This is a genomic window from Lederbergia sp. NSJ-179, from assembly GCF_022867885.1.
In the GTDB taxonomy this organism is placed as follows: domain Bacteria; phylum Bacillota; class Bacilli; order Bacillales; family Bacillaceae_C; genus Lederbergia.
The window spans coordinates 115,343-230,685 of the sequence record NZ_JALIFP010000002.1 but is presented as its reverse complement, the minus strand read 5'-3'; the positions used below and the strand labels follow the sequence as shown (position 1 = coordinate 230,685).

104 protein-coding genes, 1 tRNA gene, 1 riboswitch and 2 other annotated features (2 of these 108 running past the window's edge) are annotated in these 115,343 nt (G+C 39.3%); of the genes, 9 read left to right on the top strand and 96 right to left on the bottom strand.

Translation table 11 applies throughout. The features are described 5' to 3' along the window. Window positions 1-684: the 5' portion of a phosphotransferase gene (locus MUB24_RS03090; protein ID WP_244701071.1), read on the bottom strand. The gene continues 294 nt to the left of window position 1, outside the view; the window shows 684 of its 978 coding nt (coding positions 1-684); it begins with the start codon at window positions 682-684; the stop codon falls past the left edge of the window. Next, window positions 677-1,807 (bottom strand): SafA/ExsA family spore coat assembly protein, encoded by a 1,131-nt coding sequence (gene safA / locus MUB24_RS23160; RefSeq protein WP_313898419.1) that lies wholly within the window; start codon window positions 1,805-1,807, stop codon window positions 677-679. Before safA ends, MUB24_RS03090 begins: the two co-directional genes overlap by 8 nt. 197 nt (window positions 1,808-2,004) lie before the next feature. Here safA and MUB24_RS03080 point away from each other — a divergent pair, with 197 nt between their 5' ends. Beyond that, entirely contained in the window at window positions 2,005-2,550 is a 546-nt protein-coding gene (locus MUB24_RS03080) for a transcription repressor NadR (RefSeq protein ID WP_244701068.1), read from the top strand. Between the two features lie 88 nt (window positions 2,551-2,638). Here the strand turns inward: MUB24_RS03080 and MUB24_RS03075 are convergent, their stop codons facing one another. The 19 genes from MUB24_RS03075 to MUB24_RS02985 form a co-directional block, all read right to left on the bottom strand. Beyond that, the gene (locus MUB24_RS03075; RefSeq protein WP_280516847.1) at window positions 2,639-3,094 is read right to left on the bottom strand and encodes an ACT domain-containing protein; all 456 of its coding nucleotides are present in this window, start codon (window positions 3,092-3,094) and stop codon (window positions 2,639-2,641) included. Window positions 3,095-3,121: 27 nt separating this feature from the next. Further along, a complete protein-coding gene (obgE, locus tag MUB24_RS03070) occupies window positions 3,122-4,414 on the bottom strand; it encodes a GTPase ObgE (protein ID WP_244701161.1) in 1,293 nt (430 codons plus the stop codon). Window positions 4,415-4,419: 5 nt separating this feature from the next. Then, the gene (locus tag MUB24_RS03065; protein WP_244701065.1) at window positions 4,420-4,971 is read right to left on the bottom strand and encodes a Spo0B C-terminal domain-containing protein; all 552 of its coding nucleotides are present in this window, start codon (window positions 4,969-4,971) and stop codon (window positions 4,420-4,422) included. Window positions 4,972-5,088: 117 nt separating this feature from the next. Beyond that, window positions 5,089-5,370 carry a 50S ribosomal protein L27 gene (gene rpmA, locus MUB24_RS03060; protein ID WP_244701062.1) on the bottom strand — a complete coding sequence of 94 codons (282 nt, stop codon included), beginning with the start codon at window positions 5,368-5,370 and terminating at the stop codon, window positions 5,089-5,091. A 15-nt stretch (window positions 5,371-5,385) separates the two neighbouring features. Then, the gene (locus tag MUB24_RS03055; RefSeq protein WP_244701059.1) at window positions 5,386-5,715 is read right to left on the bottom strand and encodes a ribosomal-processing cysteine protease Prp; all 330 of its coding nucleotides are present in this window, start codon (window positions 5,713-5,715) and stop codon (window positions 5,386-5,388) included. A gap of 14 nt (window positions 5,716-5,729) precedes the next feature. Next, a complete protein-coding gene (gene rplU, locus MUB24_RS03050) occupies window positions 5,730-6,038 on the bottom strand; it encodes a 50S ribosomal protein L21 (protein WP_244701056.1) in 309 nt (102 codons plus the stop codon). A gap of 15 nt (window positions 6,039-6,053) precedes the next feature. Continuing rightward, window positions 6,054-6,158: a sequence feature (ribosomal protein L21 leader region), on the bottom strand. Window positions 6,159-6,266: 108 nt separating this feature from the next. Beyond that, entirely contained in the window at window positions 6,267-7,130 is an 864-nt protein-coding gene (locus MUB24_RS03045) for a site-2 protease family protein (RefSeq protein ID WP_244701053.1), read from the bottom strand. Continuing rightward, window positions 7,123-7,878, bottom strand: coding sequence for a M23 family metallopeptidase (locus MUB24_RS03040; protein WP_244701050.1), 756 nt, complete (start codon window positions 7,876-7,878; stop codon window positions 7,123-7,125). Before MUB24_RS03040 ends, MUB24_RS03045 begins: the two co-directional genes overlap by 8 nt. An 881-nt stretch (window positions 7,879-8,759) precedes the next feature. Beyond that, window positions 8,760-9,569 (bottom strand): septum site-determining protein MinD, encoded by an 810-nt coding sequence (gene minD, locus MUB24_RS03035; RefSeq protein WP_244701048.1) that lies wholly within the window; start codon window positions 9,567-9,569, stop codon window positions 8,760-8,762. Between the two features lies 1 nt (window position 9,570). After that, a complete protein-coding gene (gene minC, locus MUB24_RS03030; protein WP_244701045.1) occupies window positions 9,571-10,251 on the bottom strand; it encodes a septum site-determining protein MinC in 681 nt (226 codons plus the stop codon). 212 nt (window positions 10,252-10,463) lie between these two features. Then, window positions 10,464-10,982, bottom strand: a complete 519-nt coding sequence (gene mreD / locus MUB24_RS03025) for a rod shape-determining protein MreD (RefSeq protein WP_244701042.1) — start codon at window positions 10,980-10,982, stop codon at window positions 10,464-10,466. Further along, window positions 10,982-11,848, bottom strand: a complete 867-nt coding sequence (mreC, locus tag MUB24_RS03020; protein ID WP_244701039.1) for a rod shape-determining protein MreC — start codon at window positions 11,846-11,848, stop codon at window positions 10,982-10,984. The genes mreD and mreC overlap by 1 nt, the downstream gene beginning before the upstream one ends. A gap of 98 nt (window positions 11,849-11,946) precedes the next feature. After that, window positions 11,947-12,966, bottom strand: coding sequence for a rod shape-determining protein (locus MUB24_RS03015; protein ID WP_244701037.1), 1,020 nt, complete (start codon window positions 12,964-12,966; stop codon window positions 11,947-11,949). Window positions 12,967-13,135: 169 nt separating this feature from the next. Next, window positions 13,136-13,825, bottom strand: a complete 690-nt coding sequence (gene radC, locus MUB24_RS03010; protein WP_244701035.1) for a RadC family protein — start codon at window positions 13,823-13,825, stop codon at window positions 13,136-13,138. Window positions 13,826-13,843: 18 nt separating this feature from the next. Further along, window positions 13,844-14,428, bottom strand: a complete 585-nt coding sequence (locus MUB24_RS03005; protein WP_244701033.1) for a Maf family protein — start codon at window positions 14,426-14,428, stop codon at window positions 13,844-13,846. An 89-nt stretch (window positions 14,429-14,517) separates the two neighbouring features. Beyond that, on the bottom strand, window positions 14,518-15,540 hold the full coding sequence (locus tag MUB24_RS03000) for an SPOR domain-containing protein (protein ID WP_244701031.1): 1,023 nt from the start codon (window positions 15,538-15,540) through the stop codon (window positions 14,518-14,520). A 103-nt stretch (window positions 15,541-15,643) separates the two neighbouring features. Further along, the gene (locus MUB24_RS02995; protein ID WP_244701029.1) at window positions 15,644-16,387 is read right to left on the bottom strand and encodes a prepilin peptidase; all 744 of its coding nucleotides are present in this window, start codon (window positions 16,385-16,387) and stop codon (window positions 15,644-15,646) included. A 36-nt stretch (window positions 16,388-16,423) separates the two neighbouring features. Further along, on the bottom strand, window positions 16,424-17,755 hold the full coding sequence (locus MUB24_RS02990; RefSeq protein WP_244701028.1) for a bifunctional folylpolyglutamate synthase/dihydrofolate synthase: 1,332 nt from the start codon (window positions 17,753-17,755) through the stop codon (window positions 16,424-16,426). 169 nt (window positions 17,756-17,924) lie between these two features. Continuing rightward, window positions 17,925-20,567, bottom strand: a complete 2,643-nt coding sequence (locus MUB24_RS02985) for a valine--tRNA ligase (RefSeq protein ID WP_244701026.1) — start codon at window positions 20,565-20,567, stop codon at window positions 17,925-17,927. 337 nt (window positions 20,568-20,904) lie between these two features. Further along, window positions 20,905-21,136, bottom strand: a binding site (T-box leader). A gap of 154 nt (window positions 21,137-21,290) precedes the next feature. On the opposite strand from MUB24_RS02985, the gene MUB24_RS02980 reads away from it, so the two are divergent. Further along, a complete protein-coding gene (locus tag MUB24_RS02980) occupies window positions 21,291-21,482 on the top strand; it encodes a hypothetical protein (protein WP_244701024.1) in 192 nt (63 codons plus the stop codon). Window positions 21,483-21,498: 16 nt separating this feature from the next. Here MUB24_RS02980 and ysxE read toward each other — a convergent pair whose 3' ends face one another. From ysxE to MUB24_RS02910, 14 genes are all read right to left on the bottom strand, one after another. After that, a complete protein-coding gene (gene ysxE / locus MUB24_RS02975) occupies window positions 21,499-22,533 on the bottom strand; it encodes a spore coat protein YsxE (protein WP_244701022.1) in 1,035 nt (344 codons plus the stop codon). 56 nt (window positions 22,534-22,589) lie between these two features. Continuing rightward, complete coding sequence (locus MUB24_RS02970) at window positions 22,590-24,251, bottom strand: LysM peptidoglycan-binding domain-containing protein (protein WP_244701019.1); 1,662 nt, start codon at window positions 24,249-24,251, stop codon at window positions 22,590-22,592. Window positions 24,252-24,520: 269 nt separating this feature from the next. Further along, window positions 24,521-25,810: a glutamate-1-semialdehyde 2,1-aminomutase gene (gene hemL, locus MUB24_RS02965; RefSeq protein WP_244701159.1), complete on the bottom strand. Its 1,290-nt coding sequence runs from the start codon at window positions 25,808-25,810 to the stop codon at window positions 24,521-24,523. A 23-nt stretch (window positions 25,811-25,833) separates the two neighbouring features. Beyond that, complete coding sequence (gene hemB / locus MUB24_RS02960; RefSeq protein WP_280516845.1) at window positions 25,834-26,802, bottom strand: porphobilinogen synthase; 969 nt, start codon at window positions 26,800-26,802, stop codon at window positions 25,834-25,836. Beyond that, entirely contained in the window at window positions 26,792-27,607 is an 816-nt protein-coding gene (locus MUB24_RS02955) for a uroporphyrinogen-III synthase (RefSeq protein WP_244701016.1), read from the bottom strand. The genes hemB and MUB24_RS02955 overlap by 11 nt, the downstream gene beginning before the upstream one ends. Beyond that, window positions 27,597-28,535, bottom strand: coding sequence for a hydroxymethylbilane synthase (gene hemC, locus MUB24_RS02950; protein WP_244701013.1), 939 nt, complete (start codon window positions 28,533-28,535; stop codon window positions 27,597-27,599). The genes MUB24_RS02955 and hemC overlap by 11 nt, the downstream gene beginning before the upstream one ends. Window positions 28,536-28,878: 343 nt before the next feature. Continuing rightward, on the bottom strand, window positions 28,879-29,706 hold the full coding sequence (locus MUB24_RS02945; RefSeq protein ID WP_244701010.1) for a cytochrome c biogenesis protein: 828 nt from the start codon (window positions 29,704-29,706) through the stop codon (window positions 28,879-28,881). Between the two features lie 12 nt (window positions 29,707-29,718). Beyond that, window positions 29,719-31,056 (bottom strand): glutamyl-tRNA reductase, encoded by a 1,338-nt coding sequence (hemA, locus tag MUB24_RS02940; RefSeq protein ID WP_244701007.1) that lies wholly within the window; start codon window positions 31,054-31,056, stop codon window positions 29,719-29,721. A gap of 379 nt (window positions 31,057-31,435) precedes the next feature. Continuing rightward, window positions 31,436-32,020, bottom strand: a complete 585-nt coding sequence (yihA, locus tag MUB24_RS02935; RefSeq protein ID WP_244701004.1) for a ribosome biogenesis GTP-binding protein YihA/YsxC — start codon at window positions 32,018-32,020, stop codon at window positions 31,436-31,438. After that, window positions 32,017-34,341 (bottom strand): endopeptidase La, encoded by a 2,325-nt coding sequence (lon, locus tag MUB24_RS02930; protein ID WP_244701001.1) that lies wholly within the window; start codon window positions 34,339-34,341, stop codon window positions 32,017-32,019. Before lon ends, yihA begins: the two co-directional genes overlap by 4 nt. Before the next feature lie 364 nt (window positions 34,342-34,705). After that, complete coding sequence (gene lonB, locus MUB24_RS02925; protein WP_244700998.1) at window positions 34,706-36,370, bottom strand: ATP-dependent protease LonB; 1,665 nt, start codon at window positions 36,368-36,370, stop codon at window positions 34,706-34,708. A gap of 200 nt (window positions 36,371-36,570) precedes the next feature. Further along, entirely contained in the window at window positions 36,571-37,833 is a 1,263-nt protein-coding gene (gene clpX / locus MUB24_RS02920; protein ID WP_244700995.1) for an ATP-dependent protease ATP-binding subunit ClpX, read from the bottom strand. Between the two features lie 222 nt (window positions 37,834-38,055). Beyond that, window positions 38,056-39,342, bottom strand: a complete 1,287-nt coding sequence (gene tig / locus MUB24_RS02915; RefSeq protein WP_244700993.1) for a trigger factor — start codon at window positions 39,340-39,342, stop codon at window positions 38,056-38,058. Window positions 39,343-39,487: 145 nt separating this feature from the next. After that, window positions 39,488-40,498: a tetratricopeptide repeat protein gene (locus tag MUB24_RS02910; RefSeq protein ID WP_244700990.1), complete on the bottom strand. Its 1,011-nt coding sequence runs from the start codon at window positions 40,496-40,498 to the stop codon at window positions 39,488-39,490. Window positions 40,499-40,689: 191 nt separating this feature from the next. Between MUB24_RS02910 and MUB24_RS02905 the strand changes: the two genes are divergently transcribed. Then, window positions 40,690-40,763 (top strand) — tRNA-Arg (locus tag MUB24_RS02905). A gap of 136 nt (window positions 40,764-40,899) precedes the next feature. On the opposite strand, the gene MUB24_RS02900 is transcribed toward MUB24_RS02905, so the two are convergent. From MUB24_RS02900 to MUB24_RS02850, 11 genes are all read right to left on the bottom strand, one after another. Beyond that, window positions 40,900-41,406, bottom strand: coding sequence for a metallophosphoesterase (locus MUB24_RS02900; protein ID WP_396426692.1), 507 nt, complete (start codon window positions 41,404-41,406; stop codon window positions 40,900-40,902). 176 nt (window positions 41,407-41,582) lie between these two features. Beyond that, window positions 41,583-42,899 (bottom strand): ABC transporter substrate-binding protein, encoded by a 1,317-nt coding sequence (locus MUB24_RS02895; protein WP_244700986.1) that lies wholly within the window; start codon window positions 42,897-42,899, stop codon window positions 41,583-41,585. 331 nt (window positions 42,900-43,230) lie between these two features. Beyond that, on the bottom strand, window positions 43,231-43,833 hold the full coding sequence (locus MUB24_RS02890) for an XTP/dITP diphosphatase (RefSeq protein ID WP_244701155.1): 603 nt from the start codon (window positions 43,831-43,833) through the stop codon (window positions 43,231-43,233). Window positions 43,834-43,835: 2 nt separating this feature from the next. Next, window positions 43,836-44,591, bottom strand: a complete 756-nt coding sequence (rph, locus tag MUB24_RS02885) for a ribonuclease PH (RefSeq protein WP_244700984.1) — start codon at window positions 44,589-44,591, stop codon at window positions 43,836-43,838. A 103-nt stretch (window positions 44,592-44,694) separates the two neighbouring features. Further along, on the bottom strand, window positions 44,695-45,762 hold the full coding sequence (locus tag MUB24_RS02880; protein ID WP_244700982.1) for a GerMN domain-containing protein: 1,068 nt from the start codon (window positions 45,760-45,762) through the stop codon (window positions 44,695-44,697). Between the two features lie 153 nt (window positions 45,763-45,915). Beyond that, entirely contained in the window at window positions 45,916-46,737 is an 822-nt protein-coding gene (gene racE, locus MUB24_RS02875) for a glutamate racemase (RefSeq protein ID WP_244700980.1), read from the bottom strand. A gap of 117 nt (window positions 46,738-46,854) precedes the next feature. After that, window positions 46,855-47,307: a MarR family winged helix-turn-helix transcriptional regulator gene (locus MUB24_RS02870; protein WP_244701153.1), complete on the bottom strand. Its 453-nt coding sequence runs from the start codon at window positions 47,305-47,307 to the stop codon at window positions 46,855-46,857. Between the two features lie 447 nt (window positions 47,308-47,754). Then, window positions 47,755-48,738 carry a hydroxyacid dehydrogenase gene (locus MUB24_RS02865; protein ID WP_244700978.1) on the bottom strand — a complete coding sequence of 328 codons (984 nt, stop codon included), beginning with the start codon at window positions 48,736-48,738 and terminating at the stop codon, window positions 47,755-47,757. A 66-nt stretch (window positions 48,739-48,804) separates the two neighbouring features. Continuing rightward, window positions 48,805-49,626, bottom strand: coding sequence for a sugar phosphate isomerase/epimerase family protein (locus tag MUB24_RS02860; protein ID WP_244700976.1), 822 nt, complete (start codon window positions 49,624-49,626; stop codon window positions 48,805-48,807). Between the two features lie 10 nt (window positions 49,627-49,636). Continuing rightward, window positions 49,637-50,797, bottom strand: a complete 1,161-nt coding sequence (locus MUB24_RS02855) for a dihydrodipicolinate synthase family protein (protein WP_244700974.1) — start codon at window positions 50,795-50,797, stop codon at window positions 49,637-49,639. Window positions 50,798-50,811: 14 nt separating this feature from the next. After that, on the bottom strand, window positions 50,812-51,963 hold the full coding sequence (locus MUB24_RS02850) for a Gfo/Idh/MocA family protein (RefSeq protein WP_244700972.1): 1,152 nt from the start codon (window positions 51,961-51,963) through the stop codon (window positions 50,812-50,814). A 164-nt stretch (window positions 51,964-52,127) separates the two neighbouring features. On the opposite strand from MUB24_RS02850, the gene MUB24_RS02845 reads away from it, so the two are divergent. Continuing rightward, window positions 52,128-52,982: a helix-turn-helix transcriptional regulator gene (locus MUB24_RS02845; RefSeq protein WP_244700970.1), complete on the top strand. Its 855-nt coding sequence runs from the start codon at window positions 52,128-52,130 to the stop codon at window positions 52,980-52,982. Between the two features lie 182 nt (window positions 52,983-53,164). Here MUB24_RS02845 and MUB24_RS02840 read toward each other — a convergent pair whose 3' ends face one another. The 17 genes from MUB24_RS02840 to MUB24_RS02760 all read right to left on the bottom strand — a co-directional run bounded on the left by MUB24_RS02840 (window position 53,165) and on the right by MUB24_RS02760 (window position 73,539). Next, on the bottom strand, window positions 53,165-55,630 hold the full coding sequence (locus MUB24_RS02840) for a beta-mannosidase (RefSeq protein WP_244700968.1): 2,466 nt from the start codon (window positions 55,628-55,630) through the stop codon (window positions 53,165-53,167). Window positions 55,631-55,709: 79 nt separating this feature from the next. Beyond that, the gene (locus MUB24_RS02835) at window positions 55,710-56,366 is read right to left on the bottom strand and encodes a glycoside hydrolase domain-containing protein (RefSeq protein WP_244701151.1); all 657 of its coding nucleotides are present in this window, start codon (window positions 56,364-56,366) and stop codon (window positions 55,710-55,712) included. Beyond that, the gene (locus MUB24_RS02830) at window positions 56,314-56,865 is read right to left on the bottom strand and encodes a hypothetical protein (protein WP_244700967.1); all 552 of its coding nucleotides are present in this window, start codon (window positions 56,863-56,865) and stop codon (window positions 56,314-56,316) included. Before MUB24_RS02830 ends, MUB24_RS02835 begins: the two co-directional genes overlap by 53 nt. An 85-nt stretch (window positions 56,866-56,950) precedes the next feature. Continuing rightward, entirely contained in the window at window positions 56,951-57,970 is a 1,020-nt protein-coding gene (locus tag MUB24_RS02825; protein WP_244700965.1) for an SGNH/GDSL hydrolase family protein, read from the bottom strand. Window positions 57,971-58,041: 71 nt separating this feature from the next. Then, window positions 58,042-59,007, bottom strand: a complete 966-nt coding sequence (locus tag MUB24_RS02820; RefSeq protein WP_244700963.1) for a DUF1861 family protein — start codon at window positions 59,005-59,007, stop codon at window positions 58,042-58,044. A 15-nt stretch (window positions 59,008-59,022) separates the two neighbouring features. Then, window positions 59,023-59,685, bottom strand: a complete 663-nt coding sequence (locus MUB24_RS02815; RefSeq protein ID WP_244700960.1) for an SGNH/GDSL hydrolase family protein — start codon at window positions 59,683-59,685, stop codon at window positions 59,023-59,025. 83 nt (window positions 59,686-59,768) lie between these two features. Further along, entirely contained in the window at window positions 59,769-62,270 is a 2,502-nt protein-coding gene (locus tag MUB24_RS02810) for a glycoside hydrolase family 38 C-terminal domain-containing protein (protein ID WP_244700957.1), read from the bottom strand. A gap of 197 nt (window positions 62,271-62,467) precedes the next feature. Beyond that, window positions 62,468-63,346, bottom strand: a complete 879-nt coding sequence (locus MUB24_RS02805) for a carbohydrate ABC transporter permease (protein ID WP_244700954.1) — start codon at window positions 63,344-63,346, stop codon at window positions 62,468-62,470. Between the two features lie 12 nt (window positions 63,347-63,358). Continuing rightward, the gene (locus MUB24_RS02800; RefSeq protein WP_244700951.1) at window positions 63,359-64,309 is read right to left on the bottom strand and encodes an ABC transporter permease; all 951 of its coding nucleotides are present in this window, start codon (window positions 64,307-64,309) and stop codon (window positions 63,359-63,361) included. A 79-nt stretch (window positions 64,310-64,388) separates the two neighbouring features. After that, window positions 64,389-65,972: a type 2 periplasmic-binding domain-containing protein gene (locus MUB24_RS02795; RefSeq protein WP_244700948.1), complete on the bottom strand. Its 1,584-nt coding sequence runs from the start codon at window positions 65,970-65,972 to the stop codon at window positions 64,389-64,391. A gap of 365 nt (window positions 65,973-66,337) precedes the next feature. Further along, window positions 66,338-67,450 carry a GntR family transcriptional regulator gene (locus tag MUB24_RS02790; protein WP_244700945.1) on the bottom strand — a complete coding sequence of 371 codons (1,113 nt, stop codon included), beginning with the start codon at window positions 67,448-67,450 and terminating at the stop codon, window positions 66,338-66,340. A 537-nt stretch (window positions 67,451-67,987) separates the two neighbouring features. After that, window positions 67,988-68,230 (bottom strand): hypothetical protein, encoded by a 243-nt coding sequence (locus MUB24_RS02785; RefSeq protein WP_244700942.1) that lies wholly within the window; start codon window positions 68,228-68,230, stop codon window positions 67,988-67,990. Beyond that, complete coding sequence (locus MUB24_RS02780; protein WP_244700939.1) at window positions 68,227-68,454, bottom strand: hypothetical protein; 228 nt, start codon at window positions 68,452-68,454, stop codon at window positions 68,227-68,229. Before MUB24_RS02780 ends, MUB24_RS02785 begins: the two co-directional genes overlap by 4 nt. Window positions 68,455-68,488: 34 nt before the next feature. Next, window positions 68,489-70,387, bottom strand: a complete 1,899-nt coding sequence (locus MUB24_RS02775; protein ID WP_244700936.1) for a DUF4185 domain-containing protein — start codon at window positions 70,385-70,387, stop codon at window positions 68,489-68,491. 75 nt (window positions 70,388-70,462) lie between these two features. Beyond that, complete coding sequence (locus MUB24_RS02770) at window positions 70,463-71,764, bottom strand: ABC transporter substrate-binding protein (protein ID WP_244700933.1); 1,302 nt, start codon at window positions 71,762-71,764, stop codon at window positions 70,463-70,465. 84 nt (window positions 71,765-71,848) lie between these two features. Next, the gene (locus MUB24_RS02765) at window positions 71,849-73,192 is read right to left on the bottom strand and encodes an ABC transporter substrate-binding protein (protein WP_244700930.1); all 1,344 of its coding nucleotides are present in this window, start codon (window positions 73,190-73,192) and stop codon (window positions 71,849-71,851) included. Window positions 73,193-73,353: 161 nt separating this feature from the next. After that, window positions 73,354-73,539 (bottom strand): hypothetical protein, encoded by a 186-nt coding sequence (locus tag MUB24_RS02760; RefSeq protein ID WP_244700928.1) that lies wholly within the window; start codon window positions 73,537-73,539, stop codon window positions 73,354-73,356. 211 nt (window positions 73,540-73,750) lie between these two features. Between MUB24_RS02760 and MUB24_RS02755 the strand changes: the two genes are divergently transcribed. Next, on the top strand, window positions 73,751-74,827 hold the full coding sequence (locus tag MUB24_RS02755) for a LacI family DNA-binding transcriptional regulator (RefSeq protein ID WP_244700925.1): 1,077 nt from the start codon (window positions 73,751-73,753) through the stop codon (window positions 74,825-74,827). Window positions 74,828-75,108: 281 nt separating this feature from the next. Here the strand turns inward: MUB24_RS02755 and MUB24_RS02750 are convergent, their stop codons facing one another. From MUB24_RS02750 to MUB24_RS02690, 13 genes are all read right to left on the bottom strand, one after another. Further along, window positions 75,109-76,125 carry an oligopeptide/dipeptide ABC transporter ATP-binding protein gene (locus tag MUB24_RS02750; protein ID WP_244700922.1) on the bottom strand — a complete coding sequence of 339 codons (1,017 nt, stop codon included), beginning with the start codon at window positions 76,123-76,125 and terminating at the stop codon, window positions 75,109-75,111. Beyond that, window positions 76,122-77,114 carry an ABC transporter ATP-binding protein gene (locus tag MUB24_RS02745; RefSeq protein WP_244700919.1) on the bottom strand — a complete coding sequence of 331 codons (993 nt, stop codon included), beginning with the start codon at window positions 77,112-77,114 and terminating at the stop codon, window positions 76,122-76,124. The genes MUB24_RS02750 and MUB24_RS02745 overlap by 4 nt, the downstream gene beginning before the upstream one ends. Beyond that, complete coding sequence (locus MUB24_RS02740; protein ID WP_244700916.1) at window positions 77,114-77,977, bottom strand: ABC transporter permease; 864 nt, start codon at window positions 77,975-77,977, stop codon at window positions 77,114-77,116. The genes MUB24_RS02745 and MUB24_RS02740 overlap by 1 nt, the downstream gene beginning before the upstream one ends. A 10-nt stretch (window positions 77,978-77,987) precedes the next feature. Continuing rightward, entirely contained in the window at window positions 77,988-78,986 is a 999-nt protein-coding gene (locus MUB24_RS02735; RefSeq protein ID WP_244700913.1) for an ABC transporter permease, read from the bottom strand. Window positions 78,987-78,998: 12 nt separating this feature from the next. Continuing rightward, entirely contained in the window at window positions 78,999-80,897 is a 1,899-nt protein-coding gene (locus MUB24_RS02730; RefSeq protein ID WP_244700910.1) for an ABC transporter substrate-binding protein, read from the bottom strand. 481 nt (window positions 80,898-81,378) lie between these two features. After that, window positions 81,379-82,206, bottom strand: coding sequence for a sugar phosphate isomerase/epimerase family protein (locus tag MUB24_RS02725; protein WP_244700906.1), 828 nt, complete (start codon window positions 82,204-82,206; stop codon window positions 81,379-81,381). A 103-nt stretch (window positions 82,207-82,309) separates the two neighbouring features. Continuing rightward, complete coding sequence (locus MUB24_RS02720; RefSeq protein ID WP_244700903.1) at window positions 82,310-83,194, bottom strand: carbohydrate ABC transporter permease; 885 nt, start codon at window positions 83,192-83,194, stop codon at window positions 82,310-82,312. A 12-nt stretch (window positions 83,195-83,206) separates the two neighbouring features. After that, on the bottom strand, window positions 83,207-84,130 hold the full coding sequence (locus MUB24_RS02715; RefSeq protein WP_244701149.1) for an ABC transporter permease: 924 nt from the start codon (window positions 84,128-84,130) through the stop codon (window positions 83,207-83,209). 341 nt (window positions 84,131-84,471) lie between these two features. Continuing rightward, window positions 84,472-86,064 carry an extracellular solute-binding protein gene (locus MUB24_RS02710; RefSeq protein WP_244700900.1) on the bottom strand — a complete coding sequence of 531 codons (1,593 nt, stop codon included), beginning with the start codon at window positions 86,062-86,064 and terminating at the stop codon, window positions 84,472-84,474. A 269-nt stretch (window positions 86,065-86,333) separates the two neighbouring features. After that, complete coding sequence (locus tag MUB24_RS02705) at window positions 86,334-88,673, bottom strand: helix-turn-helix domain-containing protein (protein WP_244700897.1); 2,340 nt, start codon at window positions 88,671-88,673, stop codon at window positions 86,334-86,336. Between the two features lie 373 nt (window positions 88,674-89,046). Next, window positions 89,047-89,895, bottom strand: coding sequence for a sugar phosphate isomerase/epimerase family protein (locus MUB24_RS02700; RefSeq protein ID WP_244700894.1), 849 nt, complete (start codon window positions 89,893-89,895; stop codon window positions 89,047-89,049). 126 nt (window positions 89,896-90,021) lie between these two features. Beyond that, window positions 90,022-90,789 carry a sugar phosphate isomerase/epimerase family protein gene (locus MUB24_RS02695; RefSeq protein WP_244700891.1) on the bottom strand — a complete coding sequence of 256 codons (768 nt, stop codon included), beginning with the start codon at window positions 90,787-90,789 and terminating at the stop codon, window positions 90,022-90,024. Window positions 90,790-90,920: 131 nt separating this feature from the next. Then, window positions 90,921-91,883 (bottom strand): ROK family protein, encoded by a 963-nt coding sequence (locus MUB24_RS02690; RefSeq protein WP_244700888.1) that lies wholly within the window; start codon window positions 91,881-91,883, stop codon window positions 90,921-90,923. Between the two features lie 648 nt (window positions 91,884-92,531). On the opposite strand from MUB24_RS02690, the gene MUB24_RS02685 reads away from it, so the two are divergent. After that, window positions 92,532-92,897, top strand: coding sequence for a hypothetical protein (locus tag MUB24_RS02685; RefSeq protein ID WP_244700886.1), 366 nt, complete (start codon window positions 92,532-92,534; stop codon window positions 92,895-92,897). Then, window positions 92,897-93,208 (top strand): type II toxin-antitoxin system RelE family toxin, encoded by a 312-nt coding sequence (locus MUB24_RS02680; protein ID WP_244700884.1) that lies wholly within the window; start codon window positions 92,897-92,899, stop codon window positions 93,206-93,208. Before MUB24_RS02685 ends, MUB24_RS02680 begins: the two co-directional genes overlap by 1 nt. Window positions 93,209-93,448: 240 nt before the next feature. On the opposite strand, the gene MUB24_RS23595 is transcribed toward MUB24_RS02680, so the two are convergent. The 3 genes from MUB24_RS23595 to MUB24_RS02665 form a co-directional block, all read right to left on the bottom strand. After that, a complete protein-coding gene (locus MUB24_RS23595) occupies window positions 93,449-93,757 on the bottom strand; it encodes a hypothetical protein (protein ID WP_396426690.1) in 309 nt (102 codons plus the stop codon). 470 nt (window positions 93,758-94,227) lie between these two features. Continuing rightward, window positions 94,228-94,836, bottom strand: coding sequence for a nucleotidyltransferase domain-containing protein (locus tag MUB24_RS02670; RefSeq protein ID WP_313898418.1), 609 nt, complete (start codon window positions 94,834-94,836; stop codon window positions 94,228-94,230). A 562-nt stretch (window positions 94,837-95,398) separates the two neighbouring features. Beyond that, on the bottom strand, window positions 95,399-95,554 hold the full coding sequence (locus tag MUB24_RS02665) for a hypothetical protein (RefSeq protein ID WP_244700880.1): 156 nt from the start codon (window positions 95,552-95,554) through the stop codon (window positions 95,399-95,401). 664 nt (window positions 95,555-96,218) lie between these two features. Here MUB24_RS02665 and MUB24_RS02660 point away from each other — a divergent pair. Next, window positions 96,219-96,491 carry a YqhV family protein gene (locus tag MUB24_RS02660; protein ID WP_244700878.1) on the top strand — a complete coding sequence of 91 codons (273 nt, stop codon included), beginning with the start codon at window positions 96,219-96,221 and terminating at the stop codon, window positions 96,489-96,491. A 140-nt stretch (window positions 96,492-96,631) separates the two neighbouring features. Here the strand turns inward: MUB24_RS02660 and MUB24_RS23590 are convergent, their stop codons facing one another. The 6 genes from MUB24_RS23590 to MUB24_RS02635 form a co-directional block, all read right to left on the bottom strand. Further along, window positions 96,632-96,805: a hypothetical protein gene (locus tag MUB24_RS23590; protein ID WP_396426691.1), complete on the bottom strand. Its 174-nt coding sequence runs from the start codon at window positions 96,803-96,805 to the stop codon at window positions 96,632-96,634. Next, window positions 96,805-97,146, bottom strand: coding sequence for a hypothetical protein (locus tag MUB24_RS02655; RefSeq protein ID WP_244700876.1), 342 nt, complete (start codon window positions 97,144-97,146; stop codon window positions 96,805-96,807). The genes MUB24_RS23590 and MUB24_RS02655 overlap by 1 nt, the downstream gene beginning before the upstream one ends. 164 nt (window positions 97,147-97,310) lie before the next feature. Beyond that, a complete protein-coding gene (locus tag MUB24_RS02650) occupies window positions 97,311-97,535 on the bottom strand; it encodes a helix-turn-helix domain-containing protein (protein WP_062104479.1) in 225 nt (74 codons plus the stop codon). A 407-nt stretch (window positions 97,536-97,942) separates the two neighbouring features. After that, entirely contained in the window at window positions 97,943-98,710 is a 768-nt protein-coding gene (gene sdhB, locus MUB24_RS02645) for a succinate dehydrogenase iron-sulfur subunit (RefSeq protein ID WP_244700873.1), read from the bottom strand. Between the two features lie 3 nt (window positions 98,711-98,713). Next, window positions 98,714-100,474 carry a succinate dehydrogenase flavoprotein subunit gene (gene sdhA, locus MUB24_RS02640; protein ID WP_244700870.1) on the bottom strand — a complete coding sequence of 587 codons (1,761 nt, stop codon included), beginning with the start codon at window positions 100,472-100,474 and terminating at the stop codon, window positions 98,714-98,716. Window positions 100,475-100,518: 44 nt separating this feature from the next. Then, window positions 100,519-101,151, bottom strand: coding sequence for a succinate dehydrogenase cytochrome b558 subunit (locus tag MUB24_RS02635; RefSeq protein WP_244700867.1), 633 nt, complete (start codon window positions 101,149-101,151; stop codon window positions 100,519-100,521). 236 nt (window positions 101,152-101,387) lie between these two features. On the opposite strand from MUB24_RS02635, the gene MUB24_RS02630 reads away from it, so the two are divergent. Next, the gene (locus MUB24_RS02630; RefSeq protein WP_244700863.1) at window positions 101,388-101,846 is read left to right on the top strand and encodes a YslB family protein; all 459 of its coding nucleotides are present in this window, start codon (window positions 101,388-101,390) and stop codon (window positions 101,844-101,846) included. Between the two features lie 59 nt (window positions 101,847-101,905). Here the strand turns inward: MUB24_RS02630 and MUB24_RS02625 are convergent, their stop codons facing one another. The 11 genes from MUB24_RS02625 to MUB24_RS02575 all read right to left on the bottom strand — a co-directional run. Then, complete coding sequence (locus MUB24_RS02625; protein ID WP_244700862.1) at window positions 101,906-103,141, bottom strand: aspartate kinase; 1,236 nt, start codon at window positions 103,139-103,141, stop codon at window positions 101,906-101,908. Between the two features lie 134 nt (window positions 103,142-103,275). Then, window positions 103,276-103,462, bottom strand: a riboswitch (Lysine riboswitch). 27 nt (window positions 103,463-103,489) lie between these two features. Continuing rightward, complete coding sequence (uvrC, locus tag MUB24_RS02620; protein ID WP_280516844.1) at window positions 103,490-105,283, bottom strand: excinuclease ABC subunit UvrC; 1,794 nt, start codon at window positions 105,281-105,283, stop codon at window positions 103,490-103,492. A gap of 47 nt (window positions 105,284-105,330) precedes the next feature. Next, window positions 105,331-105,645, bottom strand: a complete 315-nt coding sequence (gene trxA, locus MUB24_RS02615; protein ID WP_244700856.1) for a thioredoxin — start codon at window positions 105,643-105,645, stop codon at window positions 105,331-105,333. Between the two features lie 77 nt (window positions 105,646-105,722). After that, a complete protein-coding gene (locus MUB24_RS02610; protein WP_244700853.1) occupies window positions 105,723-106,703 on the bottom strand; it encodes an electron transfer flavoprotein subunit alpha/FixB family protein in 981 nt (326 codons plus the stop codon). Window positions 106,704-106,733: 30 nt separating this feature from the next. Next, a complete protein-coding gene (locus tag MUB24_RS02605) occupies window positions 106,734-107,498 on the bottom strand; it encodes an electron transfer flavoprotein subunit beta/FixA family protein (protein WP_244700849.1) in 765 nt (254 codons plus the stop codon). A gap of 136 nt (window positions 107,499-107,634) precedes the next feature. Continuing rightward, on the bottom strand, window positions 107,635-108,219 hold the full coding sequence (locus MUB24_RS02600; RefSeq protein ID WP_244700846.1) for a fatty acid metabolism transcriptional regulator FadR: 585 nt from the start codon (window positions 108,217-108,219) through the stop codon (window positions 107,635-107,637). Between the two features lie 297 nt (window positions 108,220-108,516). Continuing rightward, a complete protein-coding gene (locus MUB24_RS02595; protein WP_244700844.1) occupies window positions 108,517-110,217 on the bottom strand; it encodes a long-chain-fatty-acid--CoA ligase in 1,701 nt (566 codons plus the stop codon). A gap of 247 nt (window positions 110,218-110,464) precedes the next feature. Beyond that, window positions 110,465-110,875, bottom strand: coding sequence for a DUF350 domain-containing protein (locus tag MUB24_RS02590; protein WP_244700841.1), 411 nt, complete (start codon window positions 110,873-110,875; stop codon window positions 110,465-110,467). Window positions 110,876-111,040: 165 nt separating this feature from the next. Next, a complete protein-coding gene (locus tag MUB24_RS02585) occupies window positions 111,041-113,398 on the bottom strand; it encodes an endonuclease MutS2 (protein ID WP_244700838.1) in 2,358 nt (785 codons plus the stop codon). 28 nt (window positions 113,399-113,426) lie between these two features. After that, on the bottom strand, window positions 113,427-115,145 hold the full coding sequence (polX, locus tag MUB24_RS02580; protein ID WP_244701146.1) for a DNA polymerase/3'-5' exonuclease PolX: 1,719 nt from the start codon (window positions 115,143-115,145) through the stop codon (window positions 113,427-113,429). Between the two features lie 116 nt (window positions 115,146-115,261). Beyond that, a protein-coding gene (locus tag MUB24_RS02575) for a CvpA family protein (RefSeq protein ID WP_244700837.1) crosses the window boundary here: on the bottom strand, window positions 115,262-115,343 show its 3' end. Its footprint extends 461 nt past the window's final position; the window shows 82 of its 543 coding nt (coding positions 462-543); its start codon lies beyond the right edge, outside the window — the gene reads right to left on this strand; its stop codon occupies window positions 115,262-115,264.

The following is a 115,343-nucleotide window of genomic DNA, read 5'->3' as shown; positions in this document are numbered from 1 at the left end:
AACCGCAATTAAATCAAAGTCAATGATCCATAACTGGTTCTTTTTGTCTCTGATAAAATTATGACTTGCCACATCACCATGAATGATACAATGTGGGTCTTTAGTAAAAAAAGCAGCATGTTTCTGCATTTTCTCTAACGCCCACTCTCCAAATTCCGCATAGTGATTTAAATAAGAATGTACAGGATACCATGTATGTAAAGGCAAAGAATGGCGAAAATCGATTAATCTCTTATTCCATTTCTTTATTTGTTCAAAAATAGGAATTTGTTCCTTTACGGATTTTGAAATATTTGCAGTGGAATGGTGGTATTTTTCTAATAGGACTAAGACCTCCTTAATTTGTGAACTTTGCTGATAATCCACTTTAGAGTCCGCCCTGGATTCGATATAGTCAATAAGACCAAAAACTCTTTTTTCTAAAATAAATGGTTTGGGATGAATAGAATATGTTTGTTGAAATCCTTCCTTTCTTAATTCTTCTGTAAAAGCTGCTTGCTTTTTAAAATTGGCTTGTGTAGAAAATTCCTTTAAAATCCAGTGTTGATTTTTCGTACTAAGTAGCCAGACCATTTTTTTTATAGGCTGCATCCGGATAAAAGGAAGATCAAAGTATTTCTTTAATAAGAGAAGGAGACGGTGATTCGTTCCGTCTCTCTCATCTTTTAAAAAAACTCTATTCATTTCTTTCCTCATCATCATGACGACCAGGCATGGTATAAGGTGAAGGCATGGCTGTTCCCATAGGCGGATACCCCGGATAAATAGGTCCTTGTTGCATAGGATGTGGTTGACCATACATACCATAAGGGTGTTGGGAAGGATAATTAGAATGACCTCCACATCCGCAATCCCCTGTACCACTAGGACCCATATTCGTTTGTGGCATCACTGACTGCTGGGGTCCGGCCATCGGCATACCTGCATAAGGATAAGGTTGCGTCATAGATGGCATCATTCCCATTTGCCCATAGTCCGAAGCCCCTCCGCTTTGACTAGGCCCACTTCCATGAGAATGGTGATGCATATCAGGATGAGGGTAATCAGATGATGATTCATCCGATTCCCAATAAGGTTGCTGACCGTAGCCGGTCATCGGAACACCCTGTTGTGTAAATGGAGCAGACGGATAAGGCATCATAGATCCTGGTGCCGTCATCGCTCCTTGAACTTGCGGCATCATTTGGCCTTGTGGCATCATTTGACCATGGTAAACTTGCGGTTGGTAAGCCTGCGGATATGGGTAACATGGATCAAAGCATGGTGTTGGCATTGGATAATGGAACATCGGTTGCTGAGCCCCTCCTTGAATTGGCATTTCCGGAATAGATGAAGATTCCTCATGATAATGAACTGGTTTTTCTTTAGGCGGTGTTGGCTGCGGCATGTGCTGGGTCTGCATTTGCTGCATATTCATCATATAGTAATTGTTAATATCGATTTCTGGAAGTGGTTGCGGTTGCGGCATCACAGGCTGATAGATATGTTGTGGCTTTTCCTTTGGTTTTTCCTTCGGCTTTTCCTTTGGCGGTTTTACAACTGGCATAGGCGCTTCTTTTTTTTGTAAAAATGGATGTTCCACCTTTGGCATCTCCTTGACACCAGATGGATGGTGTTGGTGATGATGGCTTGAATGCTCTTTCTTACTCCCCCCCACTGTACCAGGTATTTTAATTTTCATTCCTGGCATAATCATCTCTGGGTTCGATAATTGCGCATTTAACTTTTTAAGCTCATCAAAATTCACACCATATTTTTGGGCAATATTCCATAATGTTTCTCCTTTTTGCACAATATGGATCCTCACAAATTTCCCCTCCTCAAAGCTAAGTCCATACAGTGTATGAATGATTGGGCAAAATGCTAATAATCTTCATCAAAACTTATGAGATTGGGCTTTCATTTATGACAATTCTTCCTTTAGCCCCCTTGCATGATATAAGTAACAGTTGGGGATATATGTTAAAATGAAAAGCAAATGAACGGTTGGAGGACGATTCTATTATGAAGCAAGAACAGAAAAAACTTCTTGGCGAGGAAAGAAGAGAAAGGCTCCTCTCTTTATTAAAGGAAAGTAATACACCGATTACTGGTGGTGAGCTTGCGGAAATGACAAGAGTGAGCCGACAAGTGATTGTCGGGGATATTAACTTATTAAAAGCTCGAAATATCCCTATTATTGCGACAAGCCAAGGTTATTTGTATATGAAAGCCACACAAGAGACCCCTGTATTTGAGAAAACCATTGTGTGTTCCCACTCACGCAGCCAAACCGCAGAAGAATTATATATTTTAGTCGATCATGGAATCACAGTGAAAAATGTGATTGTAGAACATCCGATTTATGGGGATCTGACTGCTTCCCTTATGGTCTCCAATCGGAAGGAAGTTGAACATTTCCTCCATAAAGTAAAAATAACAAACTCATCCCTTTTAGCCGATCTCACATCAGGCATCCATCTACATGCGTTAGCGGCTCCAAACAAAAAGGCAATCGAAAAAGCAGAAAAAGAACTAAAGGCCGCTGGGATATTAGTTGATGAAAATTAAAAGCCTTATCCAGATCACCATTCTGGATAAAGGCTTTTCGTTTAAACTGACAGCAAGATGAATCGGAATTAGAATTTTTATACAAGAATTACCCACCCGAACTCAATACATCGACCTTATCGACAAATTCTAATCGATTTAGCTCTGCCAAAAGATCATCAATTTCGACGTTCATACTAGCAATGTCCAGCGAAAGGGTTACGTTCGCTCTCCCTTGCAATGGAATGGTTTGGTGAATAGTTAGTACATTACAAGCATTCTTGGCCACAATGGCTAATAATGTGGAGAGTGCACCAGGCTTGTCTTCAAGATAAAAGAACAGCGAAATAATTTTTTCTTTTACAACTCTATGAAAGGGTAAAACAGTGTCCCGATATTTATAAAACGCACTACGACTTAAATCCACTTGCTGGACAGCATCCCAAATGGAAACAGACTTTTTCCTTTCAATTAATTCCTTTGCCTCCAATGTTTTTTTCATGGCTTCAGGCAACACATCTTCACGCACCAAATAAAATTTCTTTTGATATTCTTTCTTAGCCAATACCCTCTTCCCCCATTCGGAAAAACGCTATTCTACAAACTCGAATTCAAATTCTAGAATTCGAATAATGTCTCCATCCTTTGCTCCTCGCTCTCGTAATGCATCATCCACCCCCATCCCCCTCATTTGCCTAGCAAATCTTCGGACGGATTCATCTCTAGAGAAATCGGTCATCTTAAACAGACGCTCTATCGCTTCCCCGGTTACCACAAAGCCACCATCCGGATCTCTTGCAATTGAAAATTGATCTGGATCTTGTTCATGTCGATAAATCACTCGATGCACTTCCGAATCTTCCCCTTTCGGTTCATAAAGCGGGAATTCCGGAGTTTTTTCTAATTGATTGGCGATTTCAAATAATAAATCCCGGACACCTTGTCTTGTAAGCGCTGAAATTGGAAATATGGGGTGGTCCTCTTTAAGTTGAGCTCGAAACATAGCTAAATGCTCCTCCGCATCTGGCATATCCATTTTATTGGCGACAATGATTTGTGGACGTTCAAGAAGACGAAGATTATAGTTTTCCAGCTCCTGATTGATGGTTTGATAATCTTCGTAAGGGTCTCTTCCCTCCATACCAGACATATCAATCACATGGACAATTACTCTAGTCCTTTCAATATGGCGAAGGAATTGATGACCAAGCCCCACTCCTTCATGAGCCCCTTCAATTAAGCCTGGCAAATCCGCCATCACAAAACTTCTACCATCTTCTGTCTCCACGACTCCAAGATTCGGAACAATCGTTGTGAAGTGGTATTCTGCTATTTTCGGCTTTGCCGCTGAAACAACCGATAGTAATGTGGATTTACCGACACTTGGAAAGCCCACAAGACAGACATCGGCCAAAATTTTTAATTCGAGGACAACATCTCTTTCTTGTCCAGGTTCGCCATTTTCAGCAATTTCTGGTGCGGAGTTCGCAGGAGTAGCAAAACGAATATTGCCGCGGCCGCCTCTTCCCCCTCTTGCAATCACAGCCCTTTGGTCATGCTCCACGAGATCGGCAATCACTTCATTCGTTTCTAGATCTTTGACGACGGTCCCAGGAGGAACTTTTACGACCAAATCTTCAGCACCTTTACCATGCTTACCTTTAGACATGCCATGTTCGCCTCGAGCGGCTTTAAAATGGCGCTGATAACGAAAATCCATCAAGGTACGTAATCCCTCATCTACTTGGAAGACCACGTCGGCCCCTTTACCACCATCTCCACCGGCAGGTCCTCCCATGGAAACGTATTTCTCTCTACGGAAGGCGACCATTCCATCGCCACCATCTCCGCCTTTCACATACACCTTTACCTGATCGACAAACACGATCATCACTCCGATCCTTCAAAAATAACTTTACAACTAAATTCTGTTTCACTCGCTTTTTCCATGTTGATGTGAACCTGATCATTTTCATTGGTCAATAACCATTGTTGCAACCGATCAAGATTCTTTAGCTTTCCTTCATAATCAAAAATACAGGAAAGTCGGTTTTCCATTGACTCGATCGTTATATATAATTGATGACCGTACAATGGATGGAGGACCTCATTGATAGAATGAAAAAAATTAGTCATCCAACTCGTTAGTTCAAGATCATCTATGTAATGGGCAGGAAGATCATGGATGACTTCATATTCAATTTGAAAGGTATGCCCCCCCCATCCCCAATTGTGGAATAATAAGAGTGTCGCAAATTCTGGTAAGCCTAATTTTGTCAATCTCGCTTCTTGTTGGGATTCCAGAATCACTTCTTCAATCACTCGTTCAGCTTGATCGATTTTCCCTAATGTCAAATAACTTTTAATTAATTGAATCCGATTCAGCCAATCATGGCGCACATGTTGTAATAATGTAAGTGCTTCTTCCTTATCTTTCATCATTATATCCTTTCCAACATTCTTCAATCGTTCCTAATAGTATATCAAAAAGAAGAAGTATATTTAAAATAAAAAAAGCTCTAGCCATAATTTGGTTAGAGCTTTTCTGTCTTTCATTCGTTATGCTACAGGGTAGACGCTGACTTTTTTCTTGTTGCGGCCAGCCCGTTCGAAGCGAACGACACCATCTGTTTTTGCAAATAGCGTATCATCACTTCCACGACCAACATTTTCCCCTGGATGAATTTTTGTTCCGCGTTGACGGTACAAAATCGATCCTCCTGTTACAAATTGACCATCTGCTCGTTTAGCACCTAGTCGCTTTGCTTCAGAGTCCCGACCGTTTTTCGTAGAACCTACTCCTTTTTTCGAAGCGAAAAATTGAAGATCCAATCTTAGCATTTGATTCACCACCATTTATCGAAATTTTATTTTTACAAAATCAGGATATTCTCTTTCAATGGTTTGCAAAGATACAATCATTCCCTCTAATAGGAGCTGAACCTTCTCGCTCACTTCATCACTTAATGAATGAGGAAGGATACACTTTAGAAAGCCATTTTCTTCTGTCGTAATTTCTGGTTCAATTCCGGTAAGAGATATGACTGCGTTTAAACTGCCAAATGCGACAGCCGAAACTCCTGCACAAACAATATCCTCGCCTTTGTCCGCAAAATTGGCATGACCTTCCATCGTAAAGCCACTAATTTTGCTGTCAACTGTGTGGCTAATATCGATTCGAATCATAGACACATCATCACTTATGCGTTGATTTTTTCAACGACAAGTTTTGTGTAAGGCTGACGATGGCCTTGTTTTTTATGATAATTTTTCTTTGGCTTATATTTGAAAACAACAATTTTCTTTTGTCGGCCTTGTTCTTCAACTTTCGCTGTTACAGTAGCTCCCTCAACAAATGGGCTTCCTACTTTTACATCTTCACCACCAACAAAAAGAACCTTGTCAAACGTAAAGGTATCCCCTTGAGCTGTATCTAGCTTTTCAACGTAGATCACTTGTCCTTCTTCTACCTTCACTTGTTTTCCACCAGTTTCAATAATTGCGTACATCAATCCGCACCTCCTTATTAGACTAAGACTCGCCATTTGCAGGTGTTCTATTGGAAAAGCGCAAGCGACTTTAAAATAGAAACTTCACACTAGACCTGTTCTGTGCGGTTGTAGCACAGGTGCTACAAACTAACAAAGGAAATCATAGCATATTTGATCCATAAAAGTCAATAGTTATGATTGCGCCAGCATCTTAGACATGCAAGAATCGGAACGACTTTACTGAGATTAACTCACATAAACTAGGTCCATCAGACGCGCTCTTACCTTTTTCTCGGTAAAATAAGCATACAAAATCTCATTTTCATCTAATGTCATTTCGCCGTCCATTCCGTCCAGATCGATCATATGTTTATAACCACGTTTGAACTTACTTAATACTTCAAATACGTAATCCTGGCTGTGAGCTTGAATCGTTTGTAATCGGGAAAAGCTTTGTTGATCTCCATAATGCCGCTCTAATAGGAACCGCATCAACATATATCTTTGTTGCTTCCATTCTGTCCACAAGCAAACATCTAAATAGATTAAAATGATCCATATATTTATGTTGAGGGGATGTATAAAAAATACAAGAAAATGGAAGATCATCAGAATAACGAAAGAAATGATCACAGACATACGAAAAGAATCAAGATAGGATTGATAGGTAGAAAGATATAAATGCACCAATTTACCCCCATCAAGCGGGCGAATTGGCAAAAGATTAAACATCAAGATCATCCAATTATATTGAACAATTTGCTGAGCATAATCCGCCGATAAAAGGCCAAACGTATGAAGAGCGGGAATTACTGCGGCTATCCATAAATGTTGAACGGGCCCTCCGATGATCACCCAAAAGTCTTCGATCATTCTGCGATTCCCATGCTCATCCACATCGCAAAAACCACCAAAAGGTAAGATCATCACCTTTTTTATTTTCCAATTAAAAAATTGGGCGACAACCGCATGACCCAGTTCATGAATCAAGACGATTGTAAATAGTGCAAGTAATTCCCAAAAGTACCCGGTCATCATACTGAGCCCTGAAACAACCCATAAAAGGGGGTGAACCCTTATTTTTGTTAAGAGGCGACCATATTTATTCAAATTTCATCACCTGAATAGGATCTACAAAGGTATCATGTTGTTTAATAGCAAAATAAAATTCTCCAGTCTCTCCATCTTCCCCTGCAGAAACATTCCCAATCATCTGCCCAGCCTTAACCTTTTCGTATGCCTTTACAGAGATTTGACCCAGTTTCCCATACCATGTTTCCGAATAATCCGGATGTTGAATAATCACGGTATTGCCAATCCCCTCTTTTTTTCCAGCAAACGTGACCGTTCCCGCTGTTATGGCCTCTACTTCCTCTCCTGTCCCCGTTTCCATAATGATTCCTTGACGCTCGTCAGAAAAGGGCTCTAATATTTTTCCTGCTACAGGCATGGCATAATCTGACTTGGTGGTATTCTGTTTGGGATCCGGATGTACAGGAAAAAGTGCAAGCGGCTGCCCAAATTTATCCTCATACCAATCGGCAACAACCGCAAATTGAAATTCCCTTTCCAATGCTTTTTTGATTCCAACTCTGGCATCCTCCATTTTCGGGGAGGGAGACTGGAAAATAATCGCAACGAGAAGGACAAGAATCGCTGAAGCGAAAATTTTCATGAAAAAGACTTCCTTTTTAAATAGCGGATGAAAGGATTCCTTTGGATCTGATTCAAAAACAGAATGATCTGATTCATCCTTATGAAAAAACGTCTCTTCCAACTTCCGATCGCGGTCCATTCCATATTGTTTCCTTCTTTTATTCATTTCTTTGCGGATTTGTTCAACCCTATGACGATTCATTCTCCTCCATCCCCTTTGGCAATTTTTACTACCATATGACTTGTCCCCTTAAAATATGCAAGGAGACTGGGGAAAGAGAGCCTCAAAAAAATGAATAAACGTCGGTCCAATACCTTCGTTGATCGACGTTTTACATAGAATATCGAAAAAATATCAATCCAACATTCTCCTTGATCGATGTTTTACATAAAAAATCGAAAAAGTCTCGATCCTACACATTCTCTGATCAATGTTTTATATGAAAAATCGAAAAAATCTCGATCCAACACACTCCTTGATCGATGGTTTACGAAAATTGGTTCTATAGACGAAGTCTTTGCGACCAAAATCGGGTGAAAATAAAAAAATTGGGCCTATAGCCAGGGTCTTTGCGACCAATTTCAGACTCAAGTTCGAAAATTGGTTCTATAGACGAAGCCTTTGCTACCAAAATCGGGTGAAAATAAAAAAATTGGGCCTATAGCCGGGGTCTTTGCGACCAATTTCAGACTCAAGTTCGAAAATTGGTTCTATAGACGAAGCCTTTGCTACCAAAATCGGGTGAAAATAAAAAAATTGGGCCTATAGCCGGGGTCTTTGCGACCAATTTCAGGGGAACATAGAGCAATCGATAAAACGTCGGTCCAACACCTTCGTTGATCGACGTTTTACTTAAGAAAAGCGCAAGCGCCCGTCTAGCGACGTACAAACTTTTTAAGCTTCTGACGAGATAAAGGAAACACGGCGAAGCATGAGCCGATGTTGACTTATCGTAGGAAGAAGCTGAAAGTTTGCTAGTCGCTGGGCGCTAGAGCTAGATCCAACATTAGCCAAAATTTATGCTTTCCTATCCTGCAAAAAAAAGCTTTCGCATCAAATGATACGAAAGCCTTTCAATACATTTACGAATGTGAGCTACTAAATAACTTCTTCAATTTTACAAAGAAACCTGTTTTTTCATCGTCTAATGTTTGCAATGGAACAGATTCCCCCAGGATTCTCCTTGCTATATTTCGATAAGCAATAGAGGCCTTACTATTAGGGTTAAGTGCAATCGGTTCACCTTGATTCGATGATTTAATCACTTCTACATCGTCTTGAACAATCCCTAGTAAGTCAATTGATAGATGCTGGGTTATTTCGTCTACGTCCAAAACATCACCGTCTTTCATCATCTGGCTGCGGATTCGATTAATAATCAGCTTTGGCGGTTCTATCGTTTCTTCTTTCTCCAAAAGGCCAATGATACGGTCCGCATCCCGAACAGCGGATATTTCAGGGGTGGTCACAACAATCGCACGCTCTGCACCAGCGACAGCATTTTTATACCCCTGTTCAATTCCGGCAGGACAATCAATTAAAATATAATCATAGTCTTGCTTCATATCAGCAACAAGCTGTTTCATCTGCTCAGGAGATACGGCTGTTTTATCACTTGTTTGAGCGGCAGGTAATAGAAATAAACGATCATCAAACCTTTTATCCTTTACAAGGGCCTGATGTGGTTTACACTTCCCTTCTACTACGTCAACGAGATCATAAATAATTCGACTTTCTAAGCCTAATACGACATCGAGATTTCGAAGACCAATATCGGTATCGATTAAACAAACTTTTTTCCCTTGCAGGGCAAGGGCTGTTCCAAGATTTGCAGAGGTTGTTGTTTTCCCAACTCCCCCTTTACCTGATGTAATGACAATCGCCTCACCCATCCTAACGTCCCCCTTTAAATCTTGTAATATTCGGTCTGATATGTTTTAAAATTTGCAATCTATCAATCGTGATTTGTTGTGAATCATCTATGTAAGCACATTCCATTTGATGATGCTCGTCCTGATCATGATGGTCAGGAGGACGCGTAATACAATTGGATATACGTAACTGTGATGGGGTCATAAAGGAAGCCACAATGACCGCTTCATTATCCCCGGTAAAACCAGCATGAGCGATCCCCTTAAGCGCCCCCATAATGAAGATGTTTCCACCAGCCCGAACGGTCCCCCCGGGATTGACATCCCCTACAAGTAATAAATCACCCGGAACCTCTAATACTTGTCCGGATCTAACAATGGTAGCAACCGATGTGATGAGTTGTTCATCTATGATTCGTTCTGATTCTTCCTTTGTTACTACATTACTAACAATCTCCTCAACGACTAGATTTTTTCTATGACGAATCCGTTCTTTTAACTCTACTTGCTGCTCTGCCGTTAGAAAACGATTTCCAGTAAGAATCCGGACAGAAATAAGTGGGCTTTCTATGTCTTCCCCCTGCAAATCTGATAGTTTATCATCCAACTCTTTCAATAAGGAATCATATGAGCATGTATCATTCAATTGTAACGATAGACCATTCTTTGTTCCTTTAATCATCACATTCTGTCTATTATTCATATATGGCGGGCAAAGGAGACCTCCAATCGTTGCTGTGCCCTCTTATCTCCTTTCAACAACTAACTTCATTAGTTCATTAACTATATTTTAACGTAAAGAACCAAAAGCGCAAGCGCCTGTTTTTACGGATGAACGGCTAAATTCGCGACGACAATCGCTACGCCATTCTGACCCATATCCTGTGAGCCTAAAAACCTCTTTTACCCGAACGCTCATTCGCGAAGTTCTTCTTTTTTACAGTGAAATAAGAATTTTTTGAACGGGAAATAGGTAATTAAGAAAAAAATCTGATTTAATATCAGCGTAGGCCATAGTCTGCGATTAAGGTATTCTTGAATATCCATATTTCTTTGGAGTACAAATATGTTCATTCCGTATACAACCAATTCAACAATCCCAACAGATAAAACCGCAATAAAAAAAACGGTAAAAATATTAACTTGAAAAATCTTAGCCATTTTAGATGCTAAGTATACAACAATAGGAAAAAGAAATAGATATACTCCTATGATTTCAGTAAAATAAACATCAAACAATAAGCCGAAAACAGCTGCATAAATGAGTGTTCGATTCCGCAAGTACAAAATCCCCATGACAACGAAAAGAATTAATAAAAAATGGGGAACTAATATCATATCAAGTTTAAAGCTTCCCGGTGGTGTTAGTTCCACAAAAACACTTTCACAATAAAAACAAACCGTTAAAAGAAGAGGAAGAACCAATCGCCTCATTATTCTTCCTCCTTATCGACGTTGTCTAGTTTCCCCATCGTCCGAACAACGACCATCACGTGCTCAAAATCATAAAAATGAGCAGAAGGCTCAATATAAGCAATTTGTGTTAAACCAAACCGATCCATTTCTACTGATTTCACTTTCCCAATATCTAGTGTTTTAGGAAAAATACCTCCAAGACCAGATGTTACTACATTTTGGCCTTCTTTTATTTTTTTATCAACAGGAATATCCTTCATTAATAATAACTTTTTCTTGGGATCATACCCATTAATTAAACCAAAAACCTTTTCTTTCCCTTGTATCCGAGCAGACACTCTATTTTGCGTGTTTTCAGAAGTTAATAACTCAACCGTTGCTGTCATTGGTGACACACTAACGACCTTTCCAACTAAACCTTTTGATGTAATGACGGCCATATCTGTGTCAACGCCACTATTTTTGCCTTTATTAATAATAAATTTTTCGTCCCACCGCTCCGGGTTCCGACTAATAACAGTGGATTGAATCGTTTGATATTCGCGCAAATCCTCTGTTTTTTCAAGTACACTTCTTAATTCCTGATTATCTTCTTTCAGGTCTGCAATTTCTTTTTCGAGTGTGGCTAATCCCTCTAAGCGAGATTTTAACTTTTTGTTTTCCGTGTATGTATTTTTTAAATCCTCTATATTTCCGAAAAATCCAGCAATACCGTGAGCAGGTCTAGCGACTAATGATTGACCAAATCCTACTACATCTTTAATAAACTGCTCAGGTTTTGATATATTTTCCTTTTCCCGTAAAGAAAAACCAATAAGAGAAACGAGCACAATAAGGCTAATTAATAAAATGATCAGACGTTTATTAAGAAAAAAATGGGGCATCCCATACACCTCTAACTTTCAAAAACGGAAATAAACTTGACTATGACCTGTGGTCCTAAAAGCAGAAGCGCCAGCAGTATGAACCGGCGCATTCATTCCTATCGAGAATCCTTTGTTTTATTTTTAAAGAGATCAATATGGTCCAAGGCTTTCCCTGTTCCAATCGCCACACAATCAAGTGGTTCGTCAGCAATTAGCACAGGCATCTCCGTTTCTTTACTCATTACTTTGTCTAGATTATGCAATAGGGCTCCACCACCCGTTAATACAATTCCACGATCCATAATATCGGCGGCTAATTCAGGTGGAGTTTTTTCCAGTGTGTTTTTCACTGCATCCACAATAGCATTTACTGTATCACTTAGAGCACCTGAGATTTCCTCTGCTGAAATTTCAATTGTTTTGGGTAGACCTGTGAGTAGATCACGACCTCTGATCTCCATCGGAGCGAGTCCTTCTGTTTCCCCTGCCGAGCCAATTTCAACTTTAATCGTTTCTGCCGTACGGTCTCCGATTAATAAATTATATTTTTTGCGAATATAGGCGATAATCGATTCATCAAAATTATCTCCAGCGGTACGAATCGATATACTGGTTACAATTCCACCAAGAGAGATCACAGCCACTTCTGTTGTTCCTCCACCAATATCGACAACCATACTTCCTGTTGGTTCCCAAACAGGCAAATCTGCTCCGATAGCCGCCGCAAATGGCTCTTCAATCGGATAGGCGTCTCGAGCCCCGGCTTCTCTAGTTGCATCAAGTACAGCCCTTTGCTCTACAGCCGTAATACCAGATGGTACACAAACCATAACATATGGCTTTCCACCCATTCCTTTGCTCTTAAGAGCTTGTTTAATATAATATTTCATCATTGAGGCGGTTGTTTCATAATCCGCAATCACGCCGTCTTTCATTGGACGCAATGCAATGATATTTCCAGGTGTCCGTCCGATCATATTTTTCGCATCATTTCCGACCGCGACAATTTTTTTCGTGTCTGTTTGCAAAGCCACTACTGATGGTTCCCGTAAAACAATTCCTTTGCCTTTGACAAAAACTAGGGTATTCGCCGTCCCTAAATCAATCCCTAGATCTTTCGTACCTAATCCAAACATTGTATGTATCTCCCTTTCTTATATCCCTAGTTTCCCTTTCATGCAATCCTACATTAGGAAACATCTGTGATTTTTCGTTTTTTATTATGGACTTATCCTCATCAACATGAAATTGATTTATTCAAAATGCCAGTATTATTATATCTTAACCTTTTTAAAAATAATAGTCTCACATATACCCTTTTTCTTTCATACTGACATATTTTTTGTCCCCGATAATTAAATGATCTAAAACTTCAATTCCAAGCATCTTTCCACATTCAGCTAGACGCCGAGTCACTTCAATGTCCTCGCGCGATGGTGCGGGATCCCCTGAAGGATGATTATGAAAACATAAAATGGATGCTGCCGCCCGGCGAAAGGCTTCTTTAAACACTTCCCGCGGATGGACGATACTCGCATTGAGACTTCCAATAAAAATAGTCTGTCGATGGATTACTTGATTTTTCGTATTCAAATAAAGGGCTACGAAATGTTCTTGGGATAAAAACCGCATATCATTCATGACATAGTTGGCCCCATCCTCAGGACTTCGAATCACATAACGGTCATCATAGGTTAGATTACTAATTCTTCTCCCTAGTTCGATGGCAGCTGCAAGTTGAACCGCCTTTGCTTCCCCAATTCCCTTCACACTGGTCAACTCTTCTAGGGCTGCCTCTTTTAACCACATCAACCCATCGAATTTCGTTAATAAGCGATTCGCCAATTGAAGGACGGACTCCGATTTTGTACCCGTTCTTAATAAAATGGCCAAAATTTCTTGAGTGGATAAGCTTTCAGGTCCTGTTTTGATCAATCGCTCCCTTGGCCGCTCATCGACAGGGAAATCTTTTATTAATAATGTCTTTTTATCCAACGTATTCCTCCTACTATATTATATAGATGTTTCTGGGGGAGGAACAAGTCTCTTTTCAACTAAAAGACGAAATAATCGGGAGATCGGTAGACCTACAACGGAAAAATAATCCCCGTGGATGGATTTGACAAACAAGGCTCCTGATCCTTGAATTCCATAAGCCCCTGCTTTATCAAATGGTTCACCACTATCCAAATACTTGTTGATTTCTTCATTCGTAAGCGGCCAAAAATCAACGGCCGTTTTTTCATAAAAACTTTCAACTTTTTTCTCGTCTATCACCGTTACACCCGTGAATACAAAATGCCGCTTTCCTGAAAGTTTACATAGCATCTGTTTCGCTTCCTGCCTACTTTTCGGTTTGCCGAGAATCTTGTGCTCAGAAACAACAATCGTATCTGCAGCGATAATAGTAGCAGCGGGAAATTGTTGGGCAGCCACATTTGCTTTTCGAGATGATAGTGTTAGTACTGTATCTTCCGGCGAAAGTTTTTGACAAATGGATTCATCAACATTCGGTGAAAAAGTTGTAAATGGAATGTTTAATTTTTGAAGAAGTTCTTTTCTGCGGGGTGAAGTTGAAGCTAAGATGAGGTCCTTCATGTAGTTGTCCTACCTTTCTCAAGAATGGGAGATACACGTATCTATCGTACCAAAAGAAAAGACAGGAAACAAGAAAAAAAGCAACCAACTTAAGTAGGTTGGGTGCTTAATGTAAAATAGATGGAGATATAATCAAGTAAAGCTTGCTGTGCTTTTACCGTCTCAGCTGAATTTTCTGCTGTTTTTTCAAGACTTTTTATAGCGGTTTGTAATTTTTCTTGCAAACTAGCTGCTTCTTTATTTTGATAGATTAAATCTTTGTCTGCCTTCATCAATTGTAATCCCTCTTGAATGACCTTGTTGTTAACCTCTCCACCCATTTTTATATTGGCTGGCTCCCCAATAATGGTTTGAAAATATTCGATCTCCTTTAACAAATGTTCAGACTGTTCTTTCGATGCTAACTCTATATACCTTTCTTCAAAGTTCAATTCCTTAGCCCAAACATCTTCTAAACCATTGTGTTTTAGATCCTTTTCCCATGTTTTCGCTTTTTGAAGATCTCCTGCCACCCCCAAAAATAAATAATATTTTTCATCCATCTCTAAAATCGTTTGCGCCTGATTTTGATTCGCTAATTCTTTCGCTTTCGCATCTGCCGCTTCCTTAGAAGAATAAACACCTGCCTGTAGAACTGGGAGCGTTAGCGCAGGAAGTTTTACCTCAAACTTGGAGGCCGTTGTTCCCTCTTCTTTTTTGTTTTCTGAAGAGAGTCGATTCTGTTCATTCGTTGTCGCTTGTGTGTCTGTTTGTGACATCATTTTTAACAAAAAACTACCAAGAAGCAATCCTACCGTTATAGCTAGTACAAAAGATAGGATTAATCTTTTCACCCATAATTTTAGAGGGCTATTTCCATTCCTATGAAAATACGGCTGTTTTTTAGGTTCTTTTTGGTGATTCACTTTAAATTCAGGAACTTCCTGCTCCTCTTCTTCATTTGGTAGAATCCATTCGAATTCTTCATCTAGCATTTCCTCCGATGATGCTGCGGATGTCTCATCTGAAGCCGCTTTCCAATCATGGATAACCGTTTCTTCCTCAAAAGGGCGTTCTGATCCATTTAATTTGATTTTAATTGTTGCTTTTTGGCTGTTTTTTCCTTCCTCCAAAACTATTACCTCCCGCCCGGCTGTTTTTCTCATGCTATCATATAAACATAAAAAAAAGACGAAACTTTTGTCGTCTAGAGAAAAAAGGTTTTCGTCATTTTTTTTAATAGAAGAGAGATTGATACCAAGCAAATAGTTCATCGTGGTAAAAATAGGCAATAAGAGTAGCAATCGCAATAAAAGGGCCGAACGGTATGGGTTTTCTTTTTTCAAAAATACCAATCGCCATTCCTATTAAACCGGCAATGGCTCCTAATATATTCGCAAAAAAGAAGGAAACTAGTACAAGCTTTGTACCAAGCACAATACCTAAAACGGTGTATAGTTTAATATCTCCTCCACCCATCCCACCTTTTGATAGAATAGCAATAATCAATAGCATCATAAAGATTAGCGCCGCGCCGGCAATCGAATCCCACCATGGCTGTAGTGGGTATATGAGTCGTTCCCCAATAAAAACAAAGGCGAAAAAAAATAGGATTTTATCAGGAATTAGCATGAATTTTATATCCGTAATAAAAATAATGACCAATAATGTAATCAGTGTCCAAGCAATGATCAATTCAAAGGACCAACCTATTTTGGAATAGGCAAATACAAAAAGGCAAGCTGTTGTAAGTTCCATAAGTGGATAGAATGGCGAGATGGATGTTTTACAATGTTTGCATTTTCCCGATTGGATCACATATGAAAGTACTGGTATCAATTCCACGAAAGTAAGGGTCTTGCCACAGGTTGGACAAGCGGAACGTGGTTTCACAATCGATTGTTTGGCAGGAATCCTAAGCCCGACAACATTTAAAAACGACCCCAATAAAAGAGCGTAAACAAAAATAATGAGTTTCATTGTTTTACAACCGCCTTTACTCCAACTCATTTAAAATCAATCTTGTGCGGTATCTTGAGGTCTCGATTGGATAACTTCGATTAAAAAAGGTTTGATTTCTGATATAAAATATAGAGAACCCGTTATCGCTACTATGTCCTCCGCCTTCGCCGTTAATACGAGCTCACGAATTAAGTTTTTCCAATCCTCATTACATTGGGCCGCAGCGTTTCCAGATTGCTTTTTCAATTCCTCCGCAGCAGTGGCTCTTGGAAAATCAAATTCTGTTAGATAAAGTTCCGCATTCATTGAATTGATAATGGCAAACATATCCCTTAAGTCTTTATCCTTCAAAGCGGAAAATACGATCTTAATTTTCTTTCCTGGAAAATGAGTCTCTACAGCTGATTTAAAGGCTTGCAAACCTTCGACATTGTGAGCCCCATCGATAAAAATGGTGGGATGCTCACTTAAACATTCCAATCTTCCGGGCCAAAAGGCCTTTTGGATTCCAGAACGAATAGCTGCTGTTTGGATACTCATCTGTTCACTATCTTGTAAGTACGTTAATACGGCTAAGGCTGCAGCTGCATTTTCCGTTTGATGACGTCCTAAGAGGGATAGCTTCAATTTTTTTAAAACCATAGATGGAGACTGGTAAGTAAATTGTTCTCCCTTCTCTACTGGTTGATAATCCTTTATAAAGAAATCTTTCCCTAACTGATAAAACGGCGCCTTTTGCCCGACAGCTTCCATTTTCAAGACAGCTAAAGCTTGCTTATTTTGTGCTGTTGTAAATATTGGAGTCCCAGGTTTAATAATCCCTGCTTTTTGATAGGCAATTTCTTCGATGGAATGACCTAATATTTGCATATGATCCATGCCAACATTTGTAATCAGGGAGGCAATCGGTTGAATCACATTGGTAGAATCATATCTTCCGCCTAGTCCCACTTCAAAAACGGCAAAATCGACAGGGCGAATATACGCAAAATAATAAAATGCCATGACGGTAATCACTTCAAATTCAGATGGTGAACCTAATTCGGTTTGTTCTAATTCTTCCGCAAGTGGCTTCACAACATTCGCTAATACGACAATATCCTCATTATCAACCGGTTTTCCGTTGACACTAATCCGTTCATTAAATTGTTCGATATAGGGGGAAGTAAATGTCCCTACTTGATACCCGGCCTCGTTTAAAATCGAGCGGAGATAGGTGACCGTAGAGCCCTTTCCATTTGTACCACCGACATGAATGGCATGCAGATTTTGTTCGGGATTTTCTAATCGGGCTAGCATCCATCTCATTCGCTCTAAGCCTGGCTTCACACCTAGCCGGAGTCTTGAATGGATCCATGCAAGTGCCTCTTTATAAGTATGTAACATGTTTCACACCTCGAGTCCAGTAAAATCGGGATTGTTCTTCATAAGGATGTCCAAAAAGGACGGTAAAAGGGACACATCGCTGTTTCCAGTTGGTGGAAAGGAGACTTCTGCGTTGGTCACATTTCGTGGACAACGCAGAAGTCAGCATTTCCTGTGCAAGCCTGCTCTTTTATTCCATTGCTTTTAACTCAGCTATTCTTGTTTCCACGGTTTTTCTTTTTTCCAGATAATCTTTTTCTTTCGCTCTTTCTTCATTCACAACTTTCTCGGGAGCTTTTGCTACAAATCTTTCATTGGCTAATTTCTTCTGTACACGTTCTACCTCTTTATCCCATTTTTCCCATTCCTTTTGCAGGCGGAGAAGCTCTTCTTCAATATTAATTAAATTGGCCAATGGTAAAAACAACTCGACTCCCGTTACAACAGCAGACATCGCTTTCTCAGGAACTCCTATTGCTGTCCCTATTTCTAGATTTTGCGGGTTACAGAACTTTTCAATGTATGTTCGGTTCTTTTCTAATACCGCTAAAGTTTGCTCATCTTTTGCCTTTAAGAGGAGCTTGATTTGTTTGCTCATCGGTGTATTGACCTCTGCTCTGATAGTGCGAACAGAGCGAATAATCTCCATTAATAATTTCATTTCATTTGCTGCTTTATCATCTGTATAACGATCTTGTACTGTTGGCCATTCACTAACAACGATCGATTCCCCTTTATGAGGGAGATGTTGCCAAATTTCCTCTGTCATAAATGGCATGAATGGATGTAGGAGCCGTAGCGTCTGATCCAAAACATAGGCGAGGACCGATCTTGTCATTTTCTTGGCTGCTTCATCCTCCCCATACAGTGGGAGTTTTGCCATTTCGATATACCAATCACAGAAATCATCCCAAATAAAATTATATAAGGCCCTCCCTACTTCACCGAATTCATATTTCTCTGCCAATTTTGTTACTGTTTCAATCGTGTTATTTAAACGGGTCAAGATCCATTTATCGGCAACGGATTGTGGACCTGATAAATCAATTTCTTCATAGGTCATTCCATCCATATTCATCAGTGCGAATCGAGAAGCATTCCAAATTTTATTGGCAAAATTCCAGATTGATTCAATTTTTTCCATACTGAAACGTAAATCCTGACCAGGTGAGCTGCCTGTAGCTAAAAAATAACGGAGTGTATCCGCACCATATTGGTCAATCACATCCATTGGGTCAATCCCATTTCCAAGTGATTTACTCATCTTCCGTCCATCTTCCGCACGAATTAATCCATGAATCAATACATCTTTAAAGGGTCTTTGATCTGTAAATTTTTTCGCTTGAAAAATCATTCTTGATACCCAGAAAGAAATGATATCATATCCCGTAACAAGACAATCAGTTGGGTAATAATGTTTAAAATCTTCTGCATCTGTATCTGGCCAACCCATTGTGGAAAAGGGCCATAGAGCGGAGCTAAACCATGTATCTAAGACATCTTGCTCTTGTTCCCAATTTTCCTCATCTGCTGGTGCCTCATGCCCAACATAAATTTCCCCTGTTTCTTTATGGTACCAAGCTGGTATTCTATGCCCCCACCATAATTGACGAGAGATACACCAATCGTGGATATTTTCCATCCAATGCATATATATTTTTTCAAAACGCTCTGGCACGAAATGAACTTTTTCTTCTCCCTGTTGAAGTTCAATCGCTTTTTCAGCCAGCGGCTTCATCTTTACAAACCATTGTGTCGATAAATAAGGTTCCACGACAGCACCACTACGTTCAGAGTGGCCAACAGAATGCACATGCTCTTCAATCTTAAATAGCACCCCGTCCTCCTGCAAATCTTTTACAATTTGTTTTCGACATTCAAAGCGGTCCATCCCTTGATATTTCCCAGCGTTTTCATTCATGGTACCATCCTCGTTCATCACGAGTACTCGCTCTAAATGATGGCGATTACCTACTTCAAAGTCGTTCGGGTCATGGGCAGGCGTAATTTTGACCGCACCTGAGCCAAAATCCATATCGACATAATGATCAGCAACAATCGGGATTTCGCGTCCAACAATCGGCAGCTTCACAGTTTTTCCGATTAAATGCTGGTAGCGTTCATCACTTGGATGAACAGCGACGGCTGTATCTCCCAGCATCGTTTCTGGTCTTGTTGTGGCGATTTCAATCGATCCAGAACCATCTGTAAGTGGATAGTTCATATGATAAAAAGCACCTTGTACTTCCTTATGAATCACTTCAATATCGGAAAGAGCCGTTTTCGTTGCTGGATCCCAGTTTATAATGTATTCCCCACGATAAATGAAGCCTTCCTTATACAAGCTGACAAATACTTCACGAACCGCTTGAGACAGACCCTCATCTAGAGTAAATCGTTCTTTCGAATAATCTAGACCCAAGCCCAACTTTGCCCATTGCTTGCGGATGAATGTCGCATATTCTTCCTTCCATTTCCATGTTTCTTCTAAAAATTTCTCCCTACCAAGGTCATATCGACTTTTGCCTTCCTCACGAAGCTTTTCTTCTACCTTCGCCTGTGTCGCAATCCCGGCATGGTCCATCCCAGGTAGCCATAGCACATCAAAGCCTTGCATTCGTTTCATTCTTGTCAGAATATCTTGTAAGGTCGTATCCCAAGCATGCCCCAAATGAAGTTTCCCTGTCACATTTGGCGGCGGGATGACAATGGTGTATGGTGTTTTATTAGGATCATTTTGCGCTTCGAAGAATTTCCCTGAAACCCACCAATCATATCTCCCTTGTTCGATTTTTTGTGGTTCATATTTTGTCGACATTGTTAACTCTTCCATTAGAATCCTCCTTTTTATACGAAAAATATGGATTTTAGTCCTGGTTTTTATTCCTCATGGTGTCCGCTAAGACATGGTTGTTTTGAACAGACTCATATAAAGTGAAACTTCATTCAGTGGGGGTTTTTTTTCATCCCCCACTGATGAGAAGATCAAAGGCTAAATTCGCGACGTCCTGTCGCAACGCCTTTGTGACCAACATCCTGTTGGTCCGAACGAATCGGGGATTTGACTTTCAGTTGATCCCCCACTTGCAATTCTTGTTTTCCCTCGAATTCTCGAAGTGGGGGTCTTACTGCCAGTTAATTCGGGATAAAAACCAAAAAGCCCCCTTCGTCAAAAGGACGAAAGGAGCTGATTCGCGGTACCACCTTTTTACACGATCCCATTTATAAGCTTGGAATCGGCACTTCATCGGATAACGACAGTCGTCGGCTTTCACTACTGCACTTGTTCATGAAAGCTGCTCAAGGGCGACTTCTCCCGGTGTCACTTAGAAAATCTCCCACCATTGATTTTCCTCTCTGAAAGTAACGATCCAAGATACTCTTCCCTGTCAAAGCATGTGGATTAATTTATTTATTTTATAACTATAGTAGCCAATCCATAGGGATCCTGTCAATGATTATGTTAGAATTGGACGCTTTTAGAACTTATAATCACAGAATGCCCACTTCATACATAAATTATAACAAAACAGGTTCGAATAAGGAAGGTGAGGAAATGAAAAGGAGATTTAATACGTATGCGTTTCAAAATTCCATGCGAAATTTTAAAGGAATGTGTCGCCAACTCATTGTACCTATCTGTCTATTTCAAGGACTTCGAACACTTATTTTTCCGACAATTCTAGATGTTTTTCTATTGATCATTTTAATTGTTGCCGCCTTTAGTTTACATTTTGAATGGATATAAAAACCCCTTCTCTGTTTTATTCGGAAGGGGAAGCTGTATCCTGTTCCTTTTTTCTTTGTTCTCTTTCTTCTAGTTTCATCACCACATACTCGGTATTTTTCATTCTCCAATACTGTAATTGTAATTGTCTGACAAACTTGATTTCATTTTTTTCTTTTTCACTTGCGAAGTATTGCTCAATTAATTTAAAGATAGAACTTGGATAAGCTAAATAGCTTAAAAACAACAGCATTTCTTCCTCATTAAATGGAAAATAGCGAAAGTAAGCATCCAACCAATCAATCCCATGGTCGAATTGTTGAGGACGCGTTTGAAACGCCCTATCTAAGAAAGGTAATAGGTCATGAATAGGAGAGGCAATCCCCGTCTGTTCAAAATTAGTGAAATAGCCGACTCCATTTTGATCATAAAGAAAATGTTCATTGGATAACTTCCCGTGAATGATCACGCTTCTCGCTTTTGTTTCTTCAGTCGTAGCCTCCTGCCAATCTTTTAGCTTATTAAGGGCATAGCGCTGCCCGCCTGAAATTTCACTGTACATTGTACAAAATAACAATTGAAATGGGGACATATAAATCTGTCTTTCACTTTGCTCCATAAATTTCTCCAGTACATCTTGTTCCAATTCCCAGCGTGTAGCCGTTCGTTCAAAATGCTCATTTCTTTCCTCAACACCAACAGGGACTTCTCTCACGGTTATCGTATGAAGACGCGCCAATTCTCGAAATAGATCAAGGTGTTTTTGAAAATTCGCTTCTCTTTCTTTATTTTCTAACCAAGGCATTAAATAATAGAGCGAATTTCCTTGCAAAATGGCATAGCGCCCATCTAAGGTAGGAAAAATAGGCACGATTCGATTATATCCTTGTTGGTATAATTGTTGAATATAAGCGAGAAAATCCAATCCCTGTTTGGAGACCATTCGTTTTAAAGCAAATTCCCCTTTGTCCGTATACACTTTAAAAACCCGGCCATGTTTTTCCGCAAATCTTAGCTTTAATCCATACAACCCTACTAATTCTTTTAATTTCCTTGAAGGTTCATTCTCCATTTGATCACCCGATTATTTTCCCTCAGAAAAAAAGGGAGGACGACCTCTGCCCTCCTTTATTCCCTTTTTAAGGGACGAATCTTATTGGGAATATATAATACCTGTCCTTCATACACTTCGTCACTTGTCTCCAAATGATTCGCTCTTAATATTTGTTGTGTGGTCAAATTATAGCGATCCGCCAAATTTTCAATGGAATCACCATGCTGAACCAAGCAAACTCTCATTTTACTGACGGAATCTTCCTCTTTTCGAGCGAAAAAGTCAGCAAATGAAATCGATTGATATTTATCTTTCTTTTTCTTTTTCTTTTCCTTACTTTCTTCTGGCGATTCCATCATACTACTTGATTCTAAATCATAGGAGGAAGATTCTTCAAAATAGGAGGATTCATCATCCCTTATTTCTTCCTCCTGCTCTTCTTCTATCTCCTCATCAATTGAGTCGATAGTAAGTTTTGGACCTTGCTCGACCATGGTAGAAGGATCTGTTTCCTTTTCACTAACCTCTTCCTCTATCTTACGATCAGTGCTAGTTTCTAATTGTTCATTCACTTCCTTATCAACCAAACTACTCGACTCCAAACTTACAAAATTTTCCTCCTCGGTTGTAACCTCTATCACTTGGCTATCTTCGGGTGATTCGGCATCTGTATTCACTGTAAGATTGGGAAATTGATGTTGAAATGGCGAAAGAACGCCTTCCTTCTTTTCCTCCGTTTCCTCTAATTCAGGCAACATTCTTGCTTCAGCTTCAAATGGCTCATACAAATGATCAGTTTCATCTTCTTGTGGATCTTTTGTATGATTTGATTCATTTGACTCTATTGTTACTTTTGGTTCTTGAAAGAACTTAATTTCAACTTCTTCCCTTTGTTCACTAGTATCGTTTTCCTTTTCTTGATGAGGTATATCCATTTCAACTTGATTGAATTCGTGTCTTGACGGTCCCACTTTTAACGGTTCAATCGATTCCTCCAATGCTGGTAATGAAGGATCATCGGGAACATCATTTTCTTTTCCTTGATGTGGTATATCCGTTTCAACTTGATTGAATTCGTGTCTTGACGGTCCCACATTTAACGGTTCAATCGATTCCTCTAATGTTGGTAATGGAGGATCATCGGGAACATCGCTTTCTTTTCCTTGATGAGGTACATCCATCTCGACTTCATTCAATTCCGGCCTCGGCAGTTCCACGTTCAACGGTTCAACTGATGCTTCTGATGCTTGTGACAAAGAATCTTCCGCAGTCAAATCTTCCGCAGGTACATCCACTTCCTCTTCTACATCTTCGTATATTCCGTTAATATAAATATCTGCAAGAACTTGAAGTCTATTGTTTTCAGGTAATGCGTAATCAAATGAATAGATTTCAATCTCTAGTTCCCCGACATTCTCAATTCTTTTCTTCGGAATTGTAATATCAACAGGAAAACGATGGGAAAATTCACCAATCTCATCATTTCTCATTTCCACGTTCTGCATATAATTCCTACCAGTTCCCGGAAATTCCTCCATCGCTTCGCTTTCCGGAGAATGATGATATTCTCCACTTAGTTCAAGTGTACCCTTTAAAACGACAAACTCTTCTTCGTCCAGTATGCTAATATTGGGATCCAATGATATGGATAGAAGATCCTCCACTTCATGTCCTTTTTCAAACCAAACGGTTTCCTCCAATGGAAATTTAAGCGATGTTTGTCGGCGATCAGGCAAATTCATTCCTCCTTTCCTTCCAATGAAAAAGATTACTCCCTATAGCCTATGAGCCTACTTTACATTTTATGAAAAAGAAGATGTTCAAAAAGTCCGGTAAAAAGACATAAGCGAATTTCTTCGTTGGCTTGTTTCTCCGCTGCTCATGTATTTAAAAGCATACATTCCGCTGCTCGAAACTGCGCCGCCTCGAACTTCTTGGTCCTTTTTATCCTCCTTTTTGAACACGTAATTAAAAGAAAAGGAATGGTTAGACCCATTCCTTTTGATCACTTCTGAAGTTTTTCAAAGACATTTGTAGCGGCCTGTATCGTTCGGTCGATATCTTCATCTGTATGAGCTGTTGACAGGAAAAGCCCCTCAAATTGGGAAGGGGGTAAAAAGACACCCAGACTTGCCATTTCTTTATAATAGGATGCAAACAACTGTAAATCTGATGTACGTGCTTTTTCAAAATTAACGACCTCTTCATTGGTGAAAAAGAGACCAATCATCGAGCCGGCACGATTAATCGTATGAGGAATATGGTATTTTTCTGCGGCCGCCTTTAACCCTTTTTCTAATCGATCTGCTTTTTGAGTAAACCCTTGATAGGTTTCAGGCGTTAATTGAATCAGTGTTTCATAGCCTGCCGTCATAGCTAATGGGTTTCCAGACAATGTTCCAGCCTGATAAATAGGACCGCTTGGTGCAACATGCTCCATAATCTCAGCTTTCCCGCCAAATGCTCCTACAGGAAGCCCGCCACCAATCACTTTACCTAGACATGTAAGATCAGGGACAATGTCAAAATATCCTTGGGCACAATGATAATCCACCCGGAATCCGGTCATCACCTCATCAAAAATAAGGAGAGAACCATATTCTTCTGTCAGCTCTCGAAGCCCCTGCAAAAATCCAGGCTGTGGCGGGACAACTCCCATATTGCCTGCGACAGGTTCGACAATAATACCTGCTATATCCTCCCCATATTGTTCAAAAGCGGAGCGTACCCCCTCAAGATCATTATAAGCGACCGTAATCGTATTTTTAGCGACCCCTTCTGGAACCCCAGGGCTGTCAGGTAATCCTAATGTGGCCACACCAGAACCGGCTTTAATTAATAAAGAGTCGCCATGTCCATGATAACAGCCTTCAAATTTCAATATTTTATTACGCCCTGTATAACCACGTGCCACTCGAAGCGCACTCATGGTCGCTTCTGTTCCTGATGACACCATTCTTATCATTTCCATGGAAGGGACTCTTTCAATCACTAGTTCTGCCAATTTATTTTCCAATAAAGTGGGCGCCCCAAAGCTTGTTCCGTTTTCTACCGACTTTTTAAGAGCTTGGACAACATTTTCATTCGCATGGCCTAAAATCAATGGTCCCCATGAGAGCACATAATCAATGTATTCATTCCCATCGATATCATAAATCCGGGATCCTATTCCTTTTTCCATAAAAATCGGATCCATATCCACTGATTTAAAGGCTCGTACCGGACTGTTTACACCACCAGGCATAAGTTGAACCGCTTTTTCATAAGCGTTTTGAGAATTTTTATAAGAACACATCGCTTTCATCCCTCCATCATCATTTACTTCACTAACCACCCAGCTACATCTTTCGCAAAGTAGGAAATAATTAAATCAGCGCCTGCTCTTTTCATACTCGTTAATAATTCTAGCACAATCGCCTTCTCATCTATCCAACCATTCATAGCTGCGGCTTTCACCATTGAATATTCGCCACTCACATTATAAGCGACAATCGGTAAATTACATTCATTTTTCACATCCCGAATGATATCCATATAGGAAAGAGCTGGTTTTACAATCAGAAAATCGGCCCCCTCTGCCACATCCGATTTGGCCTCTCTTAAGGCTTCCAAACGGTTTGCAGGGTCCATTTGATAGGTTTTTCGGTCCCCAAATTGCGGAGCGCTATTGGCAGCTTCGCGGAATGGACCATAAAAAGCAGAGGAATACTTAACCGCATAGGACATAATCGGAATTTCTTCAAAACCAGCCTCATCCAAGCCATGACGAATCGCTGTTACAAAGCCATCCATCATATTAGATGGAGCGATGATATCAGCACCGGCTTTTGCTTGACTAACCGCCGTTCTGACAAGTAATTCCAAACTTTCATCATTGATCACTTTCCCATCCTTCACAACTCCACAATGGCCATGATCTGTATATTCACAAAGACATGTATCTGCCACAACGAGCAGTTCTGGATAGTGCTTTTTCACTTCGCGGGTCGCTTCTTGTACAATTCCATGGTCATGATACGCCCCAGTCCCGCAATCATCCTTATCTTCTGGTACACCAAATAGAATAATCGCTTTTATCCCAAGCTGAACAATTTCATTAAGCTCTTCCTTTAATAAATCTAGCGAAATTTGCTGAATACCCGGCATGGATGAAATCTCTTGTTTTTGTTGTTTTCCCTCCACAATAAATAGCGGATAAATAAAATCCTCTGCCCTTAAATGGGTTTCACGTACTAACGCTCTCATATTTGCGGAAGAACGCAAGCGTCTATGACGATCAAAATTCATGTAGATCTTTCCCTTCTTTTTCTTGAAAATAACGACATATTTCTTGGAACAATTTATCGATCGTAAACTTTTCCGGACAAATCCCTACTTGATACCCTTCATTTTCAATTGCTCGTTTTGTCACCGTGCCAATTGCGGCAAAAGTAAGCTTAGACACATGCTGCGTTAAAAATTGCTGCTTTACAATTTTCATAAAATGATTAAAGCTAGACGGGCTTGTAAAGGAAGCGACATCGAGTACATCTTCCTTTAATAACGGAATCAATCGGCCAACCTGGTTTACGGGATAAAATGTTTCATAGATGATCCATTCATCTGCGGATATCCCTTGACTTCGAAACCCGTCCGCAATCGTAGACTTGGCTAAATTACCTTTAGGCACTAACACTTTTTTTGCAACGAATTCATTTTGAAAGAACTCACGAACAAACTCCTCTGCTGTGAACACATGCGGCATAAAGCACGAAGCGAGTTGATAACGATCTAAAGCTTCTTTTGTCTTTTCCCCCACAACCGCAAATTGAACGGAATGTTGAAGGAGACTATAATCGTCCACGTATTTTTTTAGATGTTCAAAAAAATAGTGAACACCATTTTTACTTGTAAAAATTATCCAATCATATTCCCCAAGCTGACGAAAATAATAAGATTCATTAGGATCCTTATACATGCGAAAGTCAATCAATGGGACCATATGGGGAATTCCTCCGGTTGACGCCACATCCATACAGAACTTTTCTCCCTGCTCTCCGCCCCTCGTAATTAAGACATGTTTTCCTTTTAAAGGCTTCCCGCTAGGATTCATTAGCTAGATCTTCCCTTACTTGATCAATTAATTGTTTCGCTCCGCGCGCACTTAGAATTTCGGCCGCTTGTTCTCCAACGAATCTCGGCTCCGCTCCTTTTATGGTTTCTTTAAAAATCGTTTTTCCATCTGGAGAAGCCACGAGAGCCGTTAATTGAATTTGGTCCTGATCCGTTAATTGTGCCAAACCGGCAATCGGGACTTGACAGCTTCCTTCCATTTTATCGAGAAATGCCCTTTCCGCTTCCACTGTCTGGGAAGTTGTTTGACAGGTTAATTCGTATAACAATTCAAGCAGTTCAGCATCATTCTCCCTACATTCAATCCCAAGTGCACCTTGGCCAATGGCAGGCAAACAAATCCCTGGATCGAGATATTCCGTGATTACCTCATCTTGCCAACCCATTCGTTTTAAACCAGCAGCCGCAAGGATAATGGCATCATAATCACCTGTCTTTAATTTTGATAAGCGCGTTTCAATATTGCCTCGTATCCATTTTATTTTTAGATCAGGTCGAGTCGCTAAAATTTGGGCCTTTCTTCTAAGGCTGCTTGTACCAATCACAGCGCCGGCTGGTAAATCTTTTAGTGGGATATGCTGATTGGAAATCAAAACATCTCGGTAATCCTCCCGTTCTGGAATACTTCCGATTGTCAATCCTTTTGGAAGAATGGCCGGAACATCTTTCATACTATGGACAGCCATATCGATTTCGCCATCAAGAAGGGCTTGTTCAATTTCTTTGACAAACAGGCCTTTTCCGCCAACTTTTGAAAGAGTGACATCTAAAATCCGATCTCCTTTTGTCACAATTTCCTTCACCTCAAATTCAAAAGGCTTTCCAAGCTTTGCTAATTGTTCCCATACCCAATTTGTTTGTTTCAGGGCTAATTTGCTTCTTCTAGAACCGATCACGATTTTTCTCAAAGTAGAGCCTCCTTAGGCCAACAAGATGTTGGTCAGAACAGCGTTGCGACGTACAGGGAAGTACTTAGTGCAGGCGAAGCAACGGGACGTTGCGTTTTGAGCCTGCCGCCAGGACGGCGCGAATTTAGCTGTTCATCCTTATATTTAAATTTGTACGTCGCTAAACGGGCGCTTGCGCTTCTCTTCAAAAGTAAGAAAGTTTAAAAATTGGCTGTGTTGGATCCAGCTCCAGGCGCCATCGGCTCGAGGTCAAGTAACCTGAGCCAATAAAAGTCAAGATCGGACTTTTCTTGTCTCAGAACATTTGCTTGTCGACGATTACGGGCGCCTTGCGCTTTTCTTATTAATCATACCAAATGTGAAAAGTGGACAAACGACTAATCAAAAAGAAATTAATTAACACAATTAAAAAGGCGGCACAATTCCAGGTAGCCAATCGTTTGCCAGACATTTCTCTCTTCAAACGCAAGAATAACCAGATGCCATAGACCACAATCAATAAAAAGGAACCGATAATTTTAGGATCATACCATTGAAATAATGGGAGTTTAATAAAAGCCCATTGGAGTCCTAAAATAAGGCTTAACAATAATATTGGGACAGCTATGACATTCAAAATATAAGACATACGCTCTAGTTTCTTTAAATCTCCCAGGCGCCAAAGGGTTTTGAACCATTTCTTCTCTTTTAATAGTTTGTATTGCAATAAATAAAGAAAAGAAAAGACAAAAGACAAAGTGAAAGCTCCATACGATAGGATCGCCATTGTGATATGAAAAAATAACAGCTCTGAAATCAGTCGATCCGCCATTGAAGGCATTTGCCCAGGTGCAAAGGCATGGATCGCCATAATGGTAAACCCAAGAATATTTGTAAAAAAGATAGTAAAATCTACTTTAGATATTTTGTGAATAGCGAGAGATAGTGTAATTAATACCCAAGAATAAAAATAAAGCCCCTCAAAAAGGGTAAGTATCGGAAACCTGCCTGTATGAAACATGTAAAAAAACAAAAAAATTGTTTGCAGCAACCAAACAATTGATAACAGATAGAAGGCAAGCTGGCTTGCCTTCCGGTTTTGTCCAATAAAATCAATAAAATAAAATAATATCGATAAAGCATAGAGGACAATAATGAGCTCAGGTAGTCTAACCATCATAAGTGAAATCATATTTATTACCTCTTATGACTGAAAAAGTGGAGACTTTTTTTGAACAGCTTCACTTATAACAAGTTTTTCTTCCATATGAGCATCTTCTTGTTCCAATTGAAAGATTTGCTGAAAAATAGCTATTTTTTCTGCTGCCTGTGGTTCACTGGCTATTTCTTTTATTTGTGAGATCGGATCCTTTAATAACTGATTCACAATACTTTTTGTGTGTTTACGTAATACCTTTCTTTCCCTTTCGGATAAATCAGGTAGTTTCCGCTCAATACTTTTCATTGTTTCAGCTTGTATGGCAAGAGCCTTTTCTCTTAATGCGGTAATGACTGGAACCACTCCAAGGGTATGAAGCCATTCATAAAAATCAGCCAGCTCCTGGTCAATCATTTTTTTGATTTTTTCGGCGGCCGCTTTTCGTTCTGCTAAATTGGCTTCTACAATCCCTTCTAAATCATCTATATCATATAAAAAGGCATTGTCTACTTCCGTAATCATAGGGTCTAAATCACGTGGGACTGCGATATCCAGAAGAAATAAAGGCTTGCCCTTCCTCAATTTTTCCATTTCAACAAGCATTTCCTTTTGGATGATATAGCCATTCGATCCAGTTGAACTAATGACAATATCAGCCTCCATCACAGCACATTGTAATTCCTCTAACGATTTAGCCGTTCCTTCAAATTTCTCGGCAAGCAGTTGGGATTTTTTTAACGTTCGATTGATGACCGTCACTTTCTTAGCCCCATTGGAATAAAGGTTTTTAATGGCCAACTCGCCCATTTTCCCCGCACCAATGACAAGAACATGTTTGTCTTGTAAATCACCAAAGATTTTTTTCGCTAATTCAACCGCCGCATAGCTAACTGAAACAGCATTTGCTCCTATATCGGTTTCAGAATGAGCTTGTTTCGCTAAAGTAATCGCCTGTTTCAGCAAATGATTAAAGATGGTTCCGGTTGTTTTTGCTTTTTGGGCAATGAAAAAGCTATTTCGAATTTGCCCCAATATTTGGGTCTCCCCTATAACCATCGAATTTAAGCCGCAAATTACTGTGAAAAGATGTTCCACAGCCACTTCATTTTCGTGAACATACAAATAATCTCCAAATAAATCGAGATCCATTCGAAACCATTCAGATAAAAATGATTTTATATAATATCGCCCAGTGTGCAACTGGTCAACAACAGCGTATATTTCTGTTCGGTTACAAGTAGAAACAATGACATTTTCAAGAATACTTTTCTGGTTTTTTAGGCGTGCCATCGCTAAAGGCAGCTCAGTTTCTGAGAAAGCCAAGCGTTCCCTTATCTCCACTGGAGCCGTCTTATGATTTAGTCCTACAACAATAATATGCATCGAAAAAGGGCACCTCCAGTTAAAGAGGATGTTCAAAAAGTCCGGTAAAAAGACATAAGCGAATTTCTTCGTTGGCTTGCTTTTCCGCTGCTCACGTATTAACTGCATACGTTCCGCTGCTCTAAGCTAAGCCGCCTCGAACTTCTTGGTCCTTTTTATCCTCCTTTTTGAACAAGCTCATAAAATTGCATCATACACGAATTAACTTTATTATAACATGCTTAATTAGAAGAATTCTAAAAAGATGTGAACACATAATGAAATCTGTAAGCTGTGACTTTTATGCACATTTTCTATTATCTAGCTCCAGACGGCAGGAGCTCGAGGTCAAATAACCCTGAACCTAGGAATGGAAAAACCGCCCTACCGCTTTTCTATTTTATGTTCCCCATTTCTCTAATATACGCCAAGCTTGGTCTTTCCCCATTCCTGTTTCTGATGAAAATAGGATGATCTCATCTTCCTGCACCAAATGTAAAGTATCTTTCACCACTTTTTTATGCTTTTCCCATTTTCCTTTAGGGATTTTATCTGCTTTGGTGGCAATGACCGCACAAGGAATTTCGTAATGCTTTAAAAAGTCATACATTAACACATCATCTTTTGTAGGTGGGTGACGTAGATCGACAATAAGAAAAACTGCGCACAATTCCTCTCTGCTTGTTAAGTATGTCTCAATCATTTGTCCCCATGCTTCCCGTTCTTTTTTTGAAACTTTGGCAAATCCATAGCCAGGAACATCCACAAAATAGAAGGTTTCTTCGATTTTATAATAATTTAGAGTCTGTGTTTTACCAGGCTTAGAAGAAGTACGGGCAAGGCTTCTACGATTAATCATTTTATTAATGAAGGAGGACTTGCCAACATTTGATCTTCCAGCAAGTGCGAATTCAGGTAATCCTTCATTTGGATACTGCTCTGGTTTGACGGCACTAATAATAAATTCCGCACGATTTACTTTCATTTTGACTCACCTGATAACGCCAGTTTCAGTACCTCGTCCACATGGGAAACAGGAATAAAGGAAAGAGCTTTTCGAACACTCTCGGGAATGTCTTCAATATCTTTTTCATTTTCTTTCGGCATAATGATTGTTGTAATACCTGCTCGATGGGCACCTAATGATTTTTCCTTTAAGCCACCAATGGGAAGAACTCTCCCCCGTAAAGTAATTTCACCAGTCATACCAATTTCCTTTTTGACAGGTTTTTTGGTTAAAGCGGAGACGAGGGCAGTTGCAATTGTGATTCCCGCCGATGGACCATCCTTTGGAACAGCTCCTTCTGGAACATGAATATGAATATCCGTCGTTTCATGAAAGTCTCTCTCAAGCTTAAGCTCGTCTGCTTTTGAACGTACATAACTAAAGGCAGCTTGTGCTGATTCTTTCATCACATCGCCTAATTTCCCAGTTAAAATAAGTTTTCCTTTTCCAGGTGATAAAGAGACTTCTATTTGTAAAGTGTCCCCTCCGACCGATGTATAGGCTAATCCTGTCGCCACACCCACTTGATCACTAAGTTCAGCTTGCCCATAACTATATTTTTTCTTTCCCAGCAATTCCTCTAAATACTTTTCTGTGACAACCACTCTTTTCTTTTTGCCTGAGACAATAATTTTTGCTGCTTTTCTGCAGATCGATGCTAGTTGACGATCTAATTCTCGTACCCCAGCTTCTCTCGTGTAATAACGGACCAACATTTTAATCGTATCGTCTCGTAATTGGAGCTGTCCTTTCGTTAGGCCATGATCTTTTATCTGTCTAGGTAAAAGGTGATCTTTGGCAATGTGAATCTTTTCTATCTCTGTATAACCAGCAATCGAAATGATTTCCATCCGATCACGAAGCGGTCCCGGAATAGTAGATAAATCATTGGCGGTAGCCAAAAACATCACTTTCGATAAATCATACGGCTCTTCAATATAATGGTCACTAAAGCTACTATTTTGCGCAGGATCTAAGACTTCTAACATCGCAGAAGAAGGATCACCGCGAAAATCATTGGACATTTTATCCACTTCATCAAGCAAAAAAACGGGATTGATTGTACCGGCTTTTTTCATACCTTGAATGATTCTTCCTGGCATTGCTCCAACATAGGTACGACGATGGCCACGAATTTCAGATTCATCGCGAACACCGCCTAATGAAATGCGGACAAAATTTCTTCCCATTGATTCCGCAATAGAGCGTGCTAAGCTAGTTTTCCCTACCCCTGGAGGACCAACAAGACATAAAATCGGACTACGTAATGAATTCGTTAACTGTTGAACCGCTAGATATTCCAACACACGTTCCTTTACCTTTTCCAATCCATAGTGATCACGTTCTAAAATTTTTTCGGCCTTATCAATATTTAAATCATCCTTCGTCGTTTTTGACCATGGTAATGAAATTAACCATTCAATATAGGTACGAATGACTGAACTCTCAGCAGAGGAGGAAGGAACCTTTTCATATCGATCTAATTCCTTAAACGCGATTTTCTCGACATTTTCAGGCATTTGGGCTTTAGCAATTTTATCCGATAAATCCGATATTTCACTTGTCTTCCCTTCTTTATCACCTAATTCCCTTTGGATAGCTTTCATCTGCTCACGTAAATAATATTCCTTTTGCGTGCGATCGATGGATTGTTTTACTCTTTGACCAATTTTTTTCTCTAAGTTCAAAACTTCTCTTTCGTTATGAATAAGATTAATCACTTTAGTTAATCTTGCTTTGATATCCACGATTTCCAATATTTCTTGCTTATCTTCAATTTTTAATGGTAAATGAGAAACGATAATATCGGCCATCCTACCAGGCTCATCTATATCGGCAACTGTCGCAAAAGTCTCAGATGAAACTTTTTTAGAAAGCTTAATATATTGTTCAAAGTACTCGAGCATTGTCCTCTTTAATGCCTGTATTTCAATATCCTGATTTATTTCTTCATTGTATTGTTCCAGATCTACCGCAAAATAAAGACCTTGATCCACTATTTTTTTTATTTTGGCTCGACTTAATCCTTCTACAAGAACGCGAATCGTTCCGTTTGGCAACTTTAACATCTGTTTGACCTTTGTTAATGTGCCCATCTCATATAAATCTCCATCTTCTGGAGCCTCAATTGAAATATCCTTTTGTGTGGTCAAAAAGATTAAATGGTCATTAAGCATTGCCTGTTCTAAGGCTTGAACGGAACGGTCTCGTCCCACATCAAGATGCAATACCATTGTAGGAAACACAAGCATCCCCCGAAGTGGTAATAGAGGCACTAATGGCTCTCTTTTATTCTTCATATATACAACCTCCGTGCTCTTGTTTAACGAAGAGAAAGCGCCTTTTAGTGCGTTCAAAAAGGAGGATAAAAAGGACCAAGAAGTTCGAGGCGGCTTAGCTTTGAGCAGCGGACTTGTACAGGATGTACTGACTTCTGCGTCGCCCACAGGACGTGGGCGGTTTTAGCAGAAGAACCTTTTCCTAATACGTGAGCAGCGGAAAAGCAAGCCAACGAAGAAATTCGCTTATGTCTTTTTACCGGACTTTTTGAACATCCTCTTAGGGCGCTCATCATTTCTTCTATTTTAAGTCTTATCTTTACTGTGTTTCATTTTAGCTTAAATGGCAGTGTGATGTCGAGAAACTGGTCTTATTCTTATTATTTTATACACTTTTCTTATTTTTTGAACCTGTAAAACCTGGTAAGATGATGTCATGACCAGATTTCTGAACTAAAGCTACTTCTAATGCAGCTTCCAATCGTTTGATCGGAATGACCAAAATATCTTCTATTTCTTTCAAATTAGATTGCATATTTTCTTCTGGAATAAGAACTGTTTTTGCTCCTGCACTTTTGGCTGCTTTTACTTTTGAATATACGCCACCGACGGGTTTTATATCGCCATGTATCCCAATCTCCCCAGTCATGGCCACAGTATGTTCAACGGGGATTTTATAAATGGCTGAATAAATTCCAACCGCCATTGCAACCCCCGCAGAAGGGCCGTCTGCTGGAATTCCACCCGGAAAATTCACATGGATATCATATTGCTGAATCGGAACCCCCATTGTTTTTAAGACGGTAAGAACATTTTCAATCGAGCCTTTCACCATACTTTTTCTTCTGACTGATTTTCCTTGACCATTTATATTCTCTTCTTCAATAATACCGGTGATTTGAACAGAACCATTATCTGCAGGAAGAACTGTCACTTCAATATCTAAGAGCATTCCACTATTTGGTCCTGTCACAGCTAGTCCGTTTACAACACCTGTTTTTGATTGTGGCTGTATCGATTTTTCATGCCGCGGCACGAGTTGGCTTGATCGGATGACCCATTCTATATCAGTATCCTGGATATAGTTTCGGTCTTCTATGATCGCTAAACCCGCAGATGTTTGAATCATATTCACAGCTTCTCGTCCATTTCTTGCATAAGAGGATAATAACGCTAAACTCTTCTTATCAATCGTAAAATTAATTTTATCTACTGCCTTATTTGCTACAATTTCAATTTCATCTTTTTCCAGTTCATGAAAAAATACCTCCATGCAGCGTGAACGAATAGCTGGCGGGATTTCATTAGGCGTTCGTGTTGTTGCACCAATCAAACGAAAATCAGCAGGAAGACCGCGCTTAAAAATATCATGGATATGGGTTGGAATTTGATTATTTTCCGAACTATAATAAGCACTCTCAAAGAAAACTTTTCGATCCTCTAATACCTTTAGTAACTTATTCATTTGAATGGGGTGTAACTCACCGATTTCATCGATAAACAGAACCCCCCCATGGGCGTTAGAAACTGCTCCTTGTTTAGGCTGCGGAATTCCTGCTTGTCCCATCGCACCAGCGCCCTGATAAATGGGATCATGAACAGATCCAATTAAGGGATCTGCTATCCCTCTTTCATCAAACCTAGCTGTTGTTGCATCTAACTCAACAAAAACTGAATCAAGCTGGAAAGGAGAACGCTGGTTTTTTTTTGCTTCTTCTAAAACAAGCCTAGCAGCAGCCGTTTTCCCCACTCCTGGAGGCCCATAGATAATAACATGTTGAGGATTTGGGCCACAAAGAGCCGCTTTTAAAGCTTTAATTCCATCTTCCTGACCGACAATATCAGAGAAACTTGCTGGTCTCACTCTTTCTGCTAAAGGTTCCGTTAATTTAATTCCTCGCATCTTTCTTAAATGATCCATTTCCTTTTTAGATTCTTTATCAATGGTGACCTTTTGAGTTCGTTGGTTCATTAATAAATTTAGAAAATAGAGCCCAATAATCACACCAAAGAATAGCTGAATCATCACAATGATCGCTGTCCAATTCATTCATTTCCCTCCCAAAGACACAAAATAGCACAGATCTTTTATCCCTTAGTATCTCCGCTTCAGACAAGGAATAAACCATCATTTCTGGACATACTCCATATTTTTCATCTGCTTTTAGGCATAAAAAAAGCTAGGATTTCCGTCTTAGAAATCCTAGCTTTTTACTCTGTTTAGTCTGGTGTTTTTGCTAAAAATAGCGTCTAGGCAGAGGTTTTTTCCGTTCCTTTAATAACTGTTCCATCTTCAAGAACAAGTTTAGGCGGCTTATCATATAGGACTGAATCTTTTGTGATGATACATTTCTTAATATCTTCTCGTGATGGCAAATCAAACATGACATCCAACATAAGCATTTCAATGATAGAACGTAATCCACGTGCCCCTGTTTTTCTTTCAATCGCTTTTTTAGCAATTTCGTGAAGAGCCTCTTCTTCAAATTCAAGATCTACCTCATCCATATCCAGCATTTTTTTATACTGTTTGACGAGAGCATTTTTTGGTTGGGTTAATATTTCGATTAGAGCTTTTTCATCCAACTGCTCTAAATTCGCAATAACGGGTAACCGACCAATAAATTCAGGAATTAACCCAAAGCGTAGCAAATCTTCTGGAAGGATTTGAGATAAAACTTCCTTGTCTGCTTCTGGCTTCTTCACATCTGCTCCAAATCCAATCACTTTTTGTCCGAGACGGCGTTTGATGATTTGCTCCACTCCATCAAAAGCTCCACCGCAAATGAACAAAATATTCGTTGTATCAATTTGAATAAATTCTTGATGTGGATGCTTTCTTCCACCTTGAGGTGGCACACTGGCTACTGTTCCTTCTAAGATTTTTAGTAAGGCTTGTTGCACACCTTCACCTGATACATCTCTCGTAATGGATGTGTTTTCCGACTTTCTTGCTACTTTGTCAATCTCATCAATGTAAATAATTCCACGCTCGGCTTTTTCTACATCATAATCAGCCGATTGAATCAATTTGAGTAAAATGTTTTCTACATCTTCTCCCACATAACCCGCTTCTGTTAAGGAAGTGGCATCGGCAATCGCAAAGGGTACATTTAAAATTCGAGCTAATGTTTGTGCAAGCAAGGTTTTACCGCTTCCAGTAGGACCAATCAGACAAATATTACTTTTTGCAAGCTCTACATCATCAATTTTACTATTGGCATTGATACGCTTGTAGTGATTATAAACCGCAACAGCTAAGGATTTTTTTGCCTGTTCTTGACCAATCACATACTCATCGAGAATCTCCCTAATCTCGCGTGGTTTTGGGATATCTTTGAATTCAACCTCCTCTTCTGTCCCTAACTCTTCTTCCACAATTTCTGTACACAGTTCAATACATTCATCACATATATATACACCAGGACCAGCTACTAATTTTCGAACCTGTTCTTGGGTTTTCCCACAAAAAGAACATTTTAACTGACCTTTTTCTTCGTTAAATTTAAACAATGATTTCACCCCTCTAATAAGCTATATCTTTTATTGCATCCTTCATTTAGCCATAGCTATGTAATGCATTGTACCACATTTCATAAAGTAATAACCATTTTTCAAACTCGCGGTGATCCTATGCTGGATCAATATGTATTCTTTTGGCAAAACAAGGCACGGATCTTACCTGTGCCTTGTTTAATTTCTAATTCTTATATCTTATGTGTATAATTATGTTTTTTATGCACCTGTTTTGCTATTTTCAATAAGAAAATCGATGGCCTTTTGCAATTTCAAATCTGCCTTGATATTGCTTATACCTCCCATGGCCGCTTTTACTTGTTCTACACCCATTTTATACATTTCAGCCATTTTATTTATTTCTCCCTGTACATCTTCTTCCTCAACTTCTATATTTTCTGCCTTCGCAATCGCCTCTAATGTAAGGGAAGTTCTTATACGTTGTTCAGCATCTTCCTTCATTTGGCTGCGAAGGTCTTCTTGATTTTGCCCCGAAAATTGGGAGTAAAGATCAAGATTCATCCCTTGCATTTGTAATCGTTGTTCGAATTCTTGCATCATTTGATCCAGTTCATTTTCCACCATTATTTCAGGTATGTCTACTTCCGCATTCGCTGTTGCTTTGTCTACCAAATCATTTCGCAGTTTTTGCTCCGCTTCATTTTTCTTACTTTCCGTTAATCGTTTTTTGATGTTTGCTCTTAGTTCCTCCAATGTTTCTGCTTCTTCATCTACATCTTTTGCAAACTCATCATCAAGTTCTGGAAGTTCTTTCGTTTTTATTTCATGCACTTTCACCTTGAATACGGCAGGCTTCCCTGCAAGTTCCGCTGCATGATATTCTTCTGGAAACGTTACTTCCACTTCTTTCTCTTCTCCGGATTTTACCCCGATTAGCTGCTCTTCAAACCCTGGAATAAAGGACCCGGAACCAATTTCAAGTGAAAAGTTTTCTGATTGGCCGCCTTCAAAGGCTTCTCCATCAACAAATCCTTCAAAATCAATCACCACTGTATCGCCATCTTGGACGGCGCCATCTTCTTTCACAACAAGTTCTGCTTGTCGTTCTTGAAGTGTTTTTAGTTCCTCTTCCACATCATTGTCTGAAACAGAGTCATCCATTTTTTCAACTTCAAGTCCTTTGTATTCGCCTAGTTTCACTTCAGGCTTAACGGTCACAGTGGCTGTGAAAATTAATTCTTTTCCTTTTTCCATTTGTTCAATGTCGACCTCTGGACGATCAACAGGAACGATGCCTGCTTCCTCTACAGCCGTTGCATAGGCTTCTGGAAGGATAAAATCAAGAGCATCCTGAAACAAACTTTCCACACCAAATCGTTTTTCAAACAAAGGACGTGGAACCTTCCCTTTACGAAACCCAGGAATATTAATATCCTTTGAAACTTTTTTGAAAGCTTTGTCTAAACCATCATTGACAGTTTGTACATCTACTTCTACTGTCAGTACACCTTTATTACCTTCAAGTTTTTCCCATTTTGCTGACATTTTAATACCTCCAACAATATATACTCCGTTGCTTTACTGTCTATTTGCGGTTAACTCGCTTCAATATGTATGATCCGCTATATATCCACAATCCAGCATAACCATTTCATTATAACATAGGATACCATCCTTTCAACTACTGAAATCAAACAATAGTCGAAGAAATTTCCTCCAATTTTACGATGAAAGCGAACGCAGTCTCTAACTCCTTCTCCTCCACTCCGTAATATTCCGCTAATTTATTTTTTCTCCAATTTTCCCCATACATTTCATGTCCCATTGCTCTGTAAGCTGCTGCCCATACAGCTGGTTTAGCCGGATTTAACTCAAAAGGATAAAGATAAAAGGAGTGACGTTTGATCATATCATGAATTTGTTCCAATAAAACAGGATTATGATCTCTTAGTTGGCTTTCTATTTGACTTTTGACTGAATAAAAAATAGGGAATTCCTCGATGGAAGGAATCTTTTTAGGATTACATGTTTTTTGCCTATCAAATTTTTTGACCAAGACCATTTGATCAATTTCATTTTCCTTCAGAAGGATTAAGATAACTGTTTTGATGAAAGGATGAACCTTTTCATCAGCGAGCCTCTCAATGAGTGATGGCAAATAAGGATGAATATTTTTATCCTTTAATCTATTTAAACTTGCCAACTGCTCTTGTAGGCTTTGTCCGTTATGTATAAGGGGAGCATGATCCTCTTTTGAGGAATCTGCCATTATCTGATTCCCAGCAGCCCTTTTACTTAATTGTAACAGTGTTACATAATGTTCCGCTTTATCTGGGGGTACTTCGTTTTCTTCAAATAAAGGTTCTAAAGTAGTGATCACTTGTTTATAATCGTTTAATTGAATTAAAATCATTAAGTAAATATCAAGAATATCATAAAAGTTTCCAAGTCCAACTTTTAATAGCTCTTCAGCGATCCGCTTGGATTCGTCATAATCACCATTTTCATATAAGGCGGCAAGAAAGGCCGCTGAAATTTGCGGGTCATCTGGATCCATTTGATGCGCATAACGAAGCATATCAACTGCCTCTTGAAAATGATGGGATTCCAAACTAGCTACACCTTTTTCAAAGTAACGTTCTTTCAGTCCCGGAAAAGGTATAATGGTTGCCGAATCACGACTGTTTTTATCTTTTTTCATGATAGAACCGCCCATCGTTTAGGTTGAAAAATAGTGTATCAAATTGGACCCAGGAAAACAAATAGCCAGCCTATTTCCTAATAATTCATAAGATTTTTTAATAATGTGGAGGAGTGAAGTTAAAAAAGGGTAGAAATGTGTTGACATTTTCCCCATACACTCCTATAATTAGAAATGTCGTTTGACAATAAGTCCCAGTAGCTCAGCTGGATAGAGCAACAGCCTTCTAAGCTGTGGGTCGGGGGTTCGAATCCCTCCTGGGACGTCTAGAAAAACCATTCCATAATCGATTACTCGAGGGAATGGTTTTTTATGTTTGAAGATATAGGCCAAGTGAATCAAAACATACGCAACAGCAGCATATACTGGTTTTATCAGTTTCGGAAAGCCGCTCACAGCCCCTATGCAAATGTTTGTCTATAGGATGTTATTTCTTCGTGATGATCATTATAAAAACAAATTGTGCAGGCAGAATCATCCTTTTGAACAATCGAGTATGTCTTTTCATTCCCACCTCTGGGAAGTAAAATACTTCCAGGATTTAAAAATACTATCTCGTCCATCTTATCGGCACCTAATAAATGAGAATGGCCAAAAAAAGCGAATTGAGCTCCCAATTCTTTTGCACGATAAGAGATGTTTAAAAGAGATGATTTAATTTGGAACAAATGACCGTGGGTAATAAAAATTTTATTCCCTTGAATATTCAATAGTAACTCATTAGGAAATTTCGGATCAAGATCACAATTGCCGCTTACTACATGAAATCCTTCAAGGACCGGGTCCACTGCACGCAATTCTGAATCCCCACAATGAATCAGCGCATCCATTTCATGTTCATATTTTCTTTTTAATTCCTTTAATATTGATCTATTACCATGACTATCGCTCACGACAAGTAGTTTCATCATCTATAACCTCCGTGAAAAGATCTTTCAGCAGGTTTCTATTTTAGCAAAGAAATAGGAGAAAAGAAATTATTCTCTCCTCCCTATTTTTACTTGTCGCTCACCACATCTTTAAGTTCCTTGTCTCTCTAACAAGGAAGATATCACCAGAAATCAGGGATGCTCCTCTTTATCTATTATTCCGATCCTTTGGCTTCTAGTATCTTAGCTTCCGACTCCTCTGTAATTACGCGTAAATATTCATTACGATCCATTCCCGATGTGGCATATCTGCGCGGGTCAAGATCGACATATTGATCCCATGTGCTTATTTGTTCCGGCGGTGTTGCAGGCGGATGTTCAAACATAGAAGCAACATTTGACTCATCGGCGAAATCATAATCTTGAAAAAATTCTTTGAGCACCTCTTCATTTTTCGTGGAGGGGCCAATCCCTTGCCGTGATGCGAATAGTTGATATTCGTCTTCAGTAAAATACGTAAGGACCTCAAATGCCGCGTCTTTATGCTCGCTATTAGGATTAATACTTAGAGGGATTAGTCCTCCATCTGGACGATGGCTAACAGCCGGACCGCCATCCCATACAGGAAGTGGAGCAACTGCCGGATTCAGTGATTCATCATCCTTCCACCAATTCAATCCCTGCACAAATTCCACCGTCATTGCTGTCGTTTGTTTCTCTGGAAAGCGACCTCCATCAAAATGGTCCCCATCTGAGTCTCCTTGCAAATCGATAATTTGATCCAATAGTTCAAAATATCTTGTGAATTCAGGTTGGTCCAATAATACTTCACCTGTTTCAGGATCAGTTTTATTGACAGCAAGCTGCATCAGCGGTACATCCGTATTGGCTAAATCCAAGCCACGGTAAAAAACACCATTCCGTTCACCGGTTAGTCTTTTGCCTAACTCTATAGCCTCGCTCCAGGTCATATTATTGGATGGATAGTCTTCACCAAATAAGTCAAAAATATCCTTGTTATAGATTAGAACATAATTAATAACCTCATAAGGTAAACCTAACAGTCGCCTTTCCTTATCCTTCGCCCGTATCGAATCTAAATAAACAGGGTTGATATGACTCAAATCGTATGAATGTTTTTCTACTAATTCATCTAAATCATAATCCAATTCAAAGTATTCCAAGTTCTCATGTGAGACCTCAAAGAAAATATCTGGATTCTCACCACTTGCAAATACCTCCTCCAAATCTTCACGCCCAGACCCAGACTGTACATGTTCTAATGTGATATGAGGAAGTGCCGCCTCAACAGGATCTTTAAAACGCTCGTTGAACATTTCCTCACTCCAATGGACAAGAACCTTTAGCGTGACTGGCTCCTTCTCCCCTTCATCTTCAGTGACAGCCTTTTCATTTTCAGCATTCCCATTCGAACTTGTTTTGTCTGAAGAATCTTTAGAACATGCAACCAACAATAGACTCAGGCAACTGAATAACAGAAAAATAAGCGAGACCTTTGCAATCGTTTTCATATTTTCCCCCTCCAAATATCGACTTTTCAACATTCCAAGACTATAACACATGATAAGATAGACCCCACCTACCCGTTCTCGAAAGAGCTCCTATTTCTGAACCACCCCCTATCTGTTTATGCCCCTACATAAATCAGTTATTATTCTACAATTTCAAAAAAGTAAAACTAGAGGTTATGTCAAATATAACCAGTACTACTATATATGTCAAGAACTATTTTTATGAAATATATGTAGAAAAACAACGAATTATACACTTTTTAAAAAGGGATATAATGATATATCATTTTAGGTTATAAAGAATATAAAGAAGGGTAAGATGTAGAACATCTTACCCTTCCTGAAAGAGTTTATCCATTATAGTGGCTAAATTTTTTAAAGCCTCGGATCGATGACTGATTTGATTTTTTTCTTCACTCGTTAATTCAGCCATTGATTTTCCGACTGCTGTTACATAAAATATCGGATCATAACCAAATCCATTTGCACCAAGTCTTTCAGTCAAAATCTTCCCTTCGCATTTTCCGGTGGCGATTATGGTTTCTTTTTTGGGCCTAGCGAAGGCAAGAGCACAGTAAAAGCGCGCCGTTCTCTTATGATCAGGTACATCTCTCATTTCATGTAGCAATTTATCCATATTGGCTTCATCATTTTTCTCTTCCCCCGCATATCTCGCCGAATAAATGCCAGGTGCTCCATCCAACTCATCGACAATCAATCCTGAATCATCTGCTATGACCATCGCATTCAATTCCTTGGATAGGGTCTCGGCTTTAATCGTCGCATTCTCCGCAAAAGTCTCCCCTGTTTCTGCGATATCAGGATAAGCCTCTATATCTAATAAGGTTAATACCTTGATTCCATACGGGGAAAAGAGTGCTTCAAATTCGGTTGCTTTTCCTTTATTTTTTGTTGCAATCATTACTTGTTTCATCATCATTGTTTTTTCACCACTTGATCAATCATAGTTGCGACTTCTCCAAGAGCTGTTCGTTGAAGTTCCATTAGCTCCTTAATACCCTTTGAAGCAGCTTCAATCATTTCTTGAAGCTGCATAGGAGAAAATGTTGCCTCCTCCCCTGTTCCTTGTAATTCAACAAATTCACCATTTCCAAGCATGACAATATTCATATCCACTTTGGCTTGGCTGTCTTCTTGATAATCCAAGTCTAAGATCACCTCATCAGAATGACTTATTCCAACGCTTGTAGCGGCGAGAAAGTTTTGAAGTGGGAATTTGGGCCATTTTTTCTCCATAGAGATTTTGTGAAGAGCCATCGCGACTGCAACAAAGGCACCGGTTATCGAAGCTGTTCTTGTCCCACCATCTGCTTGAATCACATCACAATCAACCCAGATCGTTCTTTCACCAATCGTTTCTAAATCAACAACAGAACGTAAGGAACGTCCAATCAATCGTTGAATTTCCATTGTTCTTCCTGATACCTTTCCTTTAGAAGATTCACGAATGTTTCTTGTTTCCGTTGCACGGGGTAACATCGCGTATTCGGCGGTAATCCAACCCTTACCTGTTCCTCTAAGAAAAGGGGGAACCCGTTCCTCAATACTTGCTGCACAAATAACCTTTGTATTTCCAACTGTTATTAAGACAGATCCTTCAGGGTGTTTTAAATAGTGATTTTCAATATGTACGTTTCTTAATTCTAATAATCCTCGATCATCAGAGCGCAAACGACGATTCCTCCTTATAAACACTGATTTCTAATGAAAATAATACAAGAGGCGGCATCCTGCCAGCCCCTTAATTATTATATAGTATATCAAATTTCGCCATTTAAAAACTAGCTGTATTTACTTTTTCTGGTCGAGTGACTGGAGCGGTTAAGGATTCTCCATCTTCATTCACGATTTCACTATTTCCATCCACCGAAATGGAAACACTTTTGATATCCTTTTGCTCTGTTAAAGAAAGGACAATAGAGCGCAGGGTTGTATCTGAAATCATTTTACTGTCACTATTTTCGAGAATCGATTCATTGAAATTAAGAACCACATTGCCATCCTCTATTTTCGGTTCATCCATTAATTTCACATCATTGAATAATGCAGTGGATAACGTCGTTTGCAAACCTGGACCATCTACTAATTGTTTAATTACAGCAGCCACATCATTTGTTTCTGTATTGGAAACCCGCTTTGTCACAGGTACATAATACGGTTCATCTTCTGCCTGTGATAAATAATAGACCGTAACAGGTCGAGTATTCGTTATATCTGCCACATTAGCCATATCTGTATTGATTCCGTCTGCACGAGTAAGCCCTTCCTCACTAATCGGTGTTTTCCCAACAGGCATCTCGGTAAGTGGATGTCCATTCACCCTTAATTCGACTGAATCCACCGAATCAAATTGGGTCAGGGTCCAAGTAACGGATTGTAGAATACTCTTTTCATCTGCTTCTTGATAATCAGAAAATTCTTCTGAAAAATCAACAACAGCTACTCCATCCTTTATATCCACATCAACCTCAGTTCCTGCTGGGATAACGGTTCTAAACCCATTGGGAATTTTTTCCGAAATAGGCCCATCTGTTACTAAATAGGAAAGCACCTGTTTCGCTACACTTTTTGTTTTGGGAAGTGGGATCGATTGAGCAACCACATACCCATTTTTGTCTACTAAGTAAAGATCTCTCATTTCCATATCCGCTGTTTCTTCTGCTGTTTCATCCGCTGTTGTTTCGGAAGAATTTTCTACTTCTTCCCCTTCTTTCGTATGTGTAATTTCGCCTGGTGGATCTACACTCTCTTTATCTTTGCCGAAAAGACCACAGCCAGTTAAGACCATACTTGCTGTAAGAACTCCAGCCAACGTAAAGGCCAATTTTGCCTTTTTTGACATTTCGTACCCCTCCTAAGACAGTTTGTACTTCATGTATACGAGCTATCTTTCAGGAATAGACCGGCTTGTCAAAATTTTTCAAGAGAAAAAAATAATATGGACTTCAGACAGATGGCTAAACACAGCAAACAACAGCTCCACAAGAGCTGTTGGTCATCTTTTTACCATATATTCATGATCCTTAAGACGGGCAAATTCGATCTGTAAATTATTAGATTGCAACCAATCTGAAGCAATTCGATTAAAAATGGCTTTTGAACCTGTGGTAAAAAAACGATGTTCCGGTGTCTCAGTAGAAGGGTTAAGCCAACCATGAAAATCAAGGATCGTGCTCACTTCTTGAGCTGTTTCTTCTCCTGAGCTGATGACCTTCACTTGAGGCCCCATTTCCGCTTGGATTAACGGGCCAAGTAAAGGATAGTGAGTACAGCCAAGCACTAACGTATCAATCCCGCTCCCTTTAAGCGGGATCAAAGTCTCGGCAACAACCTTTTTCGCAACATAACTATGATATTCAGAACTCTCCACAAGTGGAACAAATTTCGGGCAAGCCAATTGGACGATTTGCGTTTTCTGATTAATCATTTTCAATTCATGAACATACGCTTTACTATTAATTGTCCCAATTGTTCCTAAAATGCCGATTCGGCCATTTTCAGTTACCTTTAAAGCAGCCCGTGCCCCTGGAGCAATTACACCAATAACTGGTATGCTCAGCACATCACGAAGTTCATCTAATACAACGGCTGTCGCTGTATTACAAGCAATGACAAGCATTTTAATCTGCTGTTTCATTAAAAACCCAGCCATTTGTAGGGTGAATTTTCTGACCTCCTCCTTTGGCCTAGGTCCATATGGACAACGGGCTGTATCACCAACATAATAGATGACCTCATTGGGCATCTGTCTCATAATTTCCTTCGCAACGGTTAAACCGCCGACACCTGAATCAATTACACCTATTGCTTGTTCCAACTTTCCCGCCTCTTGTCTATCTAGTCGCTAAGATGAAAGGCCATAAGACTCCCTTGAAAGGACAAAAGGCCGCTCAAGAGTGTATCGCCAGACACTCCCTAAACAACTATTGCTTTTCTATTTTTCACTCATATCCTGATGCAACCGAGATAAATGTTTTTTCAATTTCACCACATCATCTTCTGAAAAATCGGTTAGCACTTCTTGCAAATATTCTCGTCGCTTTTGCACAACCTCTTCAATTATTTTTTCACCTTTTTCCAATAAATGAATTCTCACAACGCGACGATCTTTCGGATCTCTTACCCTTATAACCAACTCTTTTTTTTCCATTCTATCAATTAAATCGGTCGTTGTACTACATGCTAAAAACATTTTATTCGATAATTCTCCAATGGTCAGATCCCCTTTTTCCACCAACCATTGCAACGCCACAAATTGCGGCGGGGTAATAGAATAATCTTTTAAAATAACGCGGCCTTTTTGCTTAATAATCCAAGAGATATAACGGAGATCCCTTTCCAACTCCGCAATCATCCCTTCATCATGCCGCAGGAGTTCACGATCCATCCTCACACGAAACAACTCCCTCTACCCTTTTATCCCGAATTAACTGGCAGTAAGCCCCCCACTACAAGAATTTGAGGGGAAACAAGAATTGTAGGTGGGGGATCAACTGCCAGTAAATCCCCGATTCGTTTAACTAACATTCAGTGGGGGAAATAGAGGAACGACGACTAAGACACGTCCACATGTTTTCGTCTGCATGACCTGCATCCTGCTGTCCTAAACCCCACTGAATGAAGTTTCACTTTATTGCATTGTCTCTTTTTTTTAGAAGAATATCAAGATTTTTTTTAACTTAGTGCTAACACACGTCGAATTTTGTCGAATGATTTCTCTTTTTTACTACAAAAAAGAATGGCCCATAAGTCGGCATTTACTTACGAGTCATTCCTTTATAGAGATTTACCCTAGGCTATGTGTTCCATTGATTTAATTATCCCCTGTCTCCCTTTACGCCATTGTTTTTGATTTTTCCTCTGTAATTTCCCATTTCAATTCTTCACCATTGAGATAACGTTTTAATTCTTCTAACATATATGCTCCCATCCGCTGACATTCCTTTGACATAGAACCGCCAATATGCGGGGTAAGGATCACATTATCCATTTCATAAAGCGGTGACCCTTCTACAGGAGGTTCAGGGTAGGTCACATCTAAAATGGCATAAAGATCAGAACGCTTCTTTAGTACCTCTATCATCTCATTTTCTCGAACGATGGCCCCCCGGGACGTGTTAATAAAAGTGGCATTTTCTTTCATGGAAGCGAAATGTTGTCCCGTAATCAATCCCGCTGTTTCTTTTAGCCATGGTGTATGCAAAGAGACCACATCAGCCCGCCTGAAAAGTTCTTCTAAACTACATTGTTCCACATTTAGTTGTTCAGCCTCTTTTTGAGATACATATGGATCATAAGCAATCAGGTGAAGATCAAATTGATTTAGTTTTTCACACATCTTTTTCCCGATCATTCCTAATGAAACAAGCCCAACAGTTGAGCCATACCCTCCTGGCACTTCCGTTTTTTTACCATATCTTTTCATTTTCTTCGTTTGCAAGACATAATGCCAGCCGCGTTTTAGTGAAAAAAGAATTTGGGAGAGTGCATACTCTACAACGGGAACTGCATTTGCTGCATAGGCACTTGTTATCTTTATATCTCGCTTCCAAAATTCATCCGTTACCATGTATTTAATCGTTCCAGCGCCATAAAAGATCGCTTTTAAATTGGGAGCGGCTGATAGAAATTTCTCATCTAAAAGCGGACCGCCCCAGCCTGAAAAAATGACATCCGCCTTTTCTAGAAGCGACAGATTTTCTCGGATCGTCTCCCTTGTTTGTGGTGGGGCATAAATATGGACATAGTTCTTTATCTCTTCATATGTACTGCCGTAGATGAGATCAACATCATCTAAAATAAATATTCCCTGTAGCATTTTATCCTCTTCCTCTCCTCATAGGAAATAGGGAGAAAGGGATTTTTCCCCTCATTCCCAAAACCTTTACACATATTGCAAATATCGTTCTTTCATTAAAGCCAACACATCGTCACCTGGCATATCCCAAATTTTTTGATTAAAAATTTCCACTTCAATCGGACCTGTATACCCAGCCTTTTCTACCGCTAATCGAATCGGACGAAGATCAATCACACCGTCTCCCATCATCCCTCGTCCCATTAATAAATCAGGAGTTGGAACAAGCCAATCAGAAACATGATAACCTAGAATTCTACCTTGCGCCCGTGAAATTTGTTGAAATAGGGCAGGATCCCACCATACATGGAACACATCGACAATAACCCCAACTTCATCTGGTGAATATTTTTCAGCTAGATCGTTTGCATGGGCCAAAGAAACAATCACAGATCTTTCCCCAGCATACATCGGATGAAGAGGTTCAATGCCTAACTTCACACCCCGCTCCTTTGCATAAGGGACAAGTTGTTCAATCCCATCAGCAACCATTTCACGTGCAGCTATTAAATCTTTGTCAGGAGCAGGACCACAGACTAAAACTAACACATCCGTTCCCAATTCTGCTGCCTCATCCACCGCACGTCGGTTATCATCGATTCTCTTTTGACGCTCAAGCTTCGTTGCTGCCGGAAACATTCCTCCCCGGCAAATACTCGAAACCTTAACCCCAGCGTCACGAATGATTCTTTTACCCTCTTTCAAGCCGATTTCTTCAATTTTATGACGCCATAAGGCAATCCAGGGGACGTCAGCACGTACACAGACTTCAACGGCCTCCTGTAAACTCAATCGGTCTGTTGTAATTTGATTTAAGCTTAATTTTTCGATAGTTTGTAAAGAACTCATAGTTTTCCTCCTAAACGATTCCGGCCAATTCTGTTACGAGTTTCATTCGTTTCACAGCAAGTTCAGGATCTGAAAGCAAACCAGCCTGATCAGCTAACACAAAAAGTTCAGATAAGTGAATCAATGATCTGGATCCCTCAGCTCCACCAATCATTCGGAAATGGGATTGATGCCCATTTAAATAAGCCATAAACACAATACCTGTTTTATAGGCATAAGTCGGCGCCTGGAAAATATGGCGAGATAAAGGGACCGTTTTTTCTAAAAGTTGATGATAGGTTTGTAAGTCTCCTTCATCCAAAGCATGTAAAGCAGCAGAAGCAGCAGGGGCAATCGCATCAAAAATACCTAATAATGCGTCACTATAACCGAATTCATCCCCTTGAATAAGACGGGCATAATTAAAATCATCCCCCGTATACATCCTTACTCCATCGGGAAGCTGGCGTCTCATCTTTATTTCCTTTTCCTCATCTAATAAAGAAATTTTAATGCCATCTATCTTTTCCGCGTTTTCTTTGATAATCCCTAAAACGACATCCATCGCTTGATCCAAATCCGAATGGCCCCAATAACCAGCCAAAGCAGGATCAAACATATCCCCAAGCCAATGTAAAATGACTGGTTTGGAAACTCGTTTTAAAATATGATCATAAACTCGTTTATAATCTTCAGGACCTTTTGCCGCAGTGGCAAGAGCACGGCTTGCCATCAATATAATTTGGCCCCCGGCTCTTTCCACAAATTCACATTGTTCTTCATAAGCATGGATACAGTCTTCCACTGTCACTTCTTTCCCGGGCAATAAATGATCCGTCCCCGCTCCACAGGCGATGCGTCCATGAACGGCATTTGCTTCAGCCACCGACCTTAAAATAAGCTCTTTTGCCATTTCCCAGTTTAGTCCCATACCTCTTTGAGCTGTGTCCATTGCTTCAGCTACACCTAATCCCAATGACCAAAGATGACGTCGATAGGCCAATGTACCCTCCCAATCAATTTGAGCATGATGGAGTGGATCTGTATTAGCCAATGGATCACAGACAACATGCGCTGCAGAAAAGGCGACCCTGCTTTGAAACGGTTTATTTGGAATATCGAAGGACGTATCCAAATGAGGTTTATACGTGTATAAAGATCGATCGGCTGTTGGTAATTGCAATGAAACCATCTATCTTTCCTCCCTTAAATCGTCAGTTCTGGAACTTCAATCCAGCGTCGTTCTTCCGAGGATTTTAGACCAAGATCCGATAATTGTGTTCCTTTCGCTCCCTCTAATAAATCCCATGGGAATACTTCATCCACCACAACATGTTTCAAAAATTGCTCCCATTGAATTTTAAAAGCATTTTCGAATTCTTGATTATCTGGCACTTCCACCCATTGTTCAGTAAAATGAAATGGATTTTCAATATCTGGGTTCCATACTGGTTTTGGCGTATTGGCACGATGTTGTGTCTTACAATCTCGTAATCCAGCAACCGCACTTCCTTCTGTCCCGTCCACTTGGATGGTTAGTAAATCATCACGATTTACTCTTACGGCCCAAGAAGAATTGACTTGTGCAATGATGCCCCCTTCAAGTTCAAAGGTCGCATAGGCAGCATCATCCGCCGTACATTCGTATTCCTTTCCTTCTTCATCGATTCTTTTTGGGATATGTGTTGTCGCATAAGCAGATACGGCTGTTACATTTCCAAACAAATTATCGAGGACATAGCGCCAATGGGCAAACATATCAACAACCATTCCACCGCCATCTTCTTTTCGATAGTTCCAAGATGGGCGCTGAGCTTCTTGCCAATCTCCTTCAAATACCCAATAACCAAATTCCATGCGCACAGATAAAATTTTTCCGAAAAACCCTGAATCAATTAATCTTTTCAATTTCAGCAAGCCTGGTAAAAATAGCTTATCTTGAACAACCCCATTTTTGACGCCCGCTTCTTTCGCAAGCTTTGCCAATTCGAGTGATCCCTCTAAGCTGGTCGCTGTTGGCTTCTCACAATAAATATGCTTCCCTGCTGCAATCGCCTTTTTTATACTATCCGCACGACGGACCGTTGTCTGTGCATCGAAATAGATTGTATCTTCTTTATTAGCAAGACAAGCATCAAGATCCGTACTCCAACAACGATTGATCGCATATTTTTCAGCAAGCGCTTTTAATTTTTCTTCATTACGGCCAACCAAAATTGGATCAGGCATAATGGTATCACCATTTGGTAATTGGACGCCACCTTGCTCCCTAATCGCTACAATCGAACGAATTAAATGTTGATTCGTTCCCATCCTTCCCGTTACTCCGTTCATAATGATTCCAATATTATGCTGCATAGATATCCCTTCCTTTTCCTGTCATACATTTATTTTAGCCATTTCTGCTCTATCATTCTTACGAAAATAGGAAACCCATTCTTAAAATCGGAACCGTTTTCCTAAGAAAATATGATAAAATAAAGATATGTGTAAACTTTTTTGTTAGGCAAGGAGAGAAAAGGATGAGTTTGAAGAAGATGCAGTTGCCTGAATGGGGAGCATATCTTTATGAGAGCAGACATAAAGCAGGAGACAGAGTAAACATCCACCACCATGATAATCACCAAATTCTTTATGCCATTGAAGGAGAAGGAATCATCTTTATTGATCATCAGGAGTATAAAATTGCGCAGGATCAAGGGGCTTTCCTAGCGCCTTTCTCACCGCATTCCATTTACTCTCAAACAAGCTTAACTTTACTTGTTCTGGCCTTTGATATTGATTCTTTAGACCGTTTTGGGAACGATGAGCTTCAACGTAACTTCTTTCATTCATCTCGGTTTTTCAATCCCGATCTAATTGCAAGCAGTGAATTAAGACAACAATTAAGAAAAATGATTTACGAACAATCGAGCAAAGATTCATTATCTGGATGGGCTTTGAAAATCCATCTATTACATATTTTACTAACCCTTATGCGATTTATAGAAAGGTCAAGGATTTTAGATAAAAATAGCTTACGAACCGAGACTATCAAAAATTATATCGATACACATTACTATGAACCGATCACTGCTAACGATATTGCAGACAAATTAGGTATTAGTACCCGTTATGTCAATACGATTTTTAAAGAAACATATCAAAAAACACCGATGCAATATTTAATGGAAATACGCATGGAAAGGGCCAAAAAGTTATTGACCGAAACAGATAAAGAAATCATCACCATTTGTTTTGAAGTTGGCTATGAGGCTTTGTCAACCTTTTACCGAACTTTTAAAAACGCGACAAATATGTCACCAAAGCAATATCGTGATTTGGAGCAGAAAAATAAAGAACGAAGGGGCATGTTCAATAACAAAGATTGGAGATAGAAGAAAAAACCTTTTATAGAAAGAGTGAAAGTAGAAATTCTGACTTTCACTCTTTCTATAAATCTGAGTTTGAAGAAATGCTCTTTACACTTAGAACAGCCCTGCATTTATTTACTCGTTTTTATTTCATTGACTATTGAACATCCCAAAATGGTTTATCCATTTATATCTATTGAAAACTATCATTCAAAAGTATCAAATAAGCTTCTCACTTTCAGTTGTTTCTTTAACTCCTCCAATGTCAGTGGAGATGAGAGATTTTCTTTCTTGATTGCTACTTTTTTCTCTGCTCCTGCCGTTAAATCAAAGATATTATCACTGAAGATAGCATCATTATTTGTTAAATCGAGCTCTACAAATTTAGCAAAAGAATTGCAGCTTACTTCAATGGTGAAAGCATCCTCTGACTCATAGATTTCAGTCATGATCTCTGGATCTTGAAAATCAAAATGTTTTGCTTTCACAAATAAAGTCGTTCCCTCACTGATCACACGACCATCAACTTCAAGTTGATAGGAAAAATAAACTGATTGCTTATTATTTTTATCGATGACATCAGCAAAATCTAGCTCTATCATTTTTTTAGTAGAGAGCTGTTCTACTGACACGGCTAATGCATCCTCTTTCAATACCTCTGCATTACGTTTTAAAAGCTTCCATGAAAGTTTTCCATCGACCTTGTGAAGCGTGTCATTGGAAACATGCAGTTCTATCTTCGTACCCTCTTCGCAAGCGGAAGCCAGAATCGGCGAATAAAACCTTCTGGCCATATATTGAGTTGCTTTCCAACGATTGAAATAATCCATACTTGCCCAAGAAGCTACCGGCCAACAGTCATTCAACTGCCAAATAAGTGCTCCCAGGCATCTTCCACGATTTCTTCTCCAATGCTCAACACCATAGCGCATTCCTTCCGCTTGGACCAACTGTGAGGCATACAACAGGGAATCAAAGTTTTTGGGATATTTAAAATTATCTCCCACATAGTGCAGGATTTTTTCGTTTCCTGTTCCGTCCTTTTGGTGTGATTCCATTACTCTTGAGAAAATATTGCGATCCTCTGGCAATGTAAAGGTTTCTATTGTTTTAAGGCTCGGAAAGGATTGAATACCAAATTCGGAATTGAATCTTGGATAAATTTTTCGATATTCAGTTAAAGGCTTTCTACCGTGCCACACATCCCAATAATGCATATCACCAAAATTTTCATTATCCGGATCATTAAAGAAACCGGTAGAAGAAGGTGAGGATACCCAGTAAGAGGTATTCGGATCCAAAGACTTAGTTAACTCTGGTAAAAACACCTCAAAATGCTTCAGATAATCAGCCTGCATCTTAGAACCATAACGCTTTCCCCATCCCCAATTAGCCCATAGAATTTCCATTTCATTATTGCCGCACCACAGACCCAAGCAAGCATGGTTGCGGATTCTCTTCACATTATCTATTGTTTCTTGCTTGATATTTTCCTTGAACGCATCATTAAATTCATAGGCCTTACAAGCATACAGATGATCCTGCCAGACGATTAGTCCATATTCATCACATAGATCAAAAAAGTAATCATCCGGATAATAGCCTCCGCCCCAAACACGAATCATATTATAATTTGCTTTCGCACAGCTCTCGATTAATTTCTTCGTTTTGTCATAATGACGTCTACCAATCACACTATCTTCTGGTATGTAATCTGCTCCCATAGAAAAGATACTTTTTCCATTCACTTCAAACCCAAAGCTCTGACCCCACTGATCCTTCTCTTGCTTTAAGGTAATGGTGCGCAATCCAATTCTACATGAATGGACATCCAGGACCTGCTCATCATGGAGTAACTCAACTTTAACCTGGTACAGATATTGCTTTCCAAGATTATTAGGCCACCATAGCTTTGGGTTATTTATTTCCATATTTACAAGCTCTTCAATGTTTTCAGTATTTATTCTCTTTTGAAACTGTTCTTCATCCGGGGCAACTACGGTTACAAGTATTCCGAGCCTAGTCTCACACCATTTTTGCACTCCTACTCTGACATCGAGATGAACCTTATTGTCAAGATGTGTCTGGGAAATGTAAACATCATCTATTCTAGCCTCATCATATCCAACGATAGATATCTTCCGCCATATTCCCATATCACCAAGCTTCGGCCCCCAATCCCAGCCAAACATGCAAAGCGCTTTTCGCAAATGTGTTATGCCGGGCTTATCATCCGGAATTTCTTCGTTAAATAATTCCCTATCCTTCTCTTCAATAAAATTAGTAGCTGATTTAATGAGAATATAGATGTGATTTTCACCAATAACTAGACTTTCTTTTATATCCACTTCATAGGTTCTATGCATATTTTCCCCATTTAGTACGCAACTCCCATTAACAAACACGTCACATAAAGTATCAAGCCCTTCACAACGAAGAATTGCCTTATCACGCTGGAGTGATTCTTCATTTAAAACAAAGCTTCTCTTATATTCATAATCATATTTCGAGAGCTCAAAAGCCTCATATTCGTTATCGCGGAAAAAAGGATCTGCCATTTTTCGGGCATCGAGTAAATCTTTAAACACGGATCCAGGCACAGTAGCCTCGATCCATTCACTTTCGTCTTTTCTTTTCATTTCCCATTTGCCACTCAAATCTAAAAGTTGCATTAGAAAATTCTCCTCGCTCTGTAAATTAAACCATTCATCATCTTATACCTCGTAATTTTCTATACTGTAGGTAAACCAGTCATCCTTTTCTGCAGGACATGAGGTCATTGTAAGAAATCGAAGAGCCCTCCATACTGTTATGATCAATCACGATATCACCAGCTTGTGTATGAAGAATTGCCTTACCTACTAGTGGTTTATTTCTTATATACTCAGGTTTTCCAGGACATACCGATAAGCTGCCATTATCTTCATCCCCGGGATATCCGTCTACTCCACTAGAAAATCCTTCCTTCGCAATCTTCGCAACCCAATAATCGGTTTTATCCTGAACACCCGCCATCGCATACAACCAAGGTAAATGGAAGCTTGGCTGATTGGAAATCGCACATTGGCCAAAATCAGCATGGGCCATTTCGGTCATTTCATGGATTTCATGGTTATAGGCACCAACATCGTAGATCGGCGGACTATGAAACAATTCATCTAGTTTCTTTTCAAATTCTTTTTTTCCGCCATATAACTCCATTAACCCGTCAATATCATGGTAGACTCCAAACGAATTTTGCCATGGCCCTCCTTCACAATACTCACCACCCCAAGAAAAGGGATTAAATTCAGCCGCCATCTTTCCTTGGGTATCCTTGCCTCGCATAAATCCACTTTCAGGATCAAATAGATTTTTATAATTCTTGGATGACTGGTAATATCGCGTTGCTACTTCCTCTTTTGGCAGTCGTATAACCCTTTATCAGCCCTTTTTGTGGATCGATCTCACATGTAAAGCCATCCTTCACAGGAAATAATCCTAGGCGTGGTTGCGCTTCTGAGAGAAAGTTCAAACGAATGCATGCCCCTCTAGTGGTCGGAGTCAATTCCAGCTTCGTTTGATATCGTAAAAAATCGATGCTCATGTAATCTGGCTGCAAAATACTCGCTTCTGGCTTATAACCCGACCATCTTTCTTCAACATTGATAAACGGCTTTCCGCTTTGCGGCATGATGACAATATTTCCATAATCACGAATCCACGGACTTGGTTGATGAGTGAGGCGAACCCCTTCAATGCCGCGGTCATCTGGATCATAAAACCAGCCCTCTTGTTCACTGCTTGTTTGCGGAGAAAAACCCGCCATCGCCCAAGGACGTTGTGTAAAAGGCACCGTGTTCCCGTTTGAATATCTACGGTTGGATTTCGTGCCCATCTTACTATTGACATAATCGATTAAACTCATTGTTTCCACCCCTGCAAGCATTTATATTATTAAAAATACGCGCTAACTGATTCTCGCTCCCTATTTCTGTAACAATGATCAACTGTTAATAAGCGGTTACTTTGACCGGTCTTTCTAATAATGACCATCCTGTTTTCGTGGAAATAAATTGGGCAAGCTCTGTCCCCATCCGGTAATGTGTCTGTACACTAGGATGAAAACCTCCTCCCCAACCTTCCACTTCTGGATGAATCAATCCTAAATCCACGCAGAATACTTTGTCATTGCCTTGTTCATTGAAATAGGAAACAACTTTTTGCACACTGGCTAAGTAGTTGTTATTCATTGTCCCCACACAGCAGAAGACATGCGCATTTGAATATTGTTTCAGGATCGTTTCAATATAATCGATATAGGTCGCAATATATTTTTCATCATCAATCGGAGTAGAATAATCATTCTGGCCAAGATTGATGATCACCCCATCTGCTTGGTATTTTGAAAAATCCCAAGGCGGTGTTCCCTGTCCTAATGTGTCATGAAAATGAGCCGGTAACCCATTGATATTGCCCATCGCATCCTGTAAAACTCCAATCCCCGAAATAGCTAGCGTATGGTATTCAGCGTTTAACAGCCTTGCGCTAATGCCAACATATGACATATACCCGTCATCTAAATGCGGGGCATCGGTTAGTTCATGGGGATGTCCATTGCCGCAGCCGTTTGTAATCGAATCGCCGTGGTATTCCAATTTAAGTGTTTTTGGTTCAGGAGGAGAGAAAAACTCTCCGCCTTTTGGAAGGGAGAAATTGAGATACTTGATGCGCCCGTATAATATTTCAGTCCGTTTATGAATTTCAAGTGTATGAATCTGTTGATCATCTAGACCTTGTTCAACCACATATTCATGCGTCCCTTTTTTTAATTGAATCCAATTACGGGCGATCCCATCTAGTACAATTTCAACATAATCCGTTCCCGTTGAATCCTCTGCCACCATCCGAATTTCACTGCCCTTAAATCGTAAAAACACCGCACTATTCACCCAGCCGCATTCGGGTTTAGCGGAATCAGTTTGATCAAACCTGCCCATAAAACGAACATGTTGTTGGAAATTGAAAACCATGTCCTCACTTCTTTCTGTTTTCATTTCTCGGGAAATGATCTTGTGATGTCACATCCACTGAAGCAAATTCCCTATTCTATCGTTCTTTCGACGATTTCTCCAAACCCGGCAAAAGGATAATCAATCGTAACTCTGCCTTCTTCCGTATCACTGAGTCCACTATAAAGATCCACTTTCCCATCTTCTCGCATCACAATCCCAGAAGTAAAAGCACAATCAACTAAATGAGACTTTTTCGCTGGACCTTCTGGATAACAGGAACGGGTCGCGACTATTTTCTCATCGAGCACTTGCTGAGTGGTTGGATCAAAGACAAAAGCAACATTCATGTAAACTGTTTGCATGTCTCCATTATCCTGATGATCGTTATAGCATTTATGAGCAAGCACACCGATGTAACCGCTTGATAATAAATAACATTGGTTACAGCCGCCCCATTCATCATCATCAAATAATCTTGGGATAATTGAGGCGTTTTCAATCACTTCAGCATTTAATTCCTCTAAATGATCGATCGTTGCAAACCCGATGACAGATTCACTGCCATATTTTTTCCGTATTTCCTCATTTCGAGGTCGCGAAAAAACACCGATTTGATTATTCTCTAATTGAACAAGACGAATATCTTTCATATAGTCAGGACCGGTTGTAAAATAATATAAATCATCTAGTTTATGACCGCGATAGAAATATCCATAAAATGTATCTAGTTTTCCTTGACTGTAGCGAACATGGGTCCCGCCTAAAACGAGTTCACCATGAATAATCGAGATATAAGGATCCTCTAACTGATAAATCGTCGAATCGTTTACAATCGTCCACTCATCTTGCCCAGTTTGTTCAAAGAGACGCACCCAAGATCTAGCCCATTCCGTTCTTCTTTCCACTCTACCAAAAAGATAGGTTTTTCCTTGATAGGAAAAGGGAATCGATGTATTGTAAACATCGTATCCATCTACCCCATGAAAAGTCAGTATACTCTGTTCATAGATCATCTTTGTCGCTTCAAACTGATTTCTCTTGTCTGCTAAACTCATCATATCCCACCTTTTTTATCCGTTGTTTCTTGACCAATCATAGCCAATCGCATTTAAAAATGCGCGTGCAATCATCATATGTCCAGTAATATTTGGATGAACACGATCCGCTGCGAATTCACCTGAATAATAGTACGCTAGCATTTTATTAAACTCTGCTTGAATATCAATAAAGATAGCATCTTCTTGTTCGGCAATACGTTTAACGGCTGCTCCATATTCGTCCATTTTCTTTCTCATCGCGTCATCGGCATTTGACTCAATCAAAAACGGTGTCATTAAAACAAGCCCTTTTAAACTTGGTTTTGCCTGTTCAACTAGCTCCAATAATGTCTGTTCATATTCTGTTAAACTGATATGTGATTCGGTAATTTTCGGCTCATCAAAATGACGCCATACATCGTTGATTCCAATCATAATAGAAAGCCAATCCGGTTTTAAATCGATTACATCCGTTTGCCATCGTTGTTTTAAATCTCGTACCGTATTCCCACTGATTCCCATATTAATGCAGCGAATAGCTAATTCTGGATACGATAATTGCAATAAGGCATCGACTAAGGCAACATAGCCTTTTCCAATCCCTTGAAAAATCCCTTCCCCATACGGATGTCGACGTTCACAATCCGTGATTGAATCACCAATTATCACTAGTTTACTCCCTTTTTCTAACTTCACCGTGTTCACCTCTACTATTTTTTGTTATTTTTTATTTATAGGAGGAGGCAGCTAGTGAAGCTGCACCCTCTACAAACCATCGTTTATTTCAATTGGCACAAGCGAATCGTTACCAGGCCAAAACCATTCAATGTGACCTCGCCGCAACCGCCAGCTTCGCTTTGTGGTTCGATTGGGAAATCCTCTTTATAAACACCATCAAGTTCTACTTTTTCTGCTTTTTCGATCACGGCGTTGACAAATAATGTAGCCGTCTTACGTTCAGATCCAGTATTAAACAAACGAACAAGGACATCATCACCATCTCGTAGCAGGGTTGTCACTTCAATCGCTGGATCACTCACTTGCAGCAAGGAGTACGATTGATCCTTCACTGGAGCGTAGACTGGAATCAGTGGTTCTGCCCAACGTGTATAATGTTGTGGGATGCCCGCTTGATCCCAACGTTCACGATGTGGCACGATCGAATAGTTGATTTCCTTTTGTCCCTCAAGTGGTCGTTTGCCCCACCAAAATCCCCCTTCCCAACCCCAACCTAATGTAAGTGCTAAAGGCTCATCTTGGGCATGGGAATAGCCAGTCGTGTGATCAGAGAAAATAGCCAATCCATAATCTTGTTGCTCATCATACAAATCAAGCCAATCGAGCAGGATCGTATGCTTGATTTCATCCCAACGAGTAAAATGGGTATCTTGATGGCGACTTTCTGTTACATCAAAAGCTGAATGTTTATACAGTTTCGTTGAGTTCAAAGCGGCTGGAAATAACGCTCTTAATTTATATTGATCATTATGATGGGATTTGCGCCGTTCTGTCGTTCTATTTGCTGGTTCAATATCCCACGGATCCCCGATCCATGTCTTCTCTTTGTAATTAAACTGAACATGAAAATCTATATTCGGCTGATCTTTGATCACAGTAATCGCTGTAATCACATCAACATTGGCTAGTTTACCTTTCATCTCAACAGTGGCACGAACAGGGCCATTTTCCTTAACATTTATTTCTACAGGTGATTCCGTACTGCTTCCCCATCGTTCTTCGGTAATAAAATAACCTGTATATTCATTAAATCCTGAACCTATCTGGTTAACAAGCTCCTTGTCAGCCAGCTTGTCATAAAGTTTCGTGATCACACCGCCACGCTTTGGATCCAATGCGATTTCATAGCGATCTGTTACGATCTGAACAGCGTTTTCATCCACTTGAATCATTTGATTTTCGCTAGAAATCGGCTCTTGCTGTGGCGTAATCGTGAATGAACGGCACCCTATCGCCGGAATCTTCGCTTCAAACAATATTTTACCAGCATTAACCGTTTTATCTTCATGATAAGTTCTGGTAGGGACTATTTGACTAGTAATCTCTTCTCCTTGTTGATCTGTCACACGAACGGACTCTGTCCCCACTGGTGTGGGGATTTCGATCTCAACGATGTCATAACGATCAACAGCCGCTAAATTAAATACTTGTATGGAAGCATTAGCTGTCGGAGTATCCATGCGAAACACAGCCATTGCTTGCTCAATAATCTCGTTAGCCATTGTTTCTGCATGAAAACTTTGCACACCAGCTTGCCAGGCCCAATTGCGCCTTCCTTCTCCGGTCGTTGCACAAATCCACGCATCGTGATGTTGTGATAAAAGCAACTCGTCCCATGCTTTCTGAAACGATTCATATGGATAATCGAAGCCACGCACAATGCTGGCAAACGTAGCAATTTTTTCCGCCTGTAAAATCTTGTTTTCGGCTGCGCGCACTTCTCGCGACATTTGTTGGAGTACCCCTTCACCCCAAGGGAGCGTACATCTGATATCTTCTTGTGAAAAATGCCATGGATGTTTAGGTTGATCGGCAATTTCTTCAAAATACTCGCGCCATGTGACATATTCGACATCTTTACCAGCCATTCTTGGGTTTGCAGGCCAACCCAAATCTTGTAAAAAACTGCCAATCGGATGAGTAATGCCACTCGCAAAACTGCGATTGATAAATTCCTCTTCCATATGAGCCGCTTCTGTCTCCCAACAATTTAATAGTTCCTCGCATTCATATCGAGGGACACAAGGAATCGAGGAACCATCGGGGCCAACCCAGAGCACCATTTCATATGGATTTCCGGAAGCATATCCTCCCCATGCCGTTCCAGGGTTCTTAAGAACAGCCCGCTTATAACCAAGTGAAAGGAGAATCTGAGGGAAAGAACTGCTCCAACAAGGCTCTTGTGTAGCATATGTATCGACGACAGCCTCTGGGAAATGTTCTTTAATGATTTCCTTCCCCCGAATTAAATGGCGGATATTACTTTCCCCATTGATCACCCACCCAAAAGGCTGTGCATAACTTCCTGCAAGCATCTCTACTCTTGCCTGGCTGCGATTATCCTTTAGGTAAGTTTGCAGCGCTCGATAAGATTTTGGATCTGTTCTTTTTAAAACATCCCAAGAAATAGGTTCAATGTCCAACCCAATTTTCCAATCAGGGTATTGATCCATTTTACTCAGAACATCCGCCCATGACCCTAATGGCATATGACCTTTAATCCCACCATGGTAACCATCGACAAAATAGGCTTTTTTTGTCATATTTATATTCACCTTCCTTTTATTCATTAAGTGATGTAAATCCTGTATTCTTTTATTTGAGAATTTTAATGGCATTTAGATTAAACTCGTGAGTACCTTACAAACATCATACATCTTTACTGCGTTCTAAGGGTTATTGTTGTTTGCCACTTTATAGAATCATTAGGTGAATCACATAAGCATTCGACGAACTATCATTAACCTTTAACCGAACCAATCATAACCCCTTTAACAAAATGCTTTTGAACAAATGGGTATACGAGCAAAATAGGAATGGTCACCACTATAATGGACGCCATTTGAACGGTAAACGTCGATATATTTGGTTCGTAACTTACGGAAACACCTTGTTTTGCCATGACGTCAGCCGTGTTTGTAATGATGTCGTTTAACACCGTTTGCAGTTGCCACTTGCTTTTGTCTGTAATATAGAGGATTGTCGAGAAAAAGTCGTCCCAGTACATAACGGCTGTAAATAAACCGATCGTGACAAGTACCGGTTTGGATATCGGAAGTACAATGCGGAAGAAGACGCTTAAATCGTTAGCACCGTCAACTTTTGCCGATTCTTCCAGCTCATTTGGAATTCCTCTAAAAAATCCAAGCATAACAAAAATGTTCCAAGCCCCAATGGCATTCGGTAAAATTAACGCCCAGTATGTGTCCAACAAATTCAAGTTTTTGACTAACAAATACGTAGGCACCATCCCACCATTAAATAACATCGTGAACAGAACGAAAAAAGAAAGGAGTAATTGACCTCTCAATTTTTGTTTTGAAAGTGCATAGGCCATCCCAGCGGAAAAAAAGACACCGATTGCCACACCTACAATCACCGTGATAAGCGTTGTTTTAAAACCGGAAAACAGCGCGGAATTATTAAATACTGCCTGATATGCCTCAAGTGAAAAACCAGCAGGTACTAAGAAAAACCCACCTTGTTCGGCTTGAACAGCATCGCTGAACGAACCCATTAGAATGTACCAGAATGGATAGAGCATAACGACCATAAGCAATATTAAAAAGATGTAATTACAAATATCAAAGAATTTTTCTCCTCTTGTTTGATTAACCATTATTAAATCCCCCTACCATAGTCCTCCATCGCCAAATTTTCTTGCCATTCGATTGGCTACGACAATTAATATCACTGCAATCACAGACTGAAACAAGCCGGCAGCCGTGGCAAAACTATAATTGGCACTTTGAATACCTTCACGGTACACGTATGTATCAATGACATCACCAACATCATAAACAAGCGGACTGTAAAGAAGATAGATTTGTTGAAATCCGGCATTCAAAATACCTCCAAGACTTAAAATAACCAAAATGGTAATAACAGGACGAATGGCCGGAAGCGTTATATGCCACATTCTCCTAAATCTATTAGCACCGTCCATGATGGCCGCTTCATAAAGTTCTGGATTAACACCTGAAATCGCTGCCAAGTAAATGATTGTTCCCCAGCCGACACCTTTATAAATATCCGTTGAGACAAGCACTGCACGAAAATATTCAGTGCTGCCAAGAAAATCAATGGGTTCATTTCCAAGAAGTTTAAGGATATAGTTAAACAGTCCATCGACCGGATTCAAAAAGGCTGTAATGATTCCGGCAAAAATAACCCAAGAAATAAAGTGCGGAAGGTAAATGATTGATTGAGTAACGCGTTTAAATAATGAATGTCTCACTTCGTTTAAAAGAAGGGACAGAATGATCGGAAAGATAAAACTAGCTACCAATTTGTAAAAGCTGATCACTAACGTATTCCACAGTACTTGTTTAAAATCTGGAGTCTGAAACAATCTTATAAAATGATCAAATCCAACCCACTCACTTCCAGAAACCCCCGCAAATATGTTAAAATCCTGAAAAGCTATAGCAACCCCGTACAATGGCATATATTTGAATACAAACAGTAAAATTGCACCCGGCAAAAACAATAGATAAAGATATTTGTCCCTGAAAATATCTTTCCAAATAGACCGTTTTGCAACAATTTGCTTCGAAGTCGATGGTTCTGTTATTTGTTGCATCTTATCCAGCCTCCTAAAACTTAGTATCTTTTCCCAAGGGAAGGGCAAAACTATACCCTTCCTTATTATCTTTTTTTACTTACTTATAAGGCTCGATGTTTTTTTCGTACCATTGATCAAATTTCTTAAGTTGCTTCGTCTGTTCTTTGTAAAGCGCGTTCGCTTCATCTTCCACTGCTTGTCCTCCGCTTTTATAAAACTTTTTCACAAAATCATCGAAAGCACTGATTTTCTTTTTCCCTGTAATAATGTTCCAAAAGGTTTGATCCCGTAGTTTTTCAAGATCGGTATGATGTTTTTCCCATTCTGGACGGTCCGATGATTTTAGTTCAACAATCTTGTCTCTCATTGGTTGGCTGGACTTTTCTCTCTCCGCAAATAATTTGGAGACCTCAGGTAAGTTTTCAATATTTGCTTCGTCTCTGCGGTTCATAGGCCAGTGAGAGCTGATACCTCTGTCGTTTTTATCCGATGGTGTAAGTGAACTTTCCATTTTTCCATCTACTATCTTGTAATCTTCACCCTCAATTCCAAACGCAATCAATTGAAAGGTTTCAGGCGTATTCATTTCATTTAATAACTGCATGGAAATTTCAGGATTTTGATTCTGTTGTGTAAAGGCTACAAAAGTCACTGGAGCCACTGGTGTCGGATAATCAGAGGCGAATCCATCTGGACCTTTGACTGGGTCAATTGAAATGTATTCCCCATCTGGATTTTGTTGCTTAAATGACTGCGTTGGCGAAGCAGATGGATTAAGATATGAAACATACTGATACATCGAACCAGCTTTACCTTTGGCATAAATTTCGTCCGTCAAAGTAAACGAGTCATTCGTTGGTAGACGTGGATCAATCACACCTTCTGTATAGAGCTCTTGTAAAATCTTGAGAACCTCTTTCATTTCTGGCCTTGTATCAGAAAATCGAACCGTCCCATCCTCCTGTTCTAGTAACGCATCCACTTGCAAACCATATGCCCCAAGGAACGGGTAAAGAGCATCCCAAAAATTTTGTCCAGCGAAGCCATATGTATCATTTTTCCCGTTTCCATCCGGATCATCATGCGTAAAGGCTTTTAGCACCTCGATATATTCGTCTAATGTTTCAGGAACTTCCAAATTGAGGTTATCCAGCCAGTCTTTACGCAACATCGTAGTCTTCATACCTGGTTCTGCCTGACCATTTTGAAATCGATATAATGCTCCACTTTCATCCCAATAGTAAAACATAGCCTCTTTTGTGAAGTAATTTAAAATGGACTTCCCGTGCTTTTGTAAATAAGGTGTAAGATCTTGAAGAACTCCAGCTTTAGCCCATGTTTGATATTCATCTTCCATACTAGAAAAATTTAAAATATCAGGCATCGTATCCTCTTCACTCATCATAAGATTCAATTTCGTATTTGGATCGGTTGACGGTAGGATGATAGAATCCAAGTTAAATTCTCGACCTGTTTTTTTGGTTATAATCTCTTCAAGTTGTTTTTCGGCCCAAGTATCTTGATTTTCCACACTAGTGGCAATCATACTGACCTCAACGGGTCCTGACTCATCCTCATTGCCCGTATTATTACTTGATTTTTGTTTCGTGTTATTGGAGCAAGCTGAACCGGTAATGATCAATAATGCGAACATTGCGAACATAATCGCTTTCAATTTCATGTAAATGAACTCCTCTCAACCCTTTAAATTCATGCCTGTGCGTTAGTTAGATTCGAATATAGCTGTGCTTTGAGACAAATTAAAGACTTAACATCTAAAACCAAATGTCCTATCTTCTTGCTTAGTTAGCAATGCGGATACGTATAGCCACACTTGCGGTATTTCACAAGCACGTTGTTTCTTCTGAGACTCTATCAATCCTCTGTTTTCTATATCAACATGCCGGATAAAGTTAGAATACTAATTTAATAAACGAGATGTTTGTTCCCGGATTCTATCACCCCCTTAATTTAATTAGTTAAATATAGAGGTGTTATAGTTTAGTGAACACCTCTTTAAATGCACTTCATTTCTTACCCTTTTGCTCACAAAAAACTTTTTGCCCTTATCGTTCTTGTTGTAGAACCTTCTATAAGAGTTGCTGGTACAAGCTGACTATCCGTATTAAACTTTCCATGATACATGTCCATTAACCTCTCTAAAGCCAATCGACCAATCTCAGCTTCATCTTGTTTCAAATGGGTAAAACTCCACCCTTGATCATTTATGGGGGGGCTATCAAAACAGATGATGGAAATGTCATTTGGTACCGTTAAACCTAGCTCTTCTACCGCGACTTTTGCTAAAGAAGCAATTTGATATTCCAGCGCAAATAACGCAGTAATCTTTGGATTTTTCTGAATATACTCTTTGACTTTTTCAATATCTTCTTTTTTTGGCGCCTCTGGAATAGGCGATGTACTCTTAATATCTGAAAACCACAACTCCCGATTAACGACTAACTGATTCTCTGAAAAAGCATTAACAATCCCTAACAATCGATCTTCAAGAGTTGTCGTGACATAATTATTCGACATAAGCACACCAATATGTTCATGACCATGATCTATTAAATAATTTATTCCTTTGATAGCTGCTTCTACATTATCTGTAGAAACAGCGGCCGCCGCCACTCCTTTAAACGCTCTGTCAATTAAAACCAACGGAAATTGATTAACGACCATCTTAAGTATTTCAGAGGTATAATGTTGAGCTTGGGCTGGACAAACAATCAATCCAGATACTCCAAAATCTAATAATTCCTGAATAATCTTTTCTTCCCGTTCTGGAATTCCTAATGATCGTTTTAAAATAAGAAAGCATTTATTGTCAGATGCTTCCTCTAATGATGCTACGAGCGTACTACCGAAACTATCATCAAAAGTAGTCATAATTAAACCAATTATCGGTTTTTTAGATTCAACATTCCTTACTTGATTAGCAACCTGCCATTCAGCAACAAAGGTCCCTCTACCTCGTTGACGATACACATAACCTTCTTTCATTAGCTTCTCCAGTGCCTTTTTACTCGTAATTCTACTAACCTGAAACGTTTCCGATAATTCATTCTCTGATGGGACTTGATCCCCCACTTTGTACTTTTCAGATAGGATTTCTTTTTTTAATGATTCATAAACTTGCTCATACAATGATTTCATCGCACACCTCTACTTTGGTCATAAGCCGTTTTCAAATGGTGATAGCCTTTTCCCAGTTCACATCAAAATAAAGGGAAAGCGCACCGCTTTTATTACCTGACATCACATTCAAAATTTCTTTCCATCCCGCCAATATAAAACTACTTTCAGCAAACCTTTTCATTTTAAAAGAAAGCCCGTGCAAAATGATAGCTCACTAGGATGATATGGTTGTTACATTTATTGTATTTCTTATTATAGATGTTCTATATGTATAGGTCAATATATATTTTTCGTTTCATTTGCCTTTTCTATGAATTCCCGATTTATATTTTATGAAAAAACGCAATTCCCGCGTCAAACCAAGTGTTATCAAACTTTATCAATTTTGAGTATTTTCATAAAAAGTTTCGATTCAGTGAAAATATGATTTGGAAAACTTTAATTATATACCAACTATATCAACTTAATCTCTTAAACTTAAAATAGAACAACCTCCGTGACAATCCGGTTATGCCACAGAGGTTGTTCATTGAATCTATACCATCTCATGATCGATTATTTATTCGATCCCATCGCTTCCTTAATTTTTGCGGCTGATTTTTCATCTAGCTCACGTAAAAGTGTATTCACATCTTTTTCCGAGTCTGCCATTTCTTCTATTGCCTTGCCAACATCCACATACTCATCCCAAGTACTGATTTTCCCTTCATAAGTTGCGGACTCTGAAGTAAAAAACGCTTCACGATTCTTATCTTTATAAGCAGGTGATTCACTCGCATATTTTTCATCTAATTTCAAATCAGATAGACGGAGCCCATTTCACCACTTTCGGAAACATGTAACTGATGTTCTTCGGAAACATATTCTGCTAATAGTTGAAAAGCTTCATCTTTATGTTCCTCTTTTCCGGCACCTTTCTCTTTATTTTTATCTGCACCGCCAGATTCCTGTGATTGACAAGCCGTTAAGATCCCTAACATGAATATCATCATGATAATCGCAAAGCGTTTTTTCATGTTCATGATTCTTCCTCCTTATTTTAAACAGACGAACCAGCTATTCCCATTTTTGCAGTAACTCTTCTGCACCAGCGCTTAGTTCTTCATAGGCCTTTTCTGAAATTAAGTCCTCTTCCTTCTGTTTATCGAGTAAGCCAAGGAAACTTTTCGTATGTTTGACAATTTTCTTCACTTCTTCTTTTTCTTCATATTGCTGCAACGCAGCGAGATGAACTTGGAGCGCTCGATAAGCTTTCTTAGAAGAATACTCATCTTCATAGTTTGCTAAGATTGAAAATAGCTTAGCAACGGTGGCTGATTCTTCTACTCCGTCCTCTCCACCATCATCTTCTCCATCGGATGGTTCCAGTGATAGATCAGGATTTGTTAAATCTAACTTATACATCATTTGGTTATAATTATAACGAGGAGTCGGTTCATGATCCGTAAACGTATTTGTATAAGTACCTTCGAAAAAGATCGTTTTCCCACCATCTTTGTCAAAAAATTCATCATGGGCCACATTATAGAAAGTATAATTATCATGTGTAACAATTTTCTTAGCTGATTCCCAAGGTCCTTGTGGTGCTGGTGCTTCGGAATACCATACTTCACCAAGAACAGAAGAATCACCGCCCACTTGCTGGCCAATCATGACGTATTTATTACGATATTCATTCCATTCCACGGAACTGGAAGCAATACTTACATAGTCGCCCGTATCAACATCTTTCAACTGAAAATAATGAAGATCATCCTCTTTGATTAAGCCCAGTTCAATCAATTCTTTTTCTTGATCAGGTTCTAATGGCTGTGTATCAAGCTTCCAATCCCAGACCAAATTGCCATCGTCATCACGTTCGAGTGAAGTATTTTTACCATCAAATTCTGTTCCTGGAGTCAGACAAGTAAAAGATTCATATTGTTCATGGTCTTGAATCGCTTCATATGAATCAAGCACTCTTAAATTACCCATATGATGTTCGGTAAATACCCAGTACCCTTGACCATCTTCTTCATAATAGCTTGCCTGTCCACCCGGATGGCGCCAGTCCTCCTTGTCCGGAAATTCGACCAGCTGCTCAAATTCTTCCTTTTCATCATTGAAAACAAGAATACCAAAGGCACTCAAAGGCGTATGTGTGCTGTAACCCGCAAGCAGCCGCTCCTTCCCAGTGTCATCCTCCGTTGTCATGAGGCCAAATACCCAAGCAATACCAGCTCCATCAGGCAACGGTGGGACCAAGCTTTTAACAAATCCATCCTCTTTGGTGAAATAATCTAGATCAACACCTACCTCAGGATCTAGGCCGCCTTTGCCAGGCAGCTCCGAGGTAGCTCCTGTTACACGGAAGTTCCCCAATGGGTATGCCGGTCTGTCCGTGTCTCCCCAAAACCAGTACAGTTTATCCTGATATTCGATTGTCTGTACAGAGTCCGAGCCCATCACTTTTCCGTTCAAAAGCGGTTCTTTGATTGGTGGCGTCAGACCGAGCAGGACGCTATCCCGATAGATACCTTGACCGGTGATTCGATATAGCCGTTCAGCGATATTCACTCGATTCATCTTGATTGTGATGCTTCCCCCTGGTTTTATGTCGACCGCTTGACCACGGTTACCAAAGCCATCTTTTGGCACCTCATATCCATGACTGGATAAATGGAAAAAAACTTCTTGATCCATGAGACCTGGTTCATTAAAGGCAACATAGCCGGCACTGTCTGTGTAGTAGAGAATGTTGTTCGTTGTCCTCAGCTCCACGGCGGGAATGCCCCGTCCTGTCTCCGCATCAATGACTTGAATCTTAAATAACTCCTGATTATGCGAAGGTTCCGAAGCCTTCGCTTTCGTGGGTGCAGACAATATCGATCTAAAGTTAAAAGACGTGACTATCGCTAATACCACCAACACTACTAGTAACAACCTATTCCGCTTTCTCTGCATGACCCTGGACATCCACAAACCTCCTTGGAGCTTCATTTAATTATTTTCCCAAATAGCCTTTAGTTGCCACATTTACCTATCGGTTATTCACTTTCCTGCTTCCTTCGCTTCCTTGATTTTTGCGGCAGATTCTTCTTCCAATTCCCTTATGATCGTGTTGATATCCTTGTCTTGTTCAGCTATTTTTTCTACAGCGGCACCAACATCCACATAGCTATCCCATTGACTTATTGTATCTTCATATATAGCAGGCTCTTGGGCAAAAAAGGCTTCACGGTTTTTCCCTTCAAGACCAGGGGCATTAATGGCATAATTTCGGTGGATTTCAGGATCAGCCAAAATAGATCCCATGACTCCACTTTCTGTGACTTCTAACTGATGTTTTTTAGATACGTAGGCTTCCAACACTTTAAATGCCTCATCTTTATGCTCACTATAATTCGTAATAACCATGGACCAAAACCCACGATATGGACCGGCTTCTGGATTATCCTCCCATACTGGAACCGGGACCATATCAAGAGATTCTAGAAAACTCTTATCTTCCACACTATCAAGATAGGCATCTTGGGCAATAAACATCGCAGCTTTTCCTTCCGCAAACCAATCGCCTTCCCAATCCGGGTCGTGGATCCCTTGAAAACTATAATATTCTGCCATTAAGTCGAAATACTTCCTAAGCTTAGGATTGTCTTGAATGTTCACTTCCCCTGTTTCCGGGTCCGTCAAATTTGTTGCCAGTTCATCCAACGGCCAGGTACCCGGACCAAAGCCAGCAAAAGGCCCGTGAGTCATTCCAACATACTGTGTACCATTTTTTTCTCCTGTCATCTTTGCGGCTAGATTGATTGCCTCATCCCAAATCATGGCTGTCTTCTCATCTGGATAAGGCTGTCCAAATAAGTCAAATACATCTTTATTGTAGTATAGTGCGAAAAAAGGCCGATTATCTGGAAATCCAACAATCTTTCCCTCATCGGTTAACGAACGAACATTCTTCATTAAAGCAGGGTTAAGAGAATCGAGATCAAAGTTGTGTTGTTCTATTAATTCATCAAGCGGCTCAATCACTTCAAGTTCCTTCATCGGTTCAATTGGGCCAATGATAATATCTGGTTTATTACCTTTTGCAAATATTTCCTGAAGGGATTCTACCGTATTTTCATAAGGAATTCGCTCTAGCTTAATATTTGTAAGATCTTTTTCTATTGAACCAACCCTTTCTTCCCATATATCTCCATCAAAAAGATAGGCGATTTTAATAGTCACCGTTTTTTCACCCTTCGTATCATCTCCCTCATTTCCTGCACTTTGCGATTGGCAACCACTAAATATACCCGCTAATATGATTACTAATGAAATAAGACAATAACTTTTAAATCTTTTCATTTCTATTCCTCCGTCAAAAATATATTGGAACCTATATTTGCTAACTGATGAAATGTCTTTGTTTTAGGGCATGCCTAAAATCAATTATTTTGTCGCCTTTTCTTCGACAATTCTTTGCTCTTCTTTTTGTTTTAAATCACGAAGGAATTCGTTCCTATCTTGGTCAGAGTCGTAAAATTCAAAACCGATCTTCCCTATTTCATTCTGTGCTCCTGTATCATACTTTGACCTTTTTTCTGATGTACCCCCACCTGGTTTATTCTGAAATAAAGAATCAATGTTTAGTTCTGCAAGATAGGAGCGATTAGGATCATTCTTCAACGCTTCTTCGACCGCCCCATTTTCAAATAAATGATTAAACGGAGTCGTCACTGCAGAATTCCCTTTGCTTAGGATTTGTTCATCGGAATACCAAAACTTTAATAATTCAAAAGCTTCTTCCTTATGTTCGCTTATATCTGTTACGCCCAGTGCCCAGCCGCTTTGATTTGGCTGTATGCCTGGTGCTTGAGACCAGACGGGGTAAGTCGCAATATCCCAATTTAGATCCTCAGGCAGCGCCTCAAGGAATTGATGAGGAATCATGGCCAAGTTTCTTATTTTTTGAAAAGCATCAATAAACGCAATCCCGTCTGTCTCTATTTCTCCAAGATCATTACCGGGGATTGACTTCTCTTGATCAACCAAAGCTAAATAGTCGCTAACTTCCTGTCTTTCTGTCCACAAGACTTCATCCGTCTCCGGATCAACATAAAGTGTATCCCCCATTACTTGAGACAAGGTTTGACTGGCGTCATGTTGCATGTGTAAACCGTGATACTGGACACCATTTCGTTCCCCGGTCACTTTCTTAGCTAGTTCGATTACTTCATCCCAGGTCATATCGTCTGTAGGATAAGGAACGCCGAACAGATCAAAGATGTCTTTATTATAATGCAACGCATATTTCTGAGAGACAAAAGGCAAAGACCATATTTCACCACCTGTCCATGAAAGCCATTCCGCTAAATAATCATCCTCATAACGGGTTAGATCAAAATCATACTGATCGATCATATCTCTCATATCATATGCCAATTCATATTCCTGAAGTAATTGGATCTGGGAAGGATGACTGACCATGATAATGTCAGGCTTAACCCCCTCAGCGAATGTTTTTTCCAGCGTCTCTCTATCTCCTGCATCCCCTTCAATTCTTTTTAATTTAAGATGAGGAAACTTCTCCTCCGCTGGCTTTTTGTAAAACTTCTCCCATCGATCTTCCCCTATCATCCAAGCCAACATTACCGTAAGTGTAATCTCCTCCTCTCCTTCTTCAGCAGTGTTTTTGGGTGTATCTTTTTCCACATTTTGAGACTGGCATCCTATTAATCCAGCAACTAATAACACGATTAATAAGATAAGGAATGGATATTTGGCACTTCTCATTATTTTCCTCCTCGTCTAAAGAAATCCCCGGTATTTACAGAGGTAATTAGAGCAAAGAATTTTGCCCAACCAAGATTAATTTACATAATATTAAGACAACAAAATTGATAGTTCCGTCAGTCAATCAATCCTTGATTCCCTTGGCCTCATCCCATAGTTATTTACCATTCAATTCCACGAGCTAAAGCTTTCACCACCTCCCCACGAACCGATAGAACCACATGTTTTGCAACAGAATCTGTGCTTAATAACCGGTGTTCAATCGTTATTTTCCGCTGCCCACACTTGTCTTGCCATCTATTGCAGTGTTCCTTCTCCCTTGTGATATACTTGAACTTAATTGACAACGATTACATTCTTTTAGATAAATAGATTTCTTAAATCCAATATAGAAAGAATTTACTATTCATGTTATACTATGTACATTCAAAAAGTATACATATACCTTATTATAAAAGAAAATAAAAATCAAGCTTTATTTTCCTTACAACGTTAATATTATTTACGTTGTGCTTTTGCCATATTTAAAGCTACACCGACTATGAAAGGAAGTATAATATGAAAGGGTCAAACACCTCGGTCCCAAAGTATCAAATGGTAAGAGATCATATACTTAGTTTAATTCAAAATAAAGAGTTATCTGCTCATGCACGTATACCAAGCGAGAAGGATTTTATCGAAAAACTCGGCGTCAGCTCCATTACAGTTAGAAGAGCCTTAGCTGAGCTAGTAGATGAAGGTGTAATCTACCGAGTTAAAGGAAAAGGCAGCTTTATTTCCGAACAAAAGCCCAAAAATCAAACAAGCTCAAAATTAATCACTTTTGTATTATCTGGAAATGACATGTACGACAATTCTTATATGCAAATTATGAAAGGAATTCAGTCCTATCTTTCCAACCATGGTTATAAGTTAATCATTGAGTTCATTGAGAATAATATTGATCAGGAAAGAGAATTGGTAAAAAAGTTAATCCAAACAGATTGTGGAGGATTATTAATCTATTCTTCAAATCCCGAAGCAGCGAAAGAGTATTTAACAGACATTCAATCAAAGAGACTCCCTGTTGTGTTACTGGATCGGTTCCCAATGGGAATCCCCTTACCTTGTATTAGCTGTAATAATTATGATGGAGGTTTTGAAGCGGTCAATCATCTAATTGGTTTGGGCCATACAAAAATCGGATTTTGCGCTTATGACTTTTTCCTAAACTCAGAAAAAGAACGATATCTTGGATACCAGCACGCCCTGATGAACGCTAACCTGCCGGCTGACTCTAAGATCTTTTTTTCTCAGCCAAAGCTAAATTATAAAGAACTTGTGGCAGCGATTAAGAGTGGCAACTTAACTGCTTTATTTTGTGTAAATGATCGCAGTGCCCTTGAAGTTATGAATCAATTGATCAAAATGGGTATAGACATCCCTCAAGATCTCTCCATTATCGGCTTTGATGATTTCGAAAGTTCTAAATACGCCAAGGTACCCCTAAGTACAGTCCAGCAGCACTTTGAAATGCTAGGCTATGAAGCAGCTAAATTATTGTTAGAAATCCGCAAAAAAGCGCAAATTGAACCTAAAAAGGTTTTATTGCCCACTAACCTTATCATTCGCGATTCAACGGCTGCGCCAAGGTAATGCCATGCTTTACGAATGAATGCTTAGATATCGATAAAAAATAAACGGAGCTAGATGACCGCTAGCTCCGTCTTTCTTGACCCTATTCTATTTGTCTCCTCAGTTGGTGGAGTCATTTCGTTTTTTTCTCTTCAACCACCAACTAAAAGTAAGGATACCAATGATAATAAAACAGTTGGTAACAAGTGTTACACAAACAAGTTGGAATTCAACCGTCTTCGGCTCCGTTAGAAAAATAAGCAGACCGCTAAAAACCGCAAAAATGACAGCAAAATGAAAAATTAATTTGAAGAAGCTGTTAAGTGCCATTTCGGAATCCTTTCTGCATAGTGGCAGGCCACTTCTCCGTGTTCAACCTCTCGCAACAGCGGTAATTCCTCGCTACAGTATTCCGTTGCGTAAGGACAACGAGGATGAAAAGAGCAGCCTCCTGGCGGATTGACAAGGCTTGGCACCTCTAATCCTTTTAAAGGGAGCTCATTTTTTGCTTTTGCGATCTTCGGATCAGGAATCGGCACCGCCGTTAACAGCGCCTGCAAATAAGGATGCTGTGGATTTTCCAAAATTTTTCCAACAGAGCTTAACTCTACAATTCGCCCCAAGTACATAACAGCGAGACGACCATTCTGAGCAATAAATCGGGCAGTTGCTAAATCATGAGTGATATAGACAAAGGCAATTCCTAGCTTTTTATTTAAAGTCGTCATCAAGTTTAAAATAGATAGGCGTAATGAAACATCTACCATGGACACAGGTTCATCCGCGACAATTACTTCTGGGTCAAGGGATATCGCTCTTGCCATTAGTATACGTTGTCGTTGCCCGCCACTTAGTTGATGGGGAAATTTTGGTAGAAATTGCTCTGCCGGCCTTAGGCCAACTGTCTCAAGCAGTTCGATTATTTTTGCGCGAATCGCCCGTTTTCCCCTCGCTACTTTATGACGCACAATCGGTGCAGCCAGTGATTGCAGAATTGTTTTTGCAGGATTTAAAGCTGCATAGGAATCCTGTTGAACAAGCTGAATATTCGTTCGGTATTGCTTCTTTTTCTTCCCAGCCAGTTTGCTGACATCCTCATCTTTATAGTAATAGGTTCCTCCTGTCGGTTGGTGCAGCCCAGCAATAATTTTTCCCAGCGTTGTTTTGCCACAGCCGCTTTCCCCTACAACAGCCATAATTTCTCCTGGGTATAAAGAAAGACTAACATTCGATAAGGCTTTAATGGTTGTATTTTTTGCCGCTTTATCTTTATTCGGGAAATGCATAGATACATCATCTAATTTGAGTAATGGGTTCATTTTGTAAGTGCCGCCTCCTTTCGCTCATGATCAAATAAATGGCAAGCAGGAATGTAGCCATCCTTCGACCGCTTTAATTCCGGCTCAATCGTTTTACAATGACTCATTGCATATTCACAACGCGGGTGAAAAGGGCAACCACTGGGCAAATCAAGTAAGTTAGGCGAAGCGCCTGGAATAGGCTTTATCTTCCCTAAATCATGAATAAGCGATGGAACTGCCCGCAACAATCCCTGCGTATAGGGGTGCTTCGGCTGTTCAAAAATCGTATAAATCTCATCAAACTCTACAATTTTTCCGGCATACATGACACCGAGATAATCAGCCACCTTTGCAACAACAGCAATATCATGCGAGAGTAGAAGCAACGTAATACCGAACTCATCATTAATTTTTTGAAGAATTGAAAAAATAGAATCCTGTGTAATCACATCTAATGCGGTTGTAGGCTCATCAAGAATGACTACTTTTGGTTCTAATAACAGACTAAAGGCGATCATAACCCGCTGCTTCATACCTCCACTTAATTCATGGGGATAGGAGCGCAGAACCCGTTTCGGCTCAAGTTTGACATACTCCAACAACTCAATTGCTCTTTTTTCAATCACTTTCTTATCGGATTCCTTCCTATGGGCCTGGTAGGTTTCAATGAACTGCTCTCCAATGGTCACAACTGGATTTAATGAATTTTGTGCTGCTTGAAATACCATCGATACTTCAGACCATCGGTAATGACGCAGTTTTTTCTCAGACATCGCCATTACATCCTGCCCATCAACTTGAATCGACTTAGCTGATATCTTGCCTGGTGCAGAAACCATTCTAAGCAAGGTCGAGGCCAGCGTCGATTTACCGCTACCACTTTCGCCCACAAGAGCGGTCACCTTTCCTTTAGGAATACTCAATGAAACGTCACGAACCGCCTTAACTGTTCCCTCCCGCATCGAAAAGGATACATTGACATTTTCAAATTCAATAATAGTTTCCATTAAGCTCCACCTCTTGTTCGAAGTCTTGGGTTCAACGCTTCATCGAGCCCATTTGCAAAGAAGATCGTTCCAAGTTGAAACAAAGCTAGGCAAACAATTGGTGAGAGAACATAGACATATCCATTTGGATTAAAGATCCCCCCTGTTTGGGAAATCGCAAGGTTCAGCATTTGTCCCCAATTGGTTGGTGAATACGGGGCTAATCCTAGCATCATAATTGCAACACTTCCTACAATTGCTCCCCGCATAATCATGATGAAATTAATCGCCAAATAAGAAACAATATTGGGCATAATTTCTTTAAAAATGATATGCGGCAAACCTAAATCCATTACCTTGCAAATGACAATGAAATCACGTTCCTTCAATGAAATCACCTGTGATCGCACTGCTCTTGTCAGTCCGGGCCAGCTCCATGCGCTTAATATAAGTGCAAATGAGAATGGGTCTTCAATCGATAAAAAGGCTGCCAGGATGATAAAAACAGGCAATGAAGGGATGGTCAAGAATAGATTTGTGATCATCATGATCACTGTATCTAACTTGCCACCGACAAGTCCAGAAATCATACCGAGCACGGCTCCGAAAATCAGTGTCACAACGGCTGCCAACAAGCCAATAAGCAGAACTTCCTGTGAGCCATGAACGATTTGTGACCATACATCTCTACCGCCATAGTCCGTCCCCAACCAATGTTCAAAATTTGGCTTTTGATAGCGATTCTCATAATCCACCTTTGTATCTAATGGAAAAATATGCGGACCGACCGTGGCCATTAAAATGAAAAATATCGTTATAATTAAACCAATACATGAACGCCTGTTTAATACGATGATCCGAAAAAAATCAATCACTCCGCGCATAGTCTCACCCCTATTCCTTAATCTGTATTCTTGGATCCAATTTACTATATAGTAAATCAGCAATAAAATTAGCAATAATCATCGTAATGGCAATAAATAGAAGGATCCCTTGCATCACGATATAATCGCGCTGTTTCGTCGCTTCTGCCATAAAATAACCAATTCCCGGATATTGGAACAGATTTTCTACAAGGATCGCCCCACCAAGCATTCCGCCTAAAAAAACAGCAAGTTGCGTGACCAACGGGATAATAGCATTCTTTTGCACATATTTCCTCGTGATAAGCTTTGGCGACAGTCCTCTTGCTTTTGCGGCTTCAATATAATCATCACCAAGAATACTAACAGCACTTCCTTTCATCATAAGCGCCCACTGACCAATTAAGGTCAGGACATACGTAAGAATGGGCAATGCTCCATAGTAGAAAATACTACCAATAAAAGGAAGATTAAAACCAGGGGTTAAATAGAAATCATATGCCCCGTTTATAGGGAACCATCCCAACCCATAAGAAAATACAATCAAAAGGATAATCGCTAAAATGAAGTCAGGAACGGCATTCGTCACAACTGAGTAGATAGAGATAACAGGATCAAGCCATGATTTCCGATTATACGCCATCTTCACCCCCAAATAGACGCCAATAAGAAAGCTAACCACAAGGGCAATGCTGGACACAAAAAGTGTCCATGGTAAAGCGTTAGCAATGATATCATTAACACGTAGCCCCTGATGTACCATGCTGTAGCCGAGATTCCCCTGCAACAAATTACCGACATAGCGGGTAAACTGCTGGATAATCGGTTCATTTGGATCATAATTAATCATATTCGCAACACGCGTATAAGCCTCATCAATGGTAATATTGTATTGAATCGCATAATCCCTTGCCCACTGGTCAATTGCATTGCCGGGCGTAAGCCTCAACAATACAAAGGTAATAACAACAGCAAGGACAATCGTTATTAGCGCGCTGAGCATACGTTTTAAAAATATTTGTCGTGTCAATGGAAGCCCTCCTCACTCTTTCGGTCTGTATTGTCCTTCAATAAATGGCTGTATGCCCGAATTAAAGAAATTTGTCTTTAACACTTCTCGCATTTCTTCATCTGTTTCTGGTACAGGAATATTGCGGTCATATTTTTCAATCTGCGACTCAAGTGGTAATCCATCTAAATGGGCCTGATTTAACCATGTTCCTGTTACATTTTGGAACAAATTGACACCGAAGGCTTCTTCATTATTAGCCCACGCCATTCGAGAAAACCATTCCGTATACTCTTCCTCATCCATATATGGAATCTTTTGGATGACTTCTCGCACGTCAAATTCAACACCATCATAACTTTTTAACCGCAAATTAATTTTATCTCGTTTCTCAGGATCTTTATGATCTGAATCATAGCGAGGCATATGCATCATCTTGGCAATATTCCCTTCATATACTTCACGAATAGATTGCCAAGGAAACATAAAGCCCCAAGCGACATCGACCCAATCAAGGGACATGTCATAAAGCCCTTTATCTTTTGACACATTATTGAAGTAAACGGTGCCATCAACTGCCATTAAACGAGTAGGTATACCAAAGGCCGTTAATTGTTCAGCCACGATTTGGCCAGGCATCAGACCATTTTGCCATGTCGCATTAACACCGATAACAAAATCGGGGCGAACCCCATCTGGATCACGCCAAATTCCTTCCTTATCACGACTCCAGCCTAGATCCTTTAACATTTCCTCCGCTTTTTCTGGATTGTATGAATAGTCCCGCATATCCTCAATGACCTCAGGTTTTATCCAGTTCTTCATGTCCGATGGGACAAGTCCAGTAATGGATGTCGTTGGCTCCCGACCGTATACATTTCCAACTTCTCGAGCTTTCGATCTATCAATCGCATACGTTATCGCCTGTCTAAATTCTTTTTTATCAAACGGAGGACGGTCTTGATTATATAAAATCCCAACAGATGCTGGGTCAAGCATTTTGAAATGGACAAGGTCTTTATTCGATGCTAAAAGCGATTCCAAAATATCCTGTGGCGGGGTTCCATCTCTATAATCAATTTGTCCTGAACGCAATAATGCAAATCCTGCTGCCCCTTCAGTACCAGGGTTTTTAATGGTCACCTTGTCAAACTTAATCTTGTCGGCAAGATAATAATCAGGAAACTTTTCTAGCAACATATCTGAAGAGGTGACCCGGCTAACTGTAAAAGGTCCCGTTCCGATTGGCATTTCTGGTCCTGCAACAAGAAAGTCTTGCCAATTTTCATCTATTTTCTTTTGCAAATCATCGTCAATGTTTAAACCAAATTTCCCTTTTTTGATTAGTTGCTCTTCTGGCGAATAGGCCGGTGCCTGTGCTAATAGCTCGGCTGCCCGATCCACATATTTACCATATATATGATAAGGAATCGTTGCCTGCTTATCCTGTCCTAATAGAAAGGATAGAACAATCTCATTTGCTTGTGGCTGTAGCCAATGGACCCGTAATGTCTTCTCATCTACAATCTCAATTTCTTTCATATACTGTGTCACTTCTGCCCCATTGTTTAACGTATAATAGGCCCAAACATCTTTACTAGTGAACGGTTCTCCATCATGCCAGACAGCATCATCGACTAATTTTACCTCCGCATAGTCATCATGAAATTCAATGGACTTAGCTAAACGTAAATGCTGCTCATTAGAAATTCGTACATTTTGCACTAACCCTTCAAAGACGAAATTCGTTGCTTCTCCAATCCCACCATTAGCAAAATTGTTCCCTTGAAACAATGGCGGGCGCGGCCAATCACCACTCCATTGCATGACTTTTTCCTTCGTACTCGCCCCCGTTGCCCCACAGCCAGAAACAAAAATAACCATTAATAGAATCATAGCAACCGCTTGTGCCTTGCGGATAATAGAACCCAATATGTGTACCTCCTTTAATCACTAAAGTGAAAATTCAACGGGGATTTTCATTTCATCCCCCACTGGTAATTATTCATTTCTATTAATCTTTCCGAATGCTCTCCCCTTCCTTCACGAACTAAATCATACGCTTTCATTTTTTTAAAACTAGTAAAAAGTTAATATATTAACAATACTATATTATATTATCCATGTAAAGTTGAATATCATCTATATTGATATGTCATTATTTTTTAACAATTGTAATAAATACACAGGAGTCAACGCTGAAAGACTCGTAGTTCCAAGCCTCTCGTTACTCTCCCCGGCTCATTATTTATGTTTCGTTCAACTTTGATTTTAGGATATAAGTGAAGATGCAAACCTTTTTTTCTTTTACTATTCAAGATATATCAACATGTATATAAACATATAACATAAAGCTAAACGGACCATAAAAAAAAACGGAGCTAAATAACCGTCAGCTCCGCCTTGCTTGATCCTATTCTATTTCTCTTCTCAGTTGATGCATATATTGAACATACTGCGGAATCGCAATTTCAGGCTCCTCAATCTCTGGACACCATACTTTCTCCCATTCAAGTGTGTAGTAACCTTCGTACCCTTTTTTATCTAGTAGATCAAAGATTCGCTTTAAAGGAATATCACCATCTCCCATTAAACAAAGTTGATATCCCCGAGCAGTCGCTTCTTTTGGATAGGAGTCTTTCCAATGCGTATACTTAATCCGTTTCCCAAGCATGTCCCATGTTTTTTCGGGCTCTTCGTCCATTGTTCGATAAGGGTGATGAACATCCCATAAAACTTGTACATACTTAGAATGAGTAAGATTTAAAACCTCTTCTACATGTTCGCATTTTGTCCAGTCATCATGCGTTTCTACTATTAATGTGACTTCAAATTTCTCAGCGATTGGTAGTAATTGATCCAAATTATCCTTTACCATTTGAATAGCTTCAGAACGGGGTGTATCCCCAATCTTCCCTCCAAAAACACGAATATAGGGAGTGTCGAATGATTGACATAAATGACCATACTGCCTTAATTCTTCCTTGAAATGTTCCAATTCGCTATTCGAGGTCGTAAACAATCGAATGGAACTGGAAAAACAGGGGATCTCAAGGTCTGCTTCAGCAAATTTTCTTTTTGTTGTTTCGATATCACTGGAGAATTCAGGTAATTTGTAAATGTCCATCTCCCCTAAATAACCACGAAAATCCACCCCATCATAACCATTTTCAACGGCCTTCGAAATAATCGTATCCATATCCCAATTCGGACATCCTAATGTCGTGAATGCTAGTTTCATCTTCTTATTTCCCCTCTTCCAATTTGTCTTGTATAGTTAAGAATACAATAGCAACCAGTAAAAACCTTCTTTTTACTCTATTTTCTCAAAACCTTCATCCGCTCTATTCTTTTATCGATCCAATCATGACACCTTTCACAAAGTATTTTTGCAAGAATGGATAGAGAAAGAGAATAGGTAAGGTAGCCACAATAATCGTGGCATATTTGACCGTTTCTCCAATAGGATAACGGTCTCCTCCTCCGCCGACTCCAGTAATAAAATTATCAGTACTATTCGTAATTAAAATTTCACGAAGCACAAGTTGCAGCGGCCATAAATCATTATTACGCAAATAAATCATTGCATCAAAGTAGGCATTCCAATGACCAACACCATAAAAAAGAATCATAACGGCAATGACTGGTAAAGAAAGTGGCAAAATAATTCTAAACAAAATCGTCCAATCACCAGCGCCATCGATACGAGCAGATTCTTCCAAGCTTTCCGGAATGCCTTTGAAAGAGGTTCTCATAATAATCAAATTCCATACACTAACGGCATTCGGAATAATCAACGCCCATCTCGTATCGATCATCCCTAATTGACCAATTAATAGATAGGTAGGAATTAATCCACCGCTAAAAAACATTGTAAAAGTAATAAACATCATAATCGGTTTCGTCAACATCGCATTGCGACGTGATAACGCATAGGCTCCAATACTTGTTAATAGAATATTGATGGTTGTTCCTACAACCACATAAAAGATCGTATTTAAATAGCCAACCACAATCATCGGATTGGCAAAAACTAATTCATACGCTTTTAAAGTAAAACCGATGGGAAGATAGAGAATTCCCCGATTCTTCGCCAACAATCCTGGATCACTTAAGGAAGAAAATAAAACGTATAAAAAAGGATAGAGCGTCACGATGATCAGAATGATCATGAAAAGAATATTAAGAAAGTCAAACATTCTTTCCCCAAGATTTTGCTTTATTTTCATGTAATCTACTCCTTACCAAAGACTTGTCTCACTTACTTTTGCGCTGATTCGATTGGCTAAAACCAATAAGGTTAAATTGATGACCGCATTAAATAATCCAACAGCCGCACTAAAACTAAAGTTTGCCTCCAAAATCCCTTTCCGATAAACATATGTAGAGATGACATCGGCCGTATCATATGTTAATGGATTGTACATCAAAATGATCTTCTCGAATCCGACGCTCATCATGGAGCCAATTTGAAGAATAAGTAGGATGATGATGATCGGAGCAATCCCTGGAATGGTCACATGCAAGGCTTGTTTAAACCGATTGGCTCCATCAATCTTTGCCGCTTCATAAAGCTCGGAATTAATATTTGACATCGCGGCTAAATAAATAATCGAGCCCCAACCGATACTTTGCCAAATCCCTGAGCCAATATACAGTGTTCGAAACCATTCAGGTTTTTGTAAAAATGAAATAGGCTCGACACCAAAAATAGCGAGAAATTGATTAATTAAGCCATTTTGTGAAGTGAAATCGACCAACATGCCAACAACGACGACAACAGAAATGAAATGTGGCAAATAGCTAATGGTTTGAACAATTCGTTTAAACCACATTCTTCTTAATTCATTTAATAATAAGGCCAGTATAATTGGGGCTGGAAAGGCTAGCAGCAATTCATACACATTAATTAACACGGTATTCTTTAGCAATCGCCAAAAATAAAAACCTTTAAAAAAGCTGATAAAATGATCGAAACCAACCCACTGACTTCCCCAAATTCCTTCCGTCAAACTGAAGTTTTTAAAAGCAATTTGCACCCCATACATCGGACCATAATGGAAAATGAGATAATAGATGACAACCGGTAAAACCATCAAATAAATGAATTTATTTCGTTTTAAGTCTTTCGCAAGTCTACGCCAAAAGCTTTCCTTTACATAGATAAGCTCAGGCGCTTTTTTAGCTTCAGAACTCTGTGTGACTGTTTCCACTGTGATAATTCCTCCCTTTTAGGAATGATAAGCGCCAAACCTATAAGAGGATGTTCAAAAAGTAAGGATCAAAGGCTAAATTCGCGACATCCTGTCGCAACGCCTTTGTGACCTGCGTCCTGCAGGCCTCGGTAAAAATGACACTGCGAATTTCTTCGTTGGCTTGCTTTTCCGCTGCTCACGTATTAACTGCATACGTTCCGCTGCTCAAAGCTAAGCCGCCTCGAACTTCTTGGTCCTTTTTATCCTCCTTTTTGAACACTTAACATAAGGCTTAGGCGCTTACATAAAGATTAGCGATCATTATAACGATTCAATGCGTCCTGCTGAATTTCAGTGGCTCTATCAATTCCCATCGATTGAATCGTTTCCACGAATTTATCAAAATGATCAAGCGGTTCTTCTCCCATAATAAACTTATTGATCATTTCAGATTTATACGTGCCAATATCATTCATAATCGAAGCATATTCATCGCTTTCTGCTTGGGTAGGAGTGACAAGTGGCATGACTCTTTCATTCGAACCTTTTTTCCAATTTTCCAAGGCTTCTAATTGTTCTGGTAAATTATTATATTGTTCTGCATATTCTTTTGCCTGAACGAATGGTCCGCTCCAGCCAGCTGGTACATATAAAGCGAGTGCTTCTGACATAGATTTTCCATCAGGGTTATTCGTGATCACTTCTTTATATGTGGGATAACCATCGACCTCTTCATAGCTCTCCCCTTCAATCCCAAAATTGAATAGTTTAAATCCATCTTCCCCATACTTATAATCAAGCCATTTCACAGTCTCTTCAATATTTTGATTGTCCGTGCTAATCGCTGCACCGACCCCATTGTAATTCGCCTCTCCCAAATTAAAAATCGGTGTCTCACCTTTTTTAAAGACAGGGTATTGAGCACCTGTTAAGGTAAAGTTTTCATCATCCTTTTTTAATTGCATATAGCGCAAAATACTGCTGCCAGAATAGCCCATAAAGGCACCAAGCTGATCATTCGTCACTTTCGCATCTTTCAGCTTATCATCTGTTGCCACATATTCCTTATCAATCAGTCCCTCTTTATACCAATCATTCATTAAAGATAAAAACTCCTTATATTCCGGTTGGATTGGACCATATTGGACTTTGCCATCTACATGATAAAAGCCATTGGTTACACCCCATGCGCCAACAAAAGCATTTGAAGTAATGGAATCTTTATCGATTAAGAAAGGAATCTCATCCGCTTCCCCATTTCCATTGGGATCTTTGTCTTTAAAGGCTTTTAAAACGGTATGCCATTCATCAATCGTTTCAGGCATCTCTAATCCTAATTTTTCCAACCAATCTTTTCGAATAACAGGTCCAAAAAAGGTTAAGTTTAATTCATCTTGCCGCAAGAATGGGAAGGAGTAAATACTTCCGTCATCCGTTGACACCATTTTTCTCCATTCAGGATGTTCATCCAATACTTTTTTGAAATTAGGCGCATATTTATCAATATAATCATTTAAGCGGACAATTTTATTATCTTTAATATATTTTTCTGGTCCGCCTGGAACAGATGTCCAAATTCGTTCAATGACATCTGGAAGCTCACCTGAAGTCATCATTAAATTAAATTGTTGATCCGCTTCCCCAGAAGCCGGATGATCAAATTTTACTTTCACGCCGGTAATTTCTTCTAACTTCTTATAAGCCCCCATTTCATTATAGTTTTTCAGTGTATCTGGACGGCTATTTGACACCCAATAAGAAAGAGTGAGAGAACCATTATCTGCTTTTTTACCAGATGTTTTCTCGTCTTTCGAAGAACTGCTGCATCCTGATAAAACGGTTACAAAGATTAATGTAAAAATAACCATCATAAAAAACGTTTTTTTCCATCTGAACATGTCCATTTGTTGACCTCCCTAATATTCATGCATGATTGCACTTTTAAAAAAGAATCACCCTTTCCTCCTTTCGCAAGAGCATATTCCCATGTTTGCACACCAGCCCCTCATTGTGAATCGCAAAAATATAAGATTGCCTATACAGATTTAAGAATGGAAGCTATCAAAATTTAATAAAGGCTATCCGATCTTCCGATTTAGATGATTATTTTCGAGGTTATTTGTTGAAATAGCTGGAATGTGCTGATTCTTTTTCAAATTGCAACATGATCCGATTATTTTTTTAAAGAGGAAGTCTCTACTGCATGTTTCTTTAATTTTGTTCGATATTTTCCAGGTGTGATGCCTTCTTGTTTCTTAAATAATCTGATCAACCCAATATCATTGGCATACCCAATTTGCTTTGCAATCTGGGAGATCGTTAATGTTGTATTCTCTAGCAATTGTTTAGCTGCCTCTATCCGAATTTTTGCAATAAATTCCGTTACATTTTCACCCTGATGCTTTTTAAAAAACGATGAAAGATATTGTGGCGTTATATTCATTTCCTCGGCAATACTGGTCAGACTTATCATTGGATCAGCATAATGTTTGTGAATATAGTTTATGATGTTTGTGAGCAAGTGTTCGCTATGTTCAGAACGCTTTTCCTTCATTTCCTCACAAAGCTTTTGATAGATCACTTTTATTTTTTCATGAATTTCTTCCACTGTCTGACATGCTAATACTTGCTGAACAGGATCCTGTTCTTCACCAAAGACATTTTGGTGATTTACTTTCATATCATTTAAAATTTTCACATGGGTACTCATCATATTAAAAAAAAGACATTTGCCTTTAGAGAGAGAAATACGACGTGTAAGAAAATTTTCCGCAAACACCTGATCGAGAATTTTTTCTGTCTGCTCAAAGTCAGCCATCTTAATACAATTCATCAGCTGCATTTCAATTTCTGCTGGATAGTAATAATCATAAGCATCATCATTCGTTTCATTAAAATAAATGATTTTATGATTACCGATAATCATCCGATAGTGGAGGGCTTGTATCGCTTCCCGATATGAATTGACAATCTGATTCATTCCTTTATGGGGCATGCCAACTCCTACAGATATTAAAATCCCAAAGCGCTCTTTCAAAATATCTTTAAAATCCTGAATAATCGCCGTTAGCTGCTCTGACTTCTCTATATTTTCTTCATTGATGATCAGCCCAAGTCTTTTTTGCCCCAACTCAACGACAAAATTATGATCGTTTCCACTTACAAGCTCCTGACAGATATTACTTACGATAAATCGTGTAATCGCCCATTGTTTTTCCGATTTCTCCGGCACAAACGCATCAATTTCTTCAATATCGATGACCATCACTAAAAAATCCTCGCTCTGGAAGGAAACTTCCATAAATTGTAAAGATTCCTCATTCACAGAAACAGGATCAACAAAACCATTCAATAAGCGAATAAAGAAATTTTCACGAACTTTTGGTGTCTGTGTAGCAAGAGAATCTCTTAATTTTCTTTCCGCATCCCAAGAATGGCGAAGAGATTCCTGGATAATATGGTATTCATTCTTTTTGAATTCCCCTCTTTTATTGACATTTTCGACAATCGACTCCACTAGATTTCTAACAGGGATATAGTGATAACGAGCTAAACAAAAGCATGCGGCCAAGCCTCCGGCTAAACAAAAGAGTAATAAAGAAACCGCCAAAGTTTTCACCATATTCACTTCTTTCATCACAACAGATTTAGGGATGACGGAAACATATTTCCATTTTGTTTGGTCCGAAACGAAATAAGAGACGATCATCTCCTTATTTTCAATTTTTTCTTGAATGACATCACTCTGTTGATTGAACGTTAAAGGCATTTTTTTGATAGCATCGTGATTTTTTGCGGTAGATGTAAGCACCTGATTTTGGTTGTCTAACAGATAAATAGCTCCTTGATTTGCCCACTCAAGATTTTGCAATACATCTAGGATTTTGCGCTCATTTAAAAAAAGATTTAAATATCCCCTTGGCTTTTCTCCATAAGGCAATGGCTGCACATAAGTGATCATTGATTTCCGCGCTGGTGAAATCCCTTCCAAAACAGTCGACGCTGGAAGAAAATACGGAGTTTGTTTCTTATCTGAAAAACTATCTTTCCAAGTATCATAATTGATATCCTGATAGCGATAGATCGAACGATAAAAAGTCTTTGAATCCGTTTTAATAGAGGGGCTAACAATTTGATCAACCGCTGGCAAGTAAATAAAATAATCATACACATAGGTGTTCGAAAGTTGATATCGGCGAATATCTTTCATAAAGAAATAATATTGCTGAATATCGTTCGTCTTTTCTTCTGAGTACATTTGGCTAAGAATAAAGCTTAGTTTAGGATGATAAGAGATTTGCGCAGATAAAGTAGCTACCTGTTGAAGTTCATGATCAATCACATCACTTGCCTGTTTTAGCATCGCCAAACTAGACCGATCTGTATTTTTTCTGATAATAGATTCCATCTTTTGATAAAGCAATGTGTTAACCCCAATCGGAAAAAGTAAAATGAAGATAAACGATAGTAATAGAGCGATAAAAACACTTTTCCGATTAAAATGTTTTTTCATAATAATACCTCCTTGTCAGTTCAGGATATCGTAATGTTATTACCACTTGTTGCTAAATAAACCCTTTCACCCCCTCCTTTCGAACGATTTAAAACGCTTACAATTAATGTATTTTACTACAACTCACAAATCAAACATTATCGAAGTCAAGTATTTTATCATTTCCTATCCGATAAGAAAAGCGCAAGCGCCTTGGTCAGCCCCGACAAGCAAATGTTCTGAGACAAGAAAAGTCCGGTCTTGACTTTTATTGTCTCAGGTTATTTGACCTCGAGCCGATGGCGCCTGGAGCTAGATCCAAACATTAGCCAATTTTTATACTTTCCTATCCCGCAAGAAAGGCACATGACTAAGCATGTACCTTTTTTCCAAATTAGAAAATCTTTGCTTTCGTAAATACTTTTTTAAATGCTTCCCCTGATTTTGCGGCCAATGCTTCAGCATTTTGTCCGGGAGGATCAATGGTCAAAATCTCCTGAGCGACGACACCTTGATAATGAATTTCTGCCAGTGCCTGTAGAAAAGCCGTTAAATCAATGACACCCTCTCCTGGATAAAGCCGATCATTATCCAATGCCTCTTCTACTGGAACATCCTTCGCATCATTAAGATGGACATATGTAATTTGGGCAGGATCTAGGGCCAACAGTTCCTCAATAGTCCCACTTGTTGTGTACCAATGGTAGCTATCCAGCAATAGGCCAACATTGGGTTCCCCGATGACCTCAATCCAATCAAGTGTTTCTTGCATTGTCCAGACAAATGGATGCTTCCAAGCCGATCTTAAATGGTGGGGGCCAACAAATTCGAGTCCTAGGTTTACTCCGAATTCTTTTAAAATTTGTGCGCATAGTCGGAGACGTTTCGTTGCTTGTACCATATAATGTGCCGGTTTTTGGTCGGTTGCGGGCAATACATATGTACAGCAACTTGTACAGCCAAAATCTGCTGCTATCTTTGCATCTTTCAATAGCGTCGGTAATCCCTCTTGGAATTGCTGATCCGTCCCCCTCCATTCGACCGGTAATCCAATTGAACCAATGATCATTTGGTGGTCTTTTAAAAAGGATTTCGCTTCTGCCAATCCTATTGATTCAGCCCAATCTCGCAGCTCTTTCCCAGAAGTATCAATCGCTCCAAAACCGTTTTTTGCAGCTAATTGTATCAATTGTTCTATATTTTCTACGTTTCCAAGTCCTGCTCTACTTAAACCTTTTATCATCCAAAACCCTCCATTTGTGTATCAATCTATTATTTTACCTTTCGACACGTTCCATTAATATCCTTTCTTTTTCAGTAAAAAAAACTGACAAAACCTAAACTCTTTGTCAGTTTTCATAAAAATTGTCTATTTGTTAAGATATGGAAGTTTACCTTTCAAGTATTGAATACTAATCTCGATACTTTCATAAGGAGTTTTCCGAGATTGGTCCTGTTCCACAACCCACCATTCTACTCCTGCTTCTTCTCCTAGAGCAAGAACAGCATCAAGATCAACGCCGCCAGTTCCTAACTCCGCAAAGAACTGTTCTTCATCTACAGTCATATCTTTCAAATGCACTAAAGGTGTGCGTCCTTTATAACGTTTAATCCAATCAACAGGCTTCTCTCCAGCTCTCGTTAGCCAATAAATGTCCAGCTCTGTGTGAAGATTCTCAGGTTGAACATCATCAAAAATAGTTTCCAGAGCTGTTCGACCATCGGAAAGCTTTTCCAATTCAAAATCATGGTTATGATAGCACAGAGTTAACCCCTCTTTTCTACAGGTTTCTCCCGCTTCATTAAAAAATGTTAGAAGTGATTGATAGGTTTCTTCGTTTCTTTCATCTGGCATGAGGAAAGGGCATACAATATAGCTACTTCCTAAGACCTTTTGTTCTTCAATCACCTTTGCTAAATCATTTTGCAAATCGGCTAGTGGTACATGACTTGATGCTGCCTTCAAACCTAATTCATCTAAAAGCTTGCGCACTTCCTGAACAGGTAGTCCCCCATAGCCAGCAAATTCAACTCCATCGTAACCAAGTGAGGCTACTTTTTTTAGAGCTCCGGCAAAATCTTGCGCACTTTCTTCTCGTAAAGTAAACATTTGTAATGCAACAGGTATTTTTTTCATAATATCCTCCTTATTATTTGAATTGAAACGTTTCGATCATTATTATTCTAGTGAATTTCCACTTACTATTCAAGCAAAATATAAAAACGATGCGAGAATTTTTATTTCTATTTTCCAAATAGCCCCAATCCTTATTTATATAGCTTTTCACGAGCTAATAAAGCTGCTCCAATTAATCCTGCAGAATCCCCAAGTTCCCCAGTTGCAATAAGCGGCATTTTTTCATTATTATAATGTCCCACGAAGATCTCGTTTATCGGATCTGTTATAAAATGACCAGCCGCTGCTACTCCTCCCCCGATAATAATCACTTCCGGATTTAATAAGAAAGTTGCTGTTAACAACTTATATCCTAGAACGGTCGCTACCTCTTTGAAAACTTCAATCGCCACTTTATCACCTGTTACACTCGCTTCAAAAACATCCTTCGAACTAATTTCGCCGGAAAGATCATGTAAAATAGTCTTTTTTCCCGATTGAACAGCTTCCTTCGCCAGTCTACTAATTCCACTTGCCGATGCAATCGTTTCTAAGCAACCGATTTTTCCACAGTTGCATAGAGTTTCGTTTCCTTGTACAGGATCATGTCCAATTTCTCCTGCAAAATAATCGGATCCAGGAATCATTTTTCCATCAATCATAATGCCGGCTGCCATTCCCGTACCTAACGTAACACAGATCACATTTTTTAAGCCAGCACCTGCGCCCGCTTCAGCCTCACCTCTGGTATAGGTGCGCACATCATTATCAATAAAGGTAGGAAGATTTAGCCTTCTTTTCATTTCTTCTGCAAACGGAACATTTCGGTAACCTAAATTAACGGCATTGATGGCGACACCAAATTCAGGATCAACTTTACCGGGGACACCAATGCCCACACAATCTACCTTATGGATAGAATCATGGTTAGCTATTATTTCTTGAATCTCCTGTGCAAGGACATCAAAAAATTCTTTCGGATTATCCGTCTTTTTTGGAAAATTAGGTTTCAATGTTGGAATACTTCTTTTTTCAAGCAATCCCAACCCCTGATCAAATAATCCTATAACCGTATTGGTCCCGCCAATATCTACTCCAACGAACCCCTTCTGCATCTCATCACTCCTTTAATCAATCAATTCTATTATACTATTATCTTCCAACAGAAAAAAAGAGGTGAACAACTTTATATAGTCATTCACACTCAGCTTATTTTTAATCATATTTGAAAATTCTCAAGGCCTTTCATTGAGCTTTGAAAGGTTAGGAAATCAGTAAGGGGACGGTTTGACCTTCCCTTTAAAACGCGCCTTTTTATTTTATCGATGATTTATTTCAATCCACGCACCTAGGTAAGGTGCGATGCGATTTTTGTTAAATTACACAGTGAGAACGCTATTTTTTACTAAAAAAACTAGTTTTTCTTTCAACATTAAAGTAATTTAGCTTAATTTACCAGTGAATTTGAAAAAACATGTAAAAAAAAGGTGCGAATCGACTAGGAAATCTATGTTTACTTCGCATTCGCACCAAATTTTTTCGAAATAATTAATAATCCCTTTTTGACTCTTTCCACGGATGAATCTTGTCCCTACTGGAAATGTTGGAAATTTACTCTGTTCGTTGGACGATAATCCAAACGTTTGGATTATGTCCCGTCGTATATCCGTACTATAATCCGTATTATTTTCTTTACTATTTTCTGCCAAAGCTGTATAATATCACTGTGCGTTACCATATACTACAAAGGAGATGAATGGAAAGTGAGTGGAGATCTTATGAAAAGACCTACTTTTAATAAAGAGCAAATTGTTTCTGCTACGGATGCTGCTAAGTATTTTGGTAAATACCGCAAGAAAGCCAAAGAAATCCCACAATTTATTTCTGATAATAATAAAATCGACTCTGTGTTAATCGATTATGGCCTATACGAAAAAATGTACATCCGATTGATGGAATTAGAAGAATATAAATGGGAACAAGAAATCTTCCGTCGTGTTCAAGATTCAAAAGAGAATCCGCAAAATAGCCGCAGCTTGCGTGAAGTATTGGGCGAAAAAGACTTTCAAGAGTTTCTTGCTATGGATGCCGATGACATTAACGATGAAGATTTATTCGATGATGCTTGATGGCTCGATTTGAATTGCAATTCAGGATAGAGGCGGAAAAGGAATTAAATCAATTAGACGGTTCCGTGAAAATCCTAGTCAAAAAAGCATTAAAGAAATTGACCGAGAGAGCGGACGAACTCGGTGAACCCTTACGCAATCAAGGTGACCGGAATTTAACTGGCTGTCGTAAGGTGAAGTTAAAAAAGGCCGGCATTCGAATTGTTTATCATATCATTGGCGATAGAATGGAAATTGTAGAAATCTTGGCGATCGGGAATAGAAGTGATTATGAAGTTTATGAAGATGCTCACAAACGATTGAATTGGTGAAGAGGGCAGCCGAAACGCTGCCTTTTTACATAGGTGCAATAAAGTTCCCATACATTTGATCAAAACCGGCACATGAAATTGCATTATATGAAAGGAGAAACGTTATGAAAACAATGTCTATTTGGGGTAATAACAGCGTAGCTGTCATTACTCCTTAAGGGTGGTATTTTCCACAAAACAGCAGCTAAATTTATTTCTATGAATAATTCAAGTAAATTATTCGTTGGAATGTTACACATTTCAATCCACGCACCTAAGCCTTCTGCGTCTGATATATTCTGATAAAGGTATTTCAAGTACAAATGAAAACATGCGTTGAAATTCATAAACAGAACATAAAGCGATTCTAGCAATCTGTTCATATTCAATTTTATTTTCTAAGTTATCTTCAATATAGTCAATAGCATTATTCATACGTTGAAGCCAATCCACGGCGAATCCTCCTTTCAAAAGGAGCATATCATGCGGGTAGATCAAGTAGCCTGATTTTTCATGCAGGAAAATATCAGATGACTGAAAAATTCTACTTTGTATTAATTCTTTAATCATTTGAATTATCCTGCCCGTTAGCTTAATAAAGAGAGCAGGCCTCTATAGTTATTTAAGAAAACGGGCGTTATTCCGAAGTAATGATAAAGGTCCAAATAACAATTCTTATCAAATTACCATATATAGTAAAGACCAAAAAAGAATAAATTAAACCAGACTAAATGACTAAAGTCATCCTCAGGCTGAAGTCCTGCTCAAAGTCCGAAAGCTAAAGCATACTCGAAATTAGACTAAACTCATTCATCAATCTTAAAATTTTCGTCATGATCCTCTTTGAATTGTTTTTCTATATAATTTCTTATTATCTCTTCCGTAACGGAAAACCAGTTTCTCCTGTTTTATACGATTCATCAGCTCGCTACAGACACGCGTTGTTTTTTCCCACATTTGGAGAAACTGGCATCTACTTCTTTACCAACGCCCAGAATTGCTTTAGTTAAGATCTACGATAAGCAGTTAAGTTATATAATCTAAATAAATTCGATCCAAGCATGTCCTCCTGGAAATTGCCTGTTTAAAGCAGATTTCAACCATGCTTTTTCTTGTGGTAGAAGTGACGGAAGCATTGTTTGGAAATCATTAAAATCCTTTTCTCGTACTTGTGATCCACCTGCTTTATGAAGGAGTTGGATTTCAGGTCTCAAATAAGGTATGCCTTCGTCAGTTTTCAAAAAAATATCATCAATTGGCCTTCTAACGTATTTATCCTTCTTATAAATCCAAGACTTTTCTTCGGTATCAATTATCATAATTTGAAAAGCCCAAGGCGTCTCGCTACTCTTGCTAACCCATATGTCATTTATCGAGTTCAAATACTCTCCATCTTCCCAAAGATCAAGCTTACCATCCTCAGCCTTGTATAACATCCAATCGCGATTTAAATACTGATAAGCGGTTAATTGCTCATCACGAGTAATAATAACATCTATATCACTGTGTTCCCTTGTTTGCTTACATAGGTGCAAATCTAAGGCCCAACCTCCAGCGATACACCACCGAAGCGGAATATCAGAAAACACTTCATTTATTTCCGAAACAGTTAGTGGCATCCAATTATTTATATCCGTCCTCAAATCCATCCCTCCCATTTTAATTATTCTAGTTTTAAGTTTCTTAATCCTTCTCTATTTTCCCCTTTAGCTAATTTAAGAGGTCCTGCCGACAAAACGCGGATATCAACGTTTCCTCGTTTTGTTGGTAGGACACCTTTTATAATCATTTTCCACCCGAGCTTCTCAACAATGTGTGGTTACCTATATTCTACCAAAGAATAAGGTGTTTTTTGATAACTTTTACAACTCAAAGCCAAGTGCGGTAAGGAGTTAGGCGTGTTTCCTTTACTCCGAAACTTGAGTAATCTATTTACTTTATTCCCGCCTTTCCCCGATCCACCACCATCTCTTCAAATTCATAGTTGTTTTATTTAAATAAAGTTGATTGATTATCATTTTACAATAAATGCGCCCTTATGAAAGTCCTCATTTGGAATGTTTTGAGATTTAAGTAATAAGTCATGTTCAATTACATAGAGCAACGTACACCAGGACTGAATGTAGGAAAAGCGAACATCAAAGGGCTGTCCAGAAAGGTTGTAACAAAAGTCTTCTGGACAGCCCTTAACACGATTCATTCTTTTCAAACTCAACTGGGTCCAACTTCATCATAAGATAAATGGGTAACCTTTGTATATTCCTCTTTCTCCAATTCATTCTTTGTAGCATTTTCTTCTAATTCTTCTTGATCATCCATACCTGGTGCTATCGCAGGTTCGTTCTTTTTTTGTTTTTTCTTAGACATGCTTTCACACTCCTTATGAAGTTAGCATTTCCTAGGGGAACAACACTATGCATTTCAAAAGAGGATTTTTATATTAATTCTTGCTTTTTCTGCAAATAGTGATAAAGGATTAGACCTGAAATAGCACAAATCAATGCACAAAGACCAACAAAAAGAAAGCCTGACTGTAATCCTCGAATGAGGTCAATTTCTGCTCCTTTCAACTGCGCAAACCAAATCTTTTCCAGTATCTTGATCTCGCAAACTCGATGATTCACGATTCAATTCACAGTACCTCTTTGAAAAATGTAGACTTGAGTCAATGTGAGTTCACTTTTATCCGTGCGGATGAAAACGACATTCGTGAGCCATTATCTCACCAGCACAAGCCGTTGATTTTATCAAAGTGTCCGGTTAAAAGGTAAGGGATGAATAATAGGATCAAAGCGCAACGTCTTGTTAGCCTGTTCCTAACCTAATCGCTATTCAAATCTGCATAATCGTTTCATCCCTGCTGTGCCTTAAACATGTAGAAAATAATAGGTACCCATACTTATCACAAGATTTTTTATATTAGAATACAGGTAGAAAAAACAAATTGCCCAAAAAAAATAATGAAGTCTTGTCCTTAACTTCTTTATGCTTGCATATAATTGTGGAAAGTATAAAAAATCGGGAGGCCAAAATGTTTGTATTTTTAGAAAAAACAATTATAGCGATGGCATTATTACGGGTATTATCCGGGAGTATTGATATTCTCGCAGCCTATTTTATGGTCCGATTTAATAATATTGAAAAAGCCCTTATTCTCAACAGCTCTCTTGCCCTTGTAGGACCGATTGTTTTTATCCTTGCATCCACAATTGGATTAGTGGGGATTGCGGATAAAATATCTTTAGCGAAGTTTGTTTGGATTTTTATTGGATTTGGTTGTATTTTATATGGAATAAAAAGCTAGATTTGACTAGGCTCAAATCCATTAAAGACGCTAGTGAGGAAAAAACTATTTCTCCTCGAGCGTCTCCTTAAATACAACTGGAAGAAAAAAGGAGATTATCTGTTTCCCACCAAACGCAATGCTCCTACCCACAATTTGATTCAGGATTTCCTCCACTCAAAGCGAGTACCATAATCTTCCAGTCTATTATTGCCGCTGTAACTAAAAATACAAACATTGATCAAAAACAACGGCTTTCCAGAAAGTATTTTACGCCCATTCGAAATAATAAAAGCCACTACTCCCACACCTCCATTGAAAACACCTTGGCGCATTAGCATACCAATACCGGTTCCAAGAAAAACGGAACCAATAATTTTAAATCATAAAATATATTTCTATTTAAAATGTCAATGGTTATTTCAACAAAACGGATAGAAAGAGGAGTGATGGCAATTCCAACCACAGTCCATAAAGCCGTTTTTTTCCAAGATATTTGATATATAGCTACGGTTAACATTGAAAAGTTGACAATACAAAGGGCCAGTCCCACATGGATTTGAAAGAGAATCCCGCCGGCGCCTCCAAAGGGATAGAATGGGGAATAAAATAAACCCATTCCTTGCAATATTCCTCCAGACAGAACTTGTCCATTTTTCACCCAAAAAGATTTCATTCACTTCATCCTTGCTTTACTAGACCTGAATAATTTTCTCTTTATATTATTCAAGCATCTCGAAAATCATGATAAAGTGAATGAACTGTTTCTTTTCATCCGTTCACAATAACTTATTTTTAACCATGCAGAAACCGGCTCCAAAACGGATAGCCGGTTCTACTTTATAGCTTTAATTCCCCCATGCGCAAAAGTTCCACGACCGCCTGTGATCGCCCCTTCACTCCCAACTTTTGCATGGCGTTGGATATATGATTCCGAACTGTTTTTTCACTTATAAATAATTCTTGTGCAATTTCTTTTGTTGTCTTATCTTGGACGAGCAGTTCGAAAACTTCTCTTTCTCTTTTTGTTAGTAATGGTTTATGTGTGAACTCATTCTCCTTCAACTATTGTAACCCTCCTTGCCTTCGCCAGCTTTGAACCGTGGGGTGGGTATTTTTTGATTGTCACCTTATCATATGTGAATGAAATAAACGGAGTGACACCCAAAAGGCAAGAAACAGCTAAATAGGCGAAAATCAGGCGCCCCAACTATGTGAGAACACCTTGCCTTAATCGATAACTCTTTTGGAGATGCTCCGAGACCACCATTTCTACCCAAATAGACAGTTCTTCAGACTATGATTTTCTTTTCCCCGTTTTCCAGGCAAAACCATGGCTTTCCCAACCGGGTATAAAGATCTTTCATTCCTTCCATATAATGCAAATAAACGAGGGATGTTCCTTTTGATTAGACTAATGATGTAATATTTTTTCATGAAAAAATCAGCAGCCTCTGAGACTGCTGATTTTTTTAATCAACCATATGATCGCTTCCGAAGAAGTTTTTAAACATTTGAATATTGGTTGCACGGTTCATAGCGGCAATAGATGTCGTGAGCGGGATGCCTTTTGGACAAACTTGCACACAGTTTTGCGAGTTTCCACAATCCGCAATGCCGCCCTCATCCATTAATGTTTCTAACCGTTCATCCTTATTCATGGCACCAGTTGGGTGAGCATTATAAAGACGAACGAGTGATAAAAAGGCAGGTCCAATAAAGTTAGATTTGCTATTTACATTTGGGCAGGCTTCAAGACAAACACCGCATGTCATACATTTCGAAAGTTCATACGCCCATTGGCGTTTTCTTTCAGGCATGCGTGGTCCTGGACCTAAATCATAAGTTCCGTCAATTGGAATCCATGCTTTGATCCTTTTAAGGGAATCAAACATTCTACTTCTGTCGACAATCAAATCTCGAACAACTGGGAAAGTTGCCATCGGAGCAAGGCGAATCGGTTGTTGCAATTTATCAATCAAAGCTGTACAAGATTGTTGTGGCTTGCCGTTGATCACCATAGAACAAGCCCCGCATACCTCTTCCAGACAATTCATATCCCAAGCAACAGGGGTTGTTTTCTTCCCTTCAGCATTAACTGGATTTCTGCGAATTTCCATTAATGCCGAAATCACGTTCATATTAGGACGGTAATCTAAAACAAACTTTTCTTCATAAGGTTGCGAATCAGCAGTTTGCTGACGTGTGATAATGAATGTTACTTTTTTCTGTTCACTCATTCCTTATTTCCCCTCTTTCTTTTTAGCATAATTCCGTTCACGAGGTTTAATAAGTGAAACATCTACATCTTCATAACTAAATTCAGGGGAATTCGTGCTAGCATTGTAATTTGCTTTTGTTGTCTTTAACCATTCTTCATCATTACGATCAGGGAAATCTGGTTTATAATGAGCTCCCCTACTCTCGTTCCGATTCAATGCACCAATGGTGATTACACGTGCTAGTTGTAACATATTCCACAATTGTCTTGTAAACATTGCACCCTGATTGCTCCAACTAGATGTATCATTAATGTTGATGTTTTTCCATCTGTCCATTAATTCAAGAATTTTATCATCTGTCTGCTTTAATTTATCGTTATAACGGACAACTGTCACATTGTCTGTCATCCATTCACCTAGTTCTTTATGGAGGACATAAGCATTTTCATCGCCATCCATGGACATAATGTCAGCCCATTTTTCTTGCTCTTTCTTTGTCGCAGAATCGAACAAGGACGATGATAAAGAATCGGAGGTCTTTTCCAATCCATCGACATATTTAACTGCTTCAGGACCTGCGACCATTCCACCGTATATAGCAGACAATAAAGAGTTCGCTCCTAGTCTGTTTGCACCATGTTGTGAATAATCACATTCCCCAGCCGCAAACAAACCTTCAATATTCGTATGTTGCTCATAATCAACCCAAAGTCCACCCATTGAATAGTGAACGGCCGGGAATATTTTCATTGGTACTTTACGTGGGTCTTCCCCAGTAAATTTCTCATAAATTTCAATGATTCCACCAAGTTTGACATCGAGTTCATGAGGATCTTTATGTGAAAGATCAAGATAGACCATATTTTCACCGTTAAGACCTAGTTTCATATCTACGCATACATGGAAAATTTCCCGTGTCGCAATATCACGAGGAACTAGGTTTCCATATGCAGGATATTTTTCTTCTAAGAAATACCATGGTTTTCCATCTTTATACGTCCAAATTCTTCCACCTTCACCACGAGCAGATTCACTCATTAAACGTAACTTATCATCTCCAGGGATGGCAGTTGGATGTATTTGAATAAATTCTCCATTTGCATAAGTTGCACCTTGTTGATAAACAACAGAAGCAGCAGATCCTGTATTGATCACAGAATTTGTGGATTTTCCAAAAATGATTCCAGGGCCTCCCGTTGCTAAAAGAACGGCATCCGCTGGAAACGACTGTATTTCCATTGTTGTCATATTTTGTGCTACAATTCCTCGACAAGCCCCCGCATCATCTTGAATAATACCGAGAAAATCCCAACCCTCATATTTATTCACAAGTCCAGCAACTTCCTGTCGACGAACTTGCTCGTCCAATGCATATAAAAGCTGTTGACCAGTCGTCGCTCCTGCATAGGCAGTACGGTGATGTTGAGTTCCGCCAAATCTACGAAAATCTAATAATCCTTCAGGTGTACGATTAAACATCACACCCATCCGATCTAAAAGATTAATGATTCCTGGTGCTGCATCACACATCGCTTTAACCGGCGGCTGGTTAGCCAAGAAGTCACCACCATATACTGTATCATCAAAATGTATCCAAGGCGAATCCCCTTCACCTTTTGTATTCACAGCTCCATTAATTCCACCTTGAGCACAGACGGAATGCGAACGTTTCACAGGAACAAGTGAAAATAAATCCACTTGCTTACCTGCTTCAGCTATTTTTATAGTTGCCATTAAGCCGGCTAAGCCTCCACCGACGACGATGATTTTACCGTTATTCATCGTTGTGACTCACTCCTTTTTTACCCATTGTTCATTGCCCTCCATTAACCAACAAAAAAGTCTGGAAAGACAAAGGCTAATGCTGCCCGTACACCAATAATGGAGAGCACTACAAAAAGTACACCCATTACCCATGAAGAGATTCTTTGAGATGTAGGTGATTGAGTAATTCCCCATCTAACGAGGAAAGACCATAAACCATTTGATAGATGGAATGTAGCTGAAAGAATTCCAAGAATGTACAAAATCAAGACAAGTGGATTGGATAAGATATCCTCCATCATTTGAAAATTCACTTCAGCGTTTCCTAAAGCAGCTTGAATTCGTGTTTGATAAACATGCCATGCAATGAAAGCTAATAAAATAATTCCTGTTATCCTTTGAATCGTAAACATCCAATTCCGAAACCAACCTAGTCTAATCGGATTGTTCTTTGCAACAAAAGCAATATAAATCCCAAGAATTCCGTGAAAAAGCAACGGTATGTATATGACAATAAATTCTAGGAAAATTAGGAAAGGTAAGCCTTCAACAAATCCTGCTGCCTTATTAAATGCTTCTTCACCACTAGTAGCAAAGTGATTGATCACAAGATGCTGCACTAGAAATACACCTACTGGGATGACCCCCAATAAAGAATGCAACCTGCGCCAATAAAATTCATTTTTTCCCGCCACAATTTACCCCCCTTAATCATTAGAGTCCGCACTGGAGATTAATAAAAGTAAATCCCGACAGCACAAATTAATTCTTACATTTTGTGGACATATTCATTTTACTCTTCCCTTCATAAAGCGTCAAGATAACGGTTTCCCCCCTTATGAAGAAAGAAGCTTTTCTTTTTCCTATTAATCTTTTTCAAAAACTCTTTTTTGTACTATAATAGGGAGGTAGAAAAGAGGGAGATAGAACCGTGAAACCTTCATCCGTACAAACATTTCAACAGGACTCTAAAAGTGAACAATTTGTTCCCATATTCGCTTATGAATTGCTGCGTGATATTTTAATTCCTGAAATGCTTGGGAATGATACCGGTGAAATATCATACTGGGTTGGGAAGCATTTAGCTCGAACGTTCCCATTGCTCTCAAATGAAGAAATCTATTCATTCTTTAAAGAAGCTGCATGGGGGGAGTTGCAAGTAGTCGAACAAAATAAAAAAGAGATGAAATTGGAGCTAACAGGTAACATTGTGGAAAGACGTCTACAAATGCAAGGGGAGCCTTCTTTCCGTCTCGAAGCTGGTTTTATCGCAGAACAAATTCAAGCACAAAAAAGTATGGTCACAGAAGCTTATGAAGAAATTGTAAAAAGGAAAAAGAAGGTACTTTTTATTGTTCGTTGGGATTTAAAAGATCCTGTTCAAAATTGAATTAACCTTCTATCAAAAGGTTTTCCACCCATTATTCAACGAGTGGAAAACCTCTTTTCTTACTTTACAGCTTCTGCGACAATGGCACCTAACTTATATTCCTCATGCAATGCTTGAGCAGCTCGCTCCATTTGCTCTTCATTAACGACAACAGAAATTTTAATTTCTGAGGTACTAACCATTTTTACCTGAATTTGATTGCTGGCTAGGGTTTGGAACATTTGTGCAGCCACACCAGGATTGGACACCATGCCAGAGCCAACAATAGATACCTTCGCTAAATTAACCTCATGTTCTAAACCTTCATAACCAATTTTTTGTTTGTGTTCCTCAAGAACTTCCATCGCATTCTCCAAATCTTTTGTTTTAATTGAAAAGGATAGGTTGGTTTTGTCGGTATCAGTTTGACTTTGAATAATAATATCGACATCAATTTGATGGTCAGCCAATACAGTAAAAATAGACGACAATCCATTTAACTGATTATTTAATCCTAAAATGGTCAACCTAGTCATCCCTTTTTCGAATGCTACACCTCTTACAATCAAATTCTTTTCCATAGATACTTCCTCCTCAATCACTGTTCCTTCTTCATCCTCAACACTGGATCTAACCTCAAGAGCCACTCCATAGTTTTTAGCAAATTCTACAGCGCGCGGGTGCAAGACGCCTGCTCCAAGATTAGCCAATTCTAGCATTTCATCATAAGAAATGGAAGGGAGTTTCCGAGCTGTTGGGACAAACCGTGGGTCAGATGTAAAAACACCCGTTACATCTGTACAAATGAAACAGCGCTCAGCTCCTAAAATGGCGGCTATCGCAACAGCAGTTGTGTCAGATCCCCCCCTGCCTAGTGTGGTAATCTCCCCTTCTTCGGTGACACCTTGAAATCCGGCGGCAACGACCACCTTTCCTTCATCAAGCTTTTGTTTAAGTACAGTCGTTTTTACATCTAATATTCTGGCATTTGAATGAATATTTTCTGTCACAATTCCCGCCTGCCAACCAGTAAGAGAAATGGCATCTACTCCTTTATCGGCTAAAGCCATTGATAAAAGTGATATGGACATCTGCTCCCCTGTCGTAAGAAGCATATCCATTTCCCTTTTAGCAGGATTAGCATTAATCTGACCTGCAAGCTCTACCAATTGATCGGTTGTTTTTCCCATCGCGGAAACAACGGCAACTACCTTTTTTCCTTGTTGTTTAATTCGTACAATCCGCTCAGCCGCGTTTTTAATTTTCTCTGTTGTACTTAATGAAGAGCCACCAAATTTAATAACAATCGTTTCCATTATCCTGCCTTCTTTCTTCCATAATCCACTCTGATTGAAATAATAAGAAATAATCGTTCATCTTTTTACCATATAAAAAAGCAATGAGTCACCCCTCATTGCTTGTGAATTCTTCTTATAAAACTTCAGATCACAGTAGGGATAGCTCTCCAAAATGGGCGTGTACCATTTTGACAATCCTACATTTCTTAAACGCAGGACCAGCAGAAAAAAGTTAGGGCCTTTTTCCACTTCGGCAAATCTCCCCTTTCAGAACCCTTCACGGAAGCCCATACCTTCTCCAAGTTCTTACTCTTAAAGACTTGCACCTCTATCTTTTTTGAAATTTTCTATAGTATAGCATCTATATTATTTCTTTTCAACCTGCTTTTGCAAATGTTCTTTTAAAATTTGAGCGGTTTTAACGGGTAAGCCAATGTTGGTAAAATCTTCTACAGTTGCTTCTTTCATTTTTTTAAGTGAACTAAAATGACGACGCAATATTTTCTTTCTTGCAGGGCCAATTCCTTCAATTTCATCTAATACTGATTGAAAGGCAGACTTTCCTCTTAATTGGCGATGGAATGTAATCGCAAATCGATGGACCTCATCTTGAATTCTTTGTAATAGATAAAATTCTTGTGAATTCCTTCCGAGTGGAATGATTTCTAATGGGCTTCCATAAAGAAGTTGAGACGTTCTATGTTTATCATCTTTCGCTAAACCGGCTATCGGGATATCCAGATTCAATTCATCTTCCAGTATTTCTCTTGCCGCTTCAATCTGTCCTTTTCCCCCATCGATTACAATTAAATCCGGCAAGGGCAGGCCCTCGCGAAGGACTCTTGTATATCTCCTTCTGACAACTTCTCGCATCGATTCGTAATCATCCGGTCCTTTGACCGTTTTAATTTTATATTTCCGGTATTCCTTTTTATCTGGTTTTCCATTAATAAAGACAACCAGAGCAGAAACAGGGTCAGCTCCTTGTAAATTAGAATTATCGAAAGCTTCTATTCGGTATGGCGTATAGATCCCCATTGCTTCTCCTAATTTTTCGATCGCGAGGACGGTACGTTCTTCATCTTTTTCAATAAGGGAAAACTTTTCATTTAATGCCATATGAGCATTTTTCGTTGCAAGCTGAACGAGATCTTTTTTTTGCCCTTTCTTAGGCTGCAATACCTTCACTCCTAAAAGCTGTTCCGCTAATTGTGGATCGGCATTTTCAGGAATCAGGATTTCTTTTGGCTTGAAATGATTGGGCTGAGAATAGAACTGCCCCAAAAACGTAAGAAACTCCTCCTCCGCTTCTCCATAAACTGGAAAAGTGGACACATCCCGTTCAATTAATTTTCCTTGTCGAATAAAGAATACTTGAATACACATCCAGCCTTTATCAAGGACATAGCCAAACACATCCCTATTAACGAAATCCGCAGACATCATGGTTTGTTTTTCCATTGTCGCTTCTATGCTGGAAATTTGATCGCGATATTCTTTTGCCCGCTCAAATTCAAGCTTTTCGGCCGCCTCTTCCATCTTTTTCTGTAAATCTGCTTTGATCTCTTTATAGCCGCCATTTAAAAATTTCGTAATTTCATTTGTCATCTTTTTATAGGTTTCTTGGGAAACTTCATTCACACAGGGAGCCAGGCATTGTCCAAGATGATAATAAAGACAAACCCGATCAGGTAAAGTTTGACATTTACGAAGAGGGTATAGGCGATCAAGCAGTTTTTTGGTTTCATTAGCTGCCAAGGCATTCGGATAAGGGCCAAAATATTTTCCTTTATCTTTTTTTACTTTACGAGTAATTATGAGACGAGGATGCCGCTCATTTGTTAATTTGATATAAGGATAACTTTTATCATCCTTCAGCATAATATTGTATTTGGGATCATGCTTTTTAATTAGATTCATTTCTAAAATCAAGGCCTCAATATTAGAAGAAGTAATAATATATTCAAAATCCCTAATTTCATTGACAAGACGCTGTGTCTTCGTATCATGGGAGCCCGTAAAATAGGAGCGCACTCGATTTTTTAAGACTTTTGCTTTTCCTATATAGATGATTGTTCCTTGGCGATCTTTCATTAAGTAGCAACCAGGCTGGTCTGGAAGAATCTCCAACTTATTTTTGATATTGTCCAGCACCACCATCCCTCCAATCTTGAAACTAAAAATCCGGACTCAAGGCCCGGATTGATCTAAATATGTTTATTTAAAAATTCTTCTAAAGCCTCTTTTGGCTGGAAGCCAACGGTTTTATCTACTTCTTCTCCATCTTTAAAGACAATTAAAGTGGGGATACTCATGACACCGTATTTACCAGCAGTTTCCTGGTTATCATCCACATTTAGTTTGACAATTTTTGCTTTCCCGTTAAGCTCTGCATCCATTTCTTCCAATACTGGAGCAATCATTTTACATGGGCCACACCATGGAGCCCAAAAATCAACCAATACAACGCCTTCGCTAATTTCGGAGGCGAAGTTTTGATCTGTTGCATGTGAAATAGCCATTCAATACACCCTCCTAATATACATTCAAAACTTATCGTCAGTATATCATTTGAAAGATGTTGTTGCGAATAATTTGCTTACGTTGAAGCCATCTTCATTTTTCGTAATTCCTCTGTAAGCAGAGGAACGACCTCGAATAGATCCCCGACAATGCCATAGTCGGCCACCTGGAATATATTGGCTTCCGGATCTTTATTGATCGCGACAATTACTTTAGAATTGGACATTCCGGCTAAATGCTGGATCGCTCCCGAGATTCCGCAAGCGATGTATAAATCGGGGGTGACAACCTTTCCGGTTTGACCAATCTGTAAGGAATAGTCACAATAATCAGCATCACAAGCACCGCGTGAAGCACCAACTGCACCACCAAGAACATCCGCCAACTCTTGTAAGGGCTTAAATCCATCCGCACTCTTTACACCACGGCCGCCAGCTACAACAACTTTTGCTTCCGATAAATCAACCCCAACACTTGCCTTTCTAATGACTTCTTTAATTGTCATTCGAAGATCCTTCACTTCCACCTCTATCGAACTGATCTCACCCGTGCGTGTATCGTCCCTTTTTAATGGCTCAATATTATTGGGCCGAATGGTAATAAAGATAAAATCATCGATAATCTTTTTCTTTTCAAAAGCTTTTCCTGAATAGATAGGTCGAACGAAAATAGGTTGGTTATCGCTGAATTCGATGGCCGTAACATCTGAAATCAATCCTGCACCCAATCGATTCGCAATTTTAGGGGATAGATCCTTTCCTAAAGCTGTGTGCCCCATCACCAATGCATCTGGTTTTTCTTTTTCTAACGCCGCAAGCAGGCATTGAGAATAGCCGTCTGAAGTATAATGTTTTAATTGATCATTTTCTATGGTGATCACCCGGTCTGCGCCATAGGAAATGAGCTCTTGTGTATAGGATTGTACAGCTTCCCCTATTAGTACAGCTACAATTTCGCCGTCGTCTGCTACTTGTTTTCCTGCCGCAATCGCTTCAAAGGAAACATTTCGGAGTAACCCTTCCCGCCATTCGGCTAATACAAAAACTTTTTTGCCCAATTTGACTCCCTCCCGATTTCACATTTAGAGCTAAAGCACCTTATTTAGTAAGCTTCCAAGTTCCTTTACCTGATCTTCAAGTTCTCCTTGTAATATCCTCCCTGCTTGCTTTTTGGGAGGGAGGAATACTTCAACTGTTCTTGTTTTCACCTCTACATCCTCTTCCTCCAAATCCAAATCATCTAATTCAAGCTCATCCAATGGCTTCTTTTTCGCCTTCATAATCCCGGGTAAGGAAGGATAGCGTGGATCATTTAATCCTTGTTGCGCAGTGACAAGCAAAGGAAGCTTTGTTTCTATGATTTCGGAATCCCCTTCCACATCCTTTGTTAGTGTTGTATTCTCGCCATCTATCGTTAATTTCGTAATCGTTGTGACATAGGGAATATCCAATATATCGGCTACACGGGGTCCGATTTGCCCCGATCCTCCATCAATCGCCACATTCCCTGCCAAAATAAGATCTACTTCCTTGTCTTTTAAGTATTCGCCAATGATTTTGGCGATGGAAAAAGCATCCGTCTCTTCCAATTCGTCTTCAATATTAATAAGGGTGGCACGATCTGCTCCCATCGCTAGAGCGGTTCTTAATTGTTTTTCTGCCTCATCCTCCCCTACTGTAATCACATTCACTTCCCCACCATGCTCATCCCGCACACGAATCGCTTCTTCAATGGCATACTCATCATAGGGATTAATGATAAATTCTGCATCCTCTTCCACGATTTGTCCTTGGGAAATGCTAATCCTTTCTTCCGTATCAAATGTTCTTTTCATTAAGACAAAAATATTCATGGGTAGTTCCGCCTCCTTTAAAATAAAACTCTTATTTTATTATTCTTTCAAACTCCGCGGGCGATTCATGGTGACCATATCCCTACTTGATCTTCTTGTGTTAAAGTTTCATGCAGGCTCTCCTTCCTTCCATTTCCTAATCCTGGCAACACCCATTTAGTAATAACTGATGAACTTGGGGAGCGAGTGCGATGAGGTCATATTTTTGCTCATTCATCACCCATGATGTGACGGTTTCATCGATCGTCCCAAAAATCATTTGCCTTACAAGCCGGACATTAAGTTGGTTAGAAAATTCCTTTCGTTCTTGCCCATGGCAAATAATATGATCAATTAATTGTAAATAGTCTTTTAAAATTTCATTGATTTTTTTTCGTAACTCTTTATTAGACTGCCTTAATTCTAATTGTGTGACAATCGCTAAATGACGATCATTGGATAAAATTTTAAAATGATTTTCTATCATAACCAATAACTTTTCAGAGGCTGTTTCTTTCATCTGAATCGCCTCCGTCATTTTTTCAACGAAAAGACCCATTTTTTCACGGAAAACAGAAATTAAAATATCCTCTTTATTTTTAAAATAAAGATAAATTGTCCCATCCGCTACACCAGCCTGTTTTGCAATCTTAGAAACTTGAGATTGGTGGTAACCATTTTCTGCAATCACAATGACAGCCGCATCTATAATTTGTTTATATTTTGGTTTATTTCTCTTCAACAACTTTCACCTTTTCCTGAAATAAGTGAATGATTATTCATTCATACCCTTATCATAATAAGCAAATCTTTTTCTGTCAAATGATAAGAAAAGCGCAAGCGCCCGTTTAGCGACGTACAAACTTTTTAGGGGCCTGACGAGATAAAGGAAACACGATGAACCCGAAGGGTGAATCGATGTTGACTTATCGTAGGAAGGCACCGAAAGTTTGCTAGTCGCTGGGCGCTGGAGCTAGATCCAGCATCAGCCTATATTTATGTTTTCTTACCTGTTTAAAAAGAAAAGAGCCTTGTAGGCTCAGATACTTTTCTCCTCTTGCGGTTGTATCTTTTTCCTCTCTTCTTCAATTAAAGTACGACGCAGAATTTTTCCCACAGCGGTTTTTGGCAATTCTTTACGAAATTCATATACTTTAGGTACTTTATATGCAGCCACAAATTTTCTTGCATATTCATCTAATTCCTTTTCCGTCACACTAGAACCTTGCTTTAATACCACATAAGCTTTGACAGTCTCTCCTCTATATGGATCGGGAATACCAGCCACTACTACTTCTTGTATCGCAGGATGTTCATATAACACTTCTTCAATTTCCCTTGGATAAATATTGTACCCTCCTGCTATAATCATATCTTTTTTCCGATCGACTACAAAAAAATACCCATCTTTATTCATATACCCCATATCCCCTGTCATCAGCCACCCGTCTTTCAATGTTTCCGCTGTATCTTCAGGACGGTTCCAGTAACCTTTCATGACTTGCGGTCCCTTCACAGCAATTTCGCCTATTTGTCCAATGGGCGCTTCTTCTCCTGTTTCAGCCGAAACAATCATAGCATCTGTATCAGGCCATGGTACACCAATGCTTCCTTTTACATATTCCTGCCCCCATATAAAATTAGCATGAGTTACAGGGGATGACTCCGTTAAACCATAACCTTCTACCAATTTTCCTCCTGTAATCTCTTCAAATTTTTGCTGAACTTCTACAGGAAGAGGTGCAGATCCGCTTATACATGCTTCAATCGAGGAGAGATTATATTTATTACGATCCGGATGATTTAATAATCCTATATAGATCGTTGGCGCTCCGGGAAAAATGGTTGGTTTCTCCTTGTGAATCGTTTTCAAGGTGGTCTTAGCATCGAATTTGGGTAATAAGACCATTTTATAACCCTGCATAATTGATAAAATCAACACAGTTGTCATGCCATAAACATGAAAAAAGGGCAGGACACCCAGTATAATTTCCTCTCCTGGTTTTGCTTTATACATCCATGCATGACAAGCAGTCGCATTGGCAATTAAATTTTTATGGGTGAGCATGACACCTTTTGGATAGCCTGTTGTCCCACCTGTATATTGTAAAAGGGCTAGATCATTCTCATAATCAAAATCAAGTGCTATTGGTGCTAATGAACCTATTTCCATAATCCGTTTGAAAAGATGGATGTTTCCTTCGTGATTCAATTGGATCACAATGCCAGTATCTCTTTTTTGTATAAATGGGTAAATAAGGTTTTTAGGGAATGGTAGATAGTCTTTGACAGCGGTTACAACGATTTGCTCAAGCTTTGTCTGTTTGATCACCTTAGAGATCCGTGGGTATAAAATATCAAGTGCAATGATGATCTTAGCGCTGGAGTCCTTCATTTGATACTCAAGTTCTCGTTCGGTATAAAGCGGATTCGTTTGTACAACAACAGCTCCTGCAAAAAGGCTAGCATAGTAGCTGATCACATATTGAGGGCAATTCGGTAACATAAGCGCAATTCGGTCACCTTTTTTTATGCCCAAGCCTTGTAAGTAATTAGCCATTTTAAGAACGCTCTCATATAATTCCTGATAAGTCAATTCCTTTCCCATAAAATGAATCGCTATTTTATCAGGGAAATTTTTGGCTGTATCGGCCAAATAAGACTGCACCGTTCTTGGTTCATAGTCCAACTTTGTCGGAATAGACTCAGGATACATCTTCAGCCAAGGTTTACTCTCCATACAACCCCTCCTTATTGTAAACGCATTACCCTTCCTTCAGTATATTATATTGTAACAAAACCTACAAATGATTATGTTTTGGGTATTAATGATTTCTCAATATAAAAAAGAGTGCCTCAAAGTGGAAAAACAACTTTGAAGCACTCTTTACTATATCTTTATAAGATAGATAACGCCAAGTATGAAGAAGATCGCGCCTACCACTAACAGCACTTTAGCCAATTTCTCCACTTCATTTTTCCCACCCTTATTGAATGTTTGCGCCGATGATGTACGAAAGACCAATCGATATTATCATGGAAATAAATCCAACTGCCCGATTATCATTTTCAATTTCTTGATCAATATTGAATTTTGGTGTTAAAAATTCAAAGATAAAATAACCTGTCAACAACAGGAAAAAACCAAAAACTCCCCAACCAATCATCACAAATAATGTATCATGATGAAGAATGGAATGTCTAAAAACATTGGCAATCCCGAAGATTTTCCCTCCCGTTGCCATTGCAACGGAAATATTTCCATTTTTGATTTCTTCCCAGTTTTTATATTTCGTCACCAGTTCAAATATAAACAGGAAGACAACCATGCAAAGAACAGAGACTGTATAATAACCTGCTGTTTGTACAACCGAATTTTCCCAAAATGAAGTCGCCATCAATCCTTCCCCTCTCTTATAAAAGCACTAGCTCTGCCTTTCTGCCTTAAGGTTTAGAATAAGGATGAACAGCTAAGTTCGCGCCGTCCTGGCGCAACGCTGTTCTGACCAACATCCTGTTGGCCTAAGAGCGCGATGACAATCGCCACACCGTCCGACCTGGCCTCATTTGAATTCGACTACTGTCACGCCACTTCCTCCTTCTCCTGCTTCTCCTAATCTTATACGTTTTACTGGACGGAGTTGTTTCAAATAATCAGTAATTCCTTTGCGCAAAACTCCTGTTCCTTTGCCATGGATAATCGAGACACGCGGATAACCAGCCAGTAAGGCATCGTCGATATATTTCTCTACTTTAAACAAAGCATCTTCCAATCTTTCCCCACGCAGATCCAATTCCAAGCTAACATGATGATCTTTACCTTTTACTGTAGCCATCGGTTTCGTTTCTTTCTTTTCCTGTGATTGAATAAACTCTAAATCTTCTTCATTCACTTTCATCTTCATAATGCCCATTTGGACATTCCATTCTTTCTCCGCAACCTTCTCAATTAAATGCCCTTTTTGACCAAAGCTCGTTACTCTTACTTCATCCCCAGGCTGAAATGTATCGTGTTGTTTTTCTTTTTTAGCATTTTCTCTTTGTTGATCTAAAGTTGGCATAGCCTTTTCTAGTCGATGTCTCGCCTCAATCAATTCATGTTCCTTTACTTGAGCAGCACTTTGAAAGCGAAGTTCTCGTAGCTCCTTCATGACTTCTTCTGCTTCTCTTTTCGCCTTCTCAATGACCTCAGTAGCTTTTTTTTCGGCACGATCATACAATTCCTGTTTTCTTTCATAAAACTCCATCATTTGCTTTTGCATATCTTGATGGAGTTTTTCTGCTGCTTTTAAATAATTATGTGCTTCTTTATATTCCTCTTCCGCATCATGACGGCTTTTTTCAAGAGAAGCAATCATATTTTCCACTTCATTGCTTTCGGCATCAATTAATTGCTTCGCATTCTGTATTGTCCAATCGGAAAGGCCCAATCGTTTGGATATTTCAAAAGCATTACTGCGGCCCGGTACACCAATCAATAAACGATAGGTCGGGCGCAATGTTTCCACATCAAATTCAACACTTGCATTGATTGCGCCTGGTCGATTAAATCCATAGGCCTTTAATTCAGGATAATGGGTTGTCGCAATCACATGAGCCCCACGTTGATATACTTCATCAAGAATAGAAATCGCAAGTGCTGCTCCCTCTTGCGGATCTGTTCCCGCCCCTAATTCATCAAACAAAACTAAACTCGTATGATCCACCTTTTTTAAGATTTCTACGATGTTCACCATATGGGATGAAAACGTGCTAAGGCTTTGCTCAATCGATTGCTCATCTCCAATATCGGCAAATACTTCTTTAAAAACCGCGATGTCAGAACCTTCTGAAGCGGGAATGGATAAACCTGCTTGCGCCATAAGGGTTAAAAGACCGACTGTTTTAAGAGTAATGGTTTTCCCCCCAGTATTCGGCCCAGTAATCACCATTGTCGTATAATCGCCACCAAATTCAATATCATTCGCAATGGCCTCTTCCTTTTTTAATAAAGGATGGCGGGCTTGATTGATCCGAATGATTCCCTTTTGATTGATCACCGGTTTTGTTGCTTTCATTTCCTTTCCAAGGCGAGCTTTTGCAAAGATGAAATCTAATTCACCCATTATCTCCACGACCAACTGTAATTCCTCTGCAACCTCCGCAACATTTCCAGACAATTGCATGAGAATTTTTTCAATTTCCTGCCTTTCTTTTAGCTGTAATTCTTTTAAAGCATTATTAAGATCCACGACGGCTTGAGGTTCAATAAATAATGTTTGCCCTGATGCGGACTGATCATGCACAATCCCACCATAATGGGAACGGTATTCCTGTTTCACTGGAATGACATAGCGATCATTTCGAATGGTAATAATTGCATCAGATAACATTTTTTGCGCATTTTGATTGCGAATAAACCCCTCTAGTCTCCCACGAACATTGCCTTCTGTTCTTCTTAACTGTTGACGTATACTTCTTAGAGACGTGCTTGCGGAATCAAGGATTTCCCCGTTATCATCAATAGCATTTTTAATCACTTTCTCAAGCTCACCTAAAGGAATGATTTGAGTTGATTTTTCTTCTAAAATAGGGAGCTCCACTTCATTTTCAAGTAAACCTTCGATAAAATGCTTCATTGATCTTGAAGCATGAATCGTACTTGCGATTTGAACAAGTTCTGCCGGATTCAGTACTCCCCCTATCAGCGCTCTCTTTACATGCGGTTTTATATTAAAAATCCCATCAAGAGGGGCATGACCTTTTAAACGTAGGACATGGGAGGCCTCATCTGTTTCCGCTTGTCTACGTACAACCTCTTCAAAAGAGCTTGATGGACGTAATTTTTTTATTATTTCTACTCCCAACACAGAAGAAGCATGATTTTCTAATTGAATTCGTATCTTATCAAATTCTAATGTCTTTAAAATTCTATCATTCATGGAGTTTGACTCCCCCTTACCATTCGCTCTATTCATTTCTTTTTAAAAATTGCAGCAATTCTTCTATGGGCATTGCATTAAGGACAGATGAAGCTGTAAGCCTTCCTTTTCTACCCGATAATACACCTAATTTCATATAGTCAAGATTTTCTCTATTATGGGCATCTGTGTTAATCCCAATCTTTATCCCTGCCTCGTGTGCTCTTCGAATGTGGTCAGCAGAAAGATCCAGACGGGCCGGGTTCGCATTTAATTCCAGTGCCGTGTTCGTTTCTTTAGCAAGTTTCATTAGTAATGCTATATCCACATCATATCCATCCCGCCTTCCAATCAGACGCCCTGTTGGATGAGCAATAATATCAACATGTGGATTTTGCAAAGCCGTTTTTAGTCTCTCCATAATTTTTGCTTGAGACTGGGAAAAACTTGAGTGGATAGAGGCAATCACAATATCTAGTTCTGCAAGTATATCATCCTCATAATTTAAGCGTCCATCTGGGAGGATGTCCATTTCCACGCCAGCTAATATAGTGATATCATTATATTGATCATTCAATATACGAATTTCTTCGATTTGTTTTCGTAATCTTTCCGGAGAAAGTCCATTCACTACTCTTAGAAATTCAGAGTGATCCGTAATAGCCATATACTGGTACCCTTTTTTTCTACAGGCCTCCACCATTTCTTCGATCGAGAAGGCACCATCCGACCATGTCGTATGCATATGCAGATCACCCTTAATGTCTTTTAACTCAATTAATTTATGATCTGGGTGATATTCATCTATTTCCTTGCCATCTTCCCTTATTTCAGGAGGGATATAGGGTAAATGGAAGTGATGATAGAGTTCTGCTTCTGTTGAAAAAGTCCGAACCTCACCAGTTTCAATCTTTTCCACCCCATATTCACTGATTTTCTCTCCTTGTTCTTTAGCAAGTTGACGCATCCGAATATTATGATCCTTTGAACCGGTAAAATGGTGTAATGCAGAAGCGAATTCTTCTGGTTGAACGATCCGAAAATCGACTGATACTTTGTATTGTCCAGCAAAAACAAGGGTAATTTTGGTTTCACCATTTGCTGTCGCTTCCTCCACACCTGGCATATTTAATAATGCCGCTTTCACAGCTTGGCCATCACGGGCAGCAATTACAAAATCAAGATCTTTGATCGTTTCCCTTACTCTACGTAAGCTACCAGCACGTGAAAAATTCACGATTTCTTTTATATTACGTAAATAATCTTCAATCGATTCAGCAAAAGGCAACATATACGCGATGGGCAATCGCTCCGGTTGCTTTCCAATCTGAGCAATCGCTGCAAGAATTTTTTCCTGAGATTTTTTTCCAAAACCTTTTAAATCTGCCACTCGATCGCTTTCACAAGCCGCTTTTAACGAGTCGATATCTGTTACTCCTAATTCCTGATACAAACGTGAAATCTTCTTTCCCCCAAGACCCGGAAGCTGTAATAAAGGGATCAATCCTTTCGGTACTTCCTCCTGTAACTCCGCTAAAACAACAGATTCTCCTTCCGAAATAAATTCCTTGATCACCGCCTCTGTTCCTTTCCCAATTCCAGGGATTTCAGTAAATGTGGAGATCTCGGAGAGACTGCGATCATCGGCTTCCAAAGCGATGGCCGCTTTCCGAAAGGCTGAAATCTTAAAAGAATTTTCTCCTTTTAGTTCCATATATAGGGCAATTTGTTCTAGAAGATGGATAACATCCTTTTTATTGATTTTCATGTTTTGATCACCAACCGTTCCACTTTCTTCTTTCACATATTCTATCAAACTCACTTGTAAAAAGAAAAACTTCCCTTTCATAAAGAGAAGTTTTTCCTGCATCATTCATTATCACTTTATGACTGAACAACGTCGATCCACCATTTTTTGATTTCTGCTGAAAAATAAGGCGTATGGTTTAAAATGATTTCACTCAAA

What these genes read in the sequence shown, in the direction of transcription:
- MUB24_RS23595 (WP_396426690.1), bottom strand. Translation starts at nt 93,757, where the DNA reads ATGATTAAAGAATTAATACAAAGTAGAATTTTTCAGTCATCTGATATT.
- MUB24_RS02990 (WP_244701028.1), bottom strand. Translation starts at nt 17,755, where the DNA reads ATGTTACATACTTATAAAGAGGCACTTGCATGGATCCATTCAAGACTC.
- MUB24_RS02705 (WP_244700897.1), bottom strand. Translation starts at nt 88,673, where the DNA reads ATGAAAAAACATTTTAATCGGAAAAGTGTTTTTATCGCTCTATTACTA.
- MUB24_RS02605 (WP_244700849.1), bottom strand. Translation starts at nt 107,498, where the DNA reads ATGAATATTTTTGTCTTAATGAAAAGAACATTTGATACGGAAGAAAGG.
- MUB24_RS02995 (WP_244701029.1), bottom strand. Translation starts at nt 16,387, where the DNA reads ATGAAACTCATTATTTTTGTTTACGCTCTTTTATTGGGGTCGTTTTTA.
- MUB24_RS02860 (WP_244700976.1), bottom strand. Translation starts at nt 49,626, where the DNA reads ATGAGTTCTTTACAAACTATCGAAAAATTAAGCTTAAATCAAATTACA.
- MUB24_RS02670 (WP_313898418.1), bottom strand. Translation starts at nt 94,836, where the DNA reads ATGGATTTGAGGACGGATATAAATAATTGGATGCCACTAACTGTTTCG.
- MUB24_RS02725 (WP_244700906.1), bottom strand. Translation starts at nt 82,206, where the DNA reads ATGAAACTAGCATTCACGACATTAGGATGTCCGAATTGGGATATGGAT.
- MUB24_RS02985 (WP_244701026.1), bottom strand. Translation starts at nt 20,567, where the DNA reads ATGGAAGAGTTAACAATGTCGACAAAATATGAACCACAAAAAATCGAA.
- MUB24_RS02945 (WP_244701010.1), bottom strand. Translation starts at nt 29,706, where the DNA reads ATGATTTCACTTATGATGGTTAGACTACCTGAGCTCATTATTGTCCTC.
- MUB24_RS03080 (WP_244701068.1), top strand. Translation starts at nt 2,005, where the DNA reads ATGAAGCAAGAACAGAAAAAACTTCTTGGCGAGGAAAGAAGAGAAAGG.
- MUB24_RS02750 (WP_244700922.1), bottom strand. Translation starts at nt 76,125, where the DNA reads ATGAACCCATTACTCAAATTAGATGATGTATCTATGCATTTCCCGAAT.
- MUB24_RS02770 (WP_244700933.1), bottom strand. Translation starts at nt 71,764, where the DNA reads ATGAAAAGATTTAAAAGTTATTGTCTTATTTCATTAGTAATCATATTA.
- MUB24_RS02740 (WP_244700916.1), bottom strand. Translation starts at nt 77,977, where the DNA reads ATGCGCGGAGTGATTGATTTTTTTCGGATCATCGTATTAAACAGGCGT.
- MUB24_RS02585 (WP_244700838.1), bottom strand. Translation starts at nt 113,398, where the DNA reads ATGAATGATAGAATTTTAAAGACATTAGAATTTGATAAGATACGAATT.
- MUB24_RS02890 (WP_244701155.1), bottom strand. Translation starts at nt 43,833, where the DNA reads ATGAAACAAGTAATGATTGCAACAAAAAATAAAGGAAAAGCAACCGAA.
- MUB24_RS02800 (WP_244700951.1), bottom strand. Translation starts at nt 64,309, where the DNA reads ATGCAACAAATAACAGAACCATCGACTTCGAAGCAAATTGTTGCAAAA.
- uvrC (WP_280516844.1), bottom strand. Translation starts at nt 105,283, where the DNA reads ATGGTGGTGCTGGACAATATCAAAAATAAGTTGGAGATTCTTCCAGAC.
- polX (WP_244701146.1), bottom strand. Translation starts at nt 115,145, where the DNA reads ATGAAAATCAATAAAAAGGATGTTATCCATCTTCTAGAACAAATTGCC.
- MUB24_RS02850 (WP_244700972.1), bottom strand. Translation starts at nt 51,963, where the DNA reads ATGCAGCATAATATTGGAATCATTATGAACGGAGTAACGGGAAGGATG.
- yihA (WP_244701004.1), bottom strand. Translation starts at nt 32,020, where the DNA reads ATGAAAGTAAATCGTGCGGAATTTATTATTAGTGCCGTCAAACCAGAG.
- MUB24_RS02845 (WP_244700970.1), top strand. Translation starts at nt 52,128, where the DNA reads ATGAGTTTGAAGAAGATGCAGTTGCCTGAATGGGGAGCATATCTTTAT.
- MUB24_RS02700 (WP_244700894.1), bottom strand. Translation starts at nt 89,895, where the DNA reads ATGATAAAAGGTTTAAGTAGAGCAGGACTTGGAAACGTAGAAAATATA.
- mreC (WP_244701039.1), bottom strand. Translation starts at nt 11,848, where the DNA reads ATGCCCCATTTTTTTCTTAATAAACGTCTGATCATTTTATTAATTAGC.
- MUB24_RS02820 (WP_244700963.1), bottom strand. Translation starts at nt 59,007, where the DNA reads ATGAGTTTAGCAGACAAGAGAAATCAGTTTGAAGCGACAAAGATGATC.
- lon (WP_244701001.1), bottom strand. Translation starts at nt 34,341, where the DNA reads ATGAAGAATAAAAGAGAGCCATTAGTGCCTCTATTACCACTTCGGGGG.
- MUB24_RS02855 (WP_244700974.1), bottom strand. Translation starts at nt 50,797, where the DNA reads ATGGTTTCATTGCAATTACCAACAGCCGATCGATCTTTATACACGTAT.
- MUB24_RS02660 (WP_244700878.1), top strand. Translation starts at nt 96,219, where the DNA reads ATGTTTGTATTTTTAGAAAAAACAATTATAGCGATGGCATTATTACGG.
- MUB24_RS02780 (WP_244700939.1), bottom strand. Translation starts at nt 68,454, where the DNA reads ATGAACATGAAAAAACGCTTTGCGATTATCATGATGATATTCATGTTA.
- MUB24_RS03005 (WP_244701033.1), bottom strand. Translation starts at nt 14,428, where the DNA reads ATGAAGGACCTCATCTTAGCTTCAACTTCACCCCGCAGAAAAGAACTT.
- hemB (WP_280516845.1), bottom strand. Translation starts at nt 26,802, where the DNA reads ATGAATTTTGATCGTCATAGACGCTTGCGTTCTTCCGCAAATATGAGA.
- MUB24_RS02690 (WP_244700888.1), bottom strand. Translation starts at nt 91,883, where the DNA reads ATGCAGAAGGGGTTCGTTGGAGTAGATATTGGCGGGACCAATACGGTT.
- MUB24_RS02745 (WP_244700919.1), bottom strand. Translation starts at nt 77,114, where the DNA reads ATGGAAACTATTATTGAATTTGAAAATGTCAATGTATCCTTTTCGATG.
- trxA (WP_244700856.1), bottom strand. Translation starts at nt 105,645, where the DNA reads ATGGCTATTTCACATGCAACAGATCAAAACTTCGCCTCCGAAATTAGC.
- MUB24_RS02810 (WP_244700957.1), bottom strand. Translation starts at nt 62,270, where the DNA reads ATGACAAAAAAAGCCTATTTTGTCGATGGTTACCATGGTGGGATTAAA.
- hemA (WP_244701007.1), bottom strand. Translation starts at nt 31,056, where the DNA reads ATGCATATTATTGTTGTAGGACTAAATCATAAGACGGCTCCAGTGGAG.
- MUB24_RS02775 (WP_244700936.1), bottom strand. Translation starts at nt 70,387, where the DNA reads ATGTCCAGGGTCATGCAGAGAAAGCGGAATAGGTTGTTACTAGTAGTG.
- MUB24_RS02790 (WP_244700945.1), bottom strand. Translation starts at nt 67,450, where the DNA reads ATGAAATCATTGTATGAGCAAGTTTATGAATCATTAAAAAAAGAAATC.
- tig (WP_244700993.1), bottom strand. Translation starts at nt 39,342, where the DNA reads ATGTCAGCAAAATGGGAAAAACTTGAAGGTAATAAAGGTGTACTGACA.
- MUB24_RS02755 (WP_244700925.1), top strand. Translation starts at nt 73,751, where the DNA reads ATGAAAGGGTCAAACACCTCGGTCCCAAAGTATCAAATGGTAAGAGAT.
- rplU (WP_244701056.1), bottom strand. Translation starts at nt 6,038, where the DNA reads ATGTACGCAATTATTGAAACTGGTGGAAAACAAGTGAAGGTAGAAGAA.
- MUB24_RS02625 (WP_244700862.1), bottom strand. Translation starts at nt 103,141, where the DNA reads ATGGAAACGATTGTTATTAAATTTGGTGGCTCTTCATTAAGTACAACA.
- MUB24_RS03065 (WP_244701065.1), bottom strand. Translation starts at nt 4,971, where the DNA reads ATGATGAAAGATAAGGAAGAAGCACTTACATTATTACAACATGTGCGC.
- MUB24_RS02865 (WP_244700978.1), bottom strand. Translation starts at nt 48,738, where the DNA reads ATGCTACAGGGAATATTTATTTTAGATGATGTTGATCTCATCTACGGC.
- MUB24_RS02955 (WP_244701016.1), bottom strand. Translation starts at nt 27,607, where the DNA reads ATGAATCCTAGCGGGAAGCCTTTAAAAGGAAAACATGTCTTAATTACG.
- ysxE (WP_244701022.1), bottom strand. Translation starts at nt 22,533, where the DNA reads ATGGAGAATGAACCTTCAAGGAAATTAAAAGAATTAGTAGGGTTGTAT.
- MUB24_RS23590 (WP_396426691.1), bottom strand. Translation starts at nt 96,805, where the DNA reads ATGCGCCAAGGTGTTTTCAATGGAGGTGTGGGAGTAGTGGCTTTTATT.
- MUB24_RS03040 (WP_244701050.1), bottom strand. Translation starts at nt 7,878, where the DNA reads ATGAATCGTCATAGGGTTGAACAAATCCGCAAAGAAATGAATAAAAGA.
- sdhB (WP_244700873.1), bottom strand. Translation starts at nt 98,710, where the DNA reads ATGAGTGAACAGAAAAAAGTAACATTCATTATCACACGTCAGCAAACT.
- minC (WP_244701045.1), bottom strand. Translation starts at nt 10,251, where the DNA reads ATGAATAATAGACAGAATGTGATGATTAAAGGAACAAAGAATGGTCTA.
- MUB24_RS02980 (WP_244701024.1), top strand. Translation starts at nt 21,291, where the DNA reads ATGAAAAGGAGATTTAATACGTATGCGTTTCAAAATTCCATGCGAAAT.
- MUB24_RS02895 (WP_244700986.1), bottom strand. Translation starts at nt 42,899, where the DNA reads ATGAAAACGATTGCAAAGGTCTCGCTTATTTTTCTGTTATTCAGTTGC.
- MUB24_RS02870 (WP_244701153.1), bottom strand. Translation starts at nt 47,307, where the DNA reads ATGGATCGTGAACTCCTGCGGCATGATGAAGGGATGATTGCGGAGTTG.
- MUB24_RS02695 (WP_244700891.1), bottom strand. Translation starts at nt 90,789, where the DNA reads ATGAAAAAAATACCTGTTGCATTACAAATGTTTACTTTACGAGAAGAA.
- MUB24_RS02840 (WP_244700968.1), bottom strand. Translation starts at nt 55,630, where the DNA reads ATGCAACTTTTAGATTTGAGTGGCAAATGGGAAATGAAAAGAAAAGAC.
- hemL (WP_244701159.1), bottom strand. Translation starts at nt 25,810, where the DNA reads ATGTGTTCTTATAAAAATTCTCAAAACGCTTATGAAAAAGCGGTTCAA.
- rpmA (WP_244701062.1), bottom strand. Translation starts at nt 5,370, where the DNA reads ATGCTAAGATTGGATCTTCAATTTTTCGCTTCGAAAAAAGGAGTAGGT.
- MUB24_RS02830 (WP_244700967.1), bottom strand. Translation starts at nt 56,865, where the DNA reads ATGAGTTTAATCGATTATGTCAATAGTAAGATGGGCACGAAATCCAAC.
- MUB24_RS03055 (WP_244701059.1), bottom strand. Translation starts at nt 5,715, where the DNA reads ATGATTCGAATCGATATTAGCCACACAGTTGACAGCAAAATTAGTGGC.
- MUB24_RS02765 (WP_244700930.1), bottom strand. Translation starts at nt 73,192, where the DNA reads ATGAGAAGTGCCAAATATCCATTCCTTATCTTATTAATCGTGTTATTA.
- MUB24_RS03015 (WP_244701037.1), bottom strand. Translation starts at nt 12,966, where the DNA reads ATGTTTGGATTAGGTACGAAAGATCTAGGGATTGATTTAGGGACGGCG.
- sdhA (WP_244700870.1), bottom strand. Translation starts at nt 100,474, where the DNA reads ATGAATAACGGTAAAATCATCGTCGTCGGTGGAGGCTTAGCCGGCTTA.
- MUB24_RS02595 (WP_244700844.1), bottom strand. Translation starts at nt 110,217, where the DNA reads ATGGAGAGTAAACCTTGGCTGAAGATGTATCCTGAGTCTATTCCGACA.
- MUB24_RS02795 (WP_244700948.1), bottom strand. Translation starts at nt 65,972, where the DNA reads ATGAAATTGAAAGCGATTATGTTCGCAATGTTCGCATTATTGATCATT.
- MUB24_RS02900 (WP_396426692.1), bottom strand. Translation starts at nt 41,406, where the DNA reads ATGAAACTACTTGTCGTGAGCGATAGTCATGGTAATAGATCAATATTA.
- minD (WP_244701048.1), bottom strand. Translation starts at nt 9,569, where the DNA reads ATGGGTGAGGCGATTGTCATTACATCAGGTAAAGGGGGAGTTGGGAAA.
- MUB24_RS02655 (WP_244700876.1), bottom strand. Translation starts at nt 97,146, where the DNA reads ATGAAATCTTTTTGGGTGAAAAATGGACAAGTTCTGTCTGGAGGAATA.
- MUB24_RS02665 (WP_244700880.1), bottom strand. Translation starts at nt 95,554, where the DNA reads ATGTCTAAGAAAAAACAAAAAAAGAACGAACCTGCGATAGCACCAGGT.
- MUB24_RS02590 (WP_244700841.1), bottom strand. Translation starts at nt 110,875, where the DNA reads ATGGCGACTTCATTTTGGGAAAATTCGGTTGTACAAACAGCAGGTTAT.
- MUB24_RS02720 (WP_244700903.1), bottom strand. Translation starts at nt 83,194, where the DNA reads ATGAAAATAAAGCAAAATCTTGGGGAAAGAATGTTTGACTTTCTTAAT.
- MUB24_RS02805 (WP_244700954.1), bottom strand. Translation starts at nt 63,346, where the DNA reads ATGGTTAATCAAACAAGAGGAGAAAAATTCTTTGATATTTGTAATTAC.
- mreD (WP_244701042.1), bottom strand. Translation starts at nt 10,982, where the DNA reads ATGAGGCGATTGGTTCTTCCTCTTCTTTTAACGGTTTGTTTTTATTGT.
- MUB24_RS02910 (WP_244700990.1), bottom strand. Translation starts at nt 40,498, where the DNA reads ATGAAAAAAGATAAAAACAGTCGTGATTCGGCAACCATTATACCTTTT.
- lonB (WP_244700998.1), bottom strand. Translation starts at nt 36,370, where the DNA reads ATGAATTGGACAGCGATCATTGTGATGATTCAGCTATTCTTTGGTGTG.
- MUB24_RS02680 (WP_244700884.1), top strand. Translation starts at nt 92,897, where the DNA reads ATGGCTCGATTTGAATTGCAATTCAGGATAGAGGCGGAAAAGGAATTA.
- MUB24_RS02710 (WP_244700900.1), bottom strand. Translation starts at nt 86,064, where the DNA reads ATGGACATGTTCAGATGGAAAAAAACGTTTTTTATGATGGTTATTTTT.
- MUB24_RS02825 (WP_244700965.1), bottom strand. Translation starts at nt 57,970, where the DNA reads ATGGTTTTCAATTTCCAACAACATGTTCGTTTTATGGGCAGGTTTGAT.
- MUB24_RS02880 (WP_244700982.1), bottom strand. Translation starts at nt 45,762, where the DNA reads ATGTCAAAAAAGGCAAAATTGGCCTTTACGTTGGCTGGAGTTCTTACA.